Here is a 115,343-nt window from a genome sequence, read left to right on the forward strand (position 1 = left end):
ATTTAACGAGTCTTTTTCTTTGTCATTTTTTCAGGTTATGTTTTATTTTTAATGAAACGAAAGTAAAATGAATATTCTTTTTTCAGTTTTCAGAATTTGAGTGATTAATAGTTGCCAACGTTGTTGTATAAGCTTTGTTGCGTTGTTTAAGCAGTGAATTTAGTAAATAAAACACGAACGGCGAAATTCCGGAGGAATTTCCCAAGTGAGCTATAACCAGCAATAAAGTTTATACGGTGTTAGCTATTGTTTTTTTAATTGTTCTCCAATTTCTTTCCATTTTAAAACAGTATTTTTTCCTAAAATATTTTTTTCGAAAGTTTGTTTTAATTCAGGAATTAAGTGAACATAATCATAAATATACTTTGCTAAAATTATTAAAGAATGTATTAAAAAATTTTCAGCGTTATCTTTCTGTTGTTTGTATTCAGTAGCTTGCATTGTTTGTAAAGAGCTTAATCTTCCTGTGTGAGCATAACTACATAAATATGAATAAAAGTCTTTAAAGTAATTCTCTTCAAATCCTGCATTCACAGCGAGTCTATTCCATTTAAAATTTATTTTCCAATTTCCTTTTTCAATTTGTTTTTTTTGTTTCGGAGGGGTTTCAATAAAGTGTGGACTTTTTCTGATTAATATTAATTTTTCTTCAATTATTTTAGCCTCTTCTTTTTTTCTTAAAATACTCCTTTCTTCAGTTGCTTGAAAATCTTGTCTTTCGATGAAACCAGCTAAATCCCAACAATCAAAACGATATTTACTCTCACTTTCTGTTGTTGATGAAATAAAAATATGGTTAAAAGTGAGGTAAGATTCAATTGAAGCTCTAACTAAAATTGCTACAGAAGAAGAATCAACTATTTTAATCTCAGAATTGTTTTTTAATTGAATATTAGTTCCTTGAGTTAATGAATAAGCCGAACAAATATGTAAAAATGTTTTTCTTGCAATTGATTCGCTATATTCTATTCCATTTGGACCATTTAAATGTTTTCCTTCAATACTTTTATGTATTTCGGAATAAAAATTAATCAATATATCTAAATCTTTATAGTCCTCTGTATTCATTCGTAAATAATAGCTAACTTGTTTATATACAAATCTTTTATCAGCTTAAAGTTCTTTTTTGGAATGATATGCTGAGTTTTTATGTTTGTATATCTTATTTAATTTTTATAAAAATATGGTTTTAAAATAAATCATCAAATGGATTTTTAATATTTTTTAAACTCGTTTCCGTAACGTGTGTGTAGATCATAGTGGTTTTTGGACTGCTATGTCCTAAAAGTTCTTGTATATACCTTATATCTGTCCCTTTTTCTAATAAATGTGTTGCAAAACTATGCCTTAGAGAATGTAAGGTTATATTTTTTTTAATACCTGCTTTTTGAACTGCTATTTTTAATACTCTTTGTGCACTTGCATTACTATATTTTTCTTTTTTTTGACCTTCAAATAAATATTTAGTTGGCTTATATGCCTTGTAGTACAATCTTAATATTGTAACGAAGGCTGGAGAAAGAAGGGTGTATCTATCTTTTTTTCCTTTTGCTTGTTTTATATGAATCAACATTCGCTTACTATCGATATCTGTAATTTGTAAATTAATTGCTTCACCAATCCTTAAACCAGCAGAATATAATAAACTCAATAAAGTTTTATGTTTTAGATTCGTAATTGAATTTAATATAGACTTAATTTCATAGGTGCTTAAAACAACAGGAAGTTTCCTTTCTTTTTTTGGTCTTTCAAGATGAATTTCCCCATTAGCAAAACCTTTATACTCAAAAAATTTTTTGATACCACTAATAAATTGATTCTGATATGAAATTGATTTATTGGGTTTAAAAATATAACTATAATTAAAGGTCTCTACCGTTTTAGTATTATAAATATCTAATTCTTTTCTTAAAGCATATTTTATAAAAACAGTAGTTACCTCTATATAAGTATTAACTGTATTTTCGCTTAGCCTCTTTTGAAATAGCCATCTTTTGAATTTTTTTAATTCTAATTCGTAATTTTCTGGCAATTGATTTATAATAAGTGAGGTTCGCTTTCTTTCTATTTTTAAGTTTTTTATAGCTTCATTCAAAAGTGAAAAGTCAACAGTCCAATTTTTAAGTTTTAAATGGTCATAAACAGTTCTAATATTTTGAAGGGATAAATCAATGTAGAAATATTTAATAGTTTGACTCCATAAAATTTTATCTAATTTTTTTAGGTGATCTTTAATTTCATCATCATAACCAAACTGTATAGCAACTACATTTTTATTACGATGTTTAATAGGTTTTAAAATAATGTTTTTCATAGTCTCTGTTAAAATAGTTCTTTTATCTTTAAGAAATATATTTTTTAAAAAATAAAGATTTTTCAAATTAATTGAGAAAATTAAATTTAACCCATTTTTATTACCTAAATTTAATCTTTAAATTTACCGAAAATTAATATAAATTAGAGTACACGATATCGTACACGATTTTTTTGAAAACATAGTAAAATAAGGGGTTTTGAGCCGTTTTTGTCAAACTCATAACCCGAAGGTCACTGGTTCGAGTCCAGTTCCCGCTACTAATAACCTAATTCTTAATTGAGTTAGGTTTTTTTATGCGCTAAATTTAGCTATACTTCAATTTTTAAAAAGCTGTCAAATTCTTCATTTTAGTATTTTCTTAAAAATAGGCATACAATTAGGTATACCATTTTATTAAGAAGGTACAATTAAACTAAAAAACTTAAAATCTCCCTTTATATTAATTATATTTTTTTACTTAAGTTGATAATGAGTGAATTGTGTATTTAGGAAAAGGAAAGTGTTGCTTATAATTAAAAAAAATGCATAATTATAGTACATTAGAGGAATGAAACAAGTAAAAGTTGCGTTCCTGTCCTTTATGTTATTGTCTTTTGTATACTGTAATAAACAGGTTGAAATTCTAGAAGATAATTTAACCCAAAACTCTAAAGTAAATACCTTTTTTAAGAGTGAAGATTATCAAAAATCAAAAAAAAGTAAAAGACTTATACTCTCTAAAAAGTTAGCTGCCGAAACTACGTTAAATTCACATGATACATATTTAATATATAATAACATTAGTTATCTGTATAGTAAGTTGAATAAAGTAGATAGTGCAATATTTTATACAAAAAAAATGTTGAAACTATCTAAGGTAGAAATAAATGCAAATTTAAAAGGGAAAGCTTTTTTTAAACTAGGTGTTTATTACAACCAAAAAAACTTAAAGGATAGTGCTTATTTTTTCTATATTAAATCTAAAAAGGAATTTTTTAAATTAAAAGATAGTATTTATCTAGGTAAGAGTTTAACCAATTTAGCAATAATTGAATCTGATTTTGGTAGCTATTCCATAAGTGATTCCTTAGCCGTAGAATCTTTAAAATTTTTTAATAATAAAGAGCCTAACATAATTGCATCCATTTTCAATTGCTTAGCCATTAATGCTAAGAAACGTTATTTAAATACAGAAGCTATTGCATATTATAATGCTGCCCTTAAAATTTCTACAAGTAAAAGTTCAATAATTAAGTATAAGAACAATATAGCTATCGCTCATAAAGAGTTCAAGAATTATTCAAAATCAATTTTAATTTTTGAAAACCTATTAAAAGATATAGTTAGTAGTGAAAAAACAAAAATAAGAATCATAGATAATTTAGCTTATGTAAAATGGTTGCAAGACCCAACTAAAAAATTTTTAAAAGAATTGTTATGGTCTAAATCTTTAAGAGAGCAACAAAAAGACAGCGATGGTTTAATAGCAAGTTACAAGCATTTATCAGAATATTACAATAAAAAAAACAGAGATATATCTTTAGATTTTGCTCTTAAAATGTATAAGGTTTCTAAAAAAGTAAAAAGTACACAAGATGTATTAGAAGCCATAGATAAAATTGTAAAAATTACAGCTCCCCAAAAGGCTATTAAATATTATAAAGAGAGCATTCACTTAAGAGATAGCTTAAAAGAAGCAGAGACGAAACGACAATACAAGTTTGCCAAAATTAAATACAATTACGAAGAAGAAGAAAAGCAGAAATTAAAATTTAAAACTCTGGCAGCTGAAAACAAGTTAACTATCGAACAGGAAAAGAGTAAGAAGAAAAATATTTTTATTATTGGTCTTTTAATAACTTCTGGTTTGGTGTTTTTAATCTACAGGAGAAAGCACCAACATAAAAGACGAATTTTACAAGAGAGTTATAATACTGAAACAAGAATAGCAAGAAGGTTGCATGATGAATTAGGAAACGGAATTTATAATGTAATTACCAAAGTTCAGAATCCTAAATTTTCTGAAGAAGAAATTATAAGCGACTTAGATAAAGTTTATTTACAAACCAGAAAAATTTCACATGAAAACGATTCTATTGAAACAGGCGTAGATTTTGAAAATTATTTTAGAGGATTGATTTCTAGTTATAATTCTGATTATTGTAAAATTATTTTAAAAGGCGTATCATCTTTAGATTTAAATAAATTAGACACTGAAAAGCAAGTTGTAATTTATAGAGTTTTTAATGAGTTGTTTGTAAATATGAGAAAGCATAGTGAGGCTAATTTAGTAGTGCTTTCTTGTAAAAAAACTAATAACCGTTTAGAAATGATTTACACTGATAATGGTGTTGGGTTTAAAGAAAATATAATAGTTTTAAAAAATGGACTCAAAAATATGGAAACCCGTATAAAAACTATAAATGGAACAATTAATTTTGAAAATAAGCCCAACAAAGGTTTAAAGGTAAGTATCCATTTTAAAAATTAACAATGTTTGAAAAAATTTTAGTTGTAGAAGATTTTGATGTTATTAATAGCGGAATTAAAATTGCTTTAGATGAGCTTAATATAAAAGAAGTAGATTACATTTCTTATTGTGATGAAGCTTTTTTAAAAATAAAAAGTGCTTCTCTAAAGGGTAAACCTTATCATTTAATAATTTCTGATTTGTCTTTTGAAAATGATGGAACACCACAAGTACTAAAGTCTGGAGATGAATTGATAGAAAAAATACGAACCGAGTTTCTAGATTTAAAAATCATCGTATTTTCGGTTGAAGATAAGCCTTATAGAATTCAGAATTTGTATAAAAATTTTAATATACAAGCTTATATTTGGAAGAATAGAAATGGTTTAAAAGAATTAAAAAAGGCAATTTTTAATGCTTTTAATACGAATCAATTTTATATTTCACCAGAATTAAATAGCGCAATTCACCCTAAAAAAGCAATTGAAATTACAGATTTCGATGTTTTTCTAATAGAATCGCTATCTAAAGGACTATTACAAGAGGCAATTAGTAAAGAATTAAGAGAAAAAGGAATTTCACCTTCGAGCATAAGTGCTATAGAAAAAAGATTAAAGTTTTTAAGAGAGCATTTTAATGCGAATAACCCAGCACATTTAGTAGCTATTGCTAAAGATTTTGGATTGATTTGATTATTTATTTTATTAAAATAAATAATCAAATCGAACATTAAAAATTATTTAAGAATTCCCCAGGAGTTAGAGAATGTTATGCTCTTTGTTTGTTAATGGTGTTGTTTGTGTTTTTATTTGTTTTTCACTTTTTCTCCTTTTATTGGCGAATATTCTTTTTTCAATTCTCCATTCACTAATATTTCAGAAAAATAACTTTTTGCTCCAATTGCTTTATTCGTATTTTCTATATTTTGAATATGAAAATGTAAATGAGCTTCTGAAGAATTCCCTGAATTTCCACAAAGTCCTAATAATTCTCCTTGTTTTACTTTCTGACCTTGCTTAACAATAATAGAATTTTGTTTGAAATGGGCAAAGAATAAAAACTCATTATTTTCTGTTTTTAAAATAACTGTATTTCCTGGAATATAAATTGGATTTGATTCTCCGGGAATATTGTCTTTAATTCCGTCTACAGATAGAACAACTTCTGCATTACAAGGCGCAATTAATTCTTTTCCAAAGGCGTAATAATCTTCGTTTATTTTCCCATCAGTTTTATAAGACTTCCCTTTGTTATTAGTAATTAGAATATCAAAAGCATTTTTTTGAGCTTCATTTTCTATGTGATAATTAAGTTCTTTTGTGTCTCCACCCCAAAATACTGTCCATTCTCCTTTGAATGGTAAAATCATTTTAGTTGTGTTTCTTTTAAGTTTAGGTAAATTACTTTCTCTATAAGGTTTAATAAACAAACCGTTTATTTTTTCATTTTTGTCTAGTGATATTTTTATAGAAAATAAGGCACGTTCAAAATTTGTTTTATAAGAAGCATAAGTTCCTTTTTCATATTTTTTGAATTCTCTTTTTTTAATTTTCCCAGCTTTATTTTTAAGTTCATTAACAAAGTTAGTTGTCTTTTCAATTGGTAAAAAAGATTTCATTTTGGTTGAAAATAGGTCAAAGATTTTTTGGTACTCATTAGCGTTATAATATTCCTCAAATTTAGCTGAAACTTTTTTGTATGTTTCTTTTTCGGTCTGTCCGAAACTTAATAATGGAATTAAAATAATTAAAATAAAGTTTAATTTTCTCATTTCTGTTGATTGAGTGTCGTATTAATGGTAACCATAGTGATACACTTTTTTCTATTTACTATTTAGCCGCCAATTCCGATATTTCTCGTGTAATTTTTGTTGGCGAATTACAAAGGCAGTTTGATAATGCAATTACATAAATATCTAAATTAGGGAAATAAACGCCCATAGACTTAAAGCCAAAAATTGCACCTCCGTGTTCAAAAGTCTTATTGTTGTTTATGCTTTTAATATGCCATCCATAACCATAATTAGTATGCTCTCCATTATTTAATGTATAGTTTTTAAATGCTTTCTCGGTTGTTTTTTTGCTAATTAAAAGGTTGTTTTTTATTGCTTCTTGCCACTTTAACAAGTCATCTACAGTAGACATCAATGAACCGGCAGAATATGATAACGTAAGACTAAAATTCATTCTATTAGTATAAATATTACTCATTTGGTAGCCCGAAGCTCTATTTTTAATTATTTTTCTCTGGCTTGCATATTGTGAGGCTTTCATTTCTAGTTTTTTAAAAATTTGTTCCTCAACAAATTCACCATAAGTCTGTCCAGTTATTTTTTCAATGATATGGCCTAATATTACGTAACCAGAATTATTATACTTAAATTTTTCTCCGGGAATAAAATCTATAGGTTCGTTTTTAGAAAAATCAATTAACTCTGTAGGACTCAAATCTTTTTGCGAAATTGCATTTAGACCTTTTACTTTAGTATAATCTTTAATTCCAGAAGTATGATTCAACAAATGATGTATTGTTATTTTATTTCCATTTGTAGGGTAATTAGGAATATACTTGGTTATTTCGTCGTTCAAATTCAGTTTACCTTTTTCCTCAAGTATTAAAATGGATATTGCAGTAAACTGTTTTGTTATAGAACCTATTTTAAAAACATTGTCTATTTTCATTTGAACATTCAACTCTAGATTTGCAAGACCAAATGCTTTTTTATAAATAACATTTCCATTTTTAGAAATTAAGTATGCTGCTCCTGGTCCATTGTCTGGATATTTTGCCTGCAATAAACTATCAATTTTAATTAAATCTTGTGAATAGCTAATTGATTGAAAATTAATAGATAATACTGTAATTGTTACTAATAGATACTTTAAATAAATTGGTTTTTTCATTGTTTCTAAACGTTATTTATCAAGAAGACGACAAATGATACAGTTGCGTTACAAAAAAAATAGATTTTCTCTTCATTCATTGGATTGTTCATCAATCTATCTAACTTTAATTTCCAATAGTTTAGAACCAAGCAATTAATTAGATAAGTTGTTAGGTATAGTTTTATCCTCCGCCATTCATTTGGTTAATCAATGTTCCGTGCATAATTTGAAATGCTGGAAAGTATGTGTAAATAACTAATTCATTTAAATCAATCATCTCTTCAGGCTTTTTTATGATTTCACAGTTTATTTCAAAAACTGAAAAATCGCCACTAATCTTCTTGTACTTTAATAAATGAATTTTATTATCGTCATATAAGTTGAATTCTTGTTTAAAGCTATCTGTCTTTAATATGTACTTTTTTTCAAGCCCTTTTTCATCAATTGTAATTATACTATCGAGAAGCCAATTAAAATTGATAGAACCAATAATTTTTGAGTTTTTTATTATAGAATATTGATATTTTTCCCACCATCTTTCTTTTGTTTTAAACTCAATAGAATTTCCTAAATAATTTGTTTTACCAATAGAGTTTGATTCAGAAGTCAGTTTAGAAATAAGTTTTCCGTTTTCATTAATTTCAAAATAATATTTGTTGAAGTCCGTTTTTATATTCATATCGTCCGCTTTACTATTTGAAGAAAATAATAATAAAATGTTACATTTTCACTCGATTATTTTTGGTTAGTCAGATTTTCGTTTTAAGTTATTTACAACTTAAATTAAACAGTTATTATTCTTTTAAAACTATATTTAGTGTGTAGTTGCTTATGTTTCTTAATATCTTAAACAACATTTTATAAATATAAAGTATTAGAATAAATCATCAAACGGGTTTTTAATTTTTTTTAAACTAGTCTCTGTAACATGAGTATAAATCATAGTTGTTTTTGGGCTACTATGGCCTAAAAGTTCTTGTATATATCTTATATCTGTTCCTTTTTCTAATAAATGAGTAGCAAAGCTATGCCTTAATGAATGCAATGTTACTTTCTTCTGTATTTTGGTTTTGTCTAAAGCATTTTTTAATACTTTTTGAGCACTTGTATTACTATATTTACCTCCTTTTTGTCCTTCAAAAAGATATTTTTGTGGCTTGTAAGCAACGTAATACATTCTTAGTATTTTTACAAATGCTGGCGATAAAAGTGTGTATCGATCCTTTTTTCCTTTTGCTTGCTTTATGTGAATTAGCATTCTTTGGCTATCTATATCAGAAATTTCTAAATTAATAGCTTCACCAATTCTTAAACCAGCAGAATATAATAAGCTTAACAATGCTTTATGTTTAAGATTTGTAATAGAATTAAAAATAGATTTCACCTCATTTGCACTTAGTACTACAGGTAGTTTTTTTTCTTTACGAGGTCTTTCTAATTGAATTTCATTATGAGCAAAACCATTATATTCAAAATATTTTTTTACACCACTTATAAATTGATTCTGATAAGAAACAGATTTATTAGGTATAAAAATATAATCATAACTAAAAGCTTCTACTAATTTAGTAGAATAAATATCTGCTTTTTTTAAAAGAGCATATTTTATATAAGTTGTGGTTACATCTACATAAGTATTTATAGTATTCTCGCTAAATCTTTTTTGAGACAGCCATTTTCTAAATTTTAGTAAATCAGATTTATAATTATCAGGAATTTGCTTAACTAAATGAGAATTTTGAATTGCTTTACTCTTATTTTCTTCAATGTATTTTTCTAATTGTGAAAAATCTATAGAACAACCTTTTATTTTTAAATGATTAAAAATAGTTTTTATACTTTCTAAAGATAACTTCGTATAAAAGCTTCTTAAAGTTTTGCTCCAATAGATGCTTTCTAGTTTTAGTAAATGGTTTTTTACATCATTATCGTATTTAAATTGAATAGATAAAACTTTTTTATTGTGATGTATTACAGGACTTAAAATTATTTTTTTCATAGCTTCTTGTAAAATTAACTTTTTTATTGATATTCAGAAGCTTATGTATAATTAGTTAACTGTATTTTTTCTTTTGAGTTCTTTTTTAAGTAAAAAAAAAGCAAACCTCAGATTAAAATTTAGAAGTATACTTAATAATTACCAACTTGTTTCTGTAGTTAATTATACAATTTATTTGTGTTCATTATCAAATAATGAATAAGAATTATCATTTTGTCTTATTTATAGAAAAAACTCTTAAACTTAAAATAGTTATAGAGATTTTTAATGTTCTATTAATAAAGATTAAAGAAAAAGAGAATCTTATAATTCTACGACGTAGAAAGTACAAGTGTTTTTAAATTATAAATTTAAAGACAAAACAAGAAGATTACCTTTCTTATTTATAAAACTAAAACATTTTTTGTGAAGAATTATCGTTTTTTTTAAAACTGTAATCAATAAGTAATTAGTTTATTAAGTCCGTTTTAGAGGTTAAAGAGAACAAAGTATATTAAAAGAATTATTTAAACTAAATTTAATATCCTAGGAGGATAAAATTTCTTAAAAAACAATAAATTTTCAGTAATTTTGCAGAAAATAATATTTCAGTCCAAACAGGATTTTAACAAAATAAAAATGAGTACAGAAAAAAAAGTATGGTTTATTACTGGTGTATCATCAGGTTTAGGTAAACAGTTGGCTAAAGAAGTGTTGTCACAAGGGCAAATTGTGGTAGGAACTTTTAGAAAACAAGCTCAAGTAGAAGCATTTAATAATGAAAACCCAGGTAATTCTTTTGGTGTACTTGTAGATGTTGCTTCTACACAAATGATTGTAGATGGTGTTAAAACTATTTTTGATAAATTCGGAAAGATTGATGTAGTTGTTAATAATGCTGGTTATAGTATTATGGGAAGTATAGAAGAAATTTCTGATGAAGAAGTTAGAAGACAATTTGAAGTAAATGTTTTTGGTGTTTTAACTACTATTAGAGAAGTGTTGCCACAAATGCGTAAGCAGCGTTCTGGTCATATTATAAATATAACGTCTATTGCTGGTCGTATAGGTTCTCAAGGTTTAGGTATTTACAATGGTTCTAAATTTGCTTTAGAAGGTATTGGAGAAGCTTTAGCAGCAGAATTAAAACCTTTAAATATAAAAGTAACTAACGTAGAGCCAGGACCATTTAGAACAGAATGGGCAGGAAGTTCTGCAGCTTATGATAATACCGAAATTGCAGATTACGAAAGTACAGTAGGAGAGCGTTTTAAAGCTTTACAAAGTTTAAGTGGTAACCAACCAGGAGATCCTGCAAAAGCTGCAAAAGCTATTTACAAATTAGCACAATTAGAAGAGGCTCCAGTACATTTACCTCTTGGTAAAATTGCTTATGAAGTTTTTGGAAAAGTAAATAACGGATTAATAGAAGAGTTAGCTAAATTTGAGGATTTAGGTAAAGAATGTGATTTTTAATAAGTTTTCTAACTTATTTTATAAATATAAAAACCGTCTTTTAGGCGGTTTTTTATTTATTACTTAATTCGACTTTTTTTTGATTTAAATAGTTTTTCGTAAATTATTTTGTAATCATAATTTCAAAAATGATTACTCATTTTCCCTTCTTTATTAGAAAGAATAAAATAGAGCGTTACTAGCTTTATAATATTTTTTGCAGAACTTAAGCTATCTATTATAAGCTGGATAGTTTTTAAATAATTTTTTTTGTATCTAAAATTTAGTAGAAAAACTTAAATATTAATGAAATAGAGGAATTTTGCTAATAATCTTTTTCTTTAATTATTTTTAAAGCAAATAATTTACTTTGAAAGCATTAACTACTTTTTCATAATAAATAATAAAGATTGCATTTTTCTATTATCTATGTTATTGCTAAAGAAACCTTTTAGAGTAGGTGTTTATCACAAATATTCCATATAATATAGCAATAGCTAATAGTACATAAACTCCATTGTCAATAGAAAGCCCAGGAGGCGGAGGTGGTGGTGCAGGTGGTGGTACAATTTGTATAAAAAGCATGTTTGTTTATTGTATTTAATAAATAAAAGAATGCGGATTTAAATTTTTTAAAACCGCTTTCTTTTAGATGTTTTAATTAGTTATTATTTAATATTTATTTTATTCAATTTATTATTCAATGATAACCTTCTTATTAATTTTACCTTTGTTTGTATTTAACCTTACAATGTAAATACCCGCAGTTATCTGTTTTTTAATATCTAAACTATAATTGTCTTTCTGTTCTTTAATATTCCAAATACTTACATTCTTACCAAGAATATCAAATAATTCTACATTATTAATATTTATTCCTTGTTTTTTAGAAATTACAATTCTGTGGTTGTTATTGTCTGTGTAAATATTTGTGTATTCAGCCAGAGTATTATCTTCTAAACCAAGAGCAGTATCTGAAGCAGAGAAGGTTAATATAAACCTATCTGTGTAAATACCTTTTTCTAATTGATAAGTAGCACTAGCATTATTAATTTTTTGCGTTTTACCAGTAAGTTTGTCTTTTATAAATACATCTCGATGTATGTATTTAATTTCATCAACATTTATGGTAATAACACTATTGTTTGCTACTGTTATTTCTAAAGGTACTTCTAGGTTATTAGATATTCCTTGTACACCAGCAATTACATAACTAAAATCATTGTTAGGAAATTTCCAATAGAAGTCTGTTGCATTAATATCATACATTTCAGAATCGTATCCTTTTTCAAAGGCAAATGAGTTTGCTTGGTGAAAAGAGATTCCTATTTGACGATGTAAATTATTGTTTTGGTTATTTGAATAATTCATTCCTAGTTTTAAAATAGGTAATTCAAATTCAGACTTTCTTTTATATTTATTAGTTTCACTTTTTAGAAATACAGAAGTACCGGTTCCTTCTACTTTATATTCTCTTTGACTGTTGTTAAACACTATTGGACCTCCGTTTGTAGCGTCTCCTTGTATAAAAAATCCTTGTCCAATTGCTATATAAGGTTCAGGTTTAAGATAATCATTTTCATATTCAGATCCACCAGTATTTGGTGCACAAGCAATTTTACCATCTTCATCTTTTAAGACTATTTTATCTATTAAAATAGGAGACAAGAGTGTGTTATTAGAAGTTATAGTAATATTACTACCTGCTTCTATACATAGAGCAATTCTTTTCTCAGTATAACTTCCAAATGTTTTAGGAAAGTTAAACACACCTCTTTCAACATTATTAATTTTTATTTTTAGATTTCTATCTAATAGAGAGCTATATATTATTCTTAAAGAATCTACACCTCTAGAAATATTAGAAAACTTAATATAATTAGTACTATTTAGAGAAATAACAGAATTTAGAATTCCGCCCAAAGGCAATTGAATTCCATTTCTTTCGCTTGCATCTTCAGCCTCTAGGGTGAAATTTACAGGAGCGTTAAATTTAGGATCATTTGCTGTTACACCCATAGAAATATTTCTAGTAGCATAACCACCAATATAACCAGCAAAATTATGACCAGCAGTTCCTTCAGCTAGACTTTCGCCTACATGTTGCCAAAAGTATAAGGTTGCACTTGTTGAGTTTATATTGTCTTCTATAAATTTCTTAACACTAATTGATGAAGGAAAAGGATTTCCAACCAAGTAAGATTCACCAGCACCTATATTAGAATTTGTGTTAAAAGCACCATCATTAGGTGTTCCTAAGAAGGTATAATTTTGAGCTTTTCCTGGTCCTTTAAAAATAAAACCTTCACCTTTTTGTACTGTGCCAGATTTATATTTTTGTAACCAATTAGACCTTCCGTTACTATTAGGTGAATATGTATTTACCCAATACTCTGCTATTGAAATAGGATTAGTAACGTTACCATCATAACCCGCAACAAAATTAATGTCTTTTGCAATTATACCTATGTTAGATGTTGCATGAGTAGGTATTGTACCATCTTTTAAAACACTTTCTAATGAGTAGGTCTTTTTACCAATAGTATTTACCGGTGAGCTCATATAATTATAACGATACAAACTTGGTACGGTAGAGTTTTGATCTACAAACAATTTACCAGAACCACTTACCAAACTAGCTTTTGTATGTGTTTGTATTAATTGTGATGTACCTACTAAACGAATTTCACCATCTAGTACAATATTATTAGTTACCACTAAGTAATTATCTGTGATTGCTAATTTTTTAGATGCATTTACCTTTAGTTTTCTAGCACTTAATCTTGTACCAGTATGGTCGTAGTTATTATTTATTACTACAAAACGAGATCTATCTGGAAAACCATTGGACCAACCTGTACCAATTTTTGTAGTTATATTAATTCTGTGCAAACCTAAGATAGTATTTGCATTTTCGTTAGAATTAATTACTTCAGAAATTAAAGGATCATGAGGATGTCTTTCTGGCGAACCATCTGCTAATAATCTATATGGATCTAAATAATCTGGACTAGAAGGAGCATCAATATCATTTACAAATACTACCCATTCATTTTCTGTGTAAGTCTTATTAGGCGTTAATGTTTCATCTATTCTTACAGAAGAAGTTTTGTTCTTAATGTTTGAGAGCACATCGTATTTATGTTCCCAAGAATACACACCAGAAGCAGATGAAAGTGTAATTATATCATTTACAGAATCATCTAGGTTTGTTAGCAAATCTATTTTAGAATTAGTTACAATTGTAGCATTTCCTTTTGTATTAGTAATTGTATTTGCTGAGTTTTTAAACAAAATAGATCTTCCAGAAATCAATATGGTATTAACGGTATAAGATACGTCTGGATTTACACCTATTTGATCTCCTGTTTTATTTTTATATAATTGAATATTGATATTATTAGCAGGAATATTTGTTGCACCTACATTGGTTATTTCAATCCACTTTTCGTTTCCAAATTGATATACTTGTGTAATCATAACTTTGGCATCTTCTAAGACATCTCTATAGTCTAGATCTCCAATACCTGGGTTAAAATCACTATCAGTATCACCAAATGAACTTTCTAAAGTAGTTGTATTTATTACTTCGTTATTAGGATTTAAACCGTCATTTACAGTAATTCTTGTGTTTGTAGGATTAAAATTATCATCGAAAACATCGTTTAAACCATCATTATCTGCATCTGCATTAATGTCTAATATGGTATTATCTGTATCTCCGTTTTCGTAAATATCAGGAAGACCATCATTATCAGAATCAGTATCTAAATAATCTGGTTTATCTGTATTGTCTGTGTTTTCAGGTACAAAACCAATACCACCAACTTCATAATTATCATCTACACCATTTTTATTAATGTCTGTAACTGCGCCAGAAGGGTTACTAGGTGGTATGTAAAGAATAGAAGTTTGTGCTTCAATATTATCAGGAATCCCATCATTATCTGCATCGATGTCTAGATAATTTAGTTTACCATCATTATCTGCATCTTTATTTGGGTAAGAGTTTGGTTTCCCATTGTTGTTTGTGTCTTTACCAGTAATAATTAAAGCGTTTGCTGTATTTTCTGAAATACCATCTTGCCCAACATCTCCGTCTACAAGGTCATTATAACCATCATTATCTATATCGGTACCACCATCTACTTTTCCGTTTCTATCTGCATCTAAGCCACCTGCTTCTATAATATCTGTAATACCATCGTTATCTGAATCTAAATCTTGGCTATTAGGTATTCCATCATTATCTGTATCTAGATTTGCAATATTCTGGCCTCCGTTATTTGAATCGTATCGGTCGTCTAAACCATCATTATCGGTGTCATTTTTAAGAGTACCGTCCTTTCTAATATCATCTACTTTTCCGTTTCCATCAGTATCTTCTCCTCCTGCTTCTACAATATCTGGAATACCATCATTGTCTGAGTCTAAATCTAGATGATTGGCAATACCATCTCCATCATTATCATATACATCTGGTATGTTATCATTATTAGAATCTGTGTAGTTTGTTGTGCTACCGTCTCCACTGCCATTATCTACATTATCTCTGTAGTTTGGTATTCCGTCATTATCTTCATCACCATCTGCAAAGTTGCCATTGTTTTCTGTGGTATCAGGTATCCCATCATTATCATCATCTAAATCATAAAAATCTGCGATGCCATCTTTATCTGCATCTCTAAAATCTCTATAATCTAAGTCACCAGAACCAGGATTAAAATTTTTATCCTCATCACCAAAAGATGCTTCTAGAGAATTGGTATCTATAACTTTGTTATTAGGGCTTAATCCATCATTTACAGTAAATCCAATATTAGGATTATCAAGATTATCATCAAAAACATCATTTAAACCATCTCCATCTTTATCTGCATTTATATCTATTATGGCATTGTCTTTATCTCCGTTTTCATTAATATCCTTAATACCATCATTATCAGAATCAGAATCTAAATAGTCAGGAATTAAATCTCCATCTGTGTTTTCTGGAATAAAACCAATACCATTTAGTTCATAATTATCATCTAGTCCGTTATTATTAGCATCTAACATATTAACACCAATACCACTTGGTTTCTTGTATGAACCAGAAGGTTGTGCTTCAATATTATCTGGAATCCCATCATTATCTGCATCGATGTCTAAATAGTCTGGAATACTATCTGCATCTGAAGATGTTGGTGTGTTCCCTGTATTTGCAGTAGCAGGAATTCCTTTGGTAGAAGGTGTTTTTCCTACAATTCCATCTGCCATTCCATCATTATTTTTGTCTATTCCACCAGCTTCTATAACATCTGGTATCCCATCGTTATCTGAATCTAAATCTAAGCTGTTAGGAATTCCGTCACCATCAGAATCTGTATTACATAATTGTCTTACAAGAATATCATCAATAGCTATATCGTTTCCAAATGTTGCTTTAACATTATTTCTAATAATTACCGTAATATTACTACTATTTAGTGTTGTTAAAGGAGCAACTGTTCCGTAGTATTTCCAAGCAGTACTACTACCAGATTTTTCACGAACGATATTTCCGGTATTTACAGGAGAACCTAATAAAGCTCCATTTTGCCAAAGTTCTATCTGTATATTTGGTAAAACTCTTTGCGGAACATTATTGATTGCATTATCTACATCTAAATTTAATACCCAAAAAGAGACATCTAGTAATGCACCCGCTTGAATACCTGTTATTGTTTTTTGATAAATAATGTCAAGTGTATTACCTGCATTTATCATTAACATTCTATCTTTTGTGGGTGTTAAACTACCGTTTGTATGATCACCAATTTTTTGCCAATTCGAATTAGCCCAACTAGCAGATTCTGAAATGTTATTAAAAACAGCATAAAAATCGTCTTGTAAACTGTTCGTACGCGGACTTTTTAATTGTAAATACGTATAATCTGTAGATGCTCCTCCGAATAAAGGGATACTTGTACTAGGACTTACACTACCACTAGATGTTACCCCAAAGTCTTCTATAAGTAATGGTGTACCAGTATTTCCACATATATTTTCATCAACATCTAAAATACCATCATTATCGTCATCTAAATCACAAATGTCGCTAATACCATCCTTATCGGTATCTATATTACCAGATGAAATTGGGTCGCAAGGATCAACTACATTTATATCATCATCATTAGAATCACCAGAGTAATAATTAGTAATTACTGTATCGTTAGGTGATAAAACTTTAGCTGTTGCTCCGTTTTGATAAACACCTGTAGGTTCATCTAAAGGTACTTTTACATCAAAAGTTATTACTACACTTCCTTCACCTTTAATATCGAAAGTACCCCAATTAAGAGTGGTATCTCCAATTGTTGGTGCTGTTGTAGAGGTTTGTGTTGCTTTATTTAAAGTTATACTCGCAGTAGATGCGTAGGTAAAACCTATAGGTAAAATGTCTTCTGTTGTAACTCCTTTTAAATCTACTTTAGATGAGTTTTTTAGAGTTATCTCATAAGTTCCATTATCTCCTATATTAACGGTAGTTGTCTTGGTTTTTTTACTTACTACTAAGGCTCCAGTAGGTATTTCTAATACAATTAAATCTAGTAATACTACATCGCCTGTAGAACCAGCAATTAAATTTAAATTGGTTGTATTCGGAGTGAAGTTACTGTTTACAACATCAATATCCCAAGCACCATAAGCACCGTTATTTCCTCCTCCGGTTCCTGGAGCTGGGTTAGAATACCCTCCTGAATTTGCGAAATCTGATGGGAAATTACCAAATGAATTATCAGAAAGTCTAATGCTTTCTCCAGATATAGCTGCATCTCCTTGTAATGAAGCAATTGAAATACTACCTGCTACGTCTCCAGAAAAAACTTTATAACCTGTAACTGGTACGTTTATAGATTGATTTACAAAACCTCTTAAACCATCATAAACATATATTTGATTAATACCAGGTTCATCTGTTGGAGATTTGTAAACCACAAGCATTTGCCAAGCTCTAGCATTTTCTTGTGTAAGTGCACATGCTTCTCTTAAATTGGCATAGTCATTTGTTAAAATTACATCTGCTGTGTAAGTTCCAGCAGGATTTGGCTGCGCCAAAACGTTTGCTGTAATATCTGCTATATATCCTTCGTACTTTAAATCTTCATTAGCAAATCTAACGGTTTCAACATACCCTTTATTTTTGGTTATAACTTGGGTAGATCCATCAGGAAATTTAATAGGAATTGTTGTAGATAAAGGAGCGTAAAACCTTAATGGATTACTAGTACTTGTTCCATGATCTACTAGCGCAAACCATTGCACATATACGGCTTGTATTACTGCATCTGCTGGTAATGATAAATTAGCACTAGTTGCTGCTCCATTATTTTTCGAACAGTTAAAATTATCACCAGAACTTCTAGAGTATTTAATTTCACTATTACCTATTTGTTTGTAGGTTAAGTTTGCTCCTGTAAGTTTTTTGTAAAGAGAAATGTTATCGTTCTCGTCTGGTTTTGGATTTTGCTGAGCAATTGTACTAATGGTTGTAGTAAATAACAGTACTAAAAGTATTGCTAAATTTTGTGCGTTGTTTTTTAATAAGCATTGAATTTCCCCAAACTCAAATACCTGAAAAAAAGTCTTTTTCATGGTTTTTTTTTATAAGTTAATGGGGGTCCTTAATTGCATAAATATAATTTAAGACTCTTAAGGATTACAAAAGTAATCGTTTAATTTTAATGGACAAGAAAAGAATGTAAAAAAAAATACGCATTTAGTACTCTTAGGCTTAATAATGCTATAGATACTAGAGTTATGCAGTGAGAATATACTTATTTATCGCTTTAAATTTAAATAATTCAGCTAGTTTATAATTGAATTATTTAAATTTAAAACAATTTTTTGAATAGATTTATTCAATAATATAACAAGGTATTTACACTTTATTCTAAAAATAAGAGTTTAAGGTTTTAATGTTAAGTTTTTTATTAAATTATTTTTAAAAAAATAGCGCTAAACTATTAATTATTAAAGGTGTTATTTAAACAAATACTAATGTATTTTTGTATTTGTATTAAAATTAGATATGTCTACTAAAAAAGTTATAAATAAAAAGTATCGTTTTTTAAGAAGAATGCTACGCGTACTTTTGGGTTTCTTCTTTCTTTTATTACTTCTTGTTTTATTTATAAGAAGTTCTTGGGGGCAAAGTATAATAGTAGATAAAGCTGTTAATTACGTCTCTAATAAAACCAACACCAAAGTTACTGTAGAAAAACTATTTATAACCTTTAATGGAGCTTTGCAATTAGATGGACTTTATTTAGAAGACAAAAAAGGCGATACGTTAATTTACTCTAAATCTTTAGAGGCAAATGTGCCACTTTGGGGAATGATTTCTGGTAAATCTATTGGAGTAGATTATTTAGAGTGGGATGGTTTGCGAGCAAACATAATAAGAAAAGATACTGTTGCTGGTTATAATTTTCAGTTTTTAGTGGATGCATTTGCTACCGAAAACACTACTTCTGTTGTTAAAGATACAACAGCAAAACCTTTAGATATTATTTTAGGGAAACTGAATTTAAAAAATATTAATGTAGATTTTAAAGACACAGTTCTAGGTATTGATAGCAAATTTAAAATTGGTTCTCTTACTACAGAAATGGAATCTTTAGATATTGAAAAGATGATTTTTAATGTGAGTGATATTTCTCTATCTAATTCTAAAATAAAATTTACACAGCGTCCAATTACTACAGAATTACCTGCTACAGATACTGTCTTGCCAATTTTATCAGCAGAATCAATCAGTATAAAAAACACAAAATTACTTTACAATTCTACAATAGATAATACCCTTGCAGATCTAGATATAGGTGAATTCTATACGGAAATTCCTAAGTTAGATTTAACTAATAAACAATTCAAGTTAAATACATTTCAACTTAAAGGTACTACCATTTTAGTTGAAATGAAAACAGCGAATAAGAATAAAAAAAATATAGTAAAAAAGAATACATCAACTACTTTAAGTTGGCCAAATATTGCACTAGAAATAGAGGATGTTTCTTTAGAAGATAATTCAATTAATTATATTGTAGATAATTCGAAACATATAAAAAATAAATTTAATGCAAATGCGATTTCTTTAAATAACGTTAATTTAAAAGCTTCAGATATTTTTCTAAAAGACAAAAAAGGAAGTATCGAATTAGAAACATTTAACTTTAAAGAAAGATCTGGTCTTAACTTAAAAACATTCGCTTTTATTGCAAATATTACAGATAAGAAACTAGAAATATCAGATTTAAATATAGCAATCAATAAAAACAAAATTAAAGGATTTGCTAAAGTAGATTATAAATCGCTTTCTCAGTTAATAGCATCGCCAGAAAAAACCAATATTCAATTAAATATACCTTCTTTTAATCTTTGGTTAGATGAGATTTTTAGGTTTCAACCAAGTTTAAAACAAAATGAATATCTAAGAAAATTAACTGCTAAAGAGTTTAAAGGAACCTTAAATATAAAAGGTACTTTGTCTAATGTAGAGATTTCTAAAACGAAAGTAAATTGGGGTAAAGCAACCACTATTTCTTTAAACGGAAGTATAAAAAATGCAACTAAAACAGATTTATTAGTATTAAATTTTCCTTCTTTTGGTTTAAAAACAAATCGCTCTGATCTTATAAAAATAATAGATGAGAAGGAATTAAAGATTAAGTTGCCAGAAGATATTTTAATTTCAGGAAATATAAATGGTAGCTTAAAAAATATTGTTACAGATGCTAAAATAAATACAAGTCAGGGTTTTGCAACAATTAAAGGAACCTTAAAAAATGATGCTGTTTTAAATTATAACCTTGCTGTAAATATAGATAAGTATAAAGTTGGTGAGTTGTTAAAGAATTCTAAGTTTGGCGATTTGAGTCTTACTTTAAATTCAGAAGGAAGTGGAGAAAATATTAATAATATAGACGCAACGTTAAAAGCAAATGTATCTAAATTTCAGTTAGGTGGGTATACTATTTCTGGGTTAAAACTAGAAGGAGATTTTAAAGACGGACAGGGAAATATTATTTCAAAATATAAAGATGAAAATCTAAACGTAGATTTAAACGCATTTGTAAAGTTAGATTCTATAACATCGGAAGCAAATTTAAAACTGAATGTAATTGGAGCCGATTTACAAGCATTAGGTATTGTAAAACGAAATGTAAAAACAGGAATGGAAGTTGCCCTTGATTTTAAAGGAAACTCGAATAGTTATAACATTTCTACAGATGTTAAAAACGGAGTTGTAGTTTACGATAATAGAACTTATTTGGTAGGTGAAATTAACGCCAAGGCATATGTAGATAAAGATACAACTGCTGTTTCTGTGAAAAATAAAATGGTAGCACTAAATTTAGAATCTAATACAGATCCACAAACATTTAGTAAGGCACTTCAGCGTCATGTTTTAAGTTATTTTTATAAAGATGAGGTAGTTTTAGATTCGATAGTAAACCCAGTTAATTTGCAATTAGAAGCCAAAATTGCTCAAACTTCATTAATAAAAGATGTCTTCTTAGTCAATGTAAAAGATATAGACACTATTAATGTTGCTGTAGATTTTAAGGAAAATAAAAGAATTTTAAAGGCAAATATAACTGCGCCTCATATTAACTATAGTGGTAACGAATTAGATAGTTTGTCTTTTTCTATGAATACAGATAAAGACAACTTTAATTTTAATTTAGGTTTTAGAAATATAACTGCGGGTCCTATAAATGTACCTAAAACTATAATTACCGGTAACCAAGCAAATAACGAATTATCACTTAATTTCTTAGGCTTTTATAAAGGAGAGAAATTAATGAATGTAAATACGAAGATTACAGGAAATAGAGAGAAACTAAGGTTTGCTGTAAGTAAAGATAGTTTGATTCTAAATGGAGGTAAATGGACAATTCCAGAAGATAATGCGGTTGTTTTATCTGATAATAATTTAGCCTTTTCTAATTTTAAAATAAGTAAAGACGAGCAATCTATAGAAATTACAGACCAATTAAAAAATATAGCAAAAAGTCATATTGCGTTGGTTTATAATAATTTTCAAATAAACGAAGTTTTTAATTATCTAAACCCAGAAAGTGAGATTACAAAAGGACTTTTAAATGGAAATTTTATTTTAGAAGAACCTTTTACAAATACAGGTATTATTGCAGATGTTAGTATTAAAGATTTCGAAGTTTTAAAAACTAATTTAGGAAAACTAACCATCGACGCAAAATCTTTAGGAAGTAACAAGTATGATTTTAACGCCCAGTTAAAAGAAGGCGATGTTAATTTAGATTTAAAAGGAGATTATTTTGTAGATAATAATGATGCAAACTTGAATTTAAATTTAATAATCAATCAATTTAAAATGCACGCTTTAAATACGCTTTCTCTAGGAGAAGTTAAAGAAACTAGTGGTAGTTTTTCTGGAGATTTTAAAGTTACTGGTACAACGTCTGAACCAAAGTATAAAGGTTCTTTAATATTTAAAGAAGCCGCTTTTAATGTAACAAAATTAAATACTATTTTCACTTTAAAAAATGAAATACTTAACGTAGATAATACGGGTTTTTCTATGGAAAACTTCACTGTATTAGACGCAAAGAATAATACATTAGTGCTTTCTGGTAAGATTAAAACAAAGAGTTTTATAAACCCTAAATTCGATTTAAAACTAAAAGCTAATAATTTTAGAATTTTAAACGCAACAAAAAAAGACAATGAAACCTTATTTGGGAAAGTAACTTTTAATGCAAATGCAACCTTAACAGGAGATTTACAGATACCTAAATTAAATGCTAAATTTACGTTAGGAAAAGATACAGATGTAACTTACGTAATGCCTTCTACATATGCAAGTGTAGAGGAAAGAGATGAGGTTGTAGCGTTTGTAAATAGAAAAAACCCAAATGCTATTTTAACGCAAACAGAAGAAAAAGCTGTAATTATTAGTGGTTTCGATATTACATCACAATTAAAAGTAAATAAAGAAGCAAATGTTACTATTATTATAGATGAAAGTACAGGAGATAATTTTAAAGTTTCTGGTGAAGGAGATTTTGTTTTTACCATGATTCCTAATGGAAGAATTTCTTTAACTGGAGTTTATGAAATTTCTAACGGTCATTATGAGTTAACACTTTACAACCTTGTAAATAGAAAGTTTTTATTAGCTCCTGGAGGAAGAATTTCTTGGTCTGGAGATCCATTTGATGCAAAGTTAGATGTAAGTGCAATTTATAAGTTAGAAACTTCTGCATCGCCATTAATGGCTTCTCAAGTTTCAGACGAAGACGCATCGGTAAAAAACAAATACAAACAAGTGTTGCCTTTTCAGGTTTATTTAAATATTGATGGAGAATTATTACAGCCAAAAATCTCTTTCGATTTAGACATGGCAGAAGAAGATCAAGGTGCAATTGGTGGTCAAGTCTACGGAAGAGTGCAACAAGTAAAACAACAAGAAACAGAATTAAATAAACAAGTTTTTTCTCTTTTGGTTTTAAATAGATTCTATCCAGATACAGGTAGTGATGGTAGTTTGGGTGGTTTTGCATCTATTGCAAGAAATAATTTAAATGATGCTGTTTCTGGACAATTAAATGCCTTTTCAGATAAAATTTTAGGTAGTTCTGGTATAAAATTAGACTTTGGTATAAATAGTTTTACAGATTACCAAGGCGATGCACCAACAGATAGAACACAGTTAGATATTGCAGCGCAGAAAAAACTTTTTAATGAGAGGTTAGTTGTAAGAGTTGGTAGCGAAGTAGACATACAAGGTAGCAGTACAAGTGGAGAGGAAACACCTTTAATTGGTAATGTTAGTTTAGAATATAAGATAACAGAAGATGGTAGATATCGTTTAAAAGGTTTTAGAAAAAGTGAATTTGAAAACGTTATCGATGGGCAAACAATTGTTAGTGGAATAGGGTTGATTTTTACACAAGAATTTAACGAGTTTCACGAACTTTGGAATGCGCTTTTACGTTCTCAGAAAAATAAAGAAAAAGAAGGAGCTAAAACTAAAGAGACTGTTAAAGATTTAAAAAAGAAAACAAATTAAATTTTGAATAAAAAGATAAAACATATATTCGTTTCGGTTATTTTTTGTGCGTTTTTATACTCTTGTAGTATACAAAAATACATACCAGAAAATGAACTTTTGTACACTGGTGCAAAAATTGAAATGAAAACAGATTCTGTTGTAAAAAATGTAAGTAAATTAAAAGAAGATTTACAAACTGTTCTAAGACCTAAACCTAATTCTAAATTTTTAGGAAGCTATGTAGGTTTGTATTACTACTATAAGAATCAAAAAGAAAACCCTAATTTTATAAACAAGTGGTTATACAAGAAGTTTGGAGAAAAACCAGTCTATAAATCGAATGTAAAAGAAGTTGAGGTAAAAGAAATTTTAAGAAATAGGTTAGAGAATTATGGTTTTTTCTATAGTAGCGCTAGTTCTTCTTTTAAAGAAAAAAATAAAAAAGCATCTGTAATATATAGCGTAAAAGTACCTGCACCTTATAAAATAGGTAATTATCAAATAGATAGTATGGCTTTACCTATTTATACCGAAATAAAAGAACTTACAAAAGAATCTCCTTTTCCTAAGAATATGCGTTTCGATTTGGCAAATTTAAAGCTAGAGCGCCAGAGGTTAGATTTAGAATTAAAAAAGAAAGGATATTATAATTTTAATCCTAGTTTTTTAATTTTTGAAGCAGATACCAATCAATATAAAAATAAAAAGTTCGATTTATTTTTAAAGTTAAAAGCAAAAGTACCAAAAGAAGCAACGGTGCCTTATAAAATTAAGAAAATAAATATTTATCCTAATTTCGATCTAAAAGATTCTTTAAAAATAAAAGAAAGTAGATATAAAAATAAAAGTTATTACCAAGATTCAATTTTCTTTAAACCAGAATATTTAGATGCTTTTATTACAATTAAAGAAGGGGAAGTTTACAACCCTATTACTTCAAAAAATACAGCAAGACGCTTGTCTTCGATTGGTGCTTACAAGTATGTAAATATTCAATATAAAGAATTAGATTCTTTACAAACAGGCAGTTTGGGTGCATTAGAAGCAAATATCTTTTTATCTCCTTTAACAAAGCGTGCTGTTCGCGCAGAATTGCAAGCGGTTACAAAATCTAATAATTTTGCGGGTCCAGAATTAGCGTTAACTTATAGTAATAGAAATTTATTTAAAGGAGGAGAAACCATAAATGTAAGTGCAAATATTGGGTATGAAACACAAATTTCTAGTGGAGAAAATTCAGGATTAAGTAGTTTGGAATTAGGGTTAAAAACCGAGTTAATTTTTCCAAGAGTTATTGCGCCATTTTCTTTTAATGAAGATTTTTTCGAATATTCAATTCCAAAAACAAAAACAAGTTTAGGTGTAACGTATCTAAACAGAAGTAGTTTGTACACACTTTTATCTGGTAGCGCACTTTTTGGTTATGTTTGGAACGCTAATAAGTACATAACTTATGAGCTTAATCCTATTTCTGTAAATTATACAAGATTGTCTAATACAACAGAAGAATTTCAGCAAATATTAGAAGAAAATTCATTTTTAGAAAAAAGTTTTGAGCAACAATTTATTAGCGGACTTACTTTCTCATTTACTTACAACGAAATGTTAAACGCTAACAAAATGCATCAATTTTATGTAAACGCTACATTAGATGTTGCTGGTAATTCTATTAGTTTATTTGGTAAAGAAAGTACTGCAGGAGAACCAAAGAAGTTTTTGGGTTTACAATATGCACAGTATGCAAAAGCAGATTTCGATGCGAGATATCATTATAATTTTGGTAAAAAAAATGAACAAACAATTGCAACAAGATTGTTTGCTGGTTATGGCTATGCGTATGGTAATTCAGACGTTGTACCATTTGTAAAACAATATTATGCTGGTGGCCCTTATAGTGTTAGAGCATTTAATATTCGTTCTTTAGGCCCAGGAACGTATAATGATGATAGTTTAAGTAGCACAGATACTTCTAGTTCTTTTTTCGATAAAACAGGAAACATCCGTTTAGAAGCAAATATAGAATATCGTTTTCCTATTTATTCATTCTTTAAAGGTGCTGTTTTTGCAGATGCAGGAAATGTATGGAATTCAGTTGCGAACCCAGATTTTGGAGGAAAAGATACGTTTAGTTCTAATTTTATAAATGAATTAGGTATGGGAGCTGGTATAGGTTTACGAGTAGACGTACAAGGTTTTGTAATTCGTTTCGATTTGGCGGCTCCTTTTCATGATCCTTCTTTAGAAGAAGATAAAAGATGGGACTTTAAAGTTAATGAACCTGTTTTTAACTTTGCTATAGGATATTCGTTTTAAGAAATATTTAAAAACCGTGTACAATCTTTTCTAATCCAGCTTCATCAAGAATTTTAATTTCTTTCCCTTTAAAGTCGATAATTTTATTCTTTTTAAATTCTGATAATAATCTAATTGCAGATTCTGTAGCAGTACCAATAATATTTGCAATGTCTTCTCTAGAAAGTTGTACCGCGATGTTACCATTACTGTCTGTTTTAAATTCAGATTGTAAATATAAAAGCGTTTCTGCTAAACGTTGTTTTACGGTTTTTTGAGCCATATCAACAATTAAATTATCTGCACTTTTTAAAGAATTAGCCATGTCTTTTAAAACACTCATGGTAAATGCATTGTTTTTTTCTAAATCTCTAATAATTTCTTCTTTAGGTATAAAGCAAATTTCCATGTCGTTTAAGGCAACAGCTTTTAAGTTAGAAACTTCATCTGAAACCAAGCTTCTTTCTCCAATTAAATTCCCTTTTTGTACAAGACTAATAATTTGGTTTCTGCCATTTTCACTCATTTTAGAAACTTTACAAACACCATCTTTAATACAAAAGACACCGTTTAAATGTTCTCCTTCTTCAAAAAGAATTTCCCCTTTTTTTATAGTTTTAGCAGTTTTACAAGCAGACATTCTTAACAATTCTTCTTTAGAAAGATGTTTTAGAGAATTAAATTTTCGAACAATACATTGTTCACATTTTCCCATATTAAAAAAGATTTATTTATTCAAAGGTATCGAAAAGCTGACATATATCATATTTTAAATCAAACTCTTATTAGAAATTTGCACTAGGCAAAAGAGTAAATATGAAATCTACACAATGTTATCACTGTGGCGATTCTTGTGAAGACAGTTTAATTAAATTTGATGAAAAACATTTCTGTTGTAATGGTTGTAAGACTGTTTATGAGATTTTTTCTGAGAATGATTTAACTTGTTATTACAATTTTCAAGACAATCCAGGGGCAATACCAACTGAAATTCAAGGGAAATATGATTTCTTGGATAATAAAGATATTGCAGAAAAATTATTAGATTTTTCTGATGGTAATACCCAAATAGCAACTTTATACATACCACACATTCATTGTAGTTCTTGTATTTGGGTGCTAGAAAATTTGCACAAATTAAACCCTAAAATAACTGCTTCTCAAGTAGATTTTCCGAAGAAAAAAGTAAGAGTTACTTATAATTCAGATGAAACTTCTTTAAAAGAGATTGTGTTATTGTTAAGTTCTATTGGTTATGAACCTTACATTAGTTTAGAAGATTACGAAGCCGGAAAAAAAGCAGTAGATAGAAGTTTAACGTATAAGTTAGGTATTGCAGGTTTTGCGTTTGGTAACGTAATGTTTCTATCGTTTCCAGAGTATTTTGAAGTAGATGGTTTTTGGATAGAGAAGTACAAGAATATCTTTAGATGGTTAATGTTTTTCTTCTCTTTACCTGTTGTTTTTTACGCTGCTAAAGATTATTTTATATCTGCTTTTAAAGGTTTACGTTCTAATATTTTAAATATTGATGTTCCTATAGCATTGGGAATTTCTGTATTGTTTATTAGAAGTTCTGTAGAAATTATTTTCGATTTTGGTACAGGTTTCTTCGATAGTTTAACAGGCTTGGTTTTCTTTCTTTTATTAGGAAAGTTTTTTCAACAGAAAACCTATAATTTCTTGTCTTTTGAGAGAGATTACAAGTCTTACTTTCCTATTGCGGTTACCAGAATTTCTAAGGATGATAAAGAAGAAAATGTGCAAATTTATGATATTGAGAAAGGCGATAGATTATTAATTAGAAACCAAGAGCTAATACCTGTAGACGGAATTTTAATCAACGGAAATGCAGAAATAGATTACAGTTTTGTTACAGGTGAAGCTGTACCTGTTGCTAAAAAATCTGGAGATAAACTGTTTGCAGGAGGAAAACAACTTTCTGGAATTTTAGAAATGGAAGTTTTAGCATCTGTCTCACAAAGTTATTTAACACAATTATGGAGCAATGATGTTTTTCAAAAAGATAATAAATCGCACTTTAAAACCATAACAGATACTATTAGTAAAAACTTTACAATTGCTGTTTTAGCAATTGCAATTATAGCTACAGTTTTTTGGTTATTTATAGATGTAAATAAGGCTTTAAATGTGTTTACAGCAGTTTTAATTATTGCTTGCCCTTGTGCAATTGCATTAGCAGCACCATTTACCTTAGGTAATATGTTGCGCATTTTTGGTAAACAGAAATTTTATTTAAAAAATGCCACAGTTGTAGAGCAATTGGCAGCAATAGATACTATAATTTTCGATAAAACTGGTACCTTAACTACACACAAAGAAAATACTATTTCTTACGACGGAGATGAATTAAATGAAGAGGAAAAAAGTATATTAAAAAGTGCCTTAAGAGCATCGAACCACCCGTTAAGCAGAACCCTTTACAATACGTTTAAAGAATCTAAAATTATAACTATTGTAGATTATAAAGAAATTGTAGGTAAAGGAATTGAAGTTACTTATAAAGGAACAAGTTTAAAGTTGGGCTCTGCATCTTTTGTTAGAAATAATGAAGAATCTGCTACTTTAGATACAGCTGTATATATTAGTTTTAATAATTTTTATAAAGGGAAGTTTACTTTTAAAAATTCGTATAGAAAAGGTGTAAAAACGTTGTTTAATTCTTTAAAAAACAATTTTAATTTATCTGTAGTTTCTGGTGATAATGAAGGTGAAAAAATATTTTTACAAGAAAACTTACCTAAAGGAACAAACTTGTTATTTAATCAAAAACCAGAAAATAAATTAGAGGTTGTTGCAACGCTTCAAAAAGAACATAAAAAAGTTGCCATGATTGGCGATGGTTTAAATGATGCAGGCGCCTTAGCACAAAGTGATGTTGGTATTGCTTTGTCAGAAAATATAAATGTGTTTTCCCCTGCTTGTGATGGGATTTTAGATGCATCTAAATTTAATAAAATAGGAACATATATAGCAGCTTCAAAAAAAGCAATTCAAATTATTAAATACAGTTTTATGCTGTCTTTATGTTACAATTTAGTAGGGTTGTATTTTGCAGTTACAGGGCAATTAATGCCTGTTGTTGCAGCGATTTTAATGCCTTTAAGTTCTATAAGTATTGTAGTTTTTACTACAGTTTCCACTAATTTATTAGGAAGAAAAATTAACTAATTATGAAAAATTCTTTAGTACAAAAATACAATATTCCAGGACCAAGATATACCAGTTATCCAACAGTGCCTTATTGGAATAAAGCAGGAATTGACAAGCAAGATTGGATTCAATCTTTTCAAATGTCTTTTAAAGAAAGTAATTCATTAGAAGGAATTAGTATATACATTCACTTGCCTTTTTGTGAGAGTTTGTGTACGTTTTGTGCGTGTCATAAACACATTACAAAGCGTCATGAAGTAGAAGAAGAATATATAGAAACTGTTTTAAAAGAATGGAAACTATATGTTGCCTTGGTAGATGAAATTCCGGTTGTTAAAGAATTACATTTAGGTGGCGGAACACCTACTTTTTTCTCAAAAGAAAACTTAAAATATTTAATGGATGGTATTTTTAAAATCGCAAAAAAGCATCTAAATGCTGAGTTTAGTTTCGAAGGACACCCAAGCAATACAACCAAAGCACAATTACAAACCTTGTTTAACGAAGGTTTTACACGAGTTAGTTTTGGTGTGCAAGATTATAATGAAAAAGTACAAAAAGCAATTCATAGAATTCAACCTTTTTCTGAAGTAGCGCAAGTTACAAAATGGTCTAGAGAAATTGGCTATACCTCTGTAAGTCACGATTTAATTTTTGGGTTACCCTTTCAAACCAAAGAAAACGTAATTCATACCATTAATAAAACCAAAGAATTACAACCAGACAGAATTTCATTTTACAGTTACGCACATGTTCCTTGGGTAAAAGGAGTAGGACAAAGGGGTTTTAATGATGATGATTTACCAAAGAATGATGAAAAAAGAGAACTCTATGAAATAGGGAAAGAACTTTTTGCAGAATTGGGATATGTAGAAATTGGTATGGATCATTTTGCATTAAAGACAGATAGTTTGTTTACAGCAACTATTAACAAAACATTACATAGAAATTTTATGGGGTATACAGCCAATAAAACGCAATTAATGATTGGTTTAGGCATGTCTGCAATTTCCGATTCTTGGTATGCATTTGCACAAAATGTAAAGACGGTAAAAGAATATCAGAAAATAGTAAATGAAGGCGAAATTCCAATTTTTAGAGGACACCTTTTATCCGAAGAAGATAGAATAATAAGAAAACATATTTTAAACATTATGTGTCATTTTTCTACTTCGTGGGAAGAAAAATCGATGGAAATTAAAAATATAGAACTGCATTTAGAATTATTAAAAGAAATGGAGCAAGATGGTTTGGTTGTAATAGATAGAGAATCGAAATTCTTATCTGTACCAGAAAAGGCAAGACCATATGTACGTAATATTTGTATGGCTTTTGATGTTCATTTATTAGAGAGCAAACCAAAAACACAACTATTTTCTATGACTATTTAACAAATATTTAGGAAATATGACAAATGTCATATTTTAAGAAAACGAACATTATTAATTTTGATGTATCAATTATCAGGCAAGATATGAGCGTAATATATTTACTACTTACACTAAGTATTCTAGTGGCATTAATCTTTTTTATAGCCTTTATTTATTCAGTTAAAAAAGGGCAATTTGACGATTCTTATACGCCATCTGTTCGTATGCTGTTTGATGATGAACTAATTATCGAGAAACAAGAAAAATCAACTTTAGACTAAATTTTATATTATGGAAATGCAACAATTTTATTACGATAATAAGATCGTAAAAAAATTCATCTACGCAACATTGCTCTGGGGAATTGTAGGATTCTCTGTAGGTTTGCTACTAGCGCTTATGTTTTTATTCCCAAATATTACAGACGGAATATCTTGGTTAAGTTTTGGTCGTTTAAGACCTTTACATACCAATGCTGTAATTTTTGCTTTTGTAGGAAATGCAATTTTTGCAGGAGTTTATTATTCGCTTCAAAGGTTATTAAAAGCGAGAATGGCAAGTAACTTTTTAAGTAACTTTAACTTTTGGGGTTGGCAAGCAATTATTGTTGCAGCTGCTATAACGCTTCCCTTAGGATACTCGAGCTCTAAAGAATATGCAGAATTAGAATGGCCAATAGATATTGCAATTGCACTTGTTTGGGTTGCTTTTGGTGCCAATATGATTTGGACGATTCTTCAAAGAAGACAACGCCATTTATATGTAGCAATTTGGTTTTACCTAGCAACATTTGTAACTGTAGCAGTACTTCATATATTTAATAGTTTAGCTTTACCAGTTGGTTTTTTAAAGTCTTACTCTGTATATGCAGGTGTACAAGATGCTTTGGTACAATGGTGGTATGGGCATAATGCCGTGGCGTTTTTCTTAACAACACCATTTTTAGGATTAATGTATTATTTTGTTCCTAAGGCAGCAAATAGACCTGTGTATTCTTACAGGTTATCTATTGTACACTTTTGGTCTTTAATATTTATTTATATCTGGGCAGGACCTCACCATTTATTATATACGTCTTTACCAGAATGGGCTCAGAATTTAGGAGTCGCATTTTCTATAATGTTATTGGCACCTTCTTGGGGTGGTATGATAAACGGATTATTAACCTTAAGAGGAGCTTGGGATAAAGTTAGAACAGATCCTGTTTTAAAGTTTATGGTAGTTGCAATTACAGGTTATGGTATGGCAACTTTTGAAGGACCAATGTTATCTCTTAAAAATGTAAATGCAATTGCGCATTTTAGTGATTGGATTATTGCGCATGTACATGTTGGTGCATTAGCTTGGAATGGTTTCTTCACTTTTGGTATGTTGTATTGGTTAATACCAAGAATGTTTAAAACAAAACTACACTCTATTGCTTTGGCAAACTTTCACTTCTGGATTGGTACTTTAGGTATTATTATGTACACATTACCAATGTATGTAGCAGGTTTTGTACAAGCTTCTATGTGGAAACAATTTAACCCAGATGGTACATTAACATACGGTAACTTTTTAGAAACTGTAAACGAAATTATACCAATGTATTGGATGCGTGCTATTGGTGGTAGTATGTTTATTATTGGTGCATTTGTAATGCTATATAACGTTGTAAGAACTGTTAGATCTGGTGTTGGTGTTACAGATGAACTTGCAGAAGCTGCAGCATTAACAAAAGTTTCTAAATACAGAACTAAAGGAGAAGGTTGGCATACTTGGTTAGAAAGAAAGCCTATTAAATTAACAATTTTTGCAACTATTGCAATTTTAATAGGAGGTGTAATTCAGATTGTACCAACATTATTAGTAAAATCTAACATACCAACAATTAGTAGTGTAAAACCTTATACGCCTTTAGAATTAGAAGGAAGAGATATTTACATTAGAGAAGGTTGTGTGGGTTGTCACTCTCAAATGGTTAGACCTTTTAGAAGTGAAGTAGAACGTTATGGTGAGTATTCTAAAGCAGGTGAGTTTGTTTACGATCATCCGTTTTTATGGGGAAGCAAGCGTACAGGGCCAGATTTACATAGAATTGGACAAAAGTATAACGATAGTTGGCACTTAAATCATATGTATGATCCACAAAGTACATCACCAGGTTCTATTATGCCATCTTATAAATGGTTAGTTAGAGATGAATTAGATAAGTCTAATACGGCAACCAAAATGGAGGCGATGATTACGTTAGGTGTTCCTTATACAAAAGATGAGGTTACAAACGCACAACAGCATATGCTATCTCAAGGAATTAAAATTGAAGAAAATCTATATGCAGATCCAGATTTTGCAAAAAGTTATGAAGCAGATAAGAAGTATGCGAAAGAAAATGGAGAAGCTTTTATAGAGATGAGAAACAGAGAAATTGTAGCAGTTATAGCTTATATACAGCGTTTAGGAACAGATATAAAAGTAAAGGAAGAACAACAAACCTCTAAAAAATAGAAACCATGTTAAGATTTGTAAAAAATTATATGGAAAGTATTACGGGAATCGAAATTTATCCATTGATATCTCTACTTATATTTTTTACTTTTTTTGTAGCCTTATTCATATGGGTTTATACAGCAAAGAAAGAATATATAGATACAGTAAGTAATTTACCGTTAGACTAATAAAAAAAATAAAAATGAAAAGATCATTTCAATCTACAGTATATGTAATCTTTGTAATTGTTACGTTTATAGCACTTGCAAAAGCGTTTATGGTGTACGAAAACCCATTTAGTGTTTATGAAAATCCGTTAGTTTGGTTGGCTTTAATAGGTTTTATTTTGGTTGTTGTTTTAAAGGAATTGGTAAATACTTTAGCAATTAAAAAAGCAACAGAATTACAAAATGAAAAGGATGGTATTATTCCAGAACCTAGTAATGCTTGGATTCAGAAATTATTAAAATCTTGGACGAACGCAAAAGCAGTTGAAGAAGAGCAAGAAATAGTTTTAGATCATAATTACGACGGAATTAGAGAATTAGACAATTCGCTTCCACCTTGGTGGGTATATATGTTTTATGCATCTATTGTTTTTGCTATTGTGTATTTAGTGAGGTTCGAAGTTTTAGATGGCGATAGTCAAATTGTAGAATATGACAAAGCAGTTGCAGAAGCAAAAGCAGAGTTAAATAAATACAGATCTACAGCAACAGATTTAATTACAGCAGATAATGTTTCACTTTTAACAGATGCAAAAGATTTGGGTAGAGGTAAAGCAATTTTTAACCTAAACTGTGCTTCTTGTCATTTAGGTGATGGAGGAGGATCTATTGGACCTAATTTAACAGATGAATATTGGCTTTTAGGAGGCGGAATTAAAAATGTTTTTACAACTATTTCTAATGGAGGTAGAGATGGTAAAGGAATGATTGCTTGGAATAAAACATTAAAAACGGAAGACATTGCTAAGGTAGCAAGTTACGTAGTATCATTGCAAGGCACTACACCAGCACAAAGTAAAGCGCCGCAAGGAGAAAAGTGGGAAGAGTAAGTTATTGAAAAAGAAAAAGTTAATTTTAATAGTTAGTTAGAATGGAGACACCCGAGAACGAACAATTTAGAGATAGTATTGCAACTGTAGATAAAGAAGGAAAGCGTTCTTGGGTATTTCCTAAAAAACCTAGCGGTATGTTTTATAAATACAGAACATACGTAAGTTATTTTTTATTAGCCTTTTTGTTATCTGCACCCTTTATAAAAATTAATGGAAATCAGTTTTTACTTTTTAATATTTTAGAACGTAAGTTTAATATTTTCGGATTTCCTTTTTGGCCACAAGATTTTCATTTACTTGTGGTTTCTATGATTGTTGGTGTTGTTTTTGTAATCTTATTTACAGTTGTTTTTGGTCGTATTTTCTGCGGATGGATTTGTCCGCAAACCATTTTTTTAGAAATGGTATTTAGAAAAATAGAATATTTAATAGATGGAGATAGAGGAAAACAAATTCGCCTAGAAAAACAACCTTGGAACGCGGAAAAAATTAGAAAGAGACTCTTAAAGTGGTTTATTTTCTTTGTAATTTCTTTTATAATTGCAAATGTGTTTTTAGCTTATTTAATTGGTGGAGATACATTAATAAGTTACATAACAGGTAACCCTTTAGATAATACAAGTACTTTAATTTCATTAACTATTTTTACATGTGTATTCTATTTTATATTTGCTTGGTTTAGAGAACAGGTGTGTATAATTGCTTGTCCTTATGGTAGATTACAAGGCGTTTTATTAGATAATAAAACTATAAATGTTGCTTATGATTATAAGCGAGGAGAAAGAGAAGAAGGCAGGTCTAAATTTAAAAAAGAGGAAAATAGAGCAGCGCTAGGAAAAGGAGATTGTATCGACTGTAAACAATGTGTAGTTGTTTGTCCTACAGGTATAGATATTAGAAATGGTACGCAATTAGAGTGTGTAAATTGCACTGCTTGTATAGATGAATGCGATCATATAATGGAAAGCGTTGGTTATCCTAAAGGCTTAATTAGATATGCAAGTGAAGATAATATTGATAAGAAAAAACCTTTTGAGTTTACAGCAAGGATAAAAGGATATTCTGCCGTTTTATTTATATTAACAGGTGTTTTAGTAGGAATGTTATTTTTAAGAAATGATGTTGAAGCGAGGGTTTTAAGATTACCTGGGCAATTATATCAACATAAAGAAAATAACATTATTAGTAATGTCTACACCTATAAAGTTATAAATAAAACTACAAAAGATATAAATGATGTTAGTTATAAATTACTATCTCACAAAGGAGAAATAAAACTTGTTTCAAACCATCATTTTATGATTCCTAAACAAGGTTTAGCAGAAGGAACTTTATTTATTGAAATAAATGAAGCTGGTTTAAAAGGCGATAAAGATAAGATTGAAATTGGTGTTTATAGTAAAGATAAATTAATTGAAACAACAATAACTAATTTTTTAGGACCTAGAAGTTATAAGTAATTAGGGTATTATTAGAAGCAAGAATAACGAAGTAATCTCTTTATTAATAAGATTAATTAATTCGTACAATAGTTAAAATTAGAACAAATGAAATTTAATTGGGGAACAGGAATTGTTATTGCAATTGTAGCTTTTATGAGCTTTATATTATATTTTGTAATTACTATGAGTACAGATAAATCTTATAGTTACGATTTGGTTACAGAAAAATATTATCAAAAAGAGCTGGGTTTTCAAGATGAGATTAATGCAGAGAAAAATGCCTTAGAATTAAAAGAAAAAATTACTGTTCAAAGAACCGAAAAAGGTTTAAAAATATCCTTTCCTAGAGCGTTTTCTCCGGAAGAAATTAAAGGAAAAGTGTTCCTATACAGACCATCTAATAAACAATTAGATTTTGAAATACCTATTTCAACTTCTAATACATATTTGCTCGTGCCTGAGAAACGTTTATTAGATGGTCGTTGGAACATTAAAATTGCTTTCAAATATAAGAATAAAGCCTATTTAATTAATAAGGAAATTCAATATTAATGTTTTTATCAGCAATTATATTTGGTTTATTGGGTAGTTTCCACTGTGTAGGTATGTGTGGTCCAATAGCATTTATGTTGCCAATAGATAGACAAAATAAAACAAAAGGTTTTTTTCAAATTTTAAGTTATCATTTAGGTAGATTGTTTACTTATAGTTTAATAGGGCTATTGTTTGGTTTTTTAGGTAAAGGTTTTTATTTCTTCGGATTTCAGCAACAAATTTCTATAATTATAGGTTTTTTAATGATTCTTTTCATTTTATTTCCAAGAATTTTTAAAAAAATAAATTTCTCAAAAAATATAAGTGGTCTTATTTTTAAGGTGAAGAATGCCTTAGGGAAAGAATTAAAAAAGAAAAGAAACGATACTTTTTTTACTATTGGTTTTTTAAACGGATTTCTGCCTTGTGGCTTAGTGTATATGGCTGTTTTTGCTGCGTTAGCAACAACAAATGCATTTTCTGGTAGTTTATATATGTTTCTATTTGGTTTAGGTACAATTCCTTTAATGACATCTGTTGTATATCTAGGTAATTTTACAAAAGGTACTTTCAGAAAAAAAATACAAAAAGCAATTCCTATTGTTGTCGTTTTTATTGGTTTTTTATTTATTCTAAGGGGTCTTGGTTTGGGAATTCCTTATATTTCACCTGCACCTGTTTTAGACCTTGTTTCTAACAATACTGTATGTCATTAATATTTAATTTACTTATTCAATAAAGAAATTCTTATTTTTCTGCTATTTAAGTATGTTAAATCTTTCTTTGAAGAAGAATTCATAACAATAAATATAATATATTTGATTTCTTTATAAAAAAATCCAGCTTTAATGAAGTTAATTTACATTAGATTTTGTCTTTTAGGTATCGTTTTTTTTTCATTAAAAAACCAAGCACAAGAGACGTTACCAATATATACAGATTATTTATCAGACAATGTTTTCTTGGTACATCCTTCTGCAGCAGGAATAGGTAATTCTAGTAAATTAAGGTTTACAGCAAGACAACAATGGGTTGGTGTACCAAATGCACCTGCTTTACAAACGGTAAGTTTTCATACAAAATTTGGCGAAGATTCTAATGCTGGTTATGGGTTGGTATTATTTAATGATAAAAATGGTTTCCATTCACAACAAGGTTTACAGGGTGCTTACACTTATCATTTACCAATGAGTACAAGTAAAATGTTTAAACAATTATCTTTTGGTTTGGCTTTTTCATTTGTTCAGAATCAATCAGATCAAAGAACTTTTTCTGGAGACCCGTCTGTAGCAGCAATTGTAGAAAGTACAAGTTATTACAATGCAGATTTTAGTTTGGCATATCATAGAGGAGGTTTGTCTTCTTATTTTACTGTAAAAAACTTATTTCTTACAGCTAAAAATAACTTAAACGTTCAAGAACCTTTAGATTTAAGAAATTATATTTTCTCTGCAGGTTACTATTTCGGTAAAGACAAATATGTTCAATTAGAACCTTCTATTATGGTTCAATTTAGAGAAGGTACTGGAGAGAAAATAGCCGATTTTAATATAAAAGCATACAAGACATTTTCTAACACTCAATTTTGGGCTGCTTTGTCTTATCGAAGAAATTTTGATATAAATAGTTTAGACGATTCTTCTTATATTTCACCAGTAATTGGTGTTAATTATAAGAATTTTATGTTCTCATATACACATACTAAACAATTAAATGAAGTTCTATTTGCAGATAGCGGTTTTCATCAAATCTCTATTGGATTCAATTTATGGACAAGAGAACAAAGAGGTGCAGCGTGTCCTAATATTAATGCAAACTACGGAAGCTTCTAAAAATCACTTTCGTTTACTTCTATGTTTTTGTGGTTTATGTTATGAAGTAAATTTTCTAAAGTAGTTTTATCTTTATTAATGTATAATTTATGTTTTGGTTGATGTTTAGCATCAATGTTTAATAAATTAAGTTGCTTTAAAACTGCTTTTGTTTGTCTTGCTACAGCCTCACCAGAATCAATAATTTTAATTTTAGAACCCACAATACTTTTTATTTGTGGAATTAAATAAGGGTAATGGGTACAGCCTAAAACTAAAGAATCTATATTATCGGCTATCATAGGTTCTAAATATAAAGACAATAAAGAGGTCATTTCTTTAGAATTTAATTTCCCACCTTCTATAAGTTCTACAAGTCCTTTTCCTACGGTTTCCTTTATTTTAATATCTTTTCTAATAGTGTTAGATGTTTTTTCAAACAAAGTGCTATTAAGTGTCCCTTTTGTGGCTAGAATTCCTATAATATTTGTTTTGGTAATTAAAGCGGCTGGTTTTATAGCAGGTTCAATTCCTATAAATGGAATTTTATATTTCTTTCTTAAGTATGTAATGGTATTTGTAGTAGCAGTGTTACAGGCAACAACAATAATTTTACAGTTTTTTTTAAGTAAAAACTCTGTATTTTTTATAGAAAGAGCAATAATTTCTTCAGTAGATTTTTCTCCATAAGGTGCATTTTTACTATCAGAAAGGTATACTGTATCTTCATTAGGTAGAAGAGTTATTACCTCTTTCCAAATAGATGTACCACCAACACCAGAGTCAAAAAAACCAATAGGAGAATTATTCGATTTCATATTTGTAAAAATAAAAAAACCTACTTTAAAAAAAGTAGGTTTCTATAATTTATTCTAAGAAGTTAGAATTATCTTACTTGTTGCTGTACTGGTTTGTCTTTTAATAAACCTAATTTAGCTTTAGCAGCTGTATATAAATCTTCACCTTTTTTAACGATTAAAGATTTTGCATCAAATACATATAAGATTCCTTTTGAAGCTGCAATGTCTTGAATTGCTTTTTCAGCTTTCTTAACTATTGGCTCTAAATCTTGTGCTTGTCTTTTTTGCATTTCTTGGTAAGCAGCTTGTTGTGCTTGATCAAAACGTTGCTTATCAACTTGTACTTCTTGAGCTCTTTGTTTATTTGTAGTTTCAGTTTGTGTAGCTTGTTCTGCACTATATTTCTGAACTTTAGCTTCTAATTTTTTCTTTAAACCTTCAATTTCACTTTGGTAAGATTTACCTAATTTTTCAAGTGTAGTTCCTAATGCTCTAGTTTCTGGCATATTGTCTATTACTCTTTGGTAATCTATATGACCTATTTTTTGTGCATTTGCAAAACCACTTACCCCTAAAGTAAATACAGCAATTAATAGTAATGTTTTAAAATTTTTCATTCTTGTTTTTAATTTAATTATTATTTTCTTGTTTTTCTTGCTCTTTCTTTGCGTCTTCTTTTTTCTTTTTCAATGCTTCTTTCTTTTTTCTAAGCAAATCTCTTTTTTCGTCTCTCTTTTTTAATAAATTTTTTCTTCTTTCTGCAGCAGCTTCTATTTTAGCTTTTTTTTCTGATATACTTTTAGCAACAGAGGCTTCTTTTTTTGCAAGAGTCTCTTTTTGTGTATCAGTAAGCTCTCTAGGAGCATTTCTCTCTTTTCTTTTAGCAGTTTTTTCATCTACTAACCTTGTTCTATCTATAGTTCCTAAAACGAGGTCGCTAATATCGTATTTTTTATTTGAATATAGCATTACTAACTCACTAGATTTATCAAAAACAAAATCATATTTTTTTCTAGCAGAAATACTTTGTATTGCATTGTAAACTTGATCTTGAATAGGCTTTACTAATTGCTTTCTTAACAAGAACATATCTCCTTTAGGACCAAAGTATAAAGATTCTAATCTTCTTAATTCATCTTGTTTTAAAGAAATTTCTTCTTCTTTCTCCTCTATAAGATCTTTCGTAAGAATAGCCTTTTCATTTGCTAGATCTGTTTTTAATACTTCTATAAACCTAGCTTCTTTATCTAATTTTTGTCGCCACTTAACCACTTTTTCATCCAAAGTATTTTGAGCTTCTAAATATTCTGGAACATTTTCTAGAATGTATTCCATATCTATATAAGCAATAATTTGATTTCTTTGAGACCAAGAAATACTAACCGTAAATAAAAGAACTGTAAATAAAAATATTTTTTTCATTTGTTAAGTATTTAGAAAAAACCGTGCCAAAAAAACTTTTGACATTACAAATGCACAGTTTTCTTAGAATTGTCTTCCGATAATAAAATGTGTTTGCCAACCAGATTTTTCTGTTTGCCCTGGTAATGGATCGAAACCATGAGCAAAATCGATTCCTAATAATCCAAATGCAGGCATAAATATTCTTACACCTAAACCAGCTGACCTTTTTAAGTTAAACGGATTAAATGTTCTAAAATTGTCATAAGAGTTACCCGCTTCTAAGAAACCTAATGTGTATATAGATGCAGAAGGAGCATCTGTAATAGAGTATCTAAGTTCTAATTGAAATTTATTATATATCGTTCCTCCAGAAACAGTAGATAATGCATTGTTTTCATAACCTCTTAAACCAACAGTTTCTCTACCGTCTAATTGAAATTGTGCAATACCATCTCCACCAACAAAATAACGTTCAAATGGTGTTTGGCCTAACTTATTGCTATAAAACCCTAAATATCCCATTTCTGCATTAGTCATTAAAACTAATTTATCTGTAAAAGCTGTATACCATTTACCTTTTGCATTTAATTTGTAGTATTCTAACCATTTAAATTTATCTGCTAAGAAATCATTTTGCTCTTCTGCTGTTAAATTATCTGGTTCTGTATAATCTTTATCCGTAAATAATGAATATGGAAGTGTTGCTTTAATACCAAAAGAGAATTCTGATCCATAAGTTGGGAAGATTAAACTTGGTCCTGCAGAACTTCTACTAAGGTTTATATTGTATGATAAGTTGTTTAAAGTACCATTGTTTAATATATTATCTCCAACTCTAAAACCATAATTCTTCAACTGAAAACTCTGGTAAGAAATTGTTTGAGATAATTGAAAGAAATCATCTGGCCATTTTAAACGTTGTCCTAATCCTATAGAAGCTCCTGTGATACCTAATTTTCTACTTTTATCAACATCAAATGTTTGCGGGTCTAATTGAAACTGATTAGATTGATATACAGAGAATGATAATGATTTTGGTTTTTTACCACCAAACCATGGTTCTGTAAAAGAAAAACTATAGGTATTATAGGTTCTACTAGATTGAAGTCTTAAAGATAATTTCTGACCATCTCCTGTAGGTAATGGTTTGTATGCATCTTTATTAAAAATGTTTTTTATAGAAAAGTTATTAAAAGATAACCCTAAAGTTCCAATAAAAGAACCACCACCATAACCACCTTGTAATTCTATCTGGCTTCCACCTTTTTCAATTACATTAAAGTTAATATCTGTAGTCTTATCTTGGTAATTTGGTACAACGTCTGGCGTTACATTTTGATCGAAAAAACCTAATTGGCCAATTTCTCTAATAGATCTAATAATTTCTCTTCTACTAAATAAATCTCCAGGTTTTACACGTAATTCTCTAAAGATTACATGGTCATTTGTTTTGTCGTTACCAGTTACTGTTACTTTTTTAATACGTGCTTTCTCGTCTTCTCTAATTCTTATTTCTACAGTAATAGAATCGTTTTTAACTCTTGTTTCTACTGCATTTACTTGAGAAAATAAGTAACCATTATTTTGGTATTCAGAAGAAATATCAAAAGATGTTGGCGAACCATCTCCATTAACACGTTCTTCTAAAACAGCTCCATTATAAACATCTCCTTTGTCTATTCTTAATATTTGACGCAATTGGTCATCTGTATACTCTTTGTTACCAACAAACAATATTTCTGCAAAACGGTATTGTCTACCTTCTTCTAAATCGATATTAATATCTATTGTATTATCTTCATTCCAAGAAATACCTTCCTTTAAAATACGTGCATCTCTGTAACCTAATCTACTGTATTTATCTAGTATTTTTTCAAGATCTTGTTGGTATTCTTCTTCTATATACTTAGAACCTTTCCAAAAACGACCAAAAAACTTTTCTTTGGTATTCTTCATTGTCTTTCTAAGTTTTTTCCCAGAAAGTGCGTCATTACCATTAAAGTTAATGTCTTTTACTTTAATTTTTTTTCCTTTATCGATAAAAACAGCCATGTTAACAATGTTAACGTCTGAGGTGTCTTTTTGTACATCTAAAGAGACTTTAGTTTTTAAGAAACCTTTGTCTGTATATTTTTTTGTGAAGTAATTTTTTGTGGTAACCAGAAGATTATCTGTTACCATTTTACCCAAGTTTAATTCGGCTTCTTTTTTAAGTTCCTTTGCTTTAGATCTTTTAACTCCGCTAATTTTTACTTGGTTTAATTGTGGAAGTTCTTTAACATCTAATTGAAGGTATATAGTGTTGCCATCTATTTTTGCTAAATAGACATCTACATCGCTAAATTGTTCACTTTCGTATAATTTTTTGATAGCACTTGTAAGCTTATCACCAGGAAGTTTAATTGTCTGTCCGTATCTAAGACCAGTAAAAACTCTAACGGTTTCTTCACTAAATTTTTTAAGTCCAGTAACAGAAATACCTCCTAAAATGTATTCTTTTCCTTTTTCAAAAGAAACAGCCTTTTTAGGAATTGTGTCTTTTTTAATTACAGATAAACTATCATTTTTAACTTGTGCACTTACATTGTAAGTAGAAAATAGTGCTATAAACACTACTACTGCAGAAAATAACTTCATATAAAATTTATTCTGTAATTTGTTCGCTTGTTTTTCCAAATCTTCGTTCTCTATTCTGATAATCTATGATTGCATCGTAAAAATGCTCTTCTCTAAAATCTGGCCAAAGTATATCTGTAAAATATAATTCAGCATATGCCATTTGCCACAATAAGAAATTACTAATGCGTTGTTCTCCACTAGTTCTTATCATTAAATCAACGTCGGGCAAATTAAACGTATATAAATGGTTATTTATAGTATTTTCATTAATTTCTTCAATATTAAGCTCTTTATTAACAACTTTTTTAGATATATTTTTAATTGTGTTAACAATTTCTTCTCGAGAACCATAGCTTAAAGCAAAAGTTAATACAATTTCTGTATTGTCTTTTGTTTGAGAAATAACGTCTGCTAAAACTTTTTGAGCTTTTTTTGGAAGGCTGGTAATTAAACCAATAGCATTTACTCTAACGCCATTTTTCATAAACTCGGGTAATTCTTTTTTCAAAGAATTAATAAGTAAACTCATTAAAGCGTCTACTTCTAGTTTTGGTCGGTTCCAGTTTTCTGTAGAAAAAGCATATAAAGTTATTGCTTCTATATTTACTTGAGAGGCTGCTTTTACAGATTCTCTAACGGCAGTTAATGCATTTCTGTGGCCAAAAATTCTATTCATCCCTTTACCTTTTGCCCAACGGCCATTGCCATCCATAATAATAGCAACGTGTTTTGGCACTCTTTGTAAATCGATACTTAGTTTTTTATCCATATTTTTTTATAATCCAGTTGTGTAACAAGCGGGTCTACCAAAGGTGTATATTAAAGATACTCCTGTAAACATATACCAATCATTACTATTTCCTTCTATATTTAAAGTTAGATCATTTTCTGAAACATAATCTAAATCATCTTCAAAAGTATATCTAAATTTTGTTTCTAAAGCAAAAGCAAAGTTACCTGCTAGTTTAGACTTAAAGCCAATACCAATTGGTACTGCAAATGTTGTTTTTTTGTCAAAAATATCTTCTCCTACCGTATTTTGTCCTGAAACGTAAGAGTAATTAAATGCAGCAAGTTCTATTAATATATAAGGTGTCCAGCTTTTGTCTTCAGATGAAATGTCATATTCATAGAAATTATATTCCATTCCTAGTGCAACTTCATTAATTGTATTAGAGAAGTTTAAATTTCTATTTCTTCTAAAATCGGTGTCGGCATCTGCGTCTTCTCCTTTTATTGGTAAATAAGAAAAAGTTCCTTTTAATGCAATTCTAGGGTTGTAGTTGTATTTAAAAAATACGTTACCTGCTAGTTGATTTGGGTAAATGTAGTTCGTTCTACCAATGTCTCCAACATAGTTTGTGCCTCCTAAAGAGAGGCCTAGTTCATATACTTGACCTAATGTTATTGAGGAAAAGCTAATAAATACGATAAATAATATACTTTTTTTCATTCTAAAAAATGGCGAGCAAATATAGGAATTTCAATTTGCTTTATAAAGTTAATACTCAGTCTTTTTTGAATAACAACTTTTAAGCCTTTTTATTGTTTGTGTTCATTAAAGATTAGTTTCATTTCTAGTGTCTTCTCCCCATAATAATTTACTACGTAATGTTTGTAAAAAAGATTGATTATTAGGAATGATACTTTTAATTGTAAATGCTGCTTTTTCTATAAAAACTTTTGTGTTTTCTGCAACTGTAGTAATTCTAGAGTCTAATGAAATTAAAAATTCTTTTTCCCTAGAATCTACTTCTAATTGAATAGAAGTTTCATCGGAAATAACCATAGATCTAGCATTTAAATTGTGTGGTGCAATTGGTGTAATTACTAAATTTTTAGAATCTGGTGAAATTACAGGGCCATTACAACTTAAAGAATAACCTGTAGAACCTGTTGGTGTAGCAATTATTAAACCGTCTGCCCAATAATTAGTTAAATAATCATTATTTAAATTAGTTCTTACACCAATCATAGAAGTTGTGTTTTTTCTTGCAATTGTAACTTCGTTTAATGCGAAATTAAGTTCAGAAAATTCTTCTGTTTTTGGTGTTGTTTTTATAGATAAAAGGGTTCTTTCTTGTACAGAATATTCTCCTTTTAATATTAATTCTACACTTTCTGTTATTGTTTTTTTGTTGATTGTTGCAAGGAATCCTAAACGGCCAGTATTTATACCTAACATTGGTATTCCTAAATCTCTTATATAGGTTACTGCTCTTAAAATTGTACCATCGCCACCTAAGGTAAACATAAGGTCAAAAGAATCGTCTAAATCATTAAAATGAGAAAATGTAGGATATTTTTTAGTTAAAATATCGCCTTCAACTAATAAATTATAAAACTTCTCTTCTATAAAACAAACAATATTATTCTTTTCTAGAATAGCTAAAAGAATTTTAATTTCTCTTTCTGCTGAAATGGAATAAGATTGTCCGTAAACTGCTACTTTTTTCAAACCTATAAAATGTTTTAATTTTTTATTACTTTTTATTGATGTATTTCTTTGTTTAAAAATTACATTTCTAAATATCTCTGTAAATAGTCAGATCTGTTTTTTAAATCTTCTAGATAAATGTCGTTTTCATGAGTAGAAATTATTTTATAATCATACCTTCTAAACGTATGCATAATTTCGTGAATATCTTCTGCCTTAACTTTAAGTGTAATTTGAACTAAACTTTGTTGTTTTTCAGAAATATACAAACCTAGTAATTTACCTCCGTTAGATTCTACAATTTGTGTTACTTCACTCATAGAATAATCATCCTCTAATTTTTCTATAATTAAGGTTTCACTATCTTCAATCATAAATGGGCTTGTAGAAAAAACATCTAAAACATCACACAAATCATAATAACCTATATAGTCCTTTTCTTTGTTAATTACAGGAATAATAGTAGTGTCATTATCTGCAAAAATTTTTAAAAGTTCTAAAACAGTAGCTTTGTCATCTGCAAAAAAAGAATTTAGCAAATGTGTGTAAGCAACTAATTCATCAGTCTTATTTTCTATTGTTTGAATATCATCTTGGGCAAAACAGCCTAGTATTTTATTGTTTTCTACCACAGCAAAATGTGTGATCGGAAAATTATCAAACAACTTTTTAGCAGTTTTTACACTACTTTTTAAGCTTAATGGTTTTATTTCATTTAGTATGTAGTCTGTAATATTCATGCTTTACGAATATAGGATAAAATGATTTAATAATTTATCTTTGTAGTCTAATTTTAGACAATGACAAAGTTAAGTGTAAATATTAATAAAATAGCAACTTTAAGAAACTCTCGTGGCGGAAATGTGCCAAATTTATTAAAAGTTGCTGCAGATATAGAAAGTTTTGGTGGGCAAGGAATTACAATTCACCCAAGACCAGATGAAAGACACATTAGATACCAAGATGCTAGAGATTTAGTTTCTGTTGTAAAAACAGAATATAATATAGAAGGAAACCCTATTAAATCTTTTATTGATTTAGTTTTAGAAACAAAACCAACACAAGTTACTTTAGTACCAGATTCTATTCATGCAATTACTTCTAATGCAGGTTGGGATACTATAAATCATCAATCTTTTTTGCAAGAAGTTGTTAAAGAATTTCAACAAAATGGTATTAGAACTTCTATTTTTATTGATACAGATTTAAAACTAATTGAAGCTGCTGCAAAAACAGGAACAGACAGAATAGAATTATACACAGAGGAATTTGCTACACAGTTTCATTTAGGAAATAAAGAAGCAATAAAACCATATACAGAAGCTGCTATTTTAGCACATAAATTAGGTTTAGGTATTAATGCAGGACATGATTTAAGCTTAGATAATATTAAATTTTTCAAAGATAATATTCCTAATTTGGCAGAAGTTTCTATTGGGCATGCATTAATTGCAGAGAGTTTGTATTTAGGTTTAGAAAATGTTGTAAATATGTATTTACATAAAATGAAATAGTTTTTAGTTCTATTATTTTAAACGCATTAAAAGAAGAAAAATGACAAATAATCTAATTTTACATTCAACTATAAAAGGTGAAGGAATACCGTTATTAATTTTACACGGTTATTTTGGAATGTCTGATAATTGGAAAACGTTAGGAAATCAATTTTCAGAAGCCTTTCAGGCTCATTTAATAGATCAAAGAAACCACGGTAGAAGTTTTCATGAAGATGAATTTAATTATGAGGTTCTAGTAGAAGATTTATATCGTTATATTCAGTTTTATAAATTAGAAAAAGTTTATATAATTGGGCATTCTATGGGCGGCAAAACGGCAATGTTATTTGCAGTTACATACCCAGATTTAGTTAAAAAATTAATTATTGTAGATATTTCTCCAAGAGAATATCAACCACATCACAATGCCATTTTAGCAGGTTTAAATTCGATAGACTTTTCTGTAGATAATTCTAGAGGAAAAGTAGATAAAAAATTAGCAGGGTTAATTCCAGAATTAGGTGTTCGTCAATTTTTATTAAAAAACGTTTATTGGAAAGAGAAAGGGCAACTTGCTTTTCGCTTCAACTTAGAATCGCTTACTAAAAACAACGCAGAAGTTGGTGAAGCTTTACCTTCTTTTACTGTTTATGAAAACGATACGTTGTTTTTAAAAGGAGAAAAATCTGATTATATTACAGAAAATGAAGAAGCAATTATAGAAGCACATTTTCCAAGTTCTAAAATTATAGAAATTAAAAATGCAGGTCATTGGTTACACGCCGAAAATGCAAAACAATTTTACAGTGAAGTTTGTAAGTTTTTAAAGTAAATTTTTAGTTTTTAGAACAGGCTTAAAATTTCTAAGATAGTTTTATCAATAAAATTTCAATATATTTATAAATGAAGAAATTAATTACACTTTTATTTATTTTAGGTTTTAGTTTAACTTATTGTCAGAATAAATCGATAAACCTAAATTTAAAAAAAGACAGAAACTCGTGGGAAAAACTTACTTACGATTTAGGTAATATGGCAGGTGGTATGGGATATGCCTATACAAGACCATTGCATTGGAAAAAGAAACAGTTTGCAGAATTTGGCTATGTAGCTGCAGGAACTGCTGCTTTGTATACAATAGATGACAATGTAGATACTTGGGCAAATGGTTGGCGAAATGATGTGCCACGTTGGTTAACAAACTACGGGAACGATATTGGAAGCCCGAATAATAATTTTATGCTAACAGGTGCCGTTTACTTAACAGGTTTGTTTACAGACGACCCAAAATTAAGAAGAACTGGTGTCTTATTAATTTCTTCTGCAGCAGCTTCTGGTTTATTACAACAAATATCTAAAAGAATAATTGGTAGAGCAAGACCAAGAGTAGATGTAGGTAAAAGCTCTTTCGATCCGTTTCATATAGATAGAGTTTTTAATTATGATTCTTTTCCTTCTGGGCACACAATGTTAGGTTTTACAAATGCATATGCAATAGCAAAAAACTTTGATAGTCCTTGGGTAAAAGCAGGTTTGTATACAATTGGTTCTTTACCAGGAATAGCTAGAATTATAGATCGTTTTCATTGGATTTCTGACGTTGCTTTTTCAACAGCAATTAGTATTTTTATTGTAGAAGCAATAGATAGGTTTTTAGATACCAAATACGATGAGAAATACAATGACAAAAGAAAGCAAAAAAAGGTAGCTTGGGACTTGCAAGTTACGCCGCAAAGTTTTGGTGTAACTATGAATTTTTAGAAACAGCTTCTCTATAAAAAGATTTTGTAAACGTATTTTACTCTGCTATTTCTCCTCTATGTGGTTTTAATGCATCTCTAAATGTTTTCATATTTATTTCATCAACAATAATAAATGCTGAAGATAACATAGGATTTATTTCTACAATATCAATTTCATGAAAATTTAATTTTTCTAAATTGGCAAATTCTCTTAAGTGAATTGTATGGTGTTTAGCTGTTTCTTTGCCATCTTCACCTCTAAAATCCCACAATAATTTTATCTTTCTACTCATAATTTAATCATTTATAAAAATAAATAAGGTACCCGCTTTAAAACTGATTTCTATTTTATTTTCTATTGCTTTATTTCTAGTTCCTATTCTCTTGCCAAAAACTAAATCTTCTTTATCTAAAGAATATTGTAGGCCACTTGTTGTAATTCCTTTAGTTTCTGGAAACGGAATTAAAGAAACCGTTTTGTCTTTACAGTTTTTAACTACTGTATTGTTGTCTGCTAAAAAGTAATATCCATGGTTGTCGAAAAAAGTAAGTTTTAATTTTTCTTTCCATTGAATAACGGTATTTAGATTTCCTAAAAAATGATCTTGTTCCTTTCCGCTTGCTCCAAAAACATCTATATTTTTAAAACCTTTTTTAAATAAGATTTTAAGTATTTTATCAAAATCTGTAAAGTTTTGGTCTGGTGTTTCTATAACTTCTATTTCCTTCGGAATATTTTCTAGAGAATCGAAATCACCAGAAATAAAATGAGGTGTAATTTTTTGTTGTTTTAAATATTGATAAGCACCATCTGTAGCACAAATAACTTCATACTGAGAGAGAATAGGTAGTTTTTTTGGAACTTCGCCATTTAGTAATAAAAAAACTTTTTTAGTTTGCATACAATGCAAAAATACCCATTTCATAATTAATGAAATGGGTAATAACTTTAATAATAAAGATGTTTATTTATTTTTCTTTTAGAATTAAACCAATAATACCTATACGTGCAACTAAAAAAGTTAGCATACCAAAAGCAGGAGAAAGTAAAGCTATTTTTAATCCACCTGCTAAGATTTGGTTAGAGAACCCCGAGGAAATAGAAATAGCGTCAAATGCTCCTATTAAACCAAGCATCATTCCTAAAAAACCCCATACTAAAGCAAATAAACTTACGGATTTAATTAATTTTAATCCTTTTTCATTTTTATCATTCTTAATAAAAACTTTTATAATTAATACAATACAAATAATTAAGGTAATTAAAATTGTATACATAAATAATGGACCACCATCGTTCAATAAATTCATAGGTAATAATTTCATAATAAGTTATTTTAGTTATTAATATGAATCAAATATATTTTAAATTCACCTCTAATACTTTTAAAAACGATGGTTGAATATATTATATGACTAAACTACTAATTAATTGCAGCTTTTAACAAAAATAACTTAATTTGGTAGAAAAGGTTAGTTTTCGGGTATTTTGCCTCAAAAAAAAGTGAGGTATTAAAAAATACATGATATTGGTAAATTATTAAAAAGGATGAACACATATATTAAATTACTACTAACCGTACTTTTTCATTTATTTTTTTGGATAGTAGTTTATTTTTTTTACACTTATTTTCTTGGTTATGGAAGCTTTAATATTAATTATGTAAATTCATTTTCATGGTTTTTAATGCCAAGTACAATTACTGCTAGTTATTTTTTTTTATATTATTTATTTCCGAACTATCTTCAAAAAAAGAAATACTTTTTATTTATTCTCTACGGTATTTATACATTTATAATTGCTAATTGCGCTATAATTTTATCAATTTTATTTGGTTTTATTTTTTTAGATAAGTCTGGGAATCAAACCGTTATTCCTTTAACAAAAGGTTTGCCTTATATAGTTTTTGGTACCTATTTAATTATACTTTTTGCTATTGTTATTGGCTTAATGGTATTCAATTATTTAGATCAAAAGAAAAATGAAGATTTAAAAACCAAATTTCTACAAACACAATTGCAATTGAAAGAACAAGAATTAAAGTTTTTAAAAATGCAAATTCATCCACATTTTTTATTTAATTCTTTAAATACTATTTATGGTTTTGCACTTCAGAAAGCAGAAGAAGCGCCAGAAATGATTTTAAAATTATCTAATTTGCTAGATTATATATTATATCAAGTAGAAAAACCAAAAGTTTCTTTATTGGACGAAATAAATCATTTAGAAGATTATATTTCATTAGAAAAGATGCGTTTTCATGATACTCTAAAAGTGAGTTTTAGTAAAGAGAATCTAAACGATAATCTTCAGATTCCTCCAATGTTATTAATTCCTTTTGTAGAAAATAGTTTTAAACATGGAGAAATTATTGATGGGGTTTTGAAAGTTGATATTCATTTAAAAATAGAAAATAATTACTTGTTTTTCGAAGTTGTAAATTCATCTACTAAAAAAGAAGAAACAAATGAAGGAATTGGTTTAGTTAATATTAAAAAACGTTTAGAAATGTTATATCCAGAAAAATATCAACTAGAAATAGTTGATAAAAAAGATGCGTTTAAAGTGTCCTTAAAAATTGAATTTTAATAAATAGTGTCTTTTCTACCTTTGTAGGAGAAATCAGATAATGTCACTCAACGTTTTGTTATAACTGTTATGTGACTTCTTACGCTGTTCGAAGTGACAAGTTTTGGAGGCTTTTTCCTCCCAGTTTGTCTTTTCGACAGAAAGAGGAACGTATGAAGAGGAACCTCAATTTCTTTTAATCTAAAATTATAAAAATAAATAGCTTTAAGATGAATACTGTTAATTGTGTTATTGTAGATGATGAGCCAGTTGCAAGAAAGATAATAGAATCTTTTGTGGCTAAAATTCCGAATTTAATTTTGGTGAAAAGTTGCAAAAATGCCATGGAAGCATTCGAAATTGTAAACTCACAACATATAGATTTATTCTTTCTAGATATTAATATGCCAGATGTATCTGGTTTATCTTTAGCAAAATCAATTAACCAGAATTCTAAAATTATTTTTACAACAGCTTATAGAGAATATGCTATAGATGGTTTCGATTTACAAGCAGTAGATTATTTACTAAAACCAATTGCTTTCGATCGATTTTTACAAGCTGTCAACAAGTTTTTTCAAGGAATTTCGGTTATAGAAAGCGATGTGAAAATTGTAGAAAATACTATTAAAAACGATTTTGTTTTTGTTCGTTCTGATAGGAAAATGGTTAAAATTAATTTTGATGAAATTTTCTACATAGAAAGTTTGTCTGATTATATAAAAATCTATGTAACAGATAAAATAATTACAACAAGAGAAACAATTAGTAATATAGAAACAAAATTACCAGCTAAGAATTTTCTAAGAATTCATAGATCTTATATTGTAAATCTTAATAAAGCAGCTTCATATACTAATGAATTTATAGAAATTGGTAAAAATGCAATTCCTATAAGTAGAACGTATAAAGAAAATGTACTTAAAAAGTTGACAGAAATTTCATAGAAATAGTTTTATCTTTGATGCAAATTTTAGATATTGAATACAGCACAATTTATTCCAGAAATACTTACAGAAAATATAGAAAAAGCAAATTTTACTTGGCAAACACCTAGTAATATTGCATTGGTAAAATATTGGGGAAAAAGTAATCCTCAAATGCCTAAGAATGCTTCTATTAGTTTTACTTTAAATAATTGCCATACCATTACTACTATAGCGTTTTCTAAAATAGAAAGAACGGCAGAAGTGAAATTCGATTTGTTTTTTGAAGGAAAAGAAAAGGAAGAATTTAAACCTAAAATTGCAGAATTTTTTAAAAGAGTACAAGAATATTGTCCTTATATTTTTAATTATAAGATGACAATCAATTCAGAGAATTCTTTTCCTCATTCTAGCGGAATAGCTTCTTCTGCAAGTGGTTTAAGTGCCATTGCAATGTGTTTAATGAGTTTAGAGAATGAATTAAACCCAAGTATAACTCAAGAATTTATTAATAAAAAAGCTTCTTTTTTAGCACGTTTAGGTTCTGGAAGTGCAAGTAGAAGTATAGAAGGTCCTTTGGTTGTTTGGGGAAATCACCCAGAAATAGCGGAAAGTTCAGATTTATTCGGAGTTCAATTTCCTTACAAAGTACATTCAGTTTTTAAAAATTACCAAGACGCAATTTTATTGGTAGATAAAGGAGAAAAAGTTGTTTCTAGTACCGTTGGGCATAATTTAATGCACAATCATCCGTATGCAGAAAGTCGTTTTACGCAAGCAAATGATAACTTAGGTAAAATTTCAGAAATCCTTCAAAATGGAGATCTAGAAGCATTTGTAAGTTTAGTAGAAAGTGAAGCATTAACGTTGCATGCAATGATGATGACAAGCAATCCTTATTTTATTTTGATGAAACCAAATACATTAGAAATTATTAATAAAATTTGGAAATATAGAGCAGAAAATAAAAGTAATATTTGTTTTACTTTAGATGCAGGCGCAAATGTACATGTGTTATATCCAGAGAATGAGAAGGACTCTGTGAATAATTTTATAGAAAACGAATTAGCAAATTACTGCCAGAATAAGCAGTTTATTTATGATTCTGTAGGTTTTGGTGCGAAAAAAATATAATTTAAAACAATGTTTTATGAGAATTATTTTAATGTTTTTATTTATTAGTTGTTTTTCTTTATCTAAGCTTTCTGCTCAAGAAAAAAAGTGGTTAGACGCAAATGAAAACAGTACAACTAAAGAAAAAGCTGTTTATTATAGAGTTTTTTCGAAAGATAAGAAAGAGCAGCAACTTGTTGTAGACTTTTATATTTCTGGTGAAAAAGCAAAAGAAATATATTTTATTGAAGGAAAGAAGCAAGGTAAATATGTACAGTTTTATACAACTGGCGAAGTAGAAACTACCGGTGTATTTGAAAACGGACTTAGAGATGGCATGTGGAAGATGTATTCTAAAAGAGGTAAAATAAAAGAAAAAGGAAAGTACGTAAAGGGCGAAAAAACAGGTGTTTGGAAAACTTTTTATAAGAATAATTAATAAAGATTTGTTAACTTAGAAAGTTGTATTTTTGTAACGTTATGAAGAAAACTATGAAAGGACCATTATTTTACGCTAAAATTTTGCTGTTTGGAGAATACGGAATTATAAAAGATTCTAAAGGATTAGCAATACCTTTTAATGCATACAGAGGAGCTTTAAAAACTTCAGAAAACCTTTCGGGAAAATCATTAAAATCTAATGAGAACTTACATCGTTTTTACATTTATTTATCTAATTTAAAAACAGATATTGTTTCATTTAATTTAATGGCTTTTAAAAAGGATGTTGAAGAAGGAATGTATTTCGATTCTTCAATACCACAAGGTTATGGTGTAGGTAGTTCTGGTGCTTTAGTAGCATCTATTTATGACAAGTATGCTTCAGATAAAATAACAGTATTAGAAAATTTAACCAGAGATAAATTATTAAATTTAAAATCAGTTTTTGCTTTAATGGAATCTTTTTTTCATGGTAAAAGTTCTGGTTTAGATCCTCTAAATAGTTATTTAAGTTTACCAATATTAATTAATTCTAAAGACAACGTAGAGCCCGCAGGAATTCCTTCACAAAAGGAAGGTAAAGGAGCTGTGTTTTTATTAGATTCTGAACAAATTGGTGAAACAGAACCTATGGTAAACATCTTTATGAACAAGATGAAAAACGAAGGTTTTAGAAAAATGATTAGCGAAGAATTTTCTACAACAACAGATGCCTGTATTGAAGATTTCTTACAAGGAAACGTTAAATCTTTATTTGGTAATGTAAAATCATTATCTAAAATTGTTTTAACAAACTTTAAACCAATGATTCCTGCTGCTTTTCATAAGGTATGGGAAAAAGGCCTTTCTACAAACGACTACTATTTAAAATTATGTGGTTCTGGCGGAGGTGGTTATATTTTAGGTTTTACAGAAGATTTTGCTAAAGCTCAAAAAAGTTTAAAAGATTATAAACTAGAATTAGTTTATAGATTTTAAAGCGTTTTATGAGTATTTCAAAGGCAAAAAGAATAACACTTAAATTTCTTAGTTTGTTTTCTGCTGTAAGAGGTTATAATATTTTGGTTTTAATATTTGCTCAATACTTAGCAGCTATTTTTATTTTTTCGCCAACAAAATCTCTAAAAGATGTTGTTTTCGATTTACATTTATTCTTTTTAGTTTTAGCTTCAGTTTTTGTAATTGCTGGTGGTTATATTATAAATAATTTCTATGATGCTAAAGTAGATAAGATTAACAGACCTGTAAAAGCTGGGTTAGATAATTACATAAAGCAATCTACTAAATTAAGATTGTATTTTCTTTTAAATTTTATTGGTTTTTGCTTCGGAATTCTAATTTCTTGGAGAGCAGCATTGTTTTTTGCAATGTTTATTTTTGCAATCTGGTTTTATTCGCATAAATTAAAAAAGCACCCGTTTTTAGGTGTAGTTTCTGCTACTGTGCTTACTGTTTTACCTTTTTTTGCAGTTTTTGTTTACTTCGGTAACTTTTCTATAATGATATTGTTTCATGCAAGTTTCTTGTTTTTAGTAATTATGGTTCGCGAGTTAATAAAAGATTTACAAAATATAAAAGGTGCAATTGCTAATAATTACAATACGTTTCCTGTGGTTTATGGAGAAAAGAAAACAAAACAATTATCAATCCTATTATTAATTTTTACTATTATTCCTATTTCAATTTTATTTAGTTACCCAGCGTTAAGTTACATGCGCTATTATTTCTATTTTGCTTTAATAGTCTTGTTGTTTGTTGGTTTTTCTCTTTGGACATCTAAAACAAGAAATGACTATAGAACACTACATAATATTTTAAAACTCTTATTATTTATTGGTGTCTTATGTTTAATTTTTATTGATACTTCACTATTGTTAGATAAAGTGATTAATAGATTGAACTAGAATTCAAGAATATAACTACCTTTGCAAAAATTTTTATAATGAATTCAAATAATAACTCGTCGAGAGGACGACAAGACGGTAAAAAAAGTACTCCTCTAAGTAGAAAAAGTAGTTCTTCAAGTAAAAAGAGCACACCTTTAAGTAGAAAGAGTCCTAAGAAAACTTTTACCAAAATTAAAGAAGCTCCAAAATCTGACGAATCTACAGGAATCCGTTTAAATAAATACATTGCCAATTCTGGTATGTGTTCTAGGCGTGAAGCAGATACATATATCGAGCATGGTAGTGTTGAAGTAAATGGAAAGTTAGTTACAGAAATGGGGTACAAAGTACAGCCAGATGATATTGTACGTTTTGATGGAACAAGTATTACACCAGAACAAAAAAGATATATTTTATTAAACAAACCTAAGAATTACATAACTACCATGGACGATGAACGTGGTAGAAAAACAGTTATGGATTTAATATCTGATGCATCAAAGGAAAGAATTTATCCTGTTGGGCGTTTAGATAGAAATACTACTGGTTTGTTATTGTTTACGAATGATGGGGATTTAGCAAAAAAGTTAACACACCCAAAACATAATGTACGTAAATTATACCACGCTTCTTTAGATAGAAAACTAGATTTAAAAGATTTAGAAAAATTACGTGGAGAAGTAATTATCGAGGGTAAAAAAGTATTTATTGATGCTATTTCTTATGTAGATGGACAACCAAAGTCTGAAGTAGGAATTGAAATTCACTCTGGTAGAAATAGAATTGTACGTAAGATTTTTGAACACCTTGGTTACAAGGTAAGTAAATTAGATAGAGTTATTTTTGCTGAATTAACTAAGAAAAATTTACCAAGAGGTAGATGGAGAGAGTTAACGAATCAAGAATTAAGTAATCTTCAAATGTTGAAGTAAATCTATTTTATTATAATATAAAAAACCTTTTAGATGTAAAATCTAAAAGGTTTTTTTATGCCTTCAAAACAATAAAGTCTACCAATCTTGCAGCTAAATTACTTGTATGATTGTCAATATCTAAATCTGGGTTTAATTCTGCAATATCACAAGAAATTACTTTTTTACTTTGTAATAAATACGTTAGAACTTGATACACAAAATTAGGTGTAAAACCGAGTGGAGAAGGAGCACTAACACCAGGTGCATAAGCAGAAGAAAAGCCGTCTAAATCTATTGTAATGTATAAATAATCTACTTTTTCGATGAAAGTATTTAACTTTCTTTTTAAGTTATCATTAAAGGTTTCACATTCGAAACTAGAAACAAAAGAAACTTTATTTGCTGCTGCAGTTTCAAACAATTCTTTGGTATTAGATTGTTGCTGAATTCCGATTGCAAAGTAACTAGCCGTTTTATTTTCTGATAAAATCTGATTGAATGGAGTTCCAGAATTTGGTTGTGTGTCTACAGTTCTTAAATCGAAATGAGCATCAAAATTTATAATGCCTATTTTATTTTTTGCTGATGATTTTAGAGCATCTTTAATCCCGTTAAAACTAGCATAAGCAATATCATGTCCGCCACCAATGGCAATAGGTAAAATGTTATTGGTAATTAATTTGCTAATGGTTTTAGAAAGTGCTTTTTGACAATCTTCTAAATGATTGTTAACACAAATGACATCACCAAAATCTGTAATTGTTTTATTTTCAAAATGAATTGGAAGTTTACCAAGTTTATTTCTTACGCTTTTCGGACCTTTTCTTGCGCCAATTCTTCCTTGGTTCCTTCGAACACCTTCATCACAAACATACCCAACCAAACCTATATTTGTAGAATTATCAACTTTAAAATCTTCAATATTAGCAACTTTTATGTCCTGATGCCAATATTGATTTACAAGTTTAGAAATTCTACCAAAGTAGTTGTTTTTATTCCCTGCATTATAATCGATTTTTAAACCTTTAAAGAATTCCATTTTATGTTTTTTTAATTTCTTCTCCTTTTAAAAATACTTTTTCAATTTGATGATTACCAAAAGAATACGGAATAAAGTTATAGGAGTTAATTTCTTTGGTCAAAATTAGATTCGCTAATTTCCCTTTTGTAATAGTACCTACTTTTTCCTGTAAATTCATTGCATAAGCACCGTTAATTGTGGCTGCATTAATTGCTTCTTCAGGTGTCATTTTCATTTTTATACAAGCAGTAGCAACTACAAAATTCATGTTTCCAGAAGGTGTAGAGCCAGGGTTGTAGTCTGTGGCTAATGCTAAGGGCAAACCTGCGTCTATCATTTTTCTAGCAGGTGTATACGGAATGTTTAAAAAATAAGAACAACTTGGTAAAGCAACAGGCATTGTTTTGGTGTTTTTTAAAGCATCAATATCTTCTGTTCTCATTTCTTCTAAATGATCTACAGATAAAACGTTGTGTTTAATTCCTACTTGAATTCCTCCGATAGTAGTAAACTGATTTACATGAATTTTACCTTGTAAACCATATTTTTTTCCAGCTTCTAAGATTTGATGTGTATCATTAACCGAAAAATAACCAGTTTCACAGAAAATATCTATAAAATCTGCTAAATTTTCTTTCTGAATAGTTGTTAGAATGTCGTTAATCAACATTTGTAAATAAGCACTTTTATTATTTTTATATTCAGCAGGAACAGCATGTGCACCCAAGAAAGTAGCTTTAATTTCTATAGGATAATTCTGCTTTAATCTTCTAATAACACGTAATATTTTAAGTTCAGCGTCTTTTGTTAAACCGTAACCAGATTTAATTTCTACAGCACCAGTACCTAACTGTATAATTTCTTCTAACCTTACTTTACTTTGGTTGTATAAATCTTCTTCGGATGTTTGCTGTAATTTTTTAGCTGAATTTAAAATTCCGCCACCATTTTCTGCAATTTCTTTGTAGGAAAATCCTTTTATTCTATCTACAAATTCACTTTCTCTATTGCCAGCATACACTAAATGTGTATGAGAATCGCACCAAGATGGTAATATCATTCTTCCTGTTGCATCAATGGTTTTAAAAGTTGTTTTAGGGCAGTTTTTCATCAAACCATAATCAGCAATTAATCCGTTTTCAACTAATAAAAAAGCATTTTTAATGGTTGGTAAAATGTTCATTTCCTTACCAGAAAGAAAATCTACCGCTTTTTCTCTAACCTGAATTAATTCTTTAATATTTATAAAAAGTACATTCATTAAAATAGGTCTTTTAATAGGTTTTCATTTACTAAATTAGGTAAAGTAACTTTTAGATTTGGCGTTCTTTCCATTTCTCTTTTGATGGCAAAAATAGCCTCATCATTTCTAGCCCAACTTCTTCTAGCAATTCCGTTGTTTACATCATAAAAAAGCATGTTTTTTAATTTTTCTTCGGCTTCTTTTGTGCCGTCTAACAACATCCCGAAACCACCATTCATTACTTCTCCCCAGCCAACGCCGCCGCCATTGTGAATAGAAACCCAAGTGGCACCTCTAAAACTATCTCCAATTACATTATGAATTGCCATGTCTGCTGTAAATTTACTTCCGTCATAAATATTAGAAGTTTCTCTAAAAGGAGAATCTGTACCACTAACATCATGATGATCTCTACCTAAAATTACTGCTCCAATTTCTCCTTTAGCAATTACATTATTAAAAGCTTCTGCTATTTTTATGCGTCCTTCTGCATCAGCATATAAAATACGTGCTTGTGAGCCAACCACCATTTTATTCGATTTTGCATTTTTTATCCAAGTGATATTATCTTGCATTTGCAATTGAATTTCCTTTGGCGAATTTTCCATCAATTCTTGTAGAACAGTTGCAGCAATTTCATCCGTTTTGTCTAAATCTTCTGTTTTTCCAGAAGCACAAACCCATCTAAAAGGGCCAAAACCATAATCGAAACACATAGGACCTAAAATATCTTGCACATAAGAAGGATATTTAAAATCGATATTATTTGCTGCCATTACATCTGCACCAGCTCTAGAAGCTTCTAATAAAAAAGCGTTTCCGTAATCAAAAAAGTAGGTTCCTTTTTTAGTGTGATTATTAATTGATTTTGCATGTCTTCTTAAAGATTCTTGAACTTTTTCTTTAAATAATTCTGGATTTTCTCTTATCAAAATATTTGATTCTTCATAAGAGATATCCGCAGGATAATAACCACCTGTCCAAGGAATATGAAGCGATGTTTGATCTGAACCAATATGAATAAAGATATTTTCTTCATCAAATTTCTCCCAAACATCAATAATATTTCCAATAAAAGCGATGGAAACAACCTCGTTATTTTTTTGAGCTTCTAAAGTTCTATCAACAAGAACATTTATATCATCAATTAAAACATCTACCCAACCTTGTTCGTGTCTTTTTGTAGCAGCTTTTCTGTTAACTTCTGCGCAAATTGTAATACATCCTGCAATGTTTCCAGCTTTTGGTTGTGCGCCACTCATGCCACCTAAACCAGCAGTTAAAAATATTTTTCCATTCGGATTTTCATCCTTTTTTAATATTTTTCTAAACGCGTTCATCACCGTAATTGTAGTTCCGTGTACAATTCCTTGCGGACCAATATACATAAACGAACCAGCCGTCATTTGTCCGTATTGTGTAACACCTAAAGCATTAAACTTTTCCCAGTCGTTGGGTTTTGAATAATTCGGAATCATCATTCCGTTAGTTACTACAACTCTTGGTGCGTTTTTAGAAGAAGGGAATAAGCCCATTGGATGACCAGAATATAAATGCAATGTTTGTTCTTCGGTCATTATTGCCAAATATTGCATCACTAAAAGATATTGCGCCCAATTCTGAAAAACAGCACCGTTACCACCATAGGTAATAAGTTCTTCTGGATGTTGTGCCACATCCGGATTCAAGTTATTTTGAATCATCAACATTAAACCTGCAGCTTGTTGAGTTTTTGCAGGATATTCTGAAATTGATCTTGCAAATATTTTATAATCTGGTTTAAAACGATACATGTAAATTCTACCAAATTCTTTTAATTCGTTGGCAAATTCAGTTGCTAACTCTTTGTGCCATTCTTTCGGGAAATAGCGTAAAGCATTTTTAATTGCCAATTGTTTTTCTTCAAGAGATAAAATATCTTTTCTTTTTGGCGCTCTATTTGCATCTTTTGGATATATTTTTAATGCTGGTAATTTCTTTGGAATTCCTTGTAAAATATCTTCTTTAAAAGTCATAATTAGTTGTATTTTACAATTAATTTCTTTGTTTTTACCAATTGAATCATATTATAGATGTCATCTTTTAAAAGTCTATCTTCCTCTAATTTATCAACTTTAGACCTAATAATAGCATGATTTTTTTCGATGATTTCAGAAAACGTATTTGGTCTTCTAAACTCTAAAGCTTGTGCTGCATACATTAATTCTATGGCTAATATTTTTTCTAGATTTCCTAAAATTTCATTGAATTGTCGTCCAGAAATACTTCCCATAGAAACATGATCTTCTTGTCCTAAAGAAGTTGGAATACTATCCGCAGAAGGAGGGAAACACAACGATTTATTCTCTGTAACCAAAGCTGCTGTTGTATATTGCGGAATCATAAAACCAGAATTTAAACCACCACTTTTAGTTAATAACCTTGGTAAACCATACTTCCCTTCTAACAATAAATAACAACGTCTGTCTGCAATGTTTCCTAGTTCAGAAGCTGCAATAGAACAATAATCTAAAGCCATTGCCAAAGGTTGTCCGTGAAAATTACCTCCAGAAATAGCTTCCGTTTCACTTAATACAATTGGGTTGTCTGTAACAGAGTTCATTTCTATCTCTGCCAATTCCAATAAATGATAAAATGCATTTCTAGAAGCGCCATGAACTTGCGGAATACAACGCATAGAATATGGGTCTTGCACACGTTCGCAATCTTCGTGAGAAGTAATATTCTGTGAATCTTTAAATATATTTCGCATTCTCTCTGCAACCTTTATACTTCCTTTAAAAGGTCTTATTCTGTGTAATTCTTCTCTAAAAGGAGACGAGCTTCCTTTGTATCCTTCTATACTCATTGCACCAGAAATATCTGCTAAATCTAATAAGTATTCCATTTTTAGAAGTCCGGTTACGGTATGTGCTAAAATAAATTGCGTTCCGTTTATTAAACCCAAACCTTCTTTTGCATGCAATTCTAAAGGTTTTAAATTATGATTTTCTAAAACTTCATTAGCAGAAATGATTTCATCATCAATCCAAAATTCCCCTTCACCAATTAAAGGTAAAAATAAGTGAGAAAGTGGTGCTAAATCTCCAGAAGCTCCTACAGAACCTTGTTTTGGTACCGTTGGTAATAAATCATTTTCTATAAAATAAATAATACGTTCTATCAACTCTAATCGTACACCAGAAAAACCCTGACAAAGTGCATGTACTTTGCAAATCATCATAATTTTAGATAATTGTTTGTCGATATTTGCACCAACACCAACTGCATGTGTAATTAGTAAATTCGTTTGTAATTGATTTGTTTCTTCAGGTGAAATTTGCACGTCACACAATGGTCCGAAACCAGTATTTATACCGTAAACGGCTTTATTATTTTTAGTAATAGTATCTACTTTTTTTCTACAAGCAATTATTCTTTCTTTAGCTTCATTGTTTATTATGGCTTTTAAATTTCCGTTTGCAATATCTTTTACTTTATGAAGGGTAAGCGTATCTATTCCGTATTTAAACATTGTTTCTTATAAATTGAGTGTTCACAAAGTTATGATTACTTTTGATGCTTTATAATACTGATTAATGTGCTAATTAATAACTATGAAGTATCAAATAGAGTTAAGACATATTCGTTATTTTTTAGCAGTTGCTGAAGAATTACACTTTAGAAAAGCAGCAGAGAAGTTGTTTATTTCTCAACCAGGATTAAGTAGGCAAATTAAAATTATTGAAGAGGAGCTAGGAGTTGTTTTGTTTGAAAGGCATAACAGAAAGGTGGTTTTAACTAAAGTTGGAGCATACCTAAAAGAAGAGTTTTCGCTTCAATTAAAAACACTTTCTCATACGTTAGATAATGCAAAATTACTACACGATGGTAAAAAAGGAGAACTAAATATTAGTTATGTTGGTTCTGCTATGCAAGATGTTATTCCTAATTTATTATTGAGTTTTGAGAAAAATCACCCAGATATATTATTCAATTTAAAAGAAATTGATAATCAAGAACAAATAGAAAATTTACTTTCTTTTACTTCAGATATTGGTTTCGTTCGGCTAGAGAGAGTTCCTAGAGGAATAGAGATAAGGAAAATTTTAAAGGAGAATTTTTGTTTGGTACTTCCTAGAAAACATACTATAAATGAAAATAATTTTAGAAGTTTAGCCCAATTTAAAGAGGAATCATTTATTCTTTTTGATTCAAAATATAGCGCTTCTTATCATGAGAAGGTGATGCAAATTTTTGATGATTGTGGTTTTACTCCATTAATCTCACATAATACAATACATTCTAGTTCTATTTTTAAATTGGTAGAAAATAACTTCGGAATTTCTATTGTCCCAAAATCATTAGCACGAAAAGGAGGTTATAAAATTAAATTTATTGAGTTAGATATGATTCCGCAAAAAACTACGCTTTCTGTAATTTGGAATAAAAAGAATACAAACTCTATACTTAATGATGTTTTAGAACTGCTGTAATTTTAGTAGGAAAAATATAGGTACAAAAAAACCCAAACTAAAAAGTTTGGGTTTGTAAGTGGTACCTCCAGGAATCGAACCAGGGACACAAGGATTTTCAGTCCTTTGCTCTACCAACTGAGCTAAGGTACCATTGCCTTAGCGGCTGCAAATATACAATGTTTTTTGACTTATCCTAAAGAAATATGAAAAAAATGTGATTTTTTTTTAAAATTTTTCTAAATTTGATTTATGAATCTAACAATTGATATAGGGAATACAAGGGTTAAGTCTGCTGTTTTTGAAGGAGATAGGCTTGTTGAATTGTATGTTTTCGATAAAAGAAAAATAATTTCAGAAATAAAAAAAATTTTTAAAAAAAATACAATCTCTGCAGGAATTATATCAAATGTGGCAACTATTTCAGAAAAAAGAATGGTTCAGTTAAAAAAAATAATAGACTTTCAAATTGTTTCTTCTGCATCAAAAGTTCCTTTTAACAATTTGTATAAGACTCCAAAAACTTTGGGAGTAGATAGAATTGCTTTGGTAGCTGGTGCAGTAAAACAGTTTCCTAATAAGAATGTTTTAGTTATAGATGCAGGAACTTGTATAACTTTCGATTTTGTGAGTGATAAAACTGCTTATTTGGGTGGCGCAATTTCACCAGGAATTAAAATGCGATACAAGGCCTTAAATAAATTCACAGCAAATTTACCATTGGTAGAAACTTTAGAATTGAATGATTTTATTGGCAAAAATACAGAAGAGAGTATTGTTTCTGGTGTTTTAAACGGTGTTGTAAAAGAGATTAATGGCGTTATAGAAGACTATGAGCAAGAATATTTGGATTTAACAGTAGTTTTAACAGGAGGAGACACAAATTTCTTGTCTAAACAATTAAAAAGTAGCATATTTGCCAATCAAAATTTTCTCCTTCAAGGATTAAATGAAATATTGAAATTTAACGGACACAAATGATTAGAAAGGTTTTAATAGTTTTTTTACTGATAACTTCGACAACTTTATTAGCACAAAGAACAAGTTCTTCTCCATATTCTTTTTTCGGAATTGGAGAACAATACTCTCCAAGAACTGTAGAAAATGCAACAATGGGAGGAATAGGTGTGGCATTTAATCATTATAAATATTTAAATTTTACAAATCCTGCTGCTAATGCGTTTTTAAGACAGACGACGTATTCTTTAGGAGTTTTAAATAATGATTTAACTCTAAATACAGCAGATACTAAACAAAGCTCTACATCTACAAGTTTAAGTTATGTTGCTTTAGGTTTTCCTATTGGTAGTAAAGCTGGTTTTTCTTTAGGTATACAACCTTTGTCTTCTGTTGGTTATTCATTATCTAATAGCGAATTTGATTCAAATAATGATCTTTCTGCAATTACACTGTATTCTGGTGAAGGTGGTGTAAATAGAATTTATGGTAGTTTTGGTATAAAAGTATCGAAAGAATTTTCTGTAGGTATTGAGGCAGATTATAGCTTTGGTAACATAGAAAATAGTATTACAAACCAAAGAGCCTTGGTTAGTTTAGCTACAAAATACAAAGAAGAAAGTATTATAAGAGGTAATTCTGTTACTTTAGGTACACAATATCATAAATTGTTAAAAGATAACTTATATTTTAACGCAGGTGCTACACTAAAATTTGGTAATGATTTAAGAGCTACGGGAAGCGAATACCTTTATTCATTAACACTTTCTGGAGCAGGTATAGATATACCAAGAGATACTATTTCTAGTAGCTCTAGTACTGGTAAATATAAAATGCCTTTAAAATCTATTTTGGGTGTTGGTATTGGTAAAAATGATAAATGGCATTTAGGTTTAGAGTATCAAAGTCAAGATGCTTTAGAGGCAGAAGGCTTTATTAACAATACAAATTCATCTTTTAAATATGAAAATTCTAGTAGAATATCTTTAGGAGGTTTTTATTTACCTAAAATAAATTCGATTTCAAGTTATTGGAATAGAGTTACTTATAGAGCAGGTTTACGATTTGAAAAGGTTGGTTTAGCGATAGACGGTTCTGGGTCTGGTACGAATTTTACTTCTATCGACGACTTTGGCATGTCTTTTGGATTAGGTTTACCACTGAAACAATTATCTAACGTTAACTTAGGCTTTGAATATGGTAAAAGAGGTACAACCGCTAATAACTTAGTTGAAGAGAATTATTTTAACTTTAGGCTCAGTTTGTCTTTGACTGCTTCTGGTTCTCAAAGTTGGTTCAGAAAAAGAAAGATTGATTAACTTATAAAACTATTAAAATGAAGAAAATTACGTTTTTATTAGCTGCAATGTTATTTATAACAACAGTAAAGACAAATGCTCAGGTAACAAAAAGAGATTGTGAAATTAAATACAATCTTTTTAGTGGAGACTTTAAATCTAAAAAATACGATGAAGCTTATGCAAATTGGATCTTTTTATTAGACAATTGTAAAGATTTATCTGTAAATATTTATAAATACGGTTCTACTTTAGCAGAAGATGTTAGAAAAGATCCTGTTTTAGCAAAAAGAGTGTACGAACAAAGATTACAGTATTTTCCAAACGATAATCCTGCAAAAGTACATAGTGATTATGCAGCTTATTTACATAGTAATAAATTAGCGGATGACGATGCTGTTTTTGCAATATTAGAAAAAGCTTATAAGATTGATCCTACTAGATTAGGAGTTAAAAATATATACCTTTATTTTCAAGGCGTAACAGATAGGAATAAGGATACAAACCCTCAGGTAGTTTTTGATACTTATGATAATGTTTTAGAAAATGTAAATCTAAAGTTAGAAGGTTATGCTAAGAAATTAGTTGAATTAAAAAAGGATTCTGCTAATTTAGATAAGAGAGGTAAAGGAAGGTTAAGAGCTTACAAGAGTAATTCTAAAGCTTTAGGTACAGTTGAGATTGGTATGGATAATATTATTTCTGAAATAGCAACATGTGAAAGGTTAGTTCCTTTATATGAAAGAGATTTTGAAGCGAACAAAACAAATGCAGTTTGGTTAAAAAGATCGGTTTCTAGAATGTTTAATAAGGGATGTCAAAAAGAACCTTTATTTGAAAAATTAGTAAGAGCTTTTGCAGAAGCTTCACCATCACCAGAAGCATATTCTTTCTTGGCAAATGTTTTAGAAGATAATGGAGATACTGCTGGGGCAAACTCAATGAGAGAAAAGTCTTTTAGTTTAGAAACAGATCCTTTAAAGAAAGCGAAGTACAAATTAAAGTTTGCACAAGCAGCTAAAGATAGAGGTCAGTTTAGTAAAGCTAGAAGTTTAGCTAGAGAAGCTTTAAGATTCAATCCAAATTCTGGTAGAGCTTATTTATTTATTGCTACTTTGTACCAAGCAAGTGTAAATAATTGTGGTGAAAACTTATTCGAAAAAAGAATGGTTTATGTTGCTGCTTTAAACATGGCGCAAAGGGCTGCATCTGTAGATCCTAGTATTTCTTCTAGAGCTAGAAAATACATTAGTATTTACAGTCAAAATGTACCTAGTCAAAAAGATATATTTAATGCAACAGCTACACCTGGAGGAAAATTCACAATTAAATGTTGGATTGGAGAAACAGTAAGAATACCAAATAAATAGTTTTTTGAAAAACTATAAACAAATATTAATTAAAAGCATTATTGTAATTTCGATTACAATAATGCTTTTTTCTTGTTCTAATACTACAGAAGAAGTACGTAATTTTTTAGAAGAAAAAAATTTACCAACAGGTACAGCAAAAGATGCGTATCATGTTTATAAAGATTCGGGTAAAATAACATCTAAATTAATTACACCTTTACTGTTAGATTTTAGCAATCGTAAAAATCATCCTTACAATGAGTTTCCTAAAGGTATAAAGATTATTAACTTTAATAACAAAGGAAAAGATTCTGTTACTATTATTGGTGATTATGCTTTATCTTATGCAAAAACAGAAGTATCAGAAATTAAAGGAAATGTGGTTGTTATTAATCATACAGATAAATCTAGGTTAGAAACAGAACAATTATTTTGGGATCAAAAATCGAAATATTTTGTATCTGAAAAACCATTTACCATGTATAAAGAAAATGATACAATAGTAGGTATTGGTTTTGAGTGCAAAGAAGATTTAAGTAAGCATTTAGCTAAAAAGACAATAGGAAGAATAGAAACAAAAGAATAAAATTATGAATAAACTTTGGAAATTTTTTCAATATGGTTATTTAATGGTAGCATTTATTTGCTTAATTGAAGGTATTGTTCGTTGGAACGCAGAAAGAAGTAGATCTTATTTGTTTCTTGGTTTTGCAATTTTGATTACCTTAGTATTCTTTTTTAAGAGACATTTTAGAAAGAAGGTACAAAAAAGAAATAACCAAAATAACTAGTATATAAATTTCTGAATGGAAATTGAGCTCATTATTATATTATTATCAATTATACTTTCCGCATTTTTTTCGGGAATGGAAATTGCATTTGTTTCTGCAAACAAACTACACATCGAGTTAGAAAAAAAGAGGGAAGGTTTTATTCCTCAAATTCTAAATAAAATAACTCAGAAATCATCAAAGTTTATTACCACTATGTTGGTTGGTAATAATATTTCTCTAGTAATTTACAGTTATTACATGGGAAAATTTCTAATAAGAATTTTACCTGTTGGAAATCTTAATGAATTTACCATATTACTTTTACAAACTATTATTTCTACTATTGTAATTCTTGTAACTGCAGAATTTTTACCAAAAGCCATATTTAGAATTTATGCAAACGAAGTCTTAAAAATATTTGCTGTACCTGCTTATGTTTTTTATGTATTATTTCATTTCTTTTCAGAATTTATTATTGTAATTTCTGATTTTTTTCTACGCGTTTTCTTTAAAACGAATGCAGATGAACAACAAGTAGTCTTTAGTAAAGAAGAATTAGGTAATTACATTTCAGAACAATTAGAAACAGGTAATGATGATGAAGAAATGGACTCTGAAATTCAGATTTTTCAAAATGCATTAGAGTTTCACAATGTAAAAGCAAGAGAGGTAATGGTTCCTAGAACAGAAATTACTGCGGTAGAAATTCATGAAACTGTAACTAATCTTAAGAATATTTTTATAGAAACTGGTTTGTCTAAAGTTTTAGTGTACAAATCTGCTATGGATGATGTTATTGGTTATGTAAATGCCTTTGAGCTTTTTAAGAAACCAAAAACTATTAAATCTATTTTACTTCCGGTAGAAATTGTGCCAGAATCTATGATGATTAATGATATTTTAAATATCTTAATGAAGAAACGCAAAAGTGTAGCTGTAGTTGTAGATGAATACGGAGGAACCTCTGGAATGATAACTGTAGAAGATATTGTCGAAGAATTATTTGGTGAAATTGAAGATGAACATGATTCTCAAGAATTTTTAGAAGAAAAATTAAATGAAACAAGTTTTAATTTTTCAGCAAGATTAGAAGTAGATTATTTAAATGAAGAGTACGATTTAAATATTCCTAAATCTGAAGCTTACGAAACCTTAGGAGGTTTTATAATAGAGCATACAGAGAACATACCAGAAGAAAATGAAGTTGTAGATTTAGAAGGTTTCGAGATTAGAATTCTAAATACTAGTGGAGCCAAAATAGACGCTGTTTGTTTAAAAATTGTTGATACAGAAGATTAGTAAATATTACTTCTTTCCTTTCCTTTAATACACCTAATGTACTTCCTATTTATTTAGTTTAAAATGGGTTGCAATATTAAAACCCAAATCGTATATTCGCCCACTGAAAATAAAATAAAACGTATGGCAATTTTATCAAAAATTAGAGAACGCTCAATGTTCTTAATTATCATAATTGGTTTAGCACTTTTTGCTTTTGTATTAGATCCTTCTACTTTAGGAGATTTCTTTAGCTCTAATAAAGTAAATGAAGTTGGTGAAGTAAACGGTGAAGCTATTTCTACGCAAGAATTTGCGCAAGCTTTAGACACTTATAAGCAACAAACAGGTAGTAGAGTTTCTGAAATGCAAGCAGCAAAAACTGTTTGGAATAACATTGTAAGTAAGAAAATCTATAAGAATCAATTAGATCAAGCTGGTATTACTGTTGGTGAACAAGATGTATGGAACGAAGTAATTAGTTCTCCATCTGTTCAAAATAATCCAGATTTTCAAAATGAAGCTGGTTTATTTGATGAAACAAAATTCAAACAATTTTTAGCTGATACTAAAGAAAATAATAAAGATATGTGGTCTGCTTGGTCTAACTACATGAATCAAATTAAAGAAAACTCAGAAACTAATATTTATAACAAATTGGTTGGTGCTGGTTTAGGAGCTTCTTTAAAAGAAGGTGAAAATGAATATTTAATAGAAAACACAAAGTTAAGTGGGCAATTTGTTTATGTTCCTTATTCTAGTGTTGCAGATAGCTTAGTTAAAATTAAAAAATCTGAAGTTGCTTCTTACATTAAAGATAATGAGAGTCAATTTAAAGTAGAAGCTGCTAGAGATATATCTTATGTTAAGTTTGATATTAAAGCAACTGCTGCAGATGAAGAAGCTATTAAACAAAGTGTAGCGCAATTAATTAATAATTCTAAAGATAGAAATAACGATACTAGAATTGGTTTTAAAAACACTACTGATTATAAAGAGTTTTTAGCTGAAAATAATTCTGATGTTAATTTAGATTTAGGTTATAAATATAATGCTTCAGTTAATCAAACAGTAGCAACTCAAATTTTCGAAGGAAAAGAAGGAGACGTATTTGGACCATATAAAGACCAAGGTTTCTTTAAAATTTCTAAAATTACAGCAATTACTAAAATGCCAGACTCTGTAAAAGCAAGTCACATTTTAATTCCTTTTGTAGGTTCTCAAAGTGCTGCGCAAGATGTAACAAGAACAAAAGAACAAGCAGAGAAATTAGCAGATAGTTTGTTAACTGTTGTAAAAAGAAGCAGAAGTAAATTTGCAGATTTAGCAAAAGATTTTTCTTCAGATAAAGGTTCTGGTGCTAAAGGAGGAGATTTAGATTGGTTTAATTACAATAGAATGACGCCAGCTTTTAGAGACTATACATTTACTAATAAGAAAGGTTCTTTAGGTGTCGTAGAAACTCCTTTTGGTTATCATGTTATTAGAGTTGATGATACTAAAAATAACCAAACAGTTTTAAAATTAGCAACTTTTGCAAAAGAGATTGTTCCTTCTGAAGCTACAGAAAATGCTTTCTTTCAAAAATCTGAGCAATTTGCCTTAGCTCTTTCTAAGACTACAGATTATGATGCTTTAGCAAAAGAAAACAATTATGGTTTAAGATCTGCAGTTGGTTTAAAAGTGTTAGATGAAAACGTTCCTGGTTTAGGAAATCAAAGACAAATTGTTTCTTGGGCTTTTAAAGGAGATTCAGAAAAAGGTAGTTTTAAACGTTTTGATTTAGAAGGAAGTTATATTGTTGCTGTTATTACAGATAAATCTGAAAAAGGTTTAATGTCTGTAGAAAAAGCAATAAATACTGTAAGACCAATTTTATTAAATGAAAAGAAAGCTGCTTTAATTTCAGATAAATTAAATGGTAGTTCTCTAACTGAAATAGCGAAAGCAAATAACACAACAGTTAGAACAGTAACTAATGTTAACCTTAAAACATCTTCTTTATCTGGTGTTGGTACAGAACCTAAGATTGTAGGTGCAATGTATGGTGCAGAATTAGATAAAGTATATAATAGCGTTGTAGGTGCTAGAGGTGTTTTTGCTTTTGTTTTAAACAAAAGAGAATTACCTACTGCATTACCTAATTACGAAGCTTATAGAAAAAAGATTGCAGCAACTAGAAAAAGTTCTACTTTTAAAATCTATGAAGCAATTAAGAAGGCTACAGATGTAAAAGATAACAGAGCAAATATGTACGTTTCTAACTAAGAGACTTTACTATAAATTATAAAAATCCGTTCAATTAATTTTGAACGGATTTTTTATGCTTTAATTTTATTGTATTACTAGTTTAAAAGTAATTTAAACATTGTTGTTGTTTGTTATTAAAGTATTCTAATAACCATATTTCTAGCCCTGATTGAACGGTTTGTTTGAGCTCTTTCGAAGTATGAGAAAAGCGAGTAGTGAAAGCAGGAAATAGCTTCTAATAAAAAACCTTCTCGATTGCTCGAAAAGGTTTTTTTATATATTTAAAAAGCTTAATGTTTCTTATCCGTTCATAGATATTAAGAACTCATCGTTGTTTTTAGAGAATTTTACTTTATCATTTATAAATTCCATTGCCTCTATAGGATTCATGTCTGCAAGGTATTTACGTAATACCCACATTCTTTGTACTGTTTTGGCGTCTAATAATAAATCGTCTCTTCTTGTAGAAGATTTAATTAAATCGATAGCAGGGTAAATTCTTCTGTTAGAAATATTTCTATCTAGTTGAAGCTCCATGTTACCAGTTCCTTTAAATTCTTCGAAGATTACTTCGTCCATTTTAGAACCAGTTTCTGTAAGTGCAGTTGCAATAATGGTTAAAGAACCACCATTTTCTATGTTTCTGGCTGCACCAAAGAAACGTTTTGGTTTGTGTAATGCGTTTGCATCGATACCACCAGAAAGTATTTTTCCGGATGCTGGTGCAACGGTATTATATGCTCTAGCCAAACGTGTAATTGAGTCTAAAAGAATAACAACATCGTGTCCACATTCTACTAAACGTTTTGCTTTTTCTAAAACAATATTAGCAACTTTTACGTGTTTGTCTGCAGGTTCATCAAATGTAGAAGCTACAACTTCTCCACGTACATTACGTTTCATGTCTGTTACTTCTTCAGGACGCTCATCAATTAATAAAACAATTTGATAAACTTCTGGGTGGTTTGCTGCAATTGCATTTGCCACATCCTTTAATAACATCGTTTTACCGGTCTTAGGTTGTGCTACAATCATACCACGTTGCCCTTTTCCTAAAGGAGAAAACATATCTATAATTCTTGTTGATAAAGAACTTCCTCTTTCTGCTAAATTGAATTTTTCTTGAGGGAATAAAGGTGTTAGATGTTCAAAAGAAACACGATCTCTAACAATATTAGGATTTAAACCGTTAATTTTTGATACTCTTATTAAAGGGAAATATTTTTCACCTTCTTTTGGTGGACGAACATTTCCTCTAACTGTATCTCCTGTTTTTAAACCAAATAATTTAATTTGAGATTGAGATACATAAATATCGTCTGGTGATGATAAATAATTATAATCTGAAGAACGTAGAAAACCATAACCATCTGGCATCATTTCTAAAACACCTTCACTTTCTATAATTCCATCAAATTCGAAATCTGGATCTCTATATCTATTAGTAGATTTATTACCGTTACTTCTACTATTATTAACTTTCTCTCTGCTTTGAGTGTTACTTTTTGGTTTATTTTGCTGAGGATTGTTTCTGTTTTGCTGTGGTTTGTTAGGTTGATTTACTGTTTTTTGTTCAGGTTTATCATCCTTTGCCTTTGAAGCTATTACTTCTTTCTTTCCCTCTATTTTAGTCTCTTTTTTAACAAGAGGCTTGCGTTGAGGTCTTGGATTAGGTTTAGGTCTTTCAGTTACGGCAGCTTTTACAACAGGTGTTTCAACTGGTTTTTCTAGAGTTTCAGTTTTCTCTATAATAGGCTTGTTATCAACGGTTTTTGGGGCATCAATAGGTTGCACCTTTTTAACAACACGTTTTCTTTTTGGTTTTTCTGTTATTTCAACTTCTTTTACCTTAGTAGCCGTTGCTGCTTTTTCTTTAGAAGGATTTGCAGCCTGTGTATCTAAAATTTGATATACTAAATCTAATTTTTTCAGTTGACTAGTTTTGGTAAGGCCAATAGATTTGGCAATACCTTGTAATTCAGCAAGAGTTTTTGCTTTTAGTTCTGAGATTTCGAACATTATAATATTATTAAGTTAAATATGAATCTTAAATTTGTAAGATTTGTATGTTTTTTTTTGATTGTTGCTATTTTGTATAGTTCTACCAAATAGCCTTTGTGCGGTTACTATAAAACAAATATATACTTTTTTTTTTAGTTTTAGGTTTTCTTTTTAAAAAAGAAAATACTACTTTTGCTATATTAGAAATTACAAATGATTCAAAGAATACAAACAGTATATTTATTATTGGCTTCAATTATATCTGGAGTTTTAATTTTTGTTTTTAATTTGTGGAAATCTATCAAAAAAGATATTTTTGCATTAGATTTGTTAAATAGCGAATCTTACCTTTTAAAGGTAATTCCTATTTTATTTCTAGTATCGGCAATTTTATCATTTGTAGCTATTTTTATATTCAAGAATAGAAAACTACAATTTGTTATTGGCCGTTTAACAATTTTGGTAAACCTTATTTTATTAGGATTATTGATTTATGTATCTCTAACTTTACCTGGAGAAGCTTCTGTTTCGGAGAAAGGTATTGGGATGTTTATACCAATTTTGGCTATTTTGCTTGTTGTTTTGGCAAATAAAGCTATTAAAAAGGATGAAGATCTTGTAAAATCTGTAGATAGATTGCGATAAAACTAACATCTTAGTATATTTAGTGCGAAAAAAAACCGAGAATTTATTCTCGGTTTTTTTATTTCCTATATTTAAAGATACTTTAATTAATCTTTATATTATTAGTGTAAAAAAAATGAGTTTTTCAATAAATTGTAATTCAGTAGTTTAACTTGCTTGTATCCCTGAATTCAGGGATACGTATCCCTGAATTCAGGGATAGTAAAAATATACTGAATTCAGGGATTGTGGAATCTAATAATCTAAACTAAATTTGTACAGAAGATAATGAGAAAAAAAATATACGTTCACGTAGCAGACGACCATAAGATTTTAATCGAAGGTATAATTGCTGTTATAAATACAGATGAAGATATTGAAATAAGAGATTTTTCTTTAACAGGACAGGAAGTTTTAGACTGGTTTAGTAAAGAGGAAAATTATGCTGATGTTTTAATATTAGATATTACAATGCCCGTTTTAGATGGTTTTGAGGTTTTAAAATATTTTTATGACCAAAGAATAAATCAAAAAGTAATTGTTCTATCTAGTTATGATGATGTAAAGATTGTTCAAGAAGTTTTAAAACTAGGTGCAAGTGGCTATATCTCTAAGAATAATGCAGGAGAGCATATTGTAAAAGCTATTAAAGCTGTAGCGAAAGGAGAACAGTATTTTAGTAACGATATACAAGAAGAGTTATTAAAAAGTATTTCTGGTCAAAGAGTAAGAAAAGGAGATATGCCAGAAGATTTTTTATTCGAATCTTTAACAGAAAGAGAAAAAGAAGTATTAAGGTTAGTTACAAAAGAATTAAGTACCAGTGAGATAGCTGATAAAATGCACATTAGCCATCATACTGTAGAATCATATAGAAAAAAATTATTAAAAAAATTAAACGTCAAAAATTCAGTAGGATTAGCAATGTATGCAGTAAAATATAAGTTAGTATAAACTATAATTGATTAAGTTTTAGATTTAAAATTCTTCCCCCTAAAAAACTTAAGATGCATCCCCCTAAATATAAGTACTAAAGTATTAGTATACATTGCTTTTTTTACATTACAATATTACCCGCCCCTAGTTAACATTTATTTCACCTCAACCAAATTCCATTATTATGAAAATTACCCAATTATTATCGTTAGTTATTGTGTCGGCAATCGTTTTTTCTTCTTGTTCTAACAATGAAACATTACTTCCTGAAGCAGAAATTACAAATTCATTAAAATCTTATAAAATTAAAAGAGATGCTACTGGTGCTTACTCTTTAGATTATGATTTACAAGAAAATGTTAAATCGGATAAAGTAAAAAACATAGAGACTAATACTAATGAATTCCATTTATATGATTCTGAATTTACTACAAGTAAAAGACAATCTGAAGAATTATTAATTGACGGAGATAAATTAAGTATCGGGTTTGTTGATACAAGAACAAATAAAAGAGCTAATATTACAATTGAAGATGATAATATTTCTTTAGCTAAAACTAGTGCTAAAAACACTAAAATGTTATCTGAATATAGTATTTCTAGTGATGAAGATGGTTCTTTTAATTTAGACTTTAAAGTAAACAATAATGTAAGTGTAGATTTTGTTTATAATGAAGATTTAGCTATTTACGAAATTCATTTAGAGGAAGGGAAATCTACTGGAACAGATTTTTCTAGAAGTTTTAGTAAAATAGAAGGTGAAAAATTAAAAATTGATTTTGTAAATCACATAAAAACTAGTTCAAAGAGTACTGCTTCTAGAACTTATGCAACTAAAAAAAGACCTAGATGGGTTGTGAGCTATGATTCAGAAATGTAAAAAAACAAAAATATTATATTTAATATTTTTAATGTCTTTTTTGAATATTTATTCATCTATTAATGTAGAAAAAGAAGCGAACATTATGTCCGCTTCTTTTTTGTTAAAAGATAAAGATTCTCTTTTTTTAATTCAATATAGAAAAACAAAAATTTTATTTGAAAATAAAAATTATGATGTAGCATTAGAGAGTGCACTTACATTAAGAGATTTAAGTATTAAAAAAAAATCTAGTAATATAGAATATTTAACAACAGTTTTAATTGGAAGAATATTTAAAGAGACTAACAATATAGATAAATCTTTAAAGTATTATAAACAGGCTTTAGTGCTTCGATTAAAATACAATAATAACCTTGATGAAAATATTAATATTTCTAACGATTATTTATTGGCAGAAAACTTATTAATGATAGCCAGTTCTTATCAGTTACTTCAAGAGAATGATAGTGCAAAACATTATTATAATAAAATTTTAAGTCTAAACTCACTAAATGAAGAAATTTTAACTTTTAAAGCAAGAACTTATACAAACCTTTCTGAAATTTATCATGAAAACTTTTTATACGATAAAGCAAAATCATCATTATTAGAAGCTATTGAAATTAATAAAAAACAGAACAATAAGTTATTCTTATCAGAGTCTTTGTCTAATTTGGCAAATATTTATTTAGAAGAAAATAATTTAGATAAAGCTAAAGAGTATTATTTTGAAGCAATAAAGTTAATTGAAAACGAGAAGAATTCTAAGGCTTTAAAAGATAGAGAGTTGTTTTATGACAATTTAGCCTATACTTTGTATATGCAGAAAAACTATACTGCTTATGAGTATTTGGATAAATCTTTTACTATTAGAGATAGTTTAAGAGAGGTGGAAGTTACAGATATTTTAGCTGAAATTGAAGCTAAACACAGTTATAAAAATGAAAAAAGTTTCGAAGTTGCTAAACGATTAAAAGATCAAAGAACCTTTATGATATATGGTATTGGAAGTTTTATAATAATTTTATCTTTATTGTATGGTTTAAATTTTTATAAACTCCGTCAAAAAAATTTAAGACTAAAACTGTCTCAAACACAATTGCTTCAAAATCAGAATATAGAAAAACTTAGATCAGAATCTCAAGCAAGAATTTTAAATGCTACGATAGATGGTAAGGAATCTGAGCGTAAGGAGATTGCAGAAACATTACATGATAGTGTAAGTGCATTATTATCTTCGGCTAATCTTCATTTAATGGCAACAAAATCTCAATTTAAAGGAGAAGTGCCAATTGAGATAAACAAAACACAAGATATTATTGCAGAAGCTTCTCAGAAAATTAGAGATTTATCTCACACATTAGTGTCATCGGTTTTACTTAAATTCGGATTAAATTATGCCTTAAAAGATATGGCTTCCAAGTATTCAAATTCCGTTTTACAAATAGATACAGATATTTATGATATAAGAAGATATCATCAAAATTTTGAAATAAAAATATACAATATCATACAAGAATTTGTAAATAATATTTTAAAACATAGTAAAGCAGAAAATACGATTATAAAACTTCACGAGAAAAATAATAGAATTTGTTTTCAAATTACTGATGATGGTGTTGGTTTTGATAAAACTAAGGTTTTTAATAAAGATGGTTTAGGATTAAACCAAATTGATGCTAGAATTCAAATGATGAATGGTAAGTTTCTTATAGAGTCTGTAATTGGAGAAGGAACAACCGTTTTTGTAGAGCTACCTATTTTAGAAAAAAATACAATTAACCACGTTTAGCCAATTCTATAATTTCTAAATTTTTAATTTCTCCGTTTTCTAACTCAAATCTTAGCATAGTTTTAATTTTATGAAAACCGTGGTTTCCTGCAGCACCTGGGTTTAAATGAAGTAAATTTAATTTTTTGTCATATTGCACTTTTAAAATATGAGAATGACCAGAAATAAAAATCTTAGGCGGATTTACCTTGATGTCTTCTTTAATCCTGCGATAGTAATTATTAGGATAACCACCAATGTGAGTCATCCAAACGGTTACTTTTTCAACTTCAAATTTAGCGTCTAAAGGAAATTCTGCTCTAGCGTATTGGTCATCTATATTGCCATAAACAGCTCTTAAAGGTTTTAGTTTTTTTATAGTGTCTGTAACGTCTAGGTTACCAATATCTCCTACATGCCAAACTTCATCTGCTTGTTTTACAAACTTTAAAATTTGTGCATCTATAAAACTATGTGTGTCGGATAATAGTAATATTTTCTTCATTAAAAAATAGTAAGAAAAGTTTAACGTCTCTTCGGGTTTCAAAAATACTAATAACAAAATAAATTCCGTAATTTTACTGTCTACAAAAAACAATTTTCTTGAGATATTTTATAGAGCTTTCTTATAACGGAAAAAAATACCACGGTTGGCAAATACAACCAGATGTTATTTCTGTACAAGAAAAATTAAATTTTGCTGTAAGTACAATTCTTCAAGAAAAGATAGAAGTTGTTGGTGCAGGTAGAACAGATACTGGCGTTCATGCTTCGCAAATGTTTGCGCATTTTAATGTTGAAAAGCTAATTAAAGGTGATGTTGTACATAAATTGAATTCGATTTTACCAAACGATATTACTGTTTATAAAGTTTTTTTGGTCGCTGAAGAAATGCATGCTAGGTTTAATGCAGAAAGTAGAAGTTACGAATACAGAATTTGGTTGGGTAGAAATCCGTTTTTATTAGATTTTTCTTGGCAAATTCATTCTCAAGAATTAGATGTTTCTAAAATGAATGAAGCAGCAAATGTTTTATTAGAATATGAAGATTTTCAGACATTTTCTAAAGTAAAAACAGATGTTTATACTTTTAACTGCAACGTTACAGCCGCTTTTTGGAAGCAAGAAGGAAATTTATTAACGTTTCATGTCTCTGCAAATAGATTTTTAAGAAACATGGTAAGAGCTATTGTTGGTACTTTGGTAGATGTTGGTTTAGGAAAAATATCTACTAATGAGTTTAGAAAAATAATAGAAAGTAAGAATAGAAATAATGCAGGATTATCTGTGCCTGCAAAAGGGTTGTTTTTAACACATATAAAATATTAAGTTTTGGCAAATAAAACAGGAAATGCTTTTGATATGGACATCTTTTTAAGACTCATGAGTTTTGCTAAGAAGTACAAACGTAATTTTATAATTGCCTCTGTATCTACTATTCTTTTAGCAGGTGTGGCTTTGTTAACACCTATTATTTTAAAAGAAACTGTAGATGTATATATCGCGAATAAAGATTCCAATGGTTTAGTAAATAATATTTTATTAATGTTTGGTGTCTTAATGGTAGAAGTACTTTTAAGATTTACATTTATATATTATGCTAATTGGGTTGGTCAACACATAATTAGAGATATAAGAGCTAAGATCTTTAGACACATTTTACAATTTAGAATGTCTTATTTCGATAAAAATTCTGTTGGTAAATTAGTTACAAGAGTTGTATCTGATATAGAAACGATAGCTGCTTTTTTTAGTAGTGGTGTTTTTACAATTGTTAGTGATGTTTTACAGATGTTTGCAGTAATTATTGTAATGTTTATTATCAATTGGAAACTCGCTTTTATAGCAATAGCAGTATTACCTATACTATTGTATGCAACTAAAGTTTTTCAAAAAGCAATTAAAGCCACTTTTCAAGAAGTTAGAAATCAAGTAGCTAATTTAAATGGCTTTGTACAAGAAAGAGTAACCGGAATGAAAATTGTACAACTATTCAATAGAGAAAAAATTGAATATGATAATTTTAAAAACATTAATAATAAACACAAAGAAGCTTATATAAAAACAATCTGGTATTTTTCTATTTTCTTTCCTATTGCAGAAATTTTATCTTCAATTGGTATTGGTTTAGTTGTTTGGTTTGGAAGTAAACAGGTAATTGGAGGGGATGTTCCTGGTCCTGGAACTGTTATGGCTTTTGTACAAATGGCACAAATGCTTTTTAGACCTTTAAGGCAAATTGCAGATAAATTTAATCAGTTACAAATGGGTATTGTTTCTGGTGAAAGAGTTTTTAAAATTATAGACACAGAAAGTGCTATATCTAAGAATGGTGTAATTGAAGCAAAAAACTTACAAGGAAGCATTAGTTTTAAAGACGTTAGGTTTAGTTATGTTGAGGGTGAAGAAGTTTTAAAAGGAATAAATTTAGAAGTAAAAAGCGGACAAACAGTTGCTATTGTGGGGTCTACTGGTGCAGGTAAATCAACTATAATTAATTTGTTAAATCGTTTTTATGAAATTGATAGTGGTACTATTTGTGTTGATGATATTGCTATAGATGAATATAAATTAGAAAGTTTAAGAGATCAGGTTGCAGTTGTTTTACAAGATGTTTTTTTGTTCTCAGATTCTATTTTAAATAATATAACTTTAAAAAACGAAACTATTTCTAAAGAAGAAGTAGTAAAAGCAGCGAAACAAATAGGAATTCATAATTTTATTATGACACTTCCTGGAGATTACGATTATAACGTAAAGGAAAGAGGAGCAATGCTTTCTTCTGGACAAAGACAATTAATTGCTTTTTTAAGAGCTTACGTTAGTAAACCAAGTATTTTAATTTTAGATGAAGCAACTTCTTCTGTAGATGCACATGCAGAACAAATGATACAATATGCAACCGAAACTATAACAAAAGATAGAACGTCTATTGTAATAGCACATAGATTAGCAACCATTAAACAAGCAGATAAAATTATTGTGATGGATAAAGGTTTAATAGTTGAACAAGGAACACATTCTGAATTATTAAAGAAAGAAAAAGGTTATTACAAGAATTTATATGATAAACAGTTTAGTTTAGATGTTGCTTCTTAAAAAAAAAATATAAATACATTTATTTCTTACTTAAAGTGTTAAATTTGACGTTCAAATCATAAACAAATTAATAATGAAAAAAATCGTATTATCTGTATTAGTTGCAGGTTCTTTATTAGCAACGTCTTGTAAAGAAGTAAAAAAAGGAGCTACTGACTTAAAAGATGCAACAGTTGAAACAGCAGATAAAGCTGCAGATGCTACAACTGAAGCTGCAGGTGCAGTTGCAAATGGAGCTAAAGATGCTGCAGGTAAGGTAGTTGATGGTGCAAAAGATGCTGCTAATACAGTTGCAGAAGGAGCAAAAGACGCAGCAAACGCTGTTGTTGAAGGTGCTGAAAATGCTGTTGAAGGAGCTAAAGAAGCTGTTTCTTCATCTAAAGACTCTGCTTTAGCAGGCGTTACTATTCCTAGTTTTTCTAACGAAGCTGTAACAAAAAACTTAACTGAGTATGCTGCTTATGCAAAAGATTATATCGCTGCAAATGGTAACTTAGCTAAAATTTCTGCATTAGCGCCTAAAGGTGCTGCTTTATTAGCTAAAGGAAAAGAATTAGCATCTAAATTAGACGTTAAAGAAATGGCTAAATACAAAAGTGTATTAGCTGCTATTCAATCTAAAATGGCTCCTTCTAAATAAGGTTAGTTGTTTTTAAAATATAAAAGGTTCTCTAAATAGAGAACCTTTTTTTATGTAATTTATTTTTATTAGAAAACTACATTAAATCTTTTCTAATTTTTTCATTTAGTTCTGTAAAGTTTGCATAAAGCTCAAAACCACCATCTTTTATATAAGATATTTCACCTGTTTCTTCTGAAACTAATAAACAAACTGCATCTGTCTTTTCAGAAACACCTATAGCAGCTCTGTGTCTTAAACCAAATCTTGCAGGTATTTTTGTGCTGTCTGAAATTGGTAAAACAACTCTAGTTGCAACAATATAATTGTCTCTAATAATTAAAGCACCATCATGAAGCGGACTATTTTTGTAAAAAATACTTTGCAACAATGCATCGTTTAACAACGCATTCATCTTGTCGCCAGTATTTATTAAAAAATCTAAAGTATTTGTTCTTTCGATAACAATTAAAGCTCCTGTTTTTGTCTTAGACATCTTTTGGCAAGCTTCTAAAACTGTTTCTGTATCAACTTCCGAACTTATTTCTGTTTGTAAAAACTTAAGTTGTTTTAAAAAACTTCTTTTATTGGTAAAGTTTGTAGTACCAATCATTAATAAGAATTTTCTTATTTCTTGCTGAAAAACTATAATAAGGGCAATAACACCACCAGAAAGTAAGTAGCCTAAAATACCACTTAACATTTCCATTTTTAAGGCTTGTGTAATTTTCCATATTATAAAAATAAACCCAATACCAATAACTATATTTATAGCTACTGTACCTTTTAGTAATTTGTAAATATAAAAGAGTAATGTTGCTACTAACAAAATGTCTAAAACATCTAACAAAGAAAATTCAACAAAATCGAACATAAATATTGACTGATATTAGGCTAAAATACTAATAAATAAGTTGGAGAACAATATCAATTATTTATTTCTGCGTCAGATAATAGAAGCGGATACTTATTACGAATCAGTTTTATTTTTTCTTGAATATTTTTATCACTATTATTCGATTTTTTAAAGTCTTCTAATAAACTGTTGTAATTTCTGTTATATAGTTTTACAGAAAGCTTATTTCTTAAACTAGTGTAGGCAGCGTTTAAAAGATCTAGTGTAGAAATATACGTGCCATAGTTTGTTGTTTTAGCCGTTTTTATAGAGATAATTGCTTTTGATGGATGATCTGAGGATAATTTATCTTTTGTACCTTCACACCAATCACATTTTTTTTTATTAATGTCTAATCCACCACCATTATCTATAAAATTGATAGCAATTTGTTTTAATTCTTCTATTTGAATTATTTTCTCATCTACAAATAACTCGTTGTTTTTGTTGATGTTTATTTCTAAGATATTCCGTTTGTTGATATCTAAATTTGCAGGTTTTTCTTGTTTCTGCGGAATTTTTCTAGATATTCCTGCGTCTACATCCATTGTTGTAGTTACTAAGAAGAAGATTAATAATAAAAATGCGATGTCTGCCATAGAACCAGCATTAATTTCTGGAGATTCTTTTCTACTCATAATTTCTAGTTTTAAAAGTTAATAAATGGGTTTCAGTCCGAATTATTTCGAATTGATTTATTAAAGTTTGGCTAGATAGGTTTTTGGCGTTAACATTTATTTAACAAAAAGAATGCCAAGTATTTTAGTTTAGAAAGATGTTACTCTGCATTACATATGAAGAAAAGTCTTAATAATTTAACTTTTATTTTGATGAGATTTCTAAATCGTTAAAAAAACTAATTTTTAAATGACATGCTACTTTTTATTTTTGAAATATTGTAAACAAACAAGTTTAGCCCTGATTGAACGGTCTGTTTGAGCTCTTTTTTACTGCTAGTTTAAGTGAATTTTGAAGAATGAAAAATTTGTATCGAGAACTAGCAGTGAAAAAAGCGAGTAGTGAAAGCAGGAAATAGCTTCTAAAAAGAAACCTGATTTACAATTTTTACAGCTTCTACGGCCTCTTTTACATCGTGCACACGTAAAATATTTGCGCCATTTAAAAGGGCAATTGTGTTTGCAGAAGTAGTGGCATTTAAAGCTTCTTGGGCAGAAATATCTAAGGTTTTATACAACATAGATTTACGCGAAATTCCGGCTAAAATTGGTGCGTCTAAACTTTTAAAAAGTTCTAGATTCTTTAAGATTTTAAAATTATGGGCGTTGGTTTTTCCAAAACCGAAACCAACATCTATAATAATATCGTTTAATTTAAGTTGATGTAATTTATAAATTTGTTCTGCAAAAAAGGAAATTATTTCTTTGGTAACATCTTTATAAATAGGATTTTTCTGCATGTTTTGCGGCGTACCTAACATATGCATTAAAATATAAGGAACTTGAAGTTTAGCAACAGTTGCAAACATATTAGCATCCATTTTTCCGCCAGAAATATCGTTTACAATTGCTGCACCCGCATTTATAGTTTCTTGGGCAATTTTACTTCTAAAAGTATCTACAGAAATAATTATTTCTGGAAAATTCTGAACTAATAAATTAATAACAGGTACAATTCTTTTTAGTTCTTCTTCTTCTGGTATATGTTTTGCGCCAGGTCTAGAGGAATAGGCACCAACATCTATAAAAGTTGCGCCGTCTAAAAGCATTTTTTCTACTTGCGAAAGAATGTCGCTTTCGTTTTTATATTTTCCTCCGTCAAAGAAAGAATCTGGTGTAATATTTAAAATCCCCATTACTTTTGGGGTTGTTAAATCTACTAAAGTACCTTTGCAATTTATGGTCATTTTAACGAACTACTTTATTAATTACGTGTGTAATTTTTGGTGCTTTGTAAGCGTTCATTTTCTGCATTAAATCTTCTACAGAAGTACCAACTATTAACATGTCTCTATTGGTTTGTTTTAGAAAACCTTCTGCTATCATTTTGTCTAATTGCAATAAAACAGCATCGAAAAAACCGTTTATATTTAAAAGTCCAACTGGTTTTTGTTCAATATATAATTGCCCTAAAGTAAGTGCTTCAAACAACTCATCTAAGGTACCAAAACCTCCAGGAAGTGTAATATAACCATCTACTAATTGGCTCATTATTACTTTACGTTCGCTCATTGTTTTGCAAACAATCATTTCTTCTACACCAGCATGTACCACTTCTTCCTTTTCTAGTAATTTAGGAATTACACCAATAACTTCGCCATTATGAGCCAGAATTGTATCGGCGATAGCGCCCATCATTCCAATTTTTCCTCCACCATAAACCAAACCAATTTTGTTATGTGCAAAATGATTTCCTAATGCTGTAGCAGCTTCTTTATAAATAGGGTTAAAGCCTAAACTTGCTCCGCAAAAAACAACAATCTTTTTCAATTTTATGAGTTTTAAAATTCTTTTGTAAAAATAAATGAAAAGCATATAGGATTTAGTATTTTTGAGCAAATACTTTTTAACAAAAGAAGATGCAAGATACCTCGAAACAATATGATGCTGTAATTGAACAATGCAGAAGTTTATTTATAAAAAAAATGAGTGATTATGGTTCTGCGTGGAGAATTTTACGTTTACCGTCTTTAACAGATCAGATTTTTATTAAGGCGCAAAGAATTAGACAATTGCAAGAAAATGAGGTGAGAAAAGTTGATGAAGGAGAGAAATCTGAATTTATTGGTATTATTAATTATTCTATAATGGCTTTAATTCAATTAGAAAATGGTGTTGTTGAAAATCCGGATTTAAACACGGAAGATGCAACTGTTTTGTATGATAGACATAGTAAAATTACCAAAGAATTAATGATGAATAAAAATCATGATTATGGTGAGGCTTGGAGAGAAATGCGTGTTTCTAGTTTAACAGATTTAATTTTGCAGAAATTATTACGAGTAAAGCAAATAGAAGATAATAAAGGTAAAACCTTAGTTTCTGAAGGTATTGATGCAAATTACCAAGACATGATTAATTATGCAGTTTTTGCAATGATTCATTTGGGTTAGTATTTAATTTAAAGGTTAAAAGTAAACGAAACCTATTTTAACAGTTTATAAAAGAAGTTTAAATTATAGCATATGAAGATATTAGTACAAATTTCGAGAATATTAGTAGGAGCCTTATTTATTTTTTCTGGCTTTGTAAAATTGGTAGATCCTATAGGTTCTCAATACAAATTTCAAGAATACTTTTCTGAAGGTGTTTTAAATATGGAGTTTTTAATTCCGTTTGCATTACCATTTGCAATTCTTTTAATTGTAGCAGAAATACTACTAGGAGTAATGATTTTAATTGGTTACAAACCAAAAATTACAGTTTGGAGTTTGTTAATTCTAACTCTAATTTTCTTGTTTTTAACATGGTATTCTGCATTTTACAATAAAGTTACAGATTGTGGTTGTTTTGGCGATGCTATTAAATTAACACCTTGGGAAACTTTTTATAAAAACGTTATTTTAATTGTACTAATTATTGTTTTACTTATAAAAGTAGCATTTATTAAACCAATTTTTGCGGGTAAAATACCAAAGTTAATTACTTTTTTATCATTAGCAGTTTTCTTATTTATTGTGCAACATGTATTAACACATTTACCAATTATAGATTTTAGAGCATATGCAGTTGGTAAAAATTTACAAGAAGGAATGCAATATCCTGCAGATGGTTCTATTCCGCCAGTGCATGATTTTATGTTAGAAGATGCACAACAAGATTTGGCGCCAATTTTATTGGAAAAAGAAAAAGTAATGTTAGTTATTGTTTATAATTTAGATAAATCTGACGTTAGTGGATTTCCAGCAATTAAAGAAGTTGCAGAGAAAGCAATTAAAAAAGGATATACTGTTTATGGTGTTTCAGCTTCTTTTTCGGATGATTTAATTATTGCCAAAGAAAAATATAATTTACCTTTTGAGTTTCTATTCTGTGACGAAACTACCTTAAAAACAATGATAAGAGCAAACCCAGGAGTTATTATTTTAGATAAAGGAACGGTTGTACAGAAGAAAAATTTTATAGATGTAGAAGATTTAGAGTTGTAAAATTATTTACACATTTAATTCTTAAGGACTAATTCTTATTGCGTAGATTATCTACATCAGTAAGTGTTAGTCCTTTTTCTTTTTTGTAAAAGATGTGTTTAGAGCTTCCTATAACCTGTGCAGAGTAAATACCAGAATGCCCAGAAAATAAGTAAGAAGTAGTACAAGCCAAGGCAATAAAAACGCCAGATTCTATTCCGAATAATTCAATACCCATAATTGTACAAGCAATTGGTGTGTTTGTTGCACCTGCAAAAACGGCCACAAATCCCATTCCTGCTAATAGAGGCATTGGTAAAGGAATAAACCAAATTAAAACGTTTCCTAAAGCAGCACCAATAAAGAACAACGGTGTTACTTCTCCTCCTTTAAAACCTGCGCCTAAAGTAAAAGAAGTGAATAATAGTTTTAGAATAAAGTCATAAGAATTTAAGTCGATATTAAAAGCGTCTACAATTGTTGGTACACCTAAACCTATGTATTTTGTAGTTCCCATTAAATAAACTGTAATCGCTATAACAACACCACCAATTACAGGTCTAAGAGGAGCATAGCGAATGTGTTTCTTAAATAATTTACCCCAAAAATGAGTGGATTTTGAAAATAACATACTTACTAATCCGAAAATAATACCTGCTAATAAAGCCCATAAAACACTTGCTGGCGATACTGCTGTAATGGTAGAAATGCTATAATGTGTGTGATGAGAAATTTGCCATACATCGCAAAAATAGTTAGCGAAAACAGCTGCTAAAAAACTAGGTAAAATGGCATCAAATTTTATTCTTCCAATAACCATTACTTCAAGTGCAAAAATAGCGCCCGCTAAAGGAGTTCCAAAAACAGAGGCGAAACCTGCGCTTATACCTGCTATTAATATAATTTTTCTATCTAAATTAGAAAGCTTAAATATTTTAGTAAATTGATCTGCAATTGCACCACCAATTTGTACGGCAGTTCCTTCTCTACCAGCAGAACCACCAAATAAATGCGTAAGAATAGTACCTAAAAAGACTAATGGTGCCATTTTAAAAGGAATTACTTTCTTAGGAGAATGATATTCTTCTAATAATAAATTATTTCCTTTTACAACACTTTCGCCATAATAATGGTAAGATAAACCAATAACTAAACCAGCAATTGGTAACAAAGCAATAATCCATAGGTTTGCCTCTCTATAATTTGTTGCCCATTCTAAAGACCATAAAAAAACGGCAGAAGCACTTCCTGTAAAAAGACCTATCAATAAACAAATACAGGTCCATTTTAATAGAAAAAGCAAAGAAAAAGTTTGCTCAAAAGAAAGAAATATTTTTTTAATTTTATTCATATATTTAAAATCTTCTCTGGTAAAAGAAACTTCAAAATAAAGCAATTGAACACGTGTTTAATTTGCTCTATTGGGCAAAAATAAACAATTAAAAACTAAGAGAATAATATGGTGAAGTATCATTTTTCTTACAAAGATTTTACAATTTAATATTTTATTGTAACTTGTTTAAAAATAAAAAAATGAACGAATTTGTTACCTATACATCAGAAGAGAATTACGCAATATTAACTATTAATAATGGAAAAGCAAATGCAATTTCTAGTGAGGTTGTAGAGGGTTTAAATGCTGGTTTAGATAAAGCAGAACAAGAAAATAAAGTTGTTGTTTTAACTGGTAAGGCAGGTATTTTTTCTGGAGGTTTTGATTTAAAAGTGATGACAAAGTCACCAGAAGCTGCTAAGGAATTGGTAACAAAAGGTTCTAGACTTTCTCTTAGAATGCTTTCTTTTCCACAACCAATTATTATTGCTTGTTCTGGTCATGCAATTGCAAAAGGGGCATTTTTATTACTTTCTGCAGATTATAGAATTGGGGTAGAAGGTGATTTTAAAATTGGTTTAAATGAAGTTATGATTGGTATGACAATGCACAACGCTGGTATTGCAATAGCAAAAGCGCGCTTGTCTGAAGTGTATTTAAATAGAAGTGTAAATAATGCAGAGATTTATAGTTCTAAACAAGCAATTGCTGCTGGTTTTTTAGATATTATTGTGTCAGAAGATCATTTATTACCAACCGCAATTAAGGTTGCAGAAATGTCTTCTAAATTGAATAAAAAGGCACATGCTGAAACAAAATTGAAAGTTAGAAAATTACATTTAGAGGCTTTAGAAAGTGCTATTGAATTAGATTTAAAAGGAACTATCTCTATAAATGTGTAATCAATAAAATTTGTTAGTTCTTGGTTTTTAGCAATTGCAGAAAATAAGCAAATAGGTTTAGCCCTGATTGAACGGTTTGTTTGAGCTCTTTTTGAGGTACGAAAAAAAGCGAGTAGTGAAAGCAGGAAATAGCTTCTAAAACTAATGTTTTTCGAAAACCATTATTCCTGCTTTAATTTCTATATTTAAATGATTTTTTCTAGGTGTTAAAGGGCAAGAAAATTTGTCGTTATAAGCACAGTATGGGTTGTACGTGTTGTTGAAGTTTAAAACAATAGTGTTTTCTTCTGAAATATCTGTTGTCATCACGTCCATATAACGGCCACCGCCATAAGACTCATTGCTAGAAGTGTCGTCTGTAAAAGGTAAAAACAGGTAATCTTTGTACTTTGCATCTCGCAAATCGTCTTGACTTTGGTAAATTGTTAATTGACATTTTTTTCCTTTTAAGGTGAAGTTTAGTTTACCATATTCTTTATATAATGGTTCTCTATCTGTAGTGGTTGCCATCTTAAAAGTTGGTGCATTTACTGTTTTTATAAGTTGTGCAGTAACTATAAAAGTAGTGTCTATAGGAAAAAAATCTAAGCCTTTAAATTGTTTTAAATCTTTCTTTTTTAAAGGAGATTTTGTTGCGTCTTTATAACTTGCATTCAGTTTTTGTTGATATGCTGTTTTACCCATAAGTGTTCTTTTGTCTTGTGAATTACAAGAAATTATGAATATTAAAGAGCATAGTAATATAATTTTTTTCATTTTTTAGTTAGGATTAAAACCTGGTGTTTTAGAAGTTTTTGGTGTTATTTGGTAATTCTGAATTAATTTGTTAGACAAGTTTTCAAATTGATTGCCTTCAGATAACTGCTTTAATTGGTTAGGATCGAAACGACCTTTTAAATAGAAAACAGAAGTTTTTGCTAAGGTAGAATTAAAAATTATAGCTTGTGTTACCACATCTCCATCTTCTTTTACAGAAACAATTTTTGTTTTATCTGGTTGATTGCTTCTTAGCATATCTGTAAAATTATTATCTGTTACCAAGTTCATTTCATTAATTAGCTGTTGTTGTTTTATAATGCTAATTCTATTAAAGGTGATAAATTTAAAGTCTTTTACGTTGCCAAATAAACTATTAATTTCTGGTGAAATATTAGTTAATAATGAGCGCATAAAATTAGGAACTTGAAAAGCTGTTGCTCCAATATCTTTTTTATGGGTGTTAAAAAAACTTTGAAAAGATTTTGTGCTTCTGCAAGAAGAAAAAAGAATTGTTATTGCAAAACTAAAGAGGATTACTTTTTTCATAATTATTTCTTTTTTAAGTAGATTAGGATAACACCATCATATTTTTTCTTAGTGTATTTTTTTATGTTCCCTTTTCCTTTTATAACATTCATAGTTCTAATGTTATTTGGGTTTATATTTTTAATATGTGCTTGGTCAATTTCTTTACCATCTAAGATGTATAATAGATTAGATTTTGGCTCTTTTTGCATTATTTTATTAGCTTCTAAAACAAATTCTTTGTTAGAAGTAACTGCTTTCTTACTACTACAATTAATAAAACTAAATATTAACAAGGTAAAGAGTAAAGTATAGGTGAGTTTTGTTTTTAAATGCTGCATATATTTTAGTTTAGAAAGTAAAAATACAACTTTTCAATTATTAAAAAATTAAGAGTTATTTTTAAAATATCTGTAATAAAAAAAAGCATCAAGAATTAACTTGATGCTTTTTTTATTTTATAAAAAGTGTTTTTATAATTTCATTCTCCAACCATAAGGATCTTCAGATTTATTTGTCTGAATATCTGTAATTGTTTTCTTTAAAAGAGCAGCAAAAGGTTTTTCTAATTCTGGTAAATCGTAATCTTTTTCTTGATAACCAAAACCAGCAATTGGTGAAATTACAGCAGCTGTTCCTGCACCAAACATTTCTTTTAAACTACCAGATTGTACAGCAGCAATAACTTCTGAAACCGAAACTTTTCTTACTTCAACATCAATTTTTAAGTCTTCAGCAATTTTAATAATACTTTTACGAGTAATTCCATCTAATATTCTATCACTAGTTGGGCTTGTAATTAAAGTATCATTAATTCTAATAAAGATGTTCATTGCACCAGCTTCTTCAATATACTCATGTGTATTGTCATCTGTCCAAATTACTTGGTTATATCCTTTTTCAATAGCTAATTGTGTTGGGTAGAACTGAGCAGCATAATTACCACCAGCTTTTGCAAAACCAACACCACCATTTGCAGCACGTGCATATTTTTCTTCAATTAAAACTTTTACTTTACCAGCAAAGTAAGCTCCAGAAGGCGCAGTACAAATCATAAATTTATATTCGTTTGCAGGAGAGGCATGAAAACCGTTTCCAGAAGCAAACATAAAAGGTCTTATGTATAAAGAACTTCCTTCGTTTGTTGGTATCCAAGCATCATCTACTTTTAATAATTCTTTTAAACCGTTCATAAAAAGGTCTTCAGGAATTTGAGGTATTACTAAACGTTCTGCAGATTTATTTAAACGCTTACAATTGTCTAAAGGTCTAAATAATAAAGTGTTTCCTTCAGTATCTTTATAAGCTTTCATTCCTTCGAAAATAGATTGTCCGTAATGAAAAATCTTAGCAGAAGGATCTAAAGAAATAGGAGCATAAGGCTCAATTATTGGGCTTTCCCATTTTCCGTCTTTAAAAGTACAAGTTAACATGTGATCTGAAAAAACGCTACCAAAAGGAAGGTTATTAAAATCTACGGTGTCTATTTTAGACTTTGCTATATGTTTGATTTCTATGTTAGAATTCATAATTTGTTTGATTAAATTTCGTTACAAATGTACATAATTTATTCATCTGACGGAACATAAAAATTCGCGTTTTGATGTTAATTTACTTACATTTGTGTAACCAGTTATTAAAAATATAAGATATGAAATTAGTAGTTAAGTTTTGTGCAATTGCATTGTTAGTTTTTACAGCGTGTAAAGAAGGGAAAAAAGAGAGTAAAGAAGTAGTAGTTCCTGCTCAAGAATTAGCATATGCTTCTTACGGAGATAAGATTTCTGAAGAAAAAGCGATGACTTCTAAAGAGATGTTAACCAAATTTGAGAGTATGAATGTTGGTGATACTGTAAACGTAAAATTTGCATCAGAAATTAAAGAAGTTTGTGTTAAAAAAGGATGTTGGATGAAGCTTCCGTTAGCAGAAGAAACAGAAACAATGGTTCGTTTTAAAGATTACGGTTTCTTTATGCCATTAGATTCTAAAGGAAAAGAAGTAATTGTAGAAGGAAAAGCATTTGTAAAAATAACACCAGTAGAAGAATTGCAACATTATGCAGAAGATGCAGGTAAAAGCAAAGAAGAAATAGCTAAAATTATAGCACCTAAAAAAGAATTTGCTTTCGAAGCAAATGGTGTGTTATTAAAAGTAAAATAGTTTTTTAAGCAATTCATAAAATTACATTATAAATTTAATTTAAACTTTTGAAGAGAGAAATTTTAATTACTTCAGATGGTTCAACAACCATTCATTTACCAGATTGGGACGAGCAATATCACTCAAAACATGGTGCGATACAAGAATCGTATCATGTTTTTTTACAATCTGGTTTCGATAAAATTATTGAAAAGAACAAAGATATTTCTATTTTAGAAATTGGTTTTGGTACAGGTTTAAATGCATTTATTACTTTTTTAGAAGCAGAAAAAAATACTGTTAAAATTAATTACGTTGGGGTAGAAGCATACCCAATTTCTTCAGAAGAAGTACTAAAATTAAACTACGTTAAAGAATTAGAAGCAACAGAAAATCAACAAATTTTCAATAATATGCATGCCTACTCTTGGGAAGAGAAACAAACTATTTCAAAAGATTTTCTACTAACCAAAAGAAAACAATTTTTTCAGGAAATTACAGATGAAAATGCATTTGATTTAATTTATTTTGATGCCTTTGGTGCTCAAAATCAACCAGAATTATGGACAGAAGATATCTTCTTAAGAATGTATAAGGCTATCAAAGAAAACGGAATCTTAGTAACTTATTCTGCGAAAGGAAGTGTTAGAAGAGCAATGCAAACCGTTGGTTTTACTGTAGAAAGAATTCCAGGGCCTCCAGGAAAAAGAGAAATGTTAAGAGCAACTAAAATAAGTAATTAGCAAGCCTTTTTTGCTAATTAGCATTAGACAATAATAAAAAATTAAAAGATGGAATTCAAAAGAAAATTCGGTAAAAAGAAGCAGACTAAACCTACAAAAGGTATTTTCTTAATACTATTGTTAGTTATTGCTGTTTTACTTTGGTTTAAAATGGAACCTATTATGAACTCTTTATTTTCTAAATAATTTTCGAAGCAATTTCCAGCTTTCCGTTATATCTTTTTTTGAGAAAAACAAAAAAAGGATGCCACTTCAATCTGGGCTAAAATAGTTTGTTAGCTTTTAGATAAGCTATTTTGTAAAAGTTCTTCCTTTCCAATTATAGTTAAAAAAAAGCGATTTAAAAACGATAAAAACGCTAAAAAAAGGATATATAATACTACTTATAACATACCATTTTAAGAATGATTTCTTGTGATTATAAAAAATCATTGTTGGTATAAATAGAAATAAATCGATAACTATTTTTAAGAATAAAGGCAACAAAATTACTAGTAATGTGTTCGATAAAAACAAATTAAAAATTACACTTAAGTTAATTAAAAATACTAAAAGACCTATTAGTTTTACGTTTACAGATTTAAATTTACTTGTTTTAGAAGCCCAACGTACTCTTTGATTTATTAGGTTGGTTATTGTCTTAACAGGAAAAGTTGCTACAATTGCATCTTTAGATTTTAAAAATTGTACACTTTTTTTATTGTGTTCTATAAATTTTTCAAAAAGGAAAATATCATCACCACTTGCAATATTATCATTGCCCTTAAAACCATTTAGTTTTAAGAATGTATCTTTTTTGTAAGCTAGATTAGCACCATTACATAAAAAAGGAAATTCGATACCAAAACCACCAATTGTAGTTCCTTGTAAACTCATAAAATCTAACAACTGAAACTGTTCTAAATAATTATTATTTACAATATAGTTAACCGGTGCAACAACCATTTCTGGTTCTTTTTGTTGAATGAATACATCTAAAGTTAAAAGCCATTTTTTTGGTAAAATACAATCTGCATCTGTTGTAACAATCCAATTATTTTTTGCAAATGAAATTGCTGTAGAAATTGCGTCTTTTTTTGGTGAATTAGACTTTCTATTATTTTGTAGAATATTAAAGTTTTTAATCTTATTCGTTTTAATAAACTCTTCGATGGTTTTTACAGAATTATCTAAAGAAGCGTCATCTACAAAAATAAACGCTACCATTTCTATTGGATATTCTAATGCTTTTATAGAATTTAATAGCCCTTTTAAGTTTTTTGCTTCATTTCTAAAAGGAATAATAACAGAGAAACTAGTTTTAGAAACTATAATTTCAGGTTTAAAATTACGAAGCCTTACAAAACCAATTGCTAAAGAAATAATTAGAATTGTGTAAAAAGAAAATAGCACTATTAGAAACCAAATCATGTTATTTGTTTGGGTTTAAAAGTAAGAACAAAATAGCTTCCTATAATTGCAGGAATAACAAAATTTAAAATCCACATTAGTGTTGTAATACTTAAAACTGTAAGTGCATTAACGTTTAGAAAACTGAAAATAAAAACAGCAACGGTTCCTTTTAACACAGCATCAAACAAAGATAGCATAGGTATTATAGAACTAATTAAATACATGCTACTAATTGCTGTAAATGCATCTATATAAGAAATATTCACATTAAAAATGAAAAGTAAAAAATAAAACTGATGTGAGAAAACCAAATACTTTAAAAAGGATAAAGTAGCAATTTTAAAATGCTCATTTTTATTCAATTTTATAGCATAATTTTTAAATAAGTTTTTTTTAGACAGTAAGTTTTTCCATATAAGAAATAGGATTAAAGATAATATTAGGCAAAGAATTAAGTAGTAATAAAACGTATGTAAATCAAAATTTATATTTTGATTATTTATAAAATAGAACAAACCAGAAACACCAAAAAAGAGTGTCGCTAAAAGTTGATATAGGTTTCCAATTAAATTTAAACTTAGAATTTGTTTTCTTAAAGTTTTTTTAAAATAAAAAGCTTTTGTACCATATTCTCCAATTCTATTGGGTGTAATTAAAGATGTTGTTAACGAAGAAAAACTTTGTATTGCAGCAGATTTTTTACTTGTTTTAAAACAAAAAGAAGCAAGTGATTGCCATTTGGTTATTTCTAAAAACCAATTTAAAAAACTTAAAAAGAGTAAGACAAGCAGGTTCTTAATAGAAAAAACATTGTTTTTAATTAAATTTCTATAAAAAACACTAAAATTTAACTGATTATTAGATGTTAGCCTTAGCCAAATAAAATATGCGCAACCAAATACAATACTTAGTTTTATGAGCAACCAAAAGAATTGTTTAGATTTGTGTGTTAGCGAATAATTCATTGTTTGCAAAGTAACAAATAATCGTCATTAAGTTAGGTGAGAAACACAAAAACAATCTAAGAATTTGAAGACAGAAAAAATTATTTTAGGAATTGATCCTGGAACAACTATTATGGGTTTTGGCCTTATAAAAGTGATTGGTAAAAAGATGGAATTTATTCAAATGAATGAGTTAATGCTTAAAAAATATGATGATCATTATTTAAAATTGAAGTTAATTTTCGAGAGAACCATAGAGTTAATAGATACATATAACCCAGATGAAATAGCTATTGAAGCGCCATTTTTTGGTAAAAATGTACAATCTATGTTAAAGTTAGGTAGAGCACAAGGTGTTGCAATGGCGGCTGGTTTATCTAGAGAAATACCTATTACAGAATATTTGCCAAAGAAAATAAAAATGGCAGTTACAGGAAGTGGTAGTGCAAGTAAAGAGCAAGTTGCATTAATGTTAAAATCTTTGTTAAACTTAAAAACATTACCAAAAAATTTAGATGCAACAGATGGTTTAGCAGCAGCGGTTTGTCATTTTTATAATTCAGGTAAAGTTGTTGGAGGTAAAAATTATACGGGTTGGGCAAGTTTTGTAAAACAGAATGAAAAGCGAGTAAAAAAATAATGTCAGGAATTTATATTCATATACCGTTTTGTAAGCAAGCATGTTTTTATTGCGACTTTCATTTTTCTACTTCATTGAAGAAAAAGGAAGACATGATTTTGTCTTTAATTAAAGAAATTGAAATTAGAAAAAAGGAATTAGGAGATACAACTGTAGAAACCATTTACTTTGGTGGAGGCACACCTTCTGTTTTAAGTACCCAAGAAATTAAAGAGTTAATAAATGCTGTTTATGCCAATTTTAAGGTTGTAGAAAACCCAGAAATTACATTAGAAGCAAATCCAGATGATTTATCCGAAGAAAAAATAATAGCACTATCTAAATCACCAATTAATAGGTTAAGTATTGGTGTTCAATCTTTTTTTGAGAAAGATTTGAAATTAATGAACAGAGCGCATAATTCTGAAGAAGCAAAAAAATCTTTGTCTTTGGCAACGCAATATTTTAAAAATATTTCTGTAGATTTAATTTATGGTGTGCCAGATTGTAGTAATGCAGAATGGCGAGAAAACATACAAACAGCTCTTAGTTTTGGTATTCCGCATATTTCTAGTTATGCATTAACTGTAGAGCCAAAAACAGCTTTAGAAACGTTAATAGCTAAAGGAGAAATTAAAAATGTAGATGAAGAAAAAGCGCAAGCACAATTTTATATTTTAATCGAAGAATTAGACAATGCCGGTTTTATACATTATGAATTGTCAAACTTTGGAAAAGAAAATTTCTTTAGCAAAAATAACTCATCTTATTGGTTGGGTAAATCTTATTTAGGAATTGGACCTTCTGCGCATTCTTTCGACGGAAAACAAAGAAGTTGGAATGTGAGAAATAATGCTAAATATATAAAATCTATTAAAGAAAACGAATTGCCAATAGAAAGAGAAATTCTTTCTTTAACAGACAGATATAATGAATATGTTATGACTGGTTTGCGAACAATTTGGGGAGTTTCTATAGAGAAAATTAAACAAGATTTTGGAGGGGAATTTATTGATTATTTAGAAAATCAATCTAAAAAACACATTGAACAAGAATTATTGTATATTGAAAACAACATTTTAAGAACAACCCAAAAAGGAAAGTTTTTATCTGATGGGATTGCATCAGATTTATTTATGTTGAATTAGGTTTAAAATAAAAAGGAATCGTAAGAAATGAAAGCAGTTATAGAATATAATTCAAGAAAGATAGAGGTAAATATATCTAATCCTATAGATATTTCTATTCCTATAGATGTATCGAAAACAAATGTAAATGCGTGGTATTTAGATGCACCAAAAATATTTCCAGAAAGTGTTAATGGAGAGCAAATAAAGGTTTCAGAAGGTGCAGTTGTAAACTTTAATAACATTCATTTTAATCCTCATTCTCATATTACACATACAGAATGTGTTGGTCATATTACAAAAGAGGTACATTCTGTAAATAAGAGTTTAAAGTTTTTTGTTTTTCTTGCAGAGGTTGTAACCGTAGCACCAGAAAGCAGAGGAGAAGATTTTGTTATTTCAGAAAAACAATTAAAAACGGCTCTAAAGAATAAGAAAAGAGATGCAATTATTATAAGAACCTTACCAAATTTAAAGGATAAAAAGTCGATGCAATACTCGAACACAAATCCGCCATATTTATTAGAAGAAGCAGCTGTTTATTTAAGAGAAAAAGGAATAAAACATTTACTTGTAGATTTACCTTCTGTAGATAAAGAAAAAGATGGTGGTAAATTATTAGCACACAATGCTTTTTGGAATACAGCAGGAGACATAAGAATGAATGCTACGATTACAGAGTTTATATATGTACCAAATGATGTAGAAGATGGTGAGTATTTATTAAATTTAATGATTGCACCTTTCGAGAATGATGCAACACCAAGTAAGCCTGTGATATATAAAATTATAAAGTAATTTTATGAAGAAAATCTTCACTAAAAAAAGATTTTTCTTCGGAATTGTAATCATTTTATTGGTTACCGTTTATAACGGTACGTATGCAGATATTTCTGTAGATGATTTAAAGAATACTTATGCAAACAAGTATTCTAAATTTATAGAAGTAGATGGAATGCAGGTGCATTATAGAGATGAAGGAAAGGGGTTTCCTATAGTTTTAATTCATGGTACAGCAGCTTCTTTGCATACTTGGAACGATTGGACAAAACAACTTTTAAAAAACTATAGAGTTATTCGATTAGATTTGCCCGCTTTTGGATTGACTGGGCCAAATAAAAATGCAGATTACTCAATTAAAAATTATACAAATTTTTTACATCAATTTTTAAGAAAAATAAACGTTAATAAATTTCATTTAGTAGGGAATTCTTTGGGCGGAAACATTGCTTGGGATTATACTGCAACTTACCCAGAAGAAATAGTGAAATTAGTTTTATTAGACGCCAGTGGTTTGCCAACCAATAAGCCGCAACCAACAATCTTTAAAATGGCTAAAACACCTATTTTAAATTCGTTGTTTTTGTATGTAACACCTAAGTTTATTATTAGAAAAAATATAGAACAAGTCTATGCAGATAAGTCTAAAATTACAGATGCTTTAATAACACGTTATCATAAAATGTCTTTAAGGGGTGGAAATAGAAAAGCATTTATAGATAGATCGAGAACAGATTTTAGACTTGGCGAAACAGAAAGTTTAACGAAGTTGAAAAGTATAAAAACGCCTACTTTATTAATTTGGGGAGCAAAAGATACTTGGATTCCTTTGGCTAATGGAAAACGTATGGATAGTGTTTTACCGAACTCTAAATTGGTTGTTTTAGAAAACTCGGGTCATGTTCCTATGGAAGAAAATCCTATAGAGAGTTTATTAATTTTAAAAGATTTTTTAAAGAATTAAAAACCCTTTCTATTTTAAATTAGAAAGGGTTTTTATTTAAGGATTTGTTTGGTTAAAACCACCTTTTGCGTTTAAAATACCAAATAGAAATAACAGTAACTAAAACCATAATTCCTAATAAAATAAAGTAACCGTATTTTAATTTTAGCTCTGGTATGTTTTCGAAATTCATACCGTAGATTCCTGCTAAAAAAGTTAACGGAATAAAAATAACAGACAAAATAGTTAAGGTTTTCATTACTTCATTTAAGCGATGTCCTTGTATACTAAATATCAGATTTATTTTACTTTCTAATTCTTGTAATTCAAAATCTATATTAGAAATTAAATTATTAGTTTGTTCTTTTAATTCACTAAAATATTTTACGTCAAAACCATCAATTTCAATCTTTTCTAGCTTTACAACGGTGTCTTTTAAACTCATTGTTGCCTTCTTAAAATTAAATAACTCCTGCTTTCTTTTTTCAACTAAAGAAGTAAATTCTGGTGTTGGTTTTATATGTGTAGAGTTTAGTTTGTGAGCACTTAATTCTGCATTTTCTTCGTACGTATCTTGGTAATTGTCTATAATAGATTCCAATAATAGAAACAATAAGTAATCTGCCCTTTTCTTTCTAACAATACCTTTATTGCCTTCTAAACGCTCTCTAATCCAATTAAAATAATCTCCAGGTTTTTCTTGAATAGACCATAAGAAGTCTGCAGAAACAATAAAAACCATCTGTTCAGAATCTAATTTTTGACTCTCAGTAATTAAAACACGTGTTGTAATAAAAAGTAAGTTATCTAATAAAATAACCTTATTAGGGTGTTCTTCATCGCTTAGTAATTTTATTAAAAAATCGTCTAATTTATTCTGATAAATTACTTTTTTATATTCATTTTGAAACTTTATTCCATAGGTATTTAACCACTCTATAGTATCTGTACCTTGAGATAAGTTTATCTGAGAAACTGCAGCGAAATTTGTTTTTTCGTAAGTTTTAGCAGAATAACTAATGATAGACGTGTTGTCTAAAAAATCATTTTCCATTTAAATATTAATTGTAAATTTGATATATAAAGATACTTTTTAAAATTGTAAAAAAGATACTTTTAAATTGAAGAATTTATGCATGTCGAACAACTAAGAGATTTTTGTATTGCAAAAAAAGGAGTTACAGAGCATTTTCCTTTTGATGATGTGACTTTGGTTTTTAAAGTGATGGGTAAAATGTTTGCACTTACAAGTTTAAATAATTGGGAAAAAGGTGCGGAGGCAATCAATTTAAAATGCGATCCAGATAGAGCAGAAGAATTGCGTGGAGAATTTGAAGGCATTAATCCTGGTTGGCATATGAATAAAAGACTTTGGAATACTGTAACTATTAATTCTAGTGATGTTTTAGATGATTTAGTAAAAGAATTAATAGACCATTCTTATGAATTAGTTATAAGAGGACTCACAAAAAAAATGCAGACAGAGTTAAATAATTTGTAGTATGAAAAAGAATGAACTTAGAGATGCTTATAAGCAAAAAAGAAAAAATTTAACAGCAAATGAAATTGAGAACTTGCAAGAAAATATCTACCAGCAAGTTTATAATTTAGATATTTCTAAAGTTAAAAACGTGCATTTATTTTTAACAATGACAAAGTTTAAAGAGATAGATACAAAGCCTTTAATTACTTATTTTAGAAGCAAAAACAAACAGATAATTGTTAGTAGATGTAATTTTGAAGATAATTCATTATCTCATTTTTATTTTAATGAAACTACTGTTTTAGAGTTGAACAAATATGGAGTTCCAGAGCCTATTAACGCCAAACAAATTAAAGAAGAAGAATTAGATCTTGTTTTTGTGCCAATGTTAATTTCTGATAAAAAAAAATACAGGGTTGGGTATGGTAAGGGATATTATGATCGGTTTTTATCTAAATGCAGAAAAGATGTGAAAATGATAGGTTTAAATTTCTACGAACCTATTTTAGAAATAGAAGACGTTAACGAGTTTGATATTTCTCTAGACGAGGTAATCTATCCTAAATAAACTTTAAAACGTCTTTTTTCTTTGTAAATTTGCTACAAATAATTTTGAAGATGATTGTACAAGGAAATATAGTTGATATACTAAATAAACGAATTTTTAAAGGTGAAGTTGAAGTTAAAAACGGCAAAATTTTTGAAGTTCGAGAAGTAGATCATAATCAAGAAAATTTTATTTTACCTGGTTTTATAGATGCGCACATTCACATAGAAAGTTCTATGTTAGTGCCTTCCGAATTTGCCAAAATAGCAGTAAAGCATGGTACTGTTGCTACGGTCTCAGACCCGCATGAAATAGCAAATGTTTTAGGTGTAAAAGGTGTAGATTTTATGATTGAAAACGGAAAAAAAGTTCCGTTAAAATTTAATTTTGGCGCTCCGAGTTGTGTTCCTGCAACTTCTTTTGAAAGCGCTGGTGCAATTATAAATGCAGATGATATTAAGTTAATGATGGAAAATCCTGACATTAAATATCTTGCAGAAATGATGAATTACCCTGGCGTTTTATTTGATGATGAAGAAGTTTTAGCAAAAATTCAACATGCAAAAAACAACAATAAACCAATTGATGGTCATGCTCCTGGTTTAAGAGGAGATGATGCAACTAAATATATTTCTGCAGGAATTTCTACAGATCATGAATGCTTTACATATGATGAAGCTTTAGAGAAATTGCAAAAAGGAATGAAAGTAATTATTAGAGAAGGAAGTGCGGCAAAAAACTTCGAAGCTTTAATAAAATTGTTGCCAGAACATTTCGAAAATATAATGTTTTGTTCAGATGATAAACACCCAGATGATTTATTGTTAGGGCATATTAACCAACTTTGTGAAAGAGCAGTAGCAAAAGGAGTTGATGTTTTTAAGGTTTTGCAAGCAGCTTGTGTAAACCCAGTTAAACATTATAATTTAGATGTTGGTTTGCTAAATAAAGAAGATGATGCAGATTTTATTTTAGTAGACAGTTTAAAGAATTTTAATGTTTTAGAAACATACATTAACGGAGAGTTAGTTGCTAAAGATGGAGCGTCTTTTGTGAAATCTGTTCCTTTTGAAGTGTTAAATAATTTTGATACGGATAAGAAAAAAATAGAAGACTTTAGATTTGAATCGTCATCAGAAAAAATTAGAGTTATAGAAGCTCTAGATGGAGAGTTAGTAACAAACCAAATAGAGGCAGATGCTTTAATTGTAGATGGTAATTTAGTTTCTAATACAACTTCAGATATTTTAAAAATGACGGTTGTAAATCGTTATAAAAATGACGTTCCTGCAATTGCGTTTATTAAAAACTTCGGATTAAAAGAAGGTGCTATTGCTAGTTCTGTTGGTCATGATTCTCACAATATTATAGCTGTAGGTGTTTCTGATGAAGCAATTTGTAAAGCAGTAAATCTTATTATAGAAAACCGTGGTGGAGTTTGCGCTGTAAATACATCCGAAGAAAAAATAGTTTCTTTACCTGTAGCAGGAATTATGTCTGATTTATCTGCAGAGGAAATAGGTAAATCTTATGCAGAATTAGATAAGATGGCAAAACAAATGGGAAGCAAATTAAGAGCTCCTTATATGAGTTTATCATTTATGGCGCTATTAGTTATTCCTTCTTTAAAATTGTCTGATAAAGGTTTATTTGATGGAAATACCTTTAAGTTTACTTCGTTGGAAATTAACTAAAACTACATTTTAAATCTAGAAGAAGTAGAAGTTAGATTGTGTATTTAGTTACAAGCATCCCAAATAATATCTTTGGGTGTGGGCGCGGTAACTTTTATTTCTTCTTTAGAAACAGGGTGAATAAATTTTATTTTTCGAGCATGTAAACTAATGCTTCCATCTTTATTAGAACGAGGGAAGCCGTATTTTAGATCGCCTTTAATAGCGCTTCCAATGTGAGATAATTGTGTTCTAATTTGGTGGTGTCTGCCTGTTTCTAAATCAATTTCTATTAAAAAATAATTTTCTAATTTTTTAATAACATTATAATGTAGAATTGCGTTTTTACTTCCTTCTATTTCTTTCTTGTAAACAAAAGATTTGTTTTTCTTGGTATCTTTTTTTAAGAAATTTGTTAAAGTATCAGCCGTTTTCTTTGGCGGATTTTTTACAAGTGCCCAATATGTTTTATTAATAGTTTTATCACGTAACATCTTGTTTAAACGCTCTAAAGCTTTAGATGTTCTTGCAAAAATTACAATACCAGATGTTGGTCTGTCTAATCTGTGAACTGTTCCTATAAAAACGTTTCCAGGCTTGCTGTATTTGTCTTTTACGTACTCTTTAATTACATCACTTAAAGGTTTGTCGCCAGTTTTATCACCTTGTGTAATATCACCAGCTCTTTTGTTCACAATAATTATATGATTGTCTTCATATAAAACTTGTAAATTCTCTTTAGTAGATTGCATTATAGGTGCTTAAAAATGAATTTATTATTTGAAATCTTTGGCAACATCTTGGTTTACACCATCTAAAAAATCTAAAAATTCTTTTCTACCTAAACCTGTAGAAGAAGAAGTTAAAAATGATGTAGGTAAGGTTTCCCAATGAAGTAATAATTTCTTTTTGTAAGAAGTTATTTGCTTATTTATTTTAGAGCTTCCTAATTTGTCTGCTTTTGTAAAAACAATACAAAACGGAATTTGATTTTCACCCAAAAACTGCATGAAATCTAAATCTATTTTTTGTGGATCGTGTCTAGAATCTATTAAAACAAAAGTACAAACTAGTTGTTCTCTTTCTTTGAAATAGTTTTCTATAAAATATTGAAAAATTACTCTTTTCTTTTTAGAAACAGATGCATAACCATAACCTGGTAAATCCACTAAAAACCACTCGTCATTTATTTTAAAATGATTTATAAGTTGAGTTTTTCCTGGTTTTCCAGAGATTTTAGCTAAATCTTTGCGCTCCATTAACATATTAATTAATGAAGATTTACCAACATTAGAGCGTCCTATAAAAGCGTATTCTGGTATTCTATCTTTTGGTGCATTTATAACATTACTGTTACTCATTACAAATTCTGCAGACTTAATTTTCATTCTATTATATATTTCTGTCGGCAAGCCATTTATGAAGAATTGTGTTAAATTCTTTTGGTCTTTCCATCATTGCAGCATGTCCGCATTTATCAATCCAAAATAAATCTGAATCGGGTAAAAGTTTATGAAAATCTTCAGCAACTTCTGGCGGAGTAACAACATCTTGTTTTCCCCAGATTAAACATGTTGGCTGTTTCATTTCTGGCAAATCATTTGCCATATTATGTCTAATAGCACTTTTAGCAATTGCTAAAGTTCTAATAACAGAGCTTCTATCGTTTACAATTTTAAAAACATCATCTACCATTTCTTTTGTTCCAATTGCTGGATCGTAAAAAACGCCTTTTGTTTTCTCTTCTATATACTCATAGTTTCCTCTTTTAGGAAAACTATCTCCCATTGCTTTTTCATATAAACCAGAACTTCCTGTTAAAACAAGAGCATTCACACTTTCTTGGTGGTGCTTTGTAAAATACAAACCAATATGACCTCCTAAAGAGTTTCCAAGTAAAATAGCATTGTCTATTTTTTTAAACTCCATAAATTCTTTTAAAAAATCTGCTAAGTTTTTAACATTGGTTTTTAAAAGTGGAAGCGAGTATAATGGTAATTCTGGAATTAGGACTTTATAGCCATTATTAGAGAAGTGGTTAAATGTGTCGCCAAAATTACTTAGCGCCCCCATTAGTCCATGTAAAACTATAATAGCAGGTCCTTCTCCTGCTTCTGCATATGTAAATTTCCCTTCGGTTTTTAACTGGTCAGTCATCATTCAATTCGTTTTACTTAAACGCAAATGTAATTCTTTTTTATAACATAAATATCGTTTTCGTAATTCGCTCTGTTTCAATTTTTAAGGTTGTTTTGCTCTCTTTTTGGCTTAAAAAAGTTATAACTTATTAACAATGTGGTAAAAAGTGGTAAAAAGTGGTAAAATTTATATATTTTTGATATCTATTAAAACAACTATTTATTTGTGATAAATCTAATTGGTACATATGAATGTAAAGCAGATGCTAAAGGTAGGGTGATGTTCTCATCTGCCCTTAAGAAGCAGTTGCAACCAATTTTAAATGAGGGTTTTGTCATAAAAAGAGCAGTTTTTCAACCTTGCTTAGAATTGTATTCTATGGAAGAATGGAGTTTAATGATGAATAAGCTTAACAAGCTTAACAAGTTTGTTAAAAAGAATAATGATTTTATTAGAAGGTTTACAGCAGGTGTAAAGATAGTTGAATTTGATGCTGCTGGTAGAGTTTTAATTCCTAAAGATTTATGTGATTTTGCAGGAATTAAAAAACAAGTTGTTTTGTCTTCAGCTGTTAATATTATAGAAATCTGGGACAAAGACAATTATGAAAAAGCAATTGATGACGCTGCTTTAGATTTTGCAGATTTAGCTGAAGAAGTAATGGGAAATACAGAATTCGATGAATTATCATAGTCCGGTTTTATTAAAAGAGAGTGTAGATGCGTTAGCTATTAAAGCTGATGGTATTTATGTAGATGTAACATTTGGTGGTGGAGGGCACTCGAGAGAAATTTTGAGTAGACTTGGAGATAACGGACGTTTGTTTGGTTTTGATCAAGATCCAGATGCTTTAGAGAATGTAATCGACGATCCTCGTTTTACACTAATTCCAGAGAACTTTAGATATATCTCGAGATTTTTAAGGTTTCATGGTGTTAAAAAAGTAGACGGTGTTTTGGCAGATTTAGGAGTTTCATCTCATCAATTTGACGAAGCAGAAAGAGGTTTTTCTATTCGTTTTGATGGTGATTTGGATATGAGAATGAATCAGAAATCTAAAATTTCCGCGAAACAAATTATCAGTAATTATTCTGAAGAAAAATTAGCAGAGATTTTGTTTTTATATGGGGAATTAAGAAACTCTAGAAATATAGCAAAAACAATTGTTGAAAAAAGGCAAGAGGAAAAAATTGAAACTAGTTTTCAGTTAAAGGAGGTTTTAAAGAAGTATTTGCCAAACGCAAAAGAACATAAGATTTTAGCTCAAATATTTCAAGCAATTAGAATTGAAGTAAATGAGGAGTTGGATGTTTTGAAAGAATTCTTAGAACAGATGCCAAATTTATTAAAAGAAGAAGGTAGGTTGAGTGTAATCTCATATCATTCTTTAGAAGATAGATTGGTAAAGAGGTTTATAAGAATGGGTATGTTTAGTGGAGAACCAGAAAAGGATGTTTTTGGAAATATAGACGTTCCTATGCAGAAAGTAGGGAAATTAATAATACCTACCCAAGAAGAAATTAATATAAATAATAGAGCACGTAGTGCTAAATTAAGAATTGCAACTCTAAGTAAGTAAGATGTCTAAAATTAAAAAAAGTGTATATGGTTTTCTGAGAGGAAGTTTCCTTACAGATGAATCTGCTTTTAATAATTGGCGTATTATCATTTTTGTAGTTGGTTTGCTTTTAATAATGATTTCAAGTTCACATAAAGCAGATAAGAAAGTAATAAAAATCTCTGAATTAAATAAATTAAAAAGAGAATTAAGAGCCGAGTACGTAGATACTGGTACTATTTTGATGAGAATGAAAATGGAATCTAGTATTAGAGAAAAGGCAAAACATAGAGGGTTAATGCCTTCGCAAACCCCTCCAAAGAAAATAAAAGTAACTTATAAAAACGAATAAAATTGGCAACTCACAAAAAAAGCATTCTTACTAAATTCTACTTGGTAGCTGCTTTTATGACTTTGTTTTTGTTGGCTATTATTTTTAGAGTTATCAATCTTCAATATGTTCAAGGAGATGAATATAGAAAATTAGCAACAGAACTTACGGTAAGACAAGATACTATTTACGCAAACAAAGGAAACGTGTATGCTGCAGATGGTAATTTGTTGGCTACTTCAATGTCTAAATTCAATATTTTTATGGATCTAGTTACTGTAGATAGCGAGGTTTTCGAAGAGAATATTGTTGGTTTGTCTAATGAGTTGTCTGAGATGTTAGGGCATTCATCAGTTTATTATCAAAAAAGATTAAGAGCTGCAAAAAATAAAAAAAGAAGATATTTTTTAATTACCAGAAACATTGGTTATACAGATTATTTAAGAATGAGGAAGTTCCCAATTTTTAATTTGGGAGTTTATAGAGGAGGTTTTATAGCGAAACATAGAACAGAACGTGCGCATCCTATTGGTAAAATAGCAGAAAGAACTATTGGTTATGATGATTATAGAGGTGAGGCAGGAATTGAAGGTGCGTTTGCAGATTATATGCAAGGTGAAAATGGATTAAGATGGGAGCAGAAAATCGCGAAAAATCAATGGAAACCAATTACAGATTTTAATGAGAAAGAGCCAATCGATGGTCATGATATTATTACTACAATCGATGTAAATATTCAAGATATTACACATCATGCGTTGTTAAGAAAGTTAGAATACTTTGAAGCAGATCATGGTTGTGCTGTTGTTATGGAAACTGCAACGGGAGAGATTAAAGCAATTTCTAATTTAGGTAGAACTAAAAAAGGGAAGTACTACGAAAAAAGAAATTATGCGGTTTGGGAAAGTCACGAACCAGGTTCTACATTTAAATTGGCAAGTTTAATGGCGGCTTTAGATGATAAGAAAATTGATACGTCTACTGTTGTAGATACAGAAAAGGGTAGAATTTATATTCATGGTTCTAAGGTAGAAGATTCTCATAGAGGTGGTTATGGTAAAATTTCTGCAGCAAGAGTTTTTGAAGTTTCTTCTAATGTTGGTATTGTAAAGATTATAAAAAAACATTACGATAAGCAGCCAGAAAAATTTATAGAGAAATTAGAGTCTTACGGATTTACAAAGCCAATTGGTTTTCAAATTAAAGGAGAGGGAAAACCTGTTGTGCCAAAACCTTCTGACAAAAGATGGAATAAAATATCTTTAGAATGGATGTCTTGGGGTTACGGAATTTCTGTTACACCAATGCAAACGTTAATGTTTTACAACGCTGTAGCAAATAATGGTGTAATGGTAAAACCACGTTTTATTAAGGAATTAAGAAGACAAGACAAAACCGAAAAAGTTTTTGAAACTGAGATTTTGAATCCGAAAATAGCTTCTGATGAGACTTTAAGTAAGATTAGAAAAGTGATGGAAAATGTAGTAGTAAGAGGAACGGCTAGAAATATTTATTCTTCAAACTTTTCTATGGCGGGAAAAACAGGAACTGCTAAAAAATATTTACCAAGGCACAAAGATGAAAATGGTAAAACGGTTGCAGCTGGTTATTCGAATAAGCACTATGTAGCTTCTTTTGCAGGTTTTTTTCCAGCAGACAAACCTAAGTATTCTTGTATTGTAGTTATTCATGATCCTAAAAAGGAGAAAGGGTATTATGGTGCTACTGTTGCTGGACCAGTTTTTAAAGAAATTGCTCAGAAAATTTATACGACAACTCCTGTAGATAACCAATCTGTAGAAGATGAAGTTCGATTTGACGAAATAGAGAAAGAATATTCGAAATACGATGATAGGTTAAATAAGAATTATACAGTAGTTCCTAATGTAAGAGGAATGTCTGGTATGGATGCTTTGTCTTTGTTAGAGAATATTGGTTTAAAAGTAAAAGTTTCTGGAGTTGGTAGAGTTGAGTCTCAATCTTTAAAAAAAGGAGAGAAATTAATAAAAGGAAATACAATCACATTAAAATTATCTTAGTCTGAAAAATTTAAAAGACATATTATATAAGGTTTCAATAAATCAAGTTTTTGGTAACACAAACGTTGGTGTAAAAAATATTGTTTTCGATTCTAGAAAAGTTGAAGGTAAAGATGTTTTTATAGCCCTAAAAGGTGTTTCTGTAGATGGACATTTATATATAGATAAAGCAATAAATCTTGGTGCAATTGCAATTGTTTGTGAAGATTTTCCTGTTGTTCAGAAAGAAGGAGTAACATATATTCAAGTTGCTGATGCAAATGTTGCTTTGGCAATTATGGCTGCAAATTTTTATGACAATCCTTCTTCTAAAATTCCATTAGTTGGGGTAACTGGTACAAATGGTAAAACCACTATTGCTTCACTTTTATATCAATTATTTAAAAAAGCAGGTTATAAAGTTGGGTTATTATCAACAGTAAAAATCTTGGTTGATGAAACTGAGTTTAAGGCAACACATACAACACCAGATTCTTTAACGATTAACGGGTATTTAGATAAAATGATTGATGTTGGTGTTGATTACTGTTTTATGGAAGTGAGTTCTCATGGAATTCATCAGAAAAGAACAGAAGGTTTAACTTTTGTTGGCGGAATTTTTACAAACCTATCTCATGATCATTTAGATTACCACGATACGTTTGCAGAATATAGAAATGTAAAAAAACAGTTTTTCGATTCTTTACCAAAAAATGCTTTTGCGTTAACAAATATAGATGATAAGAATGGTGACTTTATGTTGCAAAACACAAAGGCTAAAAAAGTAACCTATGCATTAAAAACAATAGCAGATTTTAAAGTTAAGATTTTAGAAAAACAACTTTCTGGAACTTTAATTTCTGTTGATGGAACAGATGTTTGGACGAAATTAATAGGTGTTTTTAATATTTATAATTTAACTGCAATTATTGCAACTGCAGAATTATTAGGCTTAGAGAAATTAGAGGTTTTAACTATTGTTAGTGAATTAGAGAGCGTAAGCGGGCGTTTTGAATATGTGGTATCAGAAAACGGAATTACAGCAATTGTAGATTATGCGCACACACCAGATGCATTAAAAAATGTATTAGAAACTATTAATGATATTAGAACAGGTAACGAAAAAGTAGTTACAGTTGTTGGTTGTGGTGGTGATAGAGATAAGACGAAAAGACCAAAAATGGCACATATTGCTTCTCAGTTAAGTAATCAGGCAATTTTTACATCAGATAATCCTAGAACAGAAAATGCACAAACTATTTTAGATGAGATGGAAATAGGGGTTTCGCCTGAGAATTATAGAAAAACACTTACGGTTTTAGATAGAAAGCAAGCAATTAAAACAGCATGTAAGTTTTCTGAAGCTGGGGATATTATACTTATTGCTGGTAAAGGGCATGAGAATTATCAAGAAATAAATGGCGTTCGTGCTCATTTTGATGATTTAGAAGAGGTTAAGAATTGTTTTAATCAATTAAAATATTAGTAAGAATGCTGTATTATTTGTTTCAATATTTAGAGAGCCAATTTAATTTTCCAGGAGCTAGTGTGTTTCAATTTATCACATTTAGAGCAGCTGCTGCATTTATTTTGTCGCTATTAATTTCTTCTATCTATGGTAAAAGAATTATTAATTATTTACAGAAATTACAAGTAGGTGAGTCTATTAGAGATCTAGGTTTAGATGGTCAGATTCAGAAAGCAGGTACGCCAACAATGGGCGGAATTATTATTATTCTAGCAACATTAATTCCGGCACTCTTATTGGCTAAATTAGATAATATCTATGTGGTTATTTTAATAATAACAACAGTTTGGATGGGTTTAATTGGTTTTTTAGATGATTATATAAAGGTGTTTAAAAAAGATAAAGCAGGTTTAAAAGGAAGGTTTAAAGTTCTTGGTCAGGTTGGTTTAGGAGTTATTGTAGGTTCTATGCTTTATTTTCATGATGATGTAACAATTAAGGAACAATTGCCTGTTGAGCAGCAAATAGTGCAAGATAGCGGAAGAGTAAAAGTTTTTGGTGAAGCTCATAAATCTACTAAAACTACAGTGCCATTTTTAAAAGATAACGAATTAGATTATACAAAAGCATTAAGTTTTTTGGGTGATGGTTATGAGAAATATGGTTGGGTCGTTTTTATTTTTATTGTTGTTTTTATAGTAACAGGAATTTCTAACGGAGCAAATTTAACAGACGGAATTGATGGTTTAGCCGCAGGTTCGTCCGCAATTATAGTTATAACACTTGCGCTTTTTGCGTGGGTTTCTGGGAATATTATTTTCGCAGATTATTTAGACGTTATGTACATTCCTAATTCAGGAGAAATGACTGTTTTTATACTTGCTTTTGCAGGTGCATTAATTGGTTTTCTTTGGTATAATACATATCCGGCTCAGGTTTTTATGGGAGATACAGGAAGTTTAACAATTGGAGGTATTATAGCTGTTATTGCCATTTCAATTAGAAAAGAATTATTGCTACCAATTTTAGCAGGAATTTTTGTAATCGAAAATTTGTCTGTAATCATGCAGGTTTCTTGGTTTAAATACACTAAAAAGAAATTTGGTGAAGGAAGAAGAGTTTTTAGAATGGCACCATTACATCACCATTATCAGAAATTAAGTTACCACGAAAGTAAGATTGTTGTCCGTTTCTGGATTATAGGAATTCTTTTAGCAGTATTTACAATTGTTACTTTAAAATTAAGATAATTTGAAAAAGTTAGTAATACTTGGCGGTGGAGAAAGTGGTGTTGGTACAGCTATTTTAGGTAAGCAAAAAGGATACGATGTTTTTGTTTCGGACAAAGGAGAAATATCAAAAAAATATAAAGAAGTTCTTTTAAATAGTGAAATTGATTTTGAGGAAAAAAATCATACAGAAAGCAAAATTTTAAATGCAGATGTAGTGATGAAAAGCCCTGGAATACCAGAAACAGTTCCTTTAATTTTAAAATTGAAGGAAAAAGGAATAAAAGTGATTTCTGAAATTGAATTTGCAGCAAAATATACAACTGCAAATATTATAGGAATTACGGGTTCTAATGGTAAAACAACAACAACGTTATTAGCACATCATATTTTAAAAGGTGCTGGTTTTAATGTTGGCGTTGCAGGTAATATTGGCGATAGTTTTGCGCAACAGATTGCAGAAGAAGCGTATGATAATTACGTGTTAGAATTAAGTAGTTTTCAGTTAGATGGAATAGAAGATTTTAATAGTCATATTGCAATTTTAACAAATATTACGCCAGACCATTTAGATAGGTATGAGTATGATTTTGATAAGTATATAGAATCGAAATTTAGAATAACAAAAAATCAAAAAGCAACGGATTATTTAATTTATGATGCAGATGATGAAGCAATAAATAATTGGTTAACAAAGAATAAGACAAAAGCAAAATTAGTACCCTTTTCTATAGAAAAAGAATTAGAATACGGTGCTTTTTTGAAAAACAATAACATTACAATCAACATAAATAAAGATACTTTTAATATGCCTATATCAGCTTTAACAGTAAAAGGAAAACATAACGTTAAGAATGCAATGGCGGCTACAATGGCTGCGCAATTATTAAATGCTAGAAAGCAGGCGATAAAAGAAAGTTTAGAAGATTTTGAAGGTGTAGAGCACCGTTTAGAAAATGTAGGTAAGATAGAAGGTGTAGAGTATATTAATGATTCTAAAGCAACAAACGTAAATGCTACTTTCTATGCTTTAGAATGTATGGATGCGCAAACTGTTTGGATTGTTGGTGGTGTTGATAAAGGGAATGATTATAACGATTTGTTGCCCTTGGTAAGAGAAAAAGTAAAAGCTATTGTTTGTTTAGGTTTAGATAATGATAAAATTAAAAATACGTTTGGTAACGTAGTTGATATTGTTGTTGAAACTGCAGGAGCAGAAGAAGCTGTTAAAGTTGCTCATAAGTTAGCAGAATCTGGAGACTCAGTATTATTGTCGCCAGCTTGTGCAAGTTTCGATTTGTTCGAAAACTATGAAGATAGAGGTCGTCAATTTAAAGCAGCGGTAAGAGACTTATAAAATAATTTAGATAGCAATAATACAAATAATGAAAACCATTTTTGAACATATAAAAGGAGATAAAACCATTTGGGCAATTGTTGCTGCATTGGCAATATTCTCATTTATGCCTGTGTACAGCGCGAGTACAAACTTGGTGTATGTTGTAGGTTCTGGTTCTACATTTGGGTATTTAGTAAAACACATGGTTTTGTTAATTATGGGTTTTGCAATTATTTATGGTGTTCATAAAATACCGTATAGATATTTTTCTGGAGGTTCTGTTTTAATGCTACCAATTGTAATTATTTTGTTGGTATTTACGTTAGCTCAAGGAACTACTATTGGTGGGGCAAATGCAAGTAGGTGGATTCGTATTCCGTTTGTTGGTATTGGTTTTCAGACATCTACATTGGCTGGTTTGGTTTTAATGGTTTTTGTTGCTAGGTATTTAGCTAGAAATAAGGAAAAAGAAATTAAATTTAAAGAAAGTTTATTGCAGCTTTGGTTACCAGTAAGCTTGGTTTTAATTTTAATTCTACCAGCAAATTTTTCTACAACAGCAATCATTTTTGTAATGATTTTAGTTGTTGCTTTTGTTGGAGGTTATCCGTTAAAATATATTGGTTTTATACTAGGAGCAGGAATTCTTTTATTATCATTCTTTGTTTTAATAGCAAAAGCTTTTCCAGATGCAATGCCAAATAGAGTGCAGACTTGGCAAAGTAGAATAGAGAGTTTTTCTAGTGAAGAAGGTAAAGAAGCATATCAAGTAGAAAAAGCAAAAATAGCAATAGCAACAGGAGGACCTCTAGGAGTTGGTCCTGGGAAAAGTGTTCAGAAGAACTTTTTACCACAATCATCATCCGATTTTATCTACGCAATTATTGTAGAAGAGTATGGTCTTTTAGGTGCAATTGCAATTGTGTTTGTATATTTTTTATTGCTTTTTAGAGTGTTTGTTGTATTAAAAAAAACGACAACAATTTTTGGAACATTGTTAGTAATTGGTGTTGGCTTGCCTATTATTTTTCAGGCAACTATAAACATGGCAGTTGCTACTAATTTGTTTCCTGTTACAGGGCAAACTTTACCATTAATAAGTAGTGGTGGTACTTCTATTTGGATGACGTGTTTTGCGCTTGGAATGATTTTAAGTGTAAGTGCATCAAAAGAAGAAACAGAAGAAGATATTTTAGATGATAATCCTTTAGATATTTTACATGAAACAATCGATTAACATATTAATTTCTGGTGGCGGAACTGGCGGACATATTTATCCTGCAATAGCAATTGCAAATGAATTAAAGTCGCGTTTTCCTGATGCTAAATTCCTTTTTATTGGTGCAAAAGATAAAATGGAAATGGAGAAGGTACCACAAGCAGGTTATAAAATTAAAGGATTGTGGATTTCTGGAATTCAAAGAAAGTTAACGGTAGACAATTTGTCGTTTCCTTTTAAAATGATGAGTAGTTTATGGGGAGCATCAAAAATTATTAAAAATTTTAAGCCAGATGTTGCTATTGGTACAGGAGGTTTCGCAAGCGGGCCAACTTTAATAATGGCAGGTAGAAAAGGAATTCCTACATTAATTCAAGAGCAAAATTCTTACCCAGGAATTACAAATAAGTTATTAAGTAAAAAGGCGAAAAAGATTTGTGTTGCGTACGATAATTTAGAACGCTTTTTTCCTTTAGATAAAATTATTAAAACAGGAAACCCTGTTCGTCAAGATTTATTGTCTATAGATTCTAAAAGAGACGAAGGGCAATCTTTTTTTAAGTTAGATAATGCCCAAAAAACTGTTTTTGTTTTAGGCGGAAGTTTAGGTGCGAGAAAAATAAATGAATTAGTAGAAAGTAATTTAGACTTCTTTAAAAATCAAGGAATTCAGGTTGTTTGGCAATGTGGAAAATTATATTTTGAAGAATATAAAAAATACAATGAATTAGCACATGTACAAGTGCATCAATTTATTAATAGAATGGATTTTGGTTATGCTGCTGCAGATATAATTATTTCTAGAGCAGGCGCAAGTTCGGTTTCAGAATTGTGTATTGTTGGTAAGCCAGTTGTGTTTGTGCCTTCGCCAAACGTTGCAGAAGATCATCAAACAAAAAATGCAAAATCTGTGGTAGATAAAGATGCCGCTTTAATGATAAAAGAAAGTGATTTAGATCGCTTTTCTATGGTGTTTAAATCGTTGTTAAAAGATGTTGAAAAGCAACGTATTTTATCAGAAAACATAAAAAAATTAGCTTTACCAAGTGCAACAAAAGATATTGTTGACGAAGTTGAAAAATTATTAAAAAAGTGAATTTAAAAAAAATACATAACGTTTATTTTGTCGGAATTGGTGGCATAGGAATGAGTGCAATAGCTCGTTACTTTGCTGCGAATGGAAAAAATGTGTCTGGTTATGATAAAACACCATCACAAATTACAACAGATTTAATTGACTTAGGTGTAGGGGTTCATTTTGAGGATGAGATAAAGAATATTCCTATCTCATTTTTGAACAAAGAAAAAACATTGGTGGTTTTTACGCCAGCAATACCAAAAAACCATACAGAATATAATTATTTTATAGATAATAAATTTACGGTTTTAAAAAGAGCTGAAATTTTAGGTAAAATTACGGAAACAACATTCTGTTTAGGTGTAGCAGGAACACATGGTAAAACTACTACTTCTTCTATTTTAGGCCATATTATGGCAGAAGTAAAAGCAACTTCTTTTTTAGGTGGAATTGCAGAGAATTACAATTCTAATTTAATTTTAGGAGAAGATAAAATAAGTGTTGTAGAAGCAGATGAATTCGATCGTTCTTTTTTACAGTTAAGTCCTAATATTGCTTGTGTAACGTCTATGGATGCAGATCATTTAGATATTTATGAAAACCCAGAAGCATTAACAGAATCTTTTATAGAATTTTCTAATAAAGTGACAGATACTTTAATTGTTGCGAAAGGATTGCCTTTAAAAGGACTAACGTATTCAATTAATGAAGCGTCAGATTATAAAGCTTTTAATATAAAAATAGCAAACGGAACCTATATTTTTGATGTTAAAACACCTTCATCAGAAATAAAAAATATTACATTTCATTTACCAGGGCAACACAATGTTATGAATGCTTTAGCTGCTTTGGCGATGGCAGATGTTTATGGAATATCATTAGAAAACATTA

104 protein-coding genes and 1 tRNA gene (1 of these 105 running past the window's edge) are annotated in these 115,343 nt (G+C 29.2%); 63 read left to right on the plus strand and 42 right to left on the minus strand.

Translation table 11 applies throughout. From position 1 onward, the window contains the following. Positions 1–243 precede the first annotated feature (243 nt). Both SHK09_RS06175 and SHK09_RS06180 read right to left on the minus strand, forming a co-directional pair. Positions 244–1,068 carry a DUF5677 domain-containing protein gene (locus SHK09_RS06175; RefSeq protein WP_319809910.1) on the minus strand — a complete coding sequence of 275 codons (825 nt, stop codon included), beginning with the start codon at positions 1,066–1,068 and terminating at the stop codon, positions 244–246. Between the two features lie 121 nt (positions 1,069–1,189). Further along, the gene (locus tag SHK09_RS06180) at positions 1,190–2,314 is read right to left on the minus strand and encodes a tyrosine-type recombinase/integrase (RefSeq protein WP_319809911.1); all 1,125 of its coding nucleotides are present in this window, start codon (positions 2,312–2,314) and stop codon (positions 1,190–1,192) included. Positions 2,315–2,864: 550 nt separating this feature from the next. Here SHK09_RS06180 and SHK09_RS06185 point away from each other — a divergent pair. Together SHK09_RS06185 and SHK09_RS06190 are read left to right on the plus strand one after the other, a co-directional pair. Beyond that, entirely contained in the window at positions 2,865–4,787 is a 1,923-nt protein-coding gene (locus tag SHK09_RS06185; protein WP_319809912.1) for a hypothetical protein, read from the plus strand. 2 nt (positions 4,788–4,789) lie between these two features. After that, on the plus strand, positions 4,790–5,458 hold the full coding sequence (locus SHK09_RS06190; protein WP_319809913.1) for a response regulator: 669 nt from the start codon (positions 4,790–4,792) through the stop codon (positions 5,456–5,458). 113 nt (positions 5,459–5,571) lie between these two features. Here the strand turns inward: SHK09_RS06190 and SHK09_RS06195 are convergent, their stop codons facing one another. From SHK09_RS06195 to SHK09_RS06210, 4 genes are all read right to left on the minus strand, one after another. After that, the gene (locus SHK09_RS06195; RefSeq protein WP_319809914.1) at positions 5,572–6,537 is read right to left on the minus strand and encodes a DUF3887 domain-containing protein; all 966 of its coding nucleotides are present in this window, start codon (positions 6,535–6,537) and stop codon (positions 5,572–5,574) included. A 58-nt stretch (positions 6,538–6,595) separates the two neighbouring features. After that, positions 6,596–7,669, minus strand: a complete 1,074-nt coding sequence (locus SHK09_RS06200; protein WP_319809915.1) for a serine hydrolase domain-containing protein — start codon at positions 7,667–7,669, stop codon at positions 6,596–6,598. A 163-nt stretch (positions 7,670–7,832) separates the two neighbouring features. Beyond that, positions 7,833–8,330, minus strand: a complete 498-nt coding sequence (locus SHK09_RS06205; protein ID WP_319809916.1) for a hypothetical protein — start codon at positions 8,328–8,330, stop codon at positions 7,833–7,835. A 195-nt stretch (positions 8,331–8,525) separates the two neighbouring features. Beyond that, the gene (locus tag SHK09_RS06210) at positions 8,526–9,650 is read right to left on the minus strand and encodes a tyrosine-type recombinase/integrase (protein WP_319809917.1); all 1,125 of its coding nucleotides are present in this window, start codon (positions 9,648–9,650) and stop codon (positions 8,526–8,528) included. Positions 9,651–10,268: 618 nt separating this feature from the next. On the opposite strand from SHK09_RS06210, the gene SHK09_RS06215 reads away from it, so the two are divergent. After that, entirely contained in the window at positions 10,269–11,105 is an 837-nt protein-coding gene (locus tag SHK09_RS06215) for an oxidoreductase (RefSeq protein WP_319809918.1), read from the plus strand. 417 nt (positions 11,106–11,522) lie between these two features. On the opposite strand, the gene SHK09_RS06220 is transcribed toward SHK09_RS06215, so the two are convergent. Both SHK09_RS06220 and SHK09_RS06225 read right to left on the minus strand, forming a co-directional pair. Further along, positions 11,523–11,669: a hypothetical protein gene (locus SHK09_RS06220; RefSeq protein WP_319809919.1), complete on the minus strand. Its 147-nt coding sequence runs from the start codon at positions 11,667–11,669 to the stop codon at positions 11,523–11,525. Positions 11,670–11,780: 111 nt separating this feature from the next. Further along, entirely contained in the window at positions 11,781–18,704 is a 6,924-nt protein-coding gene (locus SHK09_RS06225; RefSeq protein ID WP_319809920.1) for a T9SS type A sorting domain-containing protein, read from the minus strand. A gap of 436 nt (positions 18,705–19,140) precedes the next feature. Here SHK09_RS06225 and SHK09_RS06230 point away from each other — a divergent pair, with 436 nt between their 5' ends. Both SHK09_RS06230 and SHK09_RS06235 read left to right on the plus strand, forming a co-directional pair. Beyond that, a complete protein-coding gene (locus tag SHK09_RS06230; RefSeq protein ID WP_319809921.1) occupies positions 19,141–24,165 on the plus strand; it encodes a translocation/assembly module TamB domain-containing protein in 5,025 nt (1,674 codons plus the stop codon). Between the two features lie 123 nt (positions 24,166–24,288). Then, a complete protein-coding gene (locus SHK09_RS06235) occupies positions 24,289–26,460 on the plus strand; it encodes a BamA/TamA family outer membrane protein (protein WP_319809922.1) in 2,172 nt (723 codons plus the stop codon). Between the two features lie 7 nt (positions 26,461–26,467). Here SHK09_RS06235 and SHK09_RS06240 read toward each other — a convergent pair whose 3' ends face one another. Beyond that, positions 26,468–27,154 carry a Crp/Fnr family transcriptional regulator gene (locus SHK09_RS06240; RefSeq protein ID WP_319809923.1) on the minus strand — a complete coding sequence of 229 codons (687 nt, stop codon included), beginning with the start codon at positions 27,152–27,154 and terminating at the stop codon, positions 26,468–26,470. A gap of 101 nt (positions 27,155–27,255) precedes the next feature. On the opposite strand from SHK09_RS06240, the gene SHK09_RS06245 reads away from it, so the two are divergent. The 10 genes from SHK09_RS06245 to SHK09_RS06290 all read left to right on the plus strand — a co-directional run bounded on the left by SHK09_RS06245 (position 27,256) and on the right by SHK09_RS06290 (position 38,320). Continuing rightward, the gene (locus SHK09_RS06245) at positions 27,256–29,631 is read left to right on the plus strand and encodes a heavy metal translocating P-type ATPase (RefSeq protein ID WP_319809924.1); all 2,376 of its coding nucleotides are present in this window, start codon (positions 27,256–27,258) and stop codon (positions 29,629–29,631) included. Between the two features lie 2 nt (positions 29,632–29,633). Further along, a complete protein-coding gene (gene hemN, locus SHK09_RS06250; RefSeq protein ID WP_319809925.1) occupies positions 29,634–31,004 on the plus strand; it encodes an oxygen-independent coproporphyrinogen III oxidase in 1,371 nt (456 codons plus the stop codon). 83 nt (positions 31,005–31,087) lie between these two features. After that, complete coding sequence (gene ccoS, locus SHK09_RS06255) at positions 31,088–31,264, plus strand: cbb3-type cytochrome oxidase assembly protein CcoS (protein WP_319809926.1); 177 nt, start codon at positions 31,088–31,090, stop codon at positions 31,262–31,264. Positions 31,265–31,274: 10 nt separating this feature from the next. Then, positions 31,275–33,470, plus strand: coding sequence for a cytochrome-c oxidase, cbb3-type subunit I (ccoN, locus tag SHK09_RS06260; RefSeq protein ID WP_319809927.1), 2,196 nt, complete (start codon positions 31,275–31,277; stop codon positions 33,468–33,470). Positions 33,471–33,475: 5 nt separating this feature from the next. After that, entirely contained in the window at positions 33,476–33,640 is a 165-nt protein-coding gene (locus SHK09_RS06265) for a CcoQ/FixQ family Cbb3-type cytochrome c oxidase assembly chaperone (RefSeq protein ID WP_319809928.1), read from the plus strand. 14 nt (positions 33,641–33,654) lie between these two features. After that, complete coding sequence (locus tag SHK09_RS06270) at positions 33,655–34,509, plus strand: cbb3-type cytochrome c oxidase N-terminal domain-containing protein (protein ID WP_319809929.1); 855 nt, start codon at positions 33,655–33,657, stop codon at positions 34,507–34,509. 41 nt (positions 34,510–34,550) lie between these two features. Further along, complete coding sequence (gene ccoG, locus SHK09_RS06275) at positions 34,551–35,972, plus strand: cytochrome c oxidase accessory protein CcoG (RefSeq protein ID WP_319809930.1); 1,422 nt, start codon at positions 34,551–34,553, stop codon at positions 35,970–35,972. 87 nt (positions 35,973–36,059) lie between these two features. Next, positions 36,060–36,506: a FixH family protein gene (locus tag SHK09_RS06280; RefSeq protein ID WP_319809931.1), complete on the plus strand. Its 447-nt coding sequence runs from the start codon at positions 36,060–36,062 to the stop codon at positions 36,504–36,506. Further along, positions 36,506–37,204: a sulfite exporter TauE/SafE family protein gene (locus tag SHK09_RS06285; RefSeq protein ID WP_319809932.1), complete on the plus strand. Its 699-nt coding sequence runs from the start codon at positions 36,506–36,508 to the stop codon at positions 37,202–37,204. The genes SHK09_RS06280 and SHK09_RS06285 overlap by 1 nt, the downstream gene beginning before the upstream one ends. Positions 37,205–37,336: 132 nt before the next feature. Next, positions 37,337–38,320: a type IX secretion system membrane protein PorP/SprF gene (locus SHK09_RS06290; protein ID WP_319809933.1), complete on the plus strand. Its 984-nt coding sequence runs from the start codon at positions 37,337–37,339 to the stop codon at positions 38,318–38,320. Here the strand turns inward: SHK09_RS06290 and murI are convergent. The 8 genes from murI to SHK09_RS06330 all read right to left on the minus strand — a co-directional run bounded on the left by murI (position 38,317) and on the right by SHK09_RS06330 (position 46,299). After that, complete coding sequence (gene murI / locus SHK09_RS06295) at positions 38,317–39,117, minus strand: glutamate racemase (protein ID WP_319809934.1); 801 nt, start codon at positions 39,115–39,117, stop codon at positions 38,317–38,319. The two genes, SHK09_RS06290 and murI, sit on opposite strands and share 4 nt — an antisense overlap. A 68-nt stretch (positions 39,118–39,185) precedes the next feature. Next, positions 39,186–39,716 carry an OmpH family outer membrane protein gene (locus SHK09_RS06300; protein ID WP_319809935.1) on the minus strand — a complete coding sequence of 177 codons (531 nt, stop codon included), beginning with the start codon at positions 39,714–39,716 and terminating at the stop codon, positions 39,186–39,188. 13 nt (positions 39,717–39,729) lie between these two features. Beyond that, positions 39,730–40,521 (minus strand): OmpH family outer membrane protein, encoded by a 792-nt coding sequence (locus SHK09_RS06305; protein WP_319809936.1) that lies wholly within the window; start codon positions 40,519–40,521, stop codon positions 39,730–39,732. 63 nt (positions 40,522–40,584) lie between these two features. Then, positions 40,585–43,140 carry an outer membrane protein assembly factor BamA gene (gene bamA, locus SHK09_RS06310; RefSeq protein ID WP_319809937.1) on the minus strand — a complete coding sequence of 852 codons (2,556 nt, stop codon included), beginning with the start codon at positions 43,138–43,140 and terminating at the stop codon, positions 40,585–40,587. 7 nt (positions 43,141–43,147) lie between these two features. Continuing rightward, a complete protein-coding gene (locus tag SHK09_RS06315; protein ID WP_319809938.1) occupies positions 43,148–43,891 on the minus strand; it encodes an isoprenyl transferase in 744 nt (247 codons plus the stop codon). 6 nt (positions 43,892–43,897) lie between these two features. Continuing rightward, entirely contained in the window at positions 43,898–44,575 is a 678-nt protein-coding gene (locus SHK09_RS06320) for a DUF6089 family protein (protein ID WP_319809939.1), read from the minus strand. A 105-nt stretch (positions 44,576–44,680) separates the two neighbouring features. After that, the gene (locus tag SHK09_RS06325) at positions 44,681–45,580 is read right to left on the minus strand and encodes an NAD kinase (RefSeq protein WP_319809940.1); all 900 of its coding nucleotides are present in this window, start codon (positions 45,578–45,580) and stop codon (positions 44,681–44,683) included. A gap of 59 nt (positions 45,581–45,639) precedes the next feature. Then, positions 45,640–46,299 (minus strand): CBS domain-containing protein, encoded by a 660-nt coding sequence (locus SHK09_RS06330; RefSeq protein WP_319809941.1) that lies wholly within the window; start codon positions 46,297–46,299, stop codon positions 45,640–45,642. Between the two features lie 60 nt (positions 46,300–46,359). Here SHK09_RS06330 and SHK09_RS06335 point away from each other — a divergent pair, with 60 nt between their 5' ends. From SHK09_RS06335 to SHK09_RS06345, 3 genes are all read left to right on the plus strand, one after another. After that, positions 46,360–47,073 carry a pyridoxine 5'-phosphate synthase gene (locus tag SHK09_RS06335; RefSeq protein WP_319809942.1) on the plus strand — a complete coding sequence of 238 codons (714 nt, stop codon included), beginning with the start codon at positions 46,360–46,362 and terminating at the stop codon, positions 47,071–47,073. Between the two features lie 40 nt (positions 47,074–47,113). Next, on the plus strand, positions 47,114–47,887 hold the full coding sequence (locus tag SHK09_RS06340) for an alpha/beta fold hydrolase (RefSeq protein ID WP_319809943.1): 774 nt from the start codon (positions 47,114–47,116) through the stop codon (positions 47,885–47,887). A gap of 71 nt (positions 47,888–47,958) precedes the next feature. Further along, the gene (locus tag SHK09_RS06345; RefSeq protein ID WP_319809944.1) at positions 47,959–48,816 is read left to right on the plus strand and encodes a phosphatase PAP2 family protein; all 858 of its coding nucleotides are present in this window, start codon (positions 47,959–47,961) and stop codon (positions 48,814–48,816) included. Positions 48,817–48,853: 37 nt separating this feature from the next. On the opposite strand, the gene SHK09_RS06350 is transcribed toward SHK09_RS06345, so the two are convergent. The 3 genes from SHK09_RS06350 to SHK09_RS06360 form a co-directional block, all read right to left on the minus strand. Beyond that, positions 48,854–49,090, minus strand: a complete 237-nt coding sequence (locus tag SHK09_RS06350) for a hypothetical protein (RefSeq protein ID WP_319809945.1) — start codon at positions 49,088–49,090, stop codon at positions 48,854–48,856. Positions 49,091–49,093: 3 nt separating this feature from the next. Further along, the gene (locus SHK09_RS06355; RefSeq protein ID WP_319809946.1) at positions 49,094–49,699 is read right to left on the minus strand and encodes a thiamine diphosphokinase; all 606 of its coding nucleotides are present in this window, start codon (positions 49,697–49,699) and stop codon (positions 49,094–49,096) included. Positions 49,700–49,766: 67 nt separating this feature from the next. Next, positions 49,767–50,123, minus strand: a complete 357-nt coding sequence (locus tag SHK09_RS06360; RefSeq protein WP_319809947.1) for a MotA/TolQ/ExbB proton channel family protein — start codon at positions 50,121–50,123, stop codon at positions 49,767–49,769. Positions 50,124–50,346: 223 nt separating this feature from the next. Here SHK09_RS06360 and SHK09_RS06365 point away from each other — a divergent pair, with 223 nt between their 5' ends. From SHK09_RS06365 to SHK09_RS06395, 7 genes are all read left to right on the plus strand, one after another. Next, positions 50,347–51,387, plus strand: a complete 1,041-nt coding sequence (locus tag SHK09_RS06365) for a sensor histidine kinase (RefSeq protein WP_319809948.1) — start codon at positions 50,347–50,349, stop codon at positions 51,385–51,387. 209 nt (positions 51,388–51,596) lie between these two features. After that, on the plus strand, positions 51,597–52,313 hold the full coding sequence (locus SHK09_RS06370) for a LytTR family DNA-binding domain-containing protein (RefSeq protein ID WP_319809949.1): 717 nt from the start codon (positions 51,597–51,599) through the stop codon (positions 52,311–52,313). A gap of 33 nt (positions 52,314–52,346) precedes the next feature. Then, positions 52,347–53,426 (plus strand): diphosphomevalonate decarboxylase, encoded by a 1,080-nt coding sequence (locus SHK09_RS06375; RefSeq protein WP_319809950.1) that lies wholly within the window; start codon positions 52,347–52,349, stop codon positions 53,424–53,426. A gap of 16 nt (positions 53,427–53,442) precedes the next feature. Further along, positions 53,443–53,844, plus strand: a complete 402-nt coding sequence (locus tag SHK09_RS06380) for a hypothetical protein (RefSeq protein WP_319809951.1) — start codon at positions 53,443–53,445, stop codon at positions 53,842–53,844. Positions 53,845–53,897: 53 nt separating this feature from the next. Further along, positions 53,898–54,824, plus strand: a complete 927-nt coding sequence (locus SHK09_RS06385) for a mevalonate kinase (protein WP_319809952.1) — start codon at positions 53,898–53,900, stop codon at positions 54,822–54,824. Between the two features lie 8 nt (positions 54,825–54,832). Further along, positions 54,833–55,750, plus strand: a complete 918-nt coding sequence (locus SHK09_RS06390) for a geranylgeranylglycerol-phosphate geranylgeranyltransferase (RefSeq protein WP_319809953.1) — start codon at positions 54,833–54,835, stop codon at positions 55,748–55,750. Positions 55,751–55,788: 38 nt separating this feature from the next. Next, positions 55,789–56,664, plus strand: coding sequence for a pseudouridine synthase (locus SHK09_RS06395; RefSeq protein ID WP_319809954.1), 876 nt, complete (start codon positions 55,789–55,791; stop codon positions 56,662–56,664). 55 nt (positions 56,665–56,719) lie between these two features. On the opposite strand, the gene hutG is transcribed toward SHK09_RS06395, so the two are convergent. From hutG to hutH, 4 genes are read right to left on the minus strand one after another with little or no spacing between them, the layout of a single operon-like run. Continuing rightward, positions 56,720–57,685, minus strand: a complete 966-nt coding sequence (gene hutG, locus SHK09_RS06400) for a formimidoylglutamase (RefSeq protein WP_319809955.1) — start codon at positions 57,683–57,685, stop codon at positions 56,720–56,722. A gap of 1 nt (position 57,686) precedes the next feature. After that, entirely contained in the window at positions 57,687–58,928 is a 1,242-nt protein-coding gene (hutI, locus tag SHK09_RS06405; RefSeq protein ID WP_319809956.1) for an imidazolonepropionase, read from the minus strand. Next, positions 58,928–60,925 (minus strand): urocanate hydratase, encoded by a 1,998-nt coding sequence (locus SHK09_RS06410; RefSeq protein ID WP_319809957.1) that lies wholly within the window; start codon positions 60,923–60,925, stop codon positions 58,928–58,930. Before SHK09_RS06410 ends, hutI begins: the two co-directional genes overlap by 1 nt. Positions 60,926–60,927: 2 nt before the next feature. Then, entirely contained in the window at positions 60,928–62,424 is a 1,497-nt protein-coding gene (gene hutH, locus SHK09_RS06415; protein WP_319809958.1) for a histidine ammonia-lyase, read from the minus strand. An 82-nt stretch (positions 62,425–62,506) separates the two neighbouring features. Between hutH and SHK09_RS06420 the strand changes: the two genes are divergently transcribed. After that, entirely contained in the window at positions 62,507–63,385 is an 879-nt protein-coding gene (locus SHK09_RS06420; protein ID WP_319809959.1) for a LysR family transcriptional regulator, read from the plus strand. Between the two features lie 59 nt (positions 63,386–63,444). Here the strand turns inward: SHK09_RS06420 and SHK09_RS06425 are convergent. Next, positions 63,445–63,517 (minus strand) — tRNA-Phe (locus SHK09_RS06425). Between the two features lie 99 nt (positions 63,518–63,616). On the opposite strand from SHK09_RS06425, the gene SHK09_RS06430 reads away from it, so the two are divergent. The 7 genes from SHK09_RS06430 to SHK09_RS06460 all read left to right on the plus strand — a co-directional run bounded on the left by SHK09_RS06430 (position 63,617) and on the right by SHK09_RS06460 (position 71,290). Continuing rightward, positions 63,617–64,345: a type III pantothenate kinase gene (locus tag SHK09_RS06430; RefSeq protein WP_319809960.1), complete on the plus strand. Its 729-nt coding sequence runs from the start codon at positions 63,617–63,619 to the stop codon at positions 64,343–64,345. Beyond that, positions 64,342–65,640 carry a hypothetical protein gene (locus SHK09_RS06435; RefSeq protein WP_319809961.1) on the plus strand — a complete coding sequence of 433 codons (1,299 nt, stop codon included), beginning with the start codon at positions 64,342–64,344 and terminating at the stop codon, positions 65,638–65,640. The genes SHK09_RS06430 and SHK09_RS06435 overlap by 4 nt, the downstream gene beginning before the upstream one ends. A 17-nt stretch (positions 65,641–65,657) precedes the next feature. Continuing rightward, positions 65,658–66,989 carry a hypothetical protein gene (locus SHK09_RS06440; protein WP_319809962.1) on the plus strand — a complete coding sequence of 444 codons (1,332 nt, stop codon included), beginning with the start codon at positions 65,658–65,660 and terminating at the stop codon, positions 66,987–66,989. Positions 66,990–66,993: 4 nt separating this feature from the next. Then, positions 66,994–67,557: an LPS export ABC transporter periplasmic protein LptC gene (gene lptC, locus SHK09_RS06445; protein ID WP_319809963.1), complete on the plus strand. Its 564-nt coding sequence runs from the start codon at positions 66,994–66,996 to the stop codon at positions 67,555–67,557. A gap of 4 nt (positions 67,558–67,561) precedes the next feature. Beyond that, on the plus strand, positions 67,562–67,762 hold the full coding sequence (locus SHK09_RS06450; protein ID WP_319809964.1) for a hypothetical protein: 201 nt from the start codon (positions 67,562–67,564) through the stop codon (positions 67,760–67,762). Between the two features lie 15 nt (positions 67,763–67,777). After that, complete coding sequence (locus tag SHK09_RS06455; RefSeq protein WP_319809965.1) at positions 67,778–69,043, plus strand: hemolysin family protein; 1,266 nt, start codon at positions 67,778–67,780, stop codon at positions 69,041–69,043. 123 nt (positions 69,044–69,166) lie between these two features. Further along, entirely contained in the window at positions 69,167–71,290 is a 2,124-nt protein-coding gene (locus SHK09_RS06460; RefSeq protein ID WP_319809966.1) for a peptidylprolyl isomerase, read from the plus strand. Positions 71,291–71,572: 282 nt separating this feature from the next. Here SHK09_RS06460 and rho read toward each other — a convergent pair whose 3' ends face one another. Further along, a complete protein-coding gene (gene rho, locus SHK09_RS06465; RefSeq protein WP_319809967.1) occupies positions 71,573–73,291 on the minus strand; it encodes a transcription termination factor Rho in 1,719 nt (572 codons plus the stop codon). A gap of 195 nt (positions 73,292–73,486) precedes the next feature. On the opposite strand from rho, the gene SHK09_RS06470 reads away from it, so the two are divergent. From SHK09_RS06470 to SHK09_RS06485, 4 genes are all read left to right on the plus strand, one after another. Next, positions 73,487–73,918 (plus strand): DUF4293 domain-containing protein, encoded by a 432-nt coding sequence (locus SHK09_RS06470; protein WP_319809968.1) that lies wholly within the window; start codon positions 73,487–73,489, stop codon positions 73,916–73,918. A 267-nt stretch (positions 73,919–74,185) separates the two neighbouring features. Next, positions 74,186–74,851 carry a response regulator transcription factor gene (locus tag SHK09_RS06475; RefSeq protein ID WP_319809969.1) on the plus strand — a complete coding sequence of 222 codons (666 nt, stop codon included), beginning with the start codon at positions 74,186–74,188 and terminating at the stop codon, positions 74,849–74,851. Positions 74,852–75,017: 166 nt separating this feature from the next. Beyond that, positions 75,018–75,713, plus strand: a complete 696-nt coding sequence (locus SHK09_RS06480; protein WP_319809970.1) for a hypothetical protein — start codon at positions 75,018–75,020, stop codon at positions 75,711–75,713. A gap of 31 nt (positions 75,714–75,744) precedes the next feature. Beyond that, positions 75,745–77,487 (plus strand): tetratricopeptide repeat protein, encoded by a 1,743-nt coding sequence (locus SHK09_RS06485; protein ID WP_319809971.1) that lies wholly within the window; start codon positions 75,745–75,747, stop codon positions 77,485–77,487. Here the strand turns inward: SHK09_RS06485 and SHK09_RS06490 are convergent. Further along, complete coding sequence (locus SHK09_RS06490) at positions 77,474–77,971, minus strand: metallophosphoesterase family protein (protein WP_319809972.1); 498 nt, start codon at positions 77,969–77,971, stop codon at positions 77,474–77,476. The two genes, SHK09_RS06485 and SHK09_RS06490, sit on opposite strands and share 14 nt — an antisense overlap. A 98-nt stretch (positions 77,972–78,069) precedes the next feature. On the opposite strand from SHK09_RS06490, the gene truA reads away from it, so the two are divergent. The 3 genes from truA to SHK09_RS06505 all read left to right on the plus strand — a co-directional run bounded on the left by truA (position 78,070) and on the right by SHK09_RS06505 (position 81,205). Next, on the plus strand, positions 78,070–78,795 hold the full coding sequence (truA, locus tag SHK09_RS06495; protein WP_319809973.1) for a tRNA pseudouridine(38-40) synthase TruA: 726 nt from the start codon (positions 78,070–78,072) through the stop codon (positions 78,793–78,795). Between the two features lie 3 nt (positions 78,796–78,798). Further along, positions 78,799–80,565 carry an ABC transporter ATP-binding protein gene (locus SHK09_RS06500; protein WP_319809974.1) on the plus strand — a complete coding sequence of 589 codons (1,767 nt, stop codon included), beginning with the start codon at positions 78,799–78,801 and terminating at the stop codon, positions 80,563–80,565. Between the two features lie 73 nt (positions 80,566–80,638). Continuing rightward, positions 80,639–81,205, plus strand: coding sequence for a hypothetical protein (locus tag SHK09_RS06505; protein WP_319809975.1), 567 nt, complete (start codon positions 80,639–80,641; stop codon positions 81,203–81,205). 76 nt (positions 81,206–81,281) lie between these two features. On the opposite strand, the gene cdaA is transcribed toward SHK09_RS06505, so the two are convergent. The 4 genes from cdaA to SHK09_RS06525 form a co-directional block, all read right to left on the minus strand. Next, positions 81,282–82,058 carry a diadenylate cyclase CdaA gene (gene cdaA, locus SHK09_RS06510; RefSeq protein WP_319809976.1) on the minus strand — a complete coding sequence of 259 codons (777 nt, stop codon included), beginning with the start codon at positions 82,056–82,058 and terminating at the stop codon, positions 81,282–81,284. 53 nt (positions 82,059–82,111) lie between these two features. Further along, entirely contained in the window at positions 82,112–82,717 is a 606-nt protein-coding gene (locus SHK09_RS06515; RefSeq protein WP_319809977.1) for a biopolymer transporter ExbD, read from the minus strand. A gap of 401 nt (positions 82,718–83,118) precedes the next feature. After that, on the minus strand, positions 83,119–83,943 hold the full coding sequence (gene folP, locus SHK09_RS06520; RefSeq protein ID WP_319809978.1) for a dihydropteroate synthase: 825 nt from the start codon (positions 83,941–83,943) through the stop codon (positions 83,119–83,121). 1 nt (position 83,944) lies between these two features. Next, positions 83,945–84,526: a TIGR00730 family Rossman fold protein gene (locus SHK09_RS06525; RefSeq protein WP_319809979.1), complete on the minus strand. Its 582-nt coding sequence runs from the start codon at positions 84,524–84,526 to the stop codon at positions 83,945–83,947. A gap of 89 nt (positions 84,527–84,615) precedes the next feature. Between SHK09_RS06525 and SHK09_RS06530 the strand changes: the two genes are divergently transcribed. Both SHK09_RS06530 and SHK09_RS06535 read left to right on the plus strand, forming a co-directional pair. Further along, positions 84,616–85,149, plus strand: coding sequence for a DUF1599 domain-containing protein (locus SHK09_RS06530; RefSeq protein WP_319809980.1), 534 nt, complete (start codon positions 84,616–84,618; stop codon positions 85,147–85,149). A gap of 72 nt (positions 85,150–85,221) precedes the next feature. Beyond that, the gene (locus SHK09_RS06535; RefSeq protein ID WP_319809981.1) at positions 85,222–86,184 is read left to right on the plus strand and encodes a BT_3928 family protein; all 963 of its coding nucleotides are present in this window, start codon (positions 85,222–85,224) and stop codon (positions 86,182–86,184) included. A gap of 28 nt (positions 86,185–86,212) precedes the next feature. Here the strand turns inward: SHK09_RS06535 and SHK09_RS06540 are convergent, their stop codons facing one another. Continuing rightward, positions 86,213–87,514, minus strand: coding sequence for a voltage-gated chloride channel family protein (locus SHK09_RS06540; RefSeq protein WP_319809982.1), 1,302 nt, complete (start codon positions 87,512–87,514; stop codon positions 86,213–86,215). A gap of 182 nt (positions 87,515–87,696) precedes the next feature. Here SHK09_RS06540 and SHK09_RS06545 point away from each other — a divergent pair, with 182 nt between their 5' ends. Then, complete coding sequence (locus SHK09_RS06545) at positions 87,697–88,398, plus strand: crotonase/enoyl-CoA hydratase family protein (protein WP_319809983.1); 702 nt, start codon at positions 87,697–87,699, stop codon at positions 88,396–88,398. Positions 88,399–88,539: 141 nt separating this feature from the next. Here the strand turns inward: SHK09_RS06545 and SHK09_RS06550 are convergent, their stop codons facing one another. From SHK09_RS06550 to SHK09_RS06565, 4 genes are all read right to left on the minus strand, one after another. Continuing rightward, complete coding sequence (locus tag SHK09_RS06550; RefSeq protein WP_319809984.1) at positions 88,540–89,154, minus strand: DUF1684 domain-containing protein; 615 nt, start codon at positions 89,152–89,154, stop codon at positions 88,540–88,542. Positions 89,155–89,157: 3 nt separating this feature from the next. Continuing rightward, a complete protein-coding gene (locus SHK09_RS06555) occupies positions 89,158–89,703 on the minus strand; it encodes a DUF4252 domain-containing protein (protein ID WP_319809985.1) in 546 nt (181 codons plus the stop codon). A gap of 2 nt (positions 89,704–89,705) precedes the next feature. Beyond that, positions 89,706–90,023: a hypothetical protein gene (locus tag SHK09_RS06560; RefSeq protein ID WP_319809986.1), complete on the minus strand. Its 318-nt coding sequence runs from the start codon at positions 90,021–90,023 to the stop codon at positions 89,706–89,708. 132 nt (positions 90,024–90,155) lie between these two features. Beyond that, entirely contained in the window at positions 90,156–91,211 is a 1,056-nt protein-coding gene (locus tag SHK09_RS06565) for a branched-chain amino acid aminotransferase (protein WP_319809987.1), read from the minus strand. 122 nt (positions 91,212–91,333) lie between these two features. On the opposite strand from SHK09_RS06565, the gene SHK09_RS06570 reads away from it, so the two are divergent. Genes SHK09_RS06570 through SHK09_RS06580 form a run of 3 tightly spaced genes read left to right on the plus strand, consistent with a single transcriptional unit; the run spans position 91,334 to position 92,751 of the window. Further along, a complete protein-coding gene (locus SHK09_RS06570) occupies positions 91,334–91,843 on the plus strand; it encodes a DUF4920 domain-containing protein (RefSeq protein WP_319809988.1) in 510 nt (169 codons plus the stop codon). Between the two features lie 47 nt (positions 91,844–91,890). Continuing rightward, positions 91,891–92,565, plus strand: a complete 675-nt coding sequence (gene mnmD, locus SHK09_RS06575; RefSeq protein ID WP_319809989.1) for a tRNA (5-methylaminomethyl-2-thiouridine)(34)-methyltransferase MnmD — start codon at positions 91,891–91,893, stop codon at positions 92,563–92,565. A 48-nt stretch (positions 92,566–92,613) separates the two neighbouring features. Beyond that, on the plus strand, positions 92,614–92,751 hold the full coding sequence (locus SHK09_RS06580) for a hypothetical protein (RefSeq protein WP_319809990.1): 138 nt from the start codon (positions 92,614–92,616) through the stop codon (positions 92,749–92,751). Positions 92,752–92,856: 105 nt separating this feature from the next. On the opposite strand, the gene SHK09_RS06585 is transcribed toward SHK09_RS06580, so the two are convergent. Further along, positions 92,857–93,975 (minus strand): glycosyltransferase, encoded by a 1,119-nt coding sequence (locus SHK09_RS06585; protein WP_319809991.1) that lies wholly within the window; start codon positions 93,973–93,975, stop codon positions 92,857–92,859. Then, positions 93,972–94,922: a hypothetical protein gene (locus tag SHK09_RS06590; RefSeq protein WP_319809992.1), complete on the minus strand. Its 951-nt coding sequence runs from the start codon at positions 94,920–94,922 to the stop codon at positions 93,972–93,974. The genes SHK09_RS06585 and SHK09_RS06590 overlap by 4 nt, the downstream gene beginning before the upstream one ends. Positions 94,923–94,986: 64 nt before the next feature. Between SHK09_RS06590 and ruvC the strand changes: the two genes are divergently transcribed. Genes ruvC through SHK09_RS06610 form a run of 4 tightly spaced genes read left to right on the plus strand, consistent with a single transcriptional unit; the run spans position 94,987 to position 98,391 of the window. After that, on the plus strand, positions 94,987–95,541 hold the full coding sequence (ruvC, locus tag SHK09_RS06595) for a crossover junction endodeoxyribonuclease RuvC (RefSeq protein ID WP_319809993.1): 555 nt from the start codon (positions 94,987–94,989) through the stop codon (positions 95,539–95,541). Then, on the plus strand, positions 95,541–96,668 hold the full coding sequence (hemW, locus tag SHK09_RS06600; RefSeq protein WP_319809994.1) for a radical SAM family heme chaperone HemW: 1,128 nt from the start codon (positions 95,541–95,543) through the stop codon (positions 96,666–96,668). The genes ruvC and hemW overlap by 1 nt, the downstream gene beginning before the upstream one ends. Before the next feature lie 27 nt (positions 96,669–96,695). Beyond that, on the plus strand, positions 96,696–97,445 hold the full coding sequence (locus tag SHK09_RS06605; RefSeq protein ID WP_319809995.1) for a cyclase family protein: 750 nt from the start codon (positions 96,696–96,698) through the stop codon (positions 97,443–97,445). 4 nt (positions 97,446–97,449) lie between these two features. Then, positions 97,450–98,391, plus strand: coding sequence for an alpha/beta hydrolase (locus tag SHK09_RS06610; protein ID WP_319809996.1), 942 nt, complete (start codon positions 97,450–97,452; stop codon positions 98,389–98,391). 52 nt (positions 98,392–98,443) lie between these two features. Here SHK09_RS06610 and SHK09_RS06615 read toward each other — a convergent pair whose 3' ends face one another. Beyond that, positions 98,444–99,424 (minus strand): CorA family divalent cation transporter, encoded by a 981-nt coding sequence (locus SHK09_RS06615; RefSeq protein WP_319809997.1) that lies wholly within the window; start codon positions 99,422–99,424, stop codon positions 98,444–98,446. A 78-nt stretch (positions 99,425–99,502) separates the two neighbouring features. Here SHK09_RS06615 and SHK09_RS06620 point away from each other — a divergent pair, with 78 nt between their 5' ends. The 3 genes from SHK09_RS06620 to ade are packed head-to-tail and all read left to right on the plus strand — an operon-like array spanning position 99,503 to position 102,094. Then, on the plus strand, positions 99,503–99,871 hold the full coding sequence (locus SHK09_RS06620; protein ID WP_319809998.1) for an MmcQ/YjbR family DNA-binding protein: 369 nt from the start codon (positions 99,503–99,505) through the stop codon (positions 99,869–99,871). Position 99,872: 1 nt separating this feature from the next. After that, complete coding sequence (locus SHK09_RS06625) at positions 99,873–100,421, plus strand: 5-formyltetrahydrofolate cyclo-ligase (RefSeq protein WP_319809999.1); 549 nt, start codon at positions 99,873–99,875, stop codon at positions 100,419–100,421. A 50-nt stretch (positions 100,422–100,471) separates the two neighbouring features. Continuing rightward, on the plus strand, positions 100,472–102,094 hold the full coding sequence (ade, locus tag SHK09_RS06630) for an adenine deaminase (RefSeq protein ID WP_319810000.1): 1,623 nt from the start codon (positions 100,472–100,474) through the stop codon (positions 102,092–102,094). A gap of 44 nt (positions 102,095–102,138) precedes the next feature. Here the strand turns inward: ade and SHK09_RS06635 are convergent, their stop codons facing one another. Genes SHK09_RS06635 through SHK09_RS06645 form a run of 3 tightly spaced genes read right to left on the minus strand, consistent with a single transcriptional unit; the run spans position 102,139 to position 104,230 of the window. After that, positions 102,139–102,825 carry an RluA family pseudouridine synthase gene (locus SHK09_RS06635; RefSeq protein WP_319810001.1) on the minus strand — a complete coding sequence of 229 codons (687 nt, stop codon included), beginning with the start codon at positions 102,823–102,825 and terminating at the stop codon, positions 102,139–102,141. 24 nt (positions 102,826–102,849) lie between these two features. Further along, the gene (yihA, locus tag SHK09_RS06640) at positions 102,850–103,461 is read right to left on the minus strand and encodes a ribosome biogenesis GTP-binding protein YihA/YsxC (protein WP_319810002.1); all 612 of its coding nucleotides are present in this window, start codon (positions 103,459–103,461) and stop codon (positions 102,850–102,852) included. Positions 103,462–103,465: 4 nt separating this feature from the next. Further along, entirely contained in the window at positions 103,466–104,230 is a 765-nt protein-coding gene (locus SHK09_RS06645; protein WP_319810412.1) for an alpha/beta hydrolase, read from the minus strand. A 207-nt stretch (positions 104,231–104,437) separates the two neighbouring features. Here SHK09_RS06645 and SHK09_RS06650 point away from each other — a divergent pair, with 207 nt between their 5' ends. The 10 genes in view from SHK09_RS06650 to murC are tightly spaced (at most 56 nt apart) and all read left to right on the plus strand, a layout consistent with a single transcriptional unit that may run on beyond the window. Then, positions 104,438–104,905 carry a division/cell wall cluster transcriptional repressor MraZ gene (locus SHK09_RS06650; protein ID WP_319810003.1) on the plus strand — a complete coding sequence of 156 codons (468 nt, stop codon included), beginning with the start codon at positions 104,438–104,440 and terminating at the stop codon, positions 104,903–104,905. Then, positions 104,892–105,791 carry a 16S rRNA (cytosine(1402)-N(4))-methyltransferase RsmH gene (gene rsmH / locus SHK09_RS06655; protein ID WP_319810004.1) on the plus strand — a complete coding sequence of 300 codons (900 nt, stop codon included), beginning with the start codon at positions 104,892–104,894 and terminating at the stop codon, positions 105,789–105,791. Before SHK09_RS06650 ends, rsmH begins: the two co-directional genes overlap by 14 nt. Position 105,792: 1 nt before the next feature. After that, positions 105,793–106,122: an FtsL-like putative cell division protein gene (locus SHK09_RS06660; RefSeq protein ID WP_319810005.1), complete on the plus strand. Its 330-nt coding sequence runs from the start codon at positions 105,793–105,795 to the stop codon at positions 106,120–106,122. Positions 106,123–106,178: 56 nt separating this feature from the next. Beyond that, positions 106,179–108,140: a penicillin-binding protein gene (locus SHK09_RS06665; protein WP_319810413.1), complete on the plus strand. Its 1,962-nt coding sequence runs from the start codon at positions 106,179–106,181 to the stop codon at positions 108,138–108,140. A gap of 1 nt (position 108,141) precedes the next feature. Beyond that, a complete protein-coding gene (locus SHK09_RS06670) occupies positions 108,142–109,605 on the plus strand; it encodes a UDP-N-acetylmuramoyl-L-alanyl-D-glutamate--2,6-diaminopimelate ligase (RefSeq protein WP_319810414.1) in 1,464 nt (487 codons plus the stop codon). A 5-nt stretch (positions 109,606–109,610) separates the two neighbouring features. Further along, entirely contained in the window at positions 109,611–110,837 is a 1,227-nt protein-coding gene (gene mraY, locus SHK09_RS06675) for a phospho-N-acetylmuramoyl-pentapeptide-transferase (RefSeq protein WP_319810006.1), read from the plus strand. Position 110,838: 1 nt separating this feature from the next. Continuing rightward, entirely contained in the window at positions 110,839–112,173 is a 1,335-nt protein-coding gene (gene murD / locus SHK09_RS06680; RefSeq protein ID WP_319810007.1) for a UDP-N-acetylmuramoyl-L-alanine--D-glutamate ligase, read from the plus strand. Between the two features lie 28 nt (positions 112,174–112,201). Next, positions 112,202–113,392: an FtsW/RodA/SpoVE family cell cycle protein gene (locus SHK09_RS06685; RefSeq protein ID WP_319810008.1), complete on the plus strand. Its 1,191-nt coding sequence runs from the start codon at positions 112,202–112,204 to the stop codon at positions 113,390–113,392. Next, entirely contained in the window at positions 113,376–114,470 is a 1,095-nt protein-coding gene (gene murG / locus SHK09_RS06690; protein ID WP_319810009.1) for an undecaprenyldiphospho-muramoylpentapeptide beta-N-acetylglucosaminyltransferase, read from the plus strand. The genes SHK09_RS06685 and murG overlap by 17 nt, the downstream gene beginning before the upstream one ends. Further along, positions 114,467–115,343 carry the 5' portion of a UDP-N-acetylmuramate--L-alanine ligase gene (murC, locus tag SHK09_RS06695; protein ID WP_319810010.1) on the plus strand. The gene runs 476 nt beyond the window's last position, so the window shows 877 of its 1,353 coding nt (coding positions 1–877); it begins with the start codon at positions 114,467–114,469; the stop codon falls past the right edge of the window. The genes murG and murC overlap by 4 nt, the downstream gene beginning before the upstream one ends.

The organism is Polaribacter sp. PL03 (assembly GCF_033875165.1).
Lineage (GTDB): Bacteria > Bacteroidota > Bacteroidia > Flavobacteriales > Flavobacteriaceae > Polaribacter.

What these genes read in the sequence shown, in the direction of transcription:
- SHK09_RS06175 (WP_319809910.1), bottom strand. Translation starts at nt 1,068, where the DNA reads ATGAATACAGAGGACTATAAAGATTTAGATATATTGATTAATTTTTAT.
- SHK09_RS06180 (WP_319809911.1), bottom strand. Translation starts at nt 2,314, where the DNA reads ATGAAAAACATTATTTTAAAACCTATTAAACATCGTAATAAAAATGTA.
- SHK09_RS06185 (WP_319809912.1), top strand. Translation starts at nt 2,865, where the DNA reads ATGAAACAAGTAAAAGTTGCGTTCCTGTCCTTTATGTTATTGTCTTTT.
- SHK09_RS06190 (WP_319809913.1), top strand. Translation starts at nt 4,790, where the DNA reads ATGTTTGAAAAAATTTTAGTTGTAGAAGATTTTGATGTTATTAATAGC.
- SHK09_RS06195 (WP_319809914.1), bottom strand. Translation starts at nt 6,537, where the DNA reads ATGAGAAAATTAAACTTTATTTTAATTATTTTAATTCCATTATTAAGT.
- SHK09_RS06200 (WP_319809915.1), bottom strand. Translation starts at nt 7,669, where the DNA reads ATGAAAAAACCAATTTATTTAAAGTATCTATTAGTAACAATTACAGTA.
- SHK09_RS06205 (WP_319809916.1), bottom strand. Translation starts at nt 8,330, where the DNA reads ATGAATATAAAAACGGACTTCAACAAATATTATTTTGAAATTAATGAA.
- SHK09_RS06210 (WP_319809917.1), bottom strand. Translation starts at nt 9,650, where the DNA reads ATGAAAAAAATAATTTTAAGTCCTGTAATACATCACAATAAAAAAGTT.
- SHK09_RS06215 (WP_319809918.1), top strand. Translation starts at nt 10,269, where the DNA reads ATGAGTACAGAAAAAAAAGTATGGTTTATTACTGGTGTATCATCAGGT.
- SHK09_RS06220 (WP_319809919.1), bottom strand. Translation starts at nt 11,669, where the DNA reads ATGCTTTTTATACAAATTGTACCACCACCTGCACCACCACCTCCGCCT.
- SHK09_RS06225 (WP_319809920.1), bottom strand. Translation starts at nt 18,704, where the DNA reads ATGAAAAAGACTTTTTTTCAGGTATTTGAGTTTGGGGAAATTCAATGC.
- SHK09_RS06230 (WP_319809921.1), top strand. Translation starts at nt 19,141, where the DNA reads ATGTCTACTAAAAAAGTTATAAATAAAAAGTATCGTTTTTTAAGAAGA.
- SHK09_RS06235 (WP_319809922.1), top strand. Translation starts at nt 24,289, where the DNA reads ATGAAAACAGATTCTGTTGTAAAAAATGTAAGTAAATTAAAAGAAGAT.
- SHK09_RS06240 (WP_319809923.1), bottom strand. Translation starts at nt 27,154, where the DNA reads ATGGGAAAATGTGAACAATGTATTGTTCGAAAATTTAATTCTCTAAAA.
- SHK09_RS06245 (WP_319809924.1), top strand. Translation starts at nt 27,256, where the DNA reads ATGAAATCTACACAATGTTATCACTGTGGCGATTCTTGTGAAGACAGT.
- hemN (WP_319809925.1), top strand. Translation starts at nt 29,634, where the DNA reads ATGAAAAATTCTTTAGTACAAAAATACAATATTCCAGGACCAAGATAT.
- ccoS (WP_319809926.1), top strand. Translation starts at nt 31,088, where the DNA reads ATGAGCGTAATATATTTACTACTTACACTAAGTATTCTAGTGGCATTA.
- ccoN (WP_319809927.1), top strand. Translation starts at nt 31,275, where the DNA reads ATGGAAATGCAACAATTTTATTACGATAATAAGATCGTAAAAAAATTC.
- SHK09_RS06265 (WP_319809928.1), top strand. Translation starts at nt 33,476, where the DNA reads ATGTTAAGATTTGTAAAAAATTATATGGAAAGTATTACGGGAATCGAA.
- SHK09_RS06270 (WP_319809929.1), top strand. Translation starts at nt 33,655, where the DNA reads ATGAAAAGATCATTTCAATCTACAGTATATGTAATCTTTGTAATTGTT.
- ccoG (WP_319809930.1), top strand. Translation starts at nt 34,551, where the DNA reads ATGGAGACACCCGAGAACGAACAATTTAGAGATAGTATTGCAACTGTA.
- SHK09_RS06280 (WP_319809931.1), top strand. Translation starts at nt 36,060, where the DNA reads ATGAAATTTAATTGGGGAACAGGAATTGTTATTGCAATTGTAGCTTTT.
- SHK09_RS06285 (WP_319809932.1), top strand. Translation starts at nt 36,506, where the DNA reads ATGTTTTTATCAGCAATTATATTTGGTTTATTGGGTAGTTTCCACTGT.
- SHK09_RS06290 (WP_319809933.1), top strand. Translation starts at nt 37,337, where the DNA reads ATGAAGTTAATTTACATTAGATTTTGTCTTTTAGGTATCGTTTTTTTT.
- murI (WP_319809934.1), bottom strand. Translation starts at nt 39,117, where the DNA reads ATGAAATCGAATAATTCTCCTATTGGTTTTTTTGACTCTGGTGTTGGT.
- SHK09_RS06300 (WP_319809935.1), bottom strand. Translation starts at nt 39,716, where the DNA reads ATGAAAAATTTTAAAACATTACTATTAATTGCTGTATTTACTTTAGGG.
- SHK09_RS06305 (WP_319809936.1), bottom strand. Translation starts at nt 40,521, where the DNA reads ATGAAAAAAATATTTTTATTTACAGTTCTTTTATTTACGGTTAGTATT.
- bamA (WP_319809937.1), bottom strand. Translation starts at nt 43,140, where the DNA reads ATGAAGTTATTTTCTGCAGTAGTAGTGTTTATAGCACTATTTTCTACT.
- SHK09_RS06315 (WP_319809938.1), bottom strand. Translation starts at nt 43,891, where the DNA reads ATGGATAAAAAACTAAGTATCGATTTACAAAGAGTGCCAAAACACGTT.
- SHK09_RS06320 (WP_319809939.1), bottom strand. Translation starts at nt 44,575, where the DNA reads ATGAAAAAAAGTATATTATTTATCGTATTTATTAGCTTTTCCTCAATA.
- SHK09_RS06330 (WP_319809941.1), bottom strand. Translation starts at nt 46,299, where the DNA reads ATGAATATTACAGACTACATACTAAATGAAATAAAACCATTAAGCTTA.
- SHK09_RS06335 (WP_319809942.1), top strand. Translation starts at nt 46,360, where the DNA reads ATGACAAAGTTAAGTGTAAATATTAATAAAATAGCAACTTTAAGAAAC.
- SHK09_RS06340 (WP_319809943.1), top strand. Translation starts at nt 47,114, where the DNA reads ATGACAAATAATCTAATTTTACATTCAACTATAAAAGGTGAAGGAATA.
- SHK09_RS06345 (WP_319809944.1), top strand. Translation starts at nt 47,959, where the DNA reads ATGAAGAAATTAATTACACTTTTATTTATTTTAGGTTTTAGTTTAACT.
- SHK09_RS06350 (WP_319809945.1), bottom strand. Translation starts at nt 49,090, where the DNA reads ATGAGTAGAAAGATAAAATTATTGTGGGATTTTAGAGGTGAAGATGGC.
- SHK09_RS06355 (WP_319809946.1), bottom strand. Translation starts at nt 49,699, where the DNA reads ATGCAAACTAAAAAAGTTTTTTTATTACTAAATGGCGAAGTTCCAAAA.
- SHK09_RS06360 (WP_319809947.1), bottom strand. Translation starts at nt 50,123, where the DNA reads ATGAAATTATTACCTATGAATTTATTGAACGATGGTGGTCCATTATTT.
- SHK09_RS06365 (WP_319809948.1), top strand. Translation starts at nt 50,347, where the DNA reads ATGAACACATATATTAAATTACTACTAACCGTACTTTTTCATTTATTT.
- SHK09_RS06370 (WP_319809949.1), top strand. Translation starts at nt 51,597, where the DNA reads ATGAATACTGTTAATTGTGTTATTGTAGATGATGAGCCAGTTGCAAGA.
- SHK09_RS06380 (WP_319809951.1), top strand. Translation starts at nt 53,443, where the DNA reads ATGAGAATTATTTTAATGTTTTTATTTATTAGTTGTTTTTCTTTATCT.
- SHK09_RS06385 (WP_319809952.1), top strand. Translation starts at nt 53,898, where the DNA reads ATGAAAGGACCATTATTTTACGCTAAAATTTTGCTGTTTGGAGAATAC.
- SHK09_RS06390 (WP_319809953.1), top strand. Translation starts at nt 54,833, where the DNA reads ATGAGTATTTCAAAGGCAAAAAGAATAACACTTAAATTTCTTAGTTTG.
- SHK09_RS06395 (WP_319809954.1), top strand. Translation starts at nt 55,789, where the DNA reads ATGAATTCAAATAATAACTCGTCGAGAGGACGACAAGACGGTAAAAAA.
- hutG (WP_319809955.1), bottom strand. Translation starts at nt 57,685, where the DNA reads ATGGAATTCTTTAAAGGTTTAAAAATCGATTATAATGCAGGGAATAAA.
- hutI (WP_319809956.1), bottom strand. Translation starts at nt 58,928, where the DNA reads ATGAATGTACTTTTTATAAATATTAAAGAATTAATTCAGGTTAGAGAA.
- SHK09_RS06410 (WP_319809957.1), bottom strand. Translation starts at nt 60,925, where the DNA reads ATGACTTTTAAAGAAGATATTTTACAAGGAATTCCAAAGAAATTACCA.
- hutH (WP_319809958.1), bottom strand. Translation starts at nt 62,424, where the DNA reads ATGTTTAAATACGGAATAGATACGCTTACCCTTCATAAAGTAAAAGAT.
- SHK09_RS06420 (WP_319809959.1), top strand. Translation starts at nt 62,507, where the DNA reads ATGAAGTATCAAATAGAGTTAAGACATATTCGTTATTTTTTAGCAGTT.
- SHK09_RS06430 (WP_319809960.1), top strand. Translation starts at nt 63,617, where the DNA reads ATGAATCTAACAATTGATATAGGGAATACAAGGGTTAAGTCTGCTGTT.
- SHK09_RS06435 (WP_319809961.1), top strand. Translation starts at nt 64,342, where the DNA reads ATGATTAGAAAGGTTTTAATAGTTTTTTTACTGATAACTTCGACAACT.
- SHK09_RS06440 (WP_319809962.1), top strand. Translation starts at nt 65,658, where the DNA reads ATGAAGAAAATTACGTTTTTATTAGCTGCAATGTTATTTATAACAACA.
- SHK09_RS06450 (WP_319809964.1), top strand. Translation starts at nt 67,562, where the DNA reads ATGAATAAACTTTGGAAATTTTTTCAATATGGTTATTTAATGGTAGCA.
- SHK09_RS06455 (WP_319809965.1), top strand. Translation starts at nt 67,778, where the DNA reads ATGGAAATTGAGCTCATTATTATATTATTATCAATTATACTTTCCGCA.
- SHK09_RS06460 (WP_319809966.1), top strand. Translation starts at nt 69,167, where the DNA reads ATGGCAATTTTATCAAAAATTAGAGAACGCTCAATGTTCTTAATTATC.
- rho (WP_319809967.1), bottom strand. Translation starts at nt 73,291, where the DNA reads ATGTTCGAAATCTCAGAACTAAAAGCAAAAACTCTTGCTGAATTACAA.
- SHK09_RS06470 (WP_319809968.1), top strand. Translation starts at nt 73,487, where the DNA reads ATGATTCAAAGAATACAAACAGTATATTTATTATTGGCTTCAATTATA.
- SHK09_RS06475 (WP_319809969.1), top strand. Translation starts at nt 74,186, where the DNA reads ATGAGAAAAAAAATATACGTTCACGTAGCAGACGACCATAAGATTTTA.
- SHK09_RS06480 (WP_319809970.1), top strand. Translation starts at nt 75,018, where the DNA reads ATGAAAATTACCCAATTATTATCGTTAGTTATTGTGTCGGCAATCGTT.
- SHK09_RS06485 (WP_319809971.1), top strand. Translation starts at nt 75,745, where the DNA reads ATGTCTTTTTTGAATATTTATTCATCTATTAATGTAGAAAAAGAAGCG.
- SHK09_RS06490 (WP_319809972.1), bottom strand. Translation starts at nt 77,971, where the DNA reads ATGAAGAAAATATTACTATTATCCGACACACATAGTTTTATAGATGCA.
- SHK09_RS06505 (WP_319809975.1), top strand. Translation starts at nt 80,639, where the DNA reads ATGAAAAAAATCGTATTATCTGTATTAGTTGCAGGTTCTTTATTAGCA.
- cdaA (WP_319809976.1), bottom strand. Translation starts at nt 82,058, where the DNA reads ATGTTCGATTTTGTTGAATTTTCTTTGTTAGATGTTTTAGACATTTTG.
- SHK09_RS06515 (WP_319809977.1), bottom strand. Translation starts at nt 82,717, where the DNA reads ATGAGTAGAAAAGAATCTCCAGAAATTAATGCTGGTTCTATGGCAGAC.
- folP (WP_319809978.1), bottom strand. Translation starts at nt 83,943, where the DNA reads ATGACCATAAATTGCAAAGGTACTTTAGTAGATTTAACAACCCCAAAA.
- SHK09_RS06530 (WP_319809980.1), top strand. Translation starts at nt 84,616, where the DNA reads ATGCAAGATACCTCGAAACAATATGATGCTGTAATTGAACAATGCAGA.
- SHK09_RS06535 (WP_319809981.1), top strand. Translation starts at nt 85,222, where the DNA reads ATGAAGATATTAGTACAAATTTCGAGAATATTAGTAGGAGCCTTATTT.
- SHK09_RS06540 (WP_319809982.1), bottom strand. Translation starts at nt 87,514, where the DNA reads ATGAATAAAATTAAAAAAATATTTCTTTCTTTTGAGCAAACTTTTTCT.
- SHK09_RS06545 (WP_319809983.1), top strand. Translation starts at nt 87,697, where the DNA reads ATGAACGAATTTGTTACCTATACATCAGAAGAGAATTACGCAATATTA.
- SHK09_RS06550 (WP_319809984.1), bottom strand. Translation starts at nt 89,154, where the DNA reads ATGAAAAAAATTATATTACTATGCTCTTTAATATTCATAATTTCTTGT.
- SHK09_RS06555 (WP_319809985.1), bottom strand. Translation starts at nt 89,703, where the DNA reads ATGAAAAAAGTAATCCTCTTTAGTTTTGCAATAACAATTCTTTTTTCT.
- SHK09_RS06560 (WP_319809986.1), bottom strand. Translation starts at nt 90,023, where the DNA reads ATGCAGCATTTAAAAACAAAACTCACCTATACTTTACTCTTTACCTTG.
- SHK09_RS06565 (WP_319809987.1), bottom strand. Translation starts at nt 91,211, where the DNA reads ATGAATTCTAACATAGAAATCAAACATATAGCAAAGTCTAAAATAGAC.
- SHK09_RS06570 (WP_319809988.1), top strand. Translation starts at nt 91,334, where the DNA reads ATGAAATTAGTAGTTAAGTTTTGTGCAATTGCATTGTTAGTTTTTACA.
- SHK09_RS06580 (WP_319809990.1), top strand. Translation starts at nt 92,614, where the DNA reads ATGGAATTCAAAAGAAAATTCGGTAAAAAGAAGCAGACTAAACCTACA.
- SHK09_RS06585 (WP_319809991.1), bottom strand. Translation starts at nt 93,975, where the DNA reads ATGATTTGGTTTCTAATAGTGCTATTTTCTTTTTACACAATTCTAATT.
- SHK09_RS06590 (WP_319809992.1), bottom strand. Translation starts at nt 94,922, where the DNA reads ATGAATTATTCGCTAACACACAAATCTAAACAATTCTTTTGGTTGCTC.
- hemW (WP_319809994.1), top strand. Translation starts at nt 95,541, where the DNA reads ATGTCAGGAATTTATATTCATATACCGTTTTGTAAGCAAGCATGTTTT.
- SHK09_RS06605 (WP_319809995.1), top strand. Translation starts at nt 96,696, where the DNA reads ATGAAAGCAGTTATAGAATATAATTCAAGAAAGATAGAGGTAAATATA.
- SHK09_RS06610 (WP_319809996.1), top strand. Translation starts at nt 97,450, where the DNA reads ATGAAGAAAATCTTCACTAAAAAAAGATTTTTCTTCGGAATTGTAATC.
- SHK09_RS06615 (WP_319809997.1), bottom strand. Translation starts at nt 99,424, where the DNA reads ATGGAAAATGATTTTTTAGACAACACGTCTATCATTAGTTATTCTGCT.
- SHK09_RS06620 (WP_319809998.1), top strand. Translation starts at nt 99,503, where the DNA reads ATGCATGTCGAACAACTAAGAGATTTTTGTATTGCAAAAAAAGGAGTT.
- SHK09_RS06625 (WP_319809999.1), top strand. Translation starts at nt 99,873, where the DNA reads ATGAAAAAGAATGAACTTAGAGATGCTTATAAGCAAAAAAGAAAAAAT.
- ade (WP_319810000.1), top strand. Translation starts at nt 100,472, where the DNA reads ATGATTGTACAAGGAAATATAGTTGATATACTAAATAAACGAATTTTT.
- SHK09_RS06635 (WP_319810001.1), bottom strand. Translation starts at nt 102,825, where the DNA reads ATGCAATCTACTAAAGAGAATTTACAAGTTTTATATGAAGACAATCAT.
- yihA (WP_319810002.1), bottom strand. Translation starts at nt 103,461, where the DNA reads ATGAAAATTAAGTCTGCAGAATTTGTAATGAGTAACAGTAATGTTATA.
- SHK09_RS06645 (WP_319810412.1), bottom strand. Translation starts at nt 104,230, where the DNA reads ATGACTGACCAGTTAAAAACCGAAGGGAAATTTACATATGCAGAAGCA.
- rsmH (WP_319810004.1), top strand. Translation starts at nt 104,892, where the DNA reads ATGAATTATCATAGTCCGGTTTTATTAAAAGAGAGTGTAGATGCGTTA.
- SHK09_RS06660 (WP_319810005.1), top strand. Translation starts at nt 105,793, where the DNA reads ATGTCTAAAATTAAAAAAAGTGTATATGGTTTTCTGAGAGGAAGTTTC.
- SHK09_RS06665 (WP_319810413.1), top strand. Translation starts at nt 106,179, where the DNA reads ATGACTTTGTTTTTGTTGGCTATTATTTTTAGAGTTATCAATCTTCAA.
- mraY (WP_319810006.1), top strand. Translation starts at nt 109,611, where the DNA reads ATGCTGTATTATTTGTTTCAATATTTAGAGAGCCAATTTAATTTTCCA.
- SHK09_RS06685 (WP_319810008.1), top strand. Translation starts at nt 112,202, where the DNA reads ATGAAAACCATTTTTGAACATATAAAAGGAGATAAAACCATTTGGGCA.
- murG (WP_319810009.1), top strand. Translation starts at nt 113,376, where the DNA reads ATGAAACAATCGATTAACATATTAATTTCTGGTGGCGGAACTGGCGGA.